At 44.7% G+C, this 91,313-nt stretch carries 76 protein-coding genes, 1 tRNA gene and 1 pseudogene (1 of these 78 running past the window's edge); 25 read left to right on the top strand and 53 right to left on the bottom strand.

Annotated elements, in window-relative coordinates; translation table 11 throughout:
• The 8 genes from hisB to OA34_RS03550 form a co-directional block, all read right to left on the bottom strand.
• The coding region (gene hisB / locus OA34_RS03585) for an imidazoleglycerol-phosphate dehydratase HisB (protein ID WP_039672422.1) at window positions 1-482 on the bottom strand (482 nt) is incomplete at its 3' end.
• 1 nt (window position 483) lies between these two features.
• Window positions 484-1,239 (bottom strand): septal ring lytic transglycosylase RlpA family protein, encoded by a 756-nt coding sequence (locus tag OA34_RS03580; RefSeq protein ID WP_039672527.1) that lies wholly within the window; start codon window positions 1,237-1,239, stop codon window positions 484-486.
• A 16-nt stretch (window positions 1,240-1,255) separates the two neighbouring features.
• Entirely contained in the window at window positions 1,256-2,491 is a 1,236-nt protein-coding gene (locus OA34_RS03575) for a lytic transglycosylase domain-containing protein (protein WP_039672421.1), read from the bottom strand.
• 38 nt (window positions 2,492-2,529) lie between these two features.
• Window positions 2,530-3,330 (bottom strand): TatD family hydrolase, encoded by an 801-nt coding sequence (locus tag OA34_RS03570; protein WP_039672420.1) that lies wholly within the window; start codon window positions 3,328-3,330, stop codon window positions 2,530-2,532.
• Complete coding sequence (locus OA34_RS03565) at window positions 3,330-4,583, bottom strand: response regulator (RefSeq protein ID WP_039672419.1); 1,254 nt, start codon at window positions 4,581-4,583, stop codon at window positions 3,330-3,332. Before OA34_RS03565 ends, OA34_RS03570 begins: the two co-directional genes overlap by 1 nt.
• Window positions 4,584-4,701: 118 nt before the next feature.
• Complete coding sequence (locus OA34_RS03560) at window positions 4,702-6,351, bottom strand: lactate permease LctP family transporter (RefSeq protein ID WP_039672418.1); 1,650 nt, start codon at window positions 6,349-6,351, stop codon at window positions 4,702-4,704.
• Between the two features lie 101 nt (window positions 6,352-6,452).
• Entirely contained in the window at window positions 6,453-7,991 is a 1,539-nt protein-coding gene (locus tag OA34_RS03555; protein ID WP_039672525.1) for a DNA repair protein RecN, read from the bottom strand.
• Complete coding sequence (locus tag OA34_RS03550; protein WP_039672417.1) at window positions 7,988-8,863, bottom strand: NAD(+)/NADH kinase; 876 nt, start codon at window positions 8,861-8,863, stop codon at window positions 7,988-7,990. The genes OA34_RS03555 and OA34_RS03550 overlap by 4 nt, the downstream gene beginning before the upstream one ends.
• Window positions 8,864-8,939: 76 nt before the next feature.
• Between OA34_RS03550 and OA34_RS03545 the strand changes: the two genes are divergently transcribed.
• Window positions 8,940-9,509: a YajG family lipoprotein gene (locus tag OA34_RS03545; RefSeq protein ID WP_039672416.1), complete on the top strand. Its 570-nt coding sequence runs from the start codon at window positions 8,940-8,942 to the stop codon at window positions 9,507-9,509.
• A 15-nt stretch (window positions 9,510-9,524) separates the two neighbouring features.
• On the opposite strand, the gene OA34_RS13490 is transcribed toward OA34_RS03545, so the two are convergent.
• Window positions 9,525-10,364 carry a GGDEF domain-containing protein gene (locus tag OA34_RS13490; protein ID WP_286682821.1) on the bottom strand — a complete coding sequence of 280 codons (840 nt, stop codon included), beginning with the start codon at window positions 10,362-10,364 and terminating at the stop codon, window positions 9,525-9,527.
• Between the two features lie 145 nt (window positions 10,365-10,509).
• Here OA34_RS13490 and aspS point away from each other — a divergent pair, with 145 nt between their 5' ends.
• Genes aspS through OA34_RS03525 form a run of 3 tightly spaced genes read left to right on the top strand, consistent with a single transcriptional unit; the run spans window position 10,510 to window position 13,607 of the window.
• Window positions 10,510-12,258 carry an aspartate--tRNA ligase gene (gene aspS, locus OA34_RS03535; RefSeq protein ID WP_039672415.1) on the top strand — a complete coding sequence of 583 codons (1,749 nt, stop codon included), beginning with the start codon at window positions 10,510-10,512 and terminating at the stop codon, window positions 12,256-12,258.
• Window positions 12,259-12,271: 13 nt separating this feature from the next.
• Entirely contained in the window at window positions 12,272-12,844 is a 573-nt protein-coding gene (locus OA34_RS03530) for an adenylate kinase (protein WP_039672414.1), read from the top strand.
• Window position 12,845: 1 nt separating this feature from the next.
• Complete coding sequence (locus tag OA34_RS03525) at window positions 12,846-13,607, top strand: competence/damage-inducible protein A (protein ID WP_039672413.1); 762 nt, start codon at window positions 12,846-12,848, stop codon at window positions 13,605-13,607.
• On the opposite strand, the gene OA34_RS03520 is transcribed toward OA34_RS03525, so the two are convergent.
• The 12 genes from OA34_RS03520 to OA34_RS03465 form a co-directional block, all read right to left on the bottom strand.
• The gene (locus OA34_RS03520) at window positions 13,567-15,237 is read right to left on the bottom strand and encodes an N-acetylmuramoyl-L-alanine amidase (protein ID WP_039672412.1); all 1,671 of its coding nucleotides are present in this window, start codon (window positions 15,235-15,237) and stop codon (window positions 13,567-13,569) included. The two genes, OA34_RS03525 and OA34_RS03520, sit on opposite strands and share 41 nt — an antisense overlap.
• Window positions 15,221-16,318: a nitronate monooxygenase gene (locus OA34_RS03515; protein ID WP_039672411.1), complete on the bottom strand. Its 1,098-nt coding sequence runs from the start codon at window positions 16,316-16,318 to the stop codon at window positions 15,221-15,223. The genes OA34_RS03520 and OA34_RS03515 overlap by 17 nt, the downstream gene beginning before the upstream one ends.
• Window positions 16,318-17,529 carry a tyrosine--tRNA ligase gene (gene tyrS / locus OA34_RS03510; RefSeq protein WP_039672410.1) on the bottom strand — a complete coding sequence of 404 codons (1,212 nt, stop codon included), beginning with the start codon at window positions 17,527-17,529 and terminating at the stop codon, window positions 16,318-16,320. The genes OA34_RS03515 and tyrS overlap by 1 nt, the downstream gene beginning before the upstream one ends.
• A 15-nt stretch (window positions 17,530-17,544) precedes the next feature.
• A complete protein-coding gene (locus OA34_RS03505; protein WP_039672409.1) occupies window positions 17,545-19,701 on the bottom strand; it encodes a RelA/SpoT family protein in 2,157 nt (718 codons plus the stop codon).
• Between the two features lie 22 nt (window positions 19,702-19,723).
• Window positions 19,724-19,936, bottom strand: coding sequence for a DNA-directed RNA polymerase subunit omega (locus OA34_RS03500; RefSeq protein ID WP_039672408.1), 213 nt, complete (start codon window positions 19,934-19,936; stop codon window positions 19,724-19,726).
• A 20-nt stretch (window positions 19,937-19,956) separates the two neighbouring features.
• Window positions 19,957-20,682 (bottom strand): UMP kinase, encoded by a 726-nt coding sequence (gene pyrH / locus OA34_RS03495; protein ID WP_039672407.1) that lies wholly within the window; start codon window positions 20,680-20,682, stop codon window positions 19,957-19,959.
• A gap of 77 nt (window positions 20,683-20,759) precedes the next feature.
• Window positions 20,760-21,992 (bottom strand): murein hydrolase activator EnvC family protein, encoded by a 1,233-nt coding sequence (locus tag OA34_RS03490; protein ID WP_039672406.1) that lies wholly within the window; start codon window positions 21,990-21,992, stop codon window positions 20,760-20,762.
• Entirely contained in the window at window positions 21,989-22,798 is an 810-nt protein-coding gene (locus OA34_RS03485) for a permease-like cell division protein FtsX (RefSeq protein WP_039672405.1), read from the bottom strand. The genes OA34_RS03490 and OA34_RS03485 overlap by 4 nt, the downstream gene beginning before the upstream one ends.
• Window positions 22,785-23,456 (bottom strand): cell division ATP-binding protein FtsE, encoded by a 672-nt coding sequence (locus OA34_RS03480; protein WP_039672404.1) that lies wholly within the window; start codon window positions 23,454-23,456, stop codon window positions 22,785-22,787. The genes OA34_RS03485 and OA34_RS03480 overlap by 14 nt, the downstream gene beginning before the upstream one ends.
• Window positions 23,440-24,618 (bottom strand): tRNA (guanosine(46)-N7)-methyltransferase TrmB, encoded by a 1,179-nt coding sequence (gene trmB, locus OA34_RS03475; protein ID WP_039672403.1) that lies wholly within the window; start codon window positions 24,616-24,618, stop codon window positions 23,440-23,442. Before trmB ends, OA34_RS03480 begins: the two co-directional genes overlap by 17 nt.
• Window positions 24,619-24,626: 8 nt before the next feature.
• Window positions 24,627-25,886: a fibronectin type III domain-containing protein gene (locus tag OA34_RS03470; protein ID WP_039672402.1), complete on the bottom strand. Its 1,260-nt coding sequence runs from the start codon at window positions 25,884-25,886 to the stop codon at window positions 24,627-24,629.
• The gene (locus OA34_RS03465; RefSeq protein WP_039672401.1) at window positions 25,813-26,793 is read right to left on the bottom strand and encodes an RluA family pseudouridine synthase; all 981 of its coding nucleotides are present in this window, start codon (window positions 26,791-26,793) and stop codon (window positions 25,813-25,815) included. The genes OA34_RS03470 and OA34_RS03465 overlap by 74 nt, the downstream gene beginning before the upstream one ends.
• A gap of 57 nt (window positions 26,794-26,850) precedes the next feature.
• Here OA34_RS03465 and OA34_RS03460 point away from each other — a divergent pair, with 57 nt between their 5' ends.
• From OA34_RS03460 to OA34_RS03430, 7 genes are all read left to right on the top strand, one after another.
• Window positions 26,851-27,957 (top strand): FtsW/RodA/SpoVE family cell cycle protein, encoded by a 1,107-nt coding sequence (locus tag OA34_RS03460; RefSeq protein ID WP_039672400.1) that lies wholly within the window; start codon window positions 26,851-26,853, stop codon window positions 27,955-27,957.
• Window positions 27,958-28,036: 79 nt separating this feature from the next.
• A tRNA-Ile gene (locus OA34_RS03455) sits at window positions 28,037-28,113 on the top strand.
• Between the two features lie 47 nt (window positions 28,114-28,160).
• The gene (locus tag OA34_RS03450) at window positions 28,161-28,631 is read left to right on the top strand and encodes a hypothetical protein (RefSeq protein ID WP_039672399.1); all 471 of its coding nucleotides are present in this window, start codon (window positions 28,161-28,163) and stop codon (window positions 28,629-28,631) included.
• 138 nt (window positions 28,632-28,769) lie between these two features.
• Window positions 28,770-30,113 carry an NAD-binding protein gene (locus OA34_RS03445; RefSeq protein WP_039672398.1) on the top strand — a complete coding sequence of 448 codons (1,344 nt, stop codon included), beginning with the start codon at window positions 28,770-28,772 and terminating at the stop codon, window positions 30,111-30,113.
• A 7-nt stretch (window positions 30,114-30,120) separates the two neighbouring features.
• Window positions 30,121-31,560 carry a TrkH family potassium uptake protein gene (locus tag OA34_RS03440; protein WP_039672397.1) on the top strand — a complete coding sequence of 480 codons (1,440 nt, stop codon included), beginning with the start codon at window positions 30,121-30,123 and terminating at the stop codon, window positions 31,558-31,560.
• Between the two features lie 167 nt (window positions 31,561-31,727).
• On the top strand, window positions 31,728-32,156 hold the full coding sequence (locus tag OA34_RS03435) for a CidA/LrgA family protein (RefSeq protein ID WP_039672396.1): 429 nt from the start codon (window positions 31,728-31,730) through the stop codon (window positions 32,154-32,156).
• Window positions 32,153-32,878 (top strand): LrgB family protein, encoded by a 726-nt coding sequence (locus OA34_RS03430; protein WP_286682820.1) that lies wholly within the window; start codon window positions 32,153-32,155, stop codon window positions 32,876-32,878. Before OA34_RS03435 ends, OA34_RS03430 begins: the two co-directional genes overlap by 4 nt.
• A 1-nt stretch (window position 32,879) precedes the next feature.
• On the opposite strand, the gene OA34_RS03425 is transcribed toward OA34_RS03430, so the two are convergent.
• Entirely contained in the window at window positions 32,880-34,139 is a 1,260-nt protein-coding gene (locus OA34_RS03425; RefSeq protein WP_039672519.1) for an aminotransferase class V-fold PLP-dependent enzyme, read from the bottom strand.
• A 70-nt stretch (window positions 34,140-34,209) separates the two neighbouring features.
• Between OA34_RS03425 and OA34_RS03420 the strand changes: the two genes are divergently transcribed.
• On the top strand, window positions 34,210-35,229 hold the full coding sequence (locus OA34_RS03420) for a sensor histidine kinase (RefSeq protein WP_041962010.1): 1,020 nt from the start codon (window positions 34,210-34,212) through the stop codon (window positions 35,227-35,229).
• 3 nt (window positions 35,230-35,232) lie between these two features.
• Here OA34_RS03420 and dnaE read toward each other — a convergent pair whose 3' ends face one another.
• The 4 genes from dnaE to OA34_RS03400 form a co-directional block, all read right to left on the bottom strand.
• Window positions 35,233-38,781, bottom strand: a complete 3,549-nt coding sequence (dnaE, locus tag OA34_RS03415) for a DNA polymerase III subunit alpha (protein ID WP_039672395.1) — start codon at window positions 38,779-38,781, stop codon at window positions 35,233-35,235.
• 124 nt (window positions 38,782-38,905) lie between these two features.
• Entirely contained in the window at window positions 38,906-39,391 is a 486-nt protein-coding gene (locus OA34_RS03410; protein WP_039672394.1) for a hypothetical protein, read from the bottom strand.
• Window positions 39,392-39,449: 58 nt separating this feature from the next.
• A complete protein-coding gene (locus OA34_RS03405) occupies window positions 39,450-41,153 on the bottom strand; it encodes a cache domain-containing protein (protein ID WP_039672393.1) in 1,704 nt (567 codons plus the stop codon).
• Window positions 41,150-41,548 carry a PAS domain-containing protein gene (locus OA34_RS03400; protein ID WP_039672392.1) on the bottom strand — a complete coding sequence of 133 codons (399 nt, stop codon included), beginning with the start codon at window positions 41,546-41,548 and terminating at the stop codon, window positions 41,150-41,152. The genes OA34_RS03405 and OA34_RS03400 overlap by 4 nt, the downstream gene beginning before the upstream one ends.
• Before the next feature lie 186 nt (window positions 41,549-41,734).
• On the opposite strand from OA34_RS03400, the gene OA34_RS03395 reads away from it, so the two are divergent.
• Genes OA34_RS03395 through OA34_RS03375 form a run of 5 tightly spaced genes read left to right on the top strand, consistent with a single transcriptional unit; the run spans window position 41,735 to window position 47,463 of the window.
• Window positions 41,735-42,874, top strand: a complete 1,140-nt coding sequence (locus tag OA34_RS03395) for an efflux RND transporter periplasmic adaptor subunit (protein ID WP_039672391.1) — start codon at window positions 41,735-41,737, stop codon at window positions 42,872-42,874.
• Window positions 42,874-44,277, top strand: a complete 1,404-nt coding sequence (locus OA34_RS03390) for an efflux transporter outer membrane subunit (protein WP_039672390.1) — start codon at window positions 42,874-42,876, stop codon at window positions 44,275-44,277. The genes OA34_RS03395 and OA34_RS03390 overlap by 1 nt, the downstream gene beginning before the upstream one ends.
• Window positions 44,274-45,302: an oxidoreductase gene (locus OA34_RS03385; RefSeq protein WP_039672389.1), complete on the top strand. Its 1,029-nt coding sequence runs from the start codon at window positions 44,274-44,276 to the stop codon at window positions 45,300-45,302. Before OA34_RS03390 ends, OA34_RS03385 begins: the two co-directional genes overlap by 4 nt.
• Before the next feature lie 24 nt (window positions 45,303-45,326).
• Window positions 45,327-46,214 carry an alpha/beta hydrolase gene (locus OA34_RS03380; protein WP_039672388.1) on the top strand — a complete coding sequence of 296 codons (888 nt, stop codon included), beginning with the start codon at window positions 45,327-45,329 and terminating at the stop codon, window positions 46,212-46,214.
• 13 nt (window positions 46,215-46,227) lie between these two features.
• Window positions 46,228-47,463 (top strand): EAL domain-containing protein, encoded by a 1,236-nt coding sequence (locus OA34_RS03375; protein WP_254376556.1) that lies wholly within the window; start codon window positions 46,228-46,230, stop codon window positions 47,461-47,463.
• 36 nt (window positions 47,464-47,499) lie between these two features.
• Here OA34_RS03375 and OA34_RS13485 read toward each other — a convergent pair whose 3' ends face one another.
• Complete coding sequence (locus OA34_RS13485; RefSeq protein WP_082006826.1) at window positions 47,500-47,691, bottom strand: hypothetical protein; 192 nt, start codon at window positions 47,689-47,691, stop codon at window positions 47,500-47,502.
• Between the two features lie 194 nt (window positions 47,692-47,885).
• Between OA34_RS13485 and OA34_RS03370 the strand changes: the two genes are divergently transcribed.
• The 4 genes from OA34_RS03370 (at window position 47,886) to OA34_RS03355 (ending at window position 53,473) form a co-directional block, all read left to right on the top strand.
• Window positions 47,886-49,496, top strand: coding sequence for a methyl-accepting chemotaxis protein (locus OA34_RS03370; RefSeq protein WP_039672387.1), 1,611 nt, complete (start codon window positions 47,886-47,888; stop codon window positions 49,494-49,496).
• A 120-nt stretch (window positions 49,497-49,616) separates the two neighbouring features.
• On the top strand, window positions 49,617-49,922 hold the full coding sequence (gene cowN / locus OA34_RS03365; protein WP_039672386.1) for a N(2)-fixation sustaining protein CowN: 306 nt from the start codon (window positions 49,617-49,619) through the stop codon (window positions 49,920-49,922).
• A gap of 62 nt (window positions 49,923-49,984) precedes the next feature.
• On the top strand, window positions 49,985-50,500 hold the full coding sequence (locus OA34_RS03360; protein WP_039672385.1) for a CopD family protein: 516 nt from the start codon (window positions 49,985-49,987) through the stop codon (window positions 50,498-50,500).
• A gap of 96 nt (window positions 50,501-50,596) precedes the next feature.
• Complete coding sequence (locus tag OA34_RS03355) at window positions 50,597-53,473, top strand: autotransporter outer membrane beta-barrel domain-containing protein (protein ID WP_039672384.1); 2,877 nt, start codon at window positions 50,597-50,599, stop codon at window positions 53,471-53,473.
• Here the strand turns inward: OA34_RS03355 and OA34_RS13480 are convergent.
• From OA34_RS13480 to OA34_RS03330, 5 genes are all read right to left on the bottom strand, one after another.
• Complete coding sequence (locus OA34_RS13480; protein ID WP_286682819.1) at window positions 53,424-54,269, bottom strand: alpha/beta hydrolase; 846 nt, start codon at window positions 54,267-54,269, stop codon at window positions 53,424-53,426. The genes OA34_RS03355 and OA34_RS13480 overlap by 50 nt on opposite strands.
• A gap of 40 nt (window positions 54,270-54,309) precedes the next feature.
• A complete protein-coding gene (locus OA34_RS03345; RefSeq protein WP_286682818.1) occupies window positions 54,310-55,920 on the bottom strand; it encodes a sensor domain-containing diguanylate cyclase in 1,611 nt (536 codons plus the stop codon).
• Between the two features lie 156 nt (window positions 55,921-56,076).
• Entirely contained in the window at window positions 56,077-57,291 is a 1,215-nt protein-coding gene (locus OA34_RS03340; RefSeq protein ID WP_039672383.1) for a BaiN/RdsA family NAD(P)/FAD-dependent oxidoreductase, read from the bottom strand.
• Window positions 57,288-58,127: a CvfB family protein gene (locus tag OA34_RS03335; protein WP_039672382.1), complete on the bottom strand. Its 840-nt coding sequence runs from the start codon at window positions 58,125-58,127 to the stop codon at window positions 57,288-57,290. The genes OA34_RS03340 and OA34_RS03335 overlap by 4 nt, the downstream gene beginning before the upstream one ends.
• Window positions 58,124-58,537, bottom strand: coding sequence for a DUF2721 domain-containing protein (locus tag OA34_RS03330; RefSeq protein ID WP_039672381.1), 414 nt, complete (start codon window positions 58,535-58,537; stop codon window positions 58,124-58,126). The genes OA34_RS03335 and OA34_RS03330 overlap by 4 nt, the downstream gene beginning before the upstream one ends.
• Before the next feature lie 114 nt (window positions 58,538-58,651).
• Here OA34_RS03330 and OA34_RS03325 point away from each other — a divergent pair, with 114 nt between their 5' ends.
• Entirely contained in the window at window positions 58,652-61,585 is a 2,934-nt protein-coding gene (locus OA34_RS03325) for a MutS-related protein (RefSeq protein WP_039672380.1), read from the top strand.
• 29 nt (window positions 61,586-61,614) lie between these two features.
• Here the strand turns inward: OA34_RS03325 and OA34_RS03320 are convergent, their stop codons facing one another.
• The 5 genes and pseudogenes from OA34_RS03320 to efp form a co-directional block, all read right to left on the bottom strand.
• On the bottom strand, window positions 61,615-63,228 hold the full coding sequence (locus OA34_RS03320; RefSeq protein WP_039672379.1) for a methyl-accepting chemotaxis protein: 1,614 nt from the start codon (window positions 63,226-63,228) through the stop codon (window positions 61,615-61,617).
• A 158-nt stretch (window positions 63,229-63,386) separates the two neighbouring features.
• Window positions 63,387-63,917 (bottom strand): annotated as a pseudogene (locus OA34_RS13910) (methyl-accepting chemotaxis protein); the annotation flags it as partial.
• Between the two features lie 603 nt (window positions 63,918-64,520).
• On the bottom strand, window positions 64,521-64,982 hold the full coding sequence (locus tag OA34_RS03310; RefSeq protein WP_039672378.1) for a hypothetical protein: 462 nt from the start codon (window positions 64,980-64,982) through the stop codon (window positions 64,521-64,523).
• Between the two features lie 173 nt (window positions 64,983-65,155).
• Window positions 65,156-65,707, bottom strand: a complete 552-nt coding sequence (locus OA34_RS03305) for a DJ-1 family glyoxalase III (protein WP_039672377.1) — start codon at window positions 65,705-65,707, stop codon at window positions 65,156-65,158.
• 84 nt (window positions 65,708-65,791) lie between these two features.
• Window positions 65,792-66,355 carry an elongation factor P gene (efp, locus tag OA34_RS03300; RefSeq protein ID WP_039672376.1) on the bottom strand — a complete coding sequence of 188 codons (564 nt, stop codon included), beginning with the start codon at window positions 66,353-66,355 and terminating at the stop codon, window positions 65,792-65,794.
• Between the two features lie 220 nt (window positions 66,356-66,575).
• On the opposite strand from efp, the gene OA34_RS03295 reads away from it, so the two are divergent.
• Window positions 66,576-66,824 (top strand): hypothetical protein, encoded by a 249-nt coding sequence (locus tag OA34_RS03295; protein WP_039672375.1) that lies wholly within the window; start codon window positions 66,576-66,578, stop codon window positions 66,822-66,824.
• The gene (locus OA34_RS13475) at window positions 66,821-66,988 is read left to right on the top strand and encodes a hypothetical protein (RefSeq protein WP_156143364.1); all 168 of its coding nucleotides are present in this window, start codon (window positions 66,821-66,823) and stop codon (window positions 66,986-66,988) included. Before OA34_RS03295 ends, OA34_RS13475 begins: the two co-directional genes overlap by 4 nt.
• A 22-nt stretch (window positions 66,989-67,010) precedes the next feature.
• Here the strand turns inward: OA34_RS13475 and OA34_RS03290 are convergent, their stop codons facing one another.
• The 12 genes from OA34_RS03290 to pheS all read right to left on the bottom strand — a co-directional run bounded on the left by OA34_RS03290 (window position 67,011) and on the right by pheS (window position 83,010).
• Window positions 67,011-68,669 (bottom strand): efflux RND transporter permease subunit, encoded by a 1,659-nt coding sequence (locus tag OA34_RS03290; RefSeq protein WP_039672374.1) that lies wholly within the window; start codon window positions 68,667-68,669, stop codon window positions 67,011-67,013.
• A complete protein-coding gene (locus tag OA34_RS03285; protein WP_039672373.1) occupies window positions 68,653-70,251 on the bottom strand; it encodes an efflux RND transporter permease subunit in 1,599 nt (532 codons plus the stop codon). The genes OA34_RS03290 and OA34_RS03285 overlap by 17 nt, the downstream gene beginning before the upstream one ends.
• The gene (locus OA34_RS03280; protein ID WP_039672510.1) at window positions 70,251-71,054 is read right to left on the bottom strand and encodes an efflux RND transporter periplasmic adaptor subunit; all 804 of its coding nucleotides are present in this window, start codon (window positions 71,052-71,054) and stop codon (window positions 70,251-70,253) included. The genes OA34_RS03285 and OA34_RS03280 overlap by 1 nt, the downstream gene beginning before the upstream one ends.
• Window positions 71,055-71,059: 5 nt before the next feature.
• The gene (locus OA34_RS03275) at window positions 71,060-72,412 is read right to left on the bottom strand and encodes a TolC family protein (RefSeq protein WP_039672372.1); all 1,353 of its coding nucleotides are present in this window, start codon (window positions 72,410-72,412) and stop codon (window positions 71,060-71,062) included.
• 172 nt (window positions 72,413-72,584) lie between these two features.
• On the bottom strand, window positions 72,585-73,745 hold the full coding sequence (locus tag OA34_RS03270; protein ID WP_039672371.1) for a TsoY family (seleno)protein: 1,161 nt from the start codon (window positions 73,743-73,745) through the stop codon (window positions 72,585-72,587).
• An 18-nt stretch (window positions 73,746-73,763) separates the two neighbouring features.
• The gene (serA, locus tag OA34_RS03265) at window positions 73,764-75,350 is read right to left on the bottom strand and encodes a phosphoglycerate dehydrogenase (protein ID WP_039672370.1); all 1,587 of its coding nucleotides are present in this window, start codon (window positions 75,348-75,350) and stop codon (window positions 73,764-73,766) included.
• The gene (locus tag OA34_RS03260; protein ID WP_039672369.1) at window positions 75,347-75,835 is read right to left on the bottom strand and encodes a hypothetical protein; all 489 of its coding nucleotides are present in this window, start codon (window positions 75,833-75,835) and stop codon (window positions 75,347-75,349) included. The genes serA and OA34_RS03260 overlap by 4 nt, the downstream gene beginning before the upstream one ends.
• A 3-nt stretch (window positions 75,836-75,838) precedes the next feature.
• Window positions 75,839-77,515, bottom strand: coding sequence for a 30S ribosomal protein S1 (locus OA34_RS03255; protein ID WP_039672368.1), 1,677 nt, complete (start codon window positions 77,513-77,515; stop codon window positions 75,839-75,841).
• 65 nt (window positions 77,516-77,580) lie between these two features.
• A complete protein-coding gene (locus tag OA34_RS03250) occupies window positions 77,581-78,414 on the bottom strand; it encodes a 4-hydroxy-3-methylbut-2-enyl diphosphate reductase (protein WP_039672367.1) in 834 nt (277 codons plus the stop codon).
• Window positions 78,405-79,694, bottom strand: coding sequence for a 3-phosphoshikimate 1-carboxyvinyltransferase (aroA, locus tag OA34_RS03245; protein WP_039672366.1), 1,290 nt, complete (start codon window positions 79,692-79,694; stop codon window positions 78,405-78,407). The genes OA34_RS03250 and aroA overlap by 10 nt, the downstream gene beginning before the upstream one ends.
• Entirely contained in the window at window positions 79,691-82,030 is a 2,340-nt protein-coding gene (gene pheT / locus OA34_RS03240; RefSeq protein WP_039672365.1) for a phenylalanine--tRNA ligase subunit beta, read from the bottom strand. Before pheT ends, aroA begins: the two co-directional genes overlap by 4 nt.
• Window positions 82,027-83,010 (bottom strand): phenylalanine--tRNA ligase subunit alpha, encoded by a 984-nt coding sequence (pheS, locus tag OA34_RS03235; RefSeq protein WP_144441035.1) that lies wholly within the window; start codon window positions 83,008-83,010, stop codon window positions 82,027-82,029. Before pheS ends, pheT begins: the two co-directional genes overlap by 4 nt.
• 101 nt (window positions 83,011-83,111) lie before the next feature.
• Between pheS and OA34_RS03230 the strand changes: the two genes are divergently transcribed.
• Window positions 83,112-83,468, top strand: a complete 357-nt coding sequence (locus OA34_RS03230; protein WP_039672363.1) for a histidine triad nucleotide-binding protein — start codon at window positions 83,112-83,114, stop codon at window positions 83,466-83,468.
• A 46-nt stretch (window positions 83,469-83,514) separates the two neighbouring features.
• On the opposite strand, the gene argH is transcribed toward OA34_RS03230, so the two are convergent.
• The 4 genes from argH to OA34_RS03210 all read right to left on the bottom strand — a co-directional run.
• Window positions 83,515-84,903 carry an argininosuccinate lyase gene (argH, locus tag OA34_RS03225; RefSeq protein ID WP_039672509.1) on the bottom strand — a complete coding sequence of 463 codons (1,389 nt, stop codon included), beginning with the start codon at window positions 84,901-84,903 and terminating at the stop codon, window positions 83,515-83,517.
• Between the two features lie 84 nt (window positions 84,904-84,987).
• Window positions 84,988-86,565 (bottom strand): phosphoenolpyruvate carboxykinase (ATP), encoded by a 1,578-nt coding sequence (pckA, locus tag OA34_RS03220; protein WP_039672362.1) that lies wholly within the window; start codon window positions 86,563-86,565, stop codon window positions 84,988-84,990.
• Between the two features lie 61 nt (window positions 86,566-86,626).
• Window positions 86,627-88,426, bottom strand: a complete 1,800-nt coding sequence (locus tag OA34_RS03215) for a biotin/lipoyl-containing protein (protein WP_039672361.1) — start codon at window positions 88,424-88,426, stop codon at window positions 86,627-86,629.
• Between the two features lie 396 nt (window positions 88,427-88,822).
• Window positions 88,823-91,313, bottom strand: partial view of an FAD-binding and (Fe-S)-binding domain-containing protein gene (locus OA34_RS03210; RefSeq protein ID WP_039672360.1) — the 3' portion only. 350 nt of this gene lie beyond the right edge of the window; 2,491 of the gene's 2,841 nt are visible here — the last part of the coding sequence; its start codon lies beyond the right edge, outside the window; its stop codon occupies window positions 88,823-88,825.

The following is a 91,313-nucleotide window of genomic DNA, read 5'->3' as shown; positions in this document are numbered from 1 at the left end:
AAAAGATGGTGTTTGTTTCTGCCGCGTCGTGCGATAATGTGCGCACTCAAAGCGGCATTTTGCACAACGGCTCTAAAAAATTCTTCGGCTAATTCAACGTCGAATTCGCCGACTTTTCCTTCCGCGTCTACTTCGTAAACTAAATAAGCGCGGTTGCTCAAATCCAAATCGCATTCGACCGCCGCTTCGTCCATAACGACGACGGCATTACCGTATCGTTCTACCTTTTCGATCGGATAGATCGCGGCTTTAAGCGCCTGTCCCAAAACGATTCCGATATCCTCGACGCTATGATGAAAATCGATATACGTATCGCCTTGACATGTAAGGGTTAAATCGATCTGAGAATGCTTCGAAAATGCTTCCAACATATGATCGAAAAAGCCGATACCCGTTGAAATAGCGGATTGCCCGCTTCCTTCTAAATTGAGCTCGACGCGAATATTCGTCTCTTTCGTAATGCGTTCTACGGTTTTTATCATGTTATTCCCTTACGATAAATGAGCCTTTAAATTGCCCTTTTGCAATAAAATCGGAGGCTTCCGCTTCACTACCGAAACCTTTCAACCAGACGCGATAGATCGGCTGATTTTCAAACGTTCCTTCTTTCACGACCGCATTGTAGCGATTATTAACATTCATATTGCTTTGAGCAAACCGTGCGGCACCCTCTTTGCTTCTAAACGCACCGATTTGAATAAAATAATCGCTCTCTACGACACTCTCTTTAGGCGCACCCGCCGGTGCGACGACGCCTGCAAAACCGATGACTTCCAATCCTACAGGACCCGTACCGTTAGCGACGAGCTCCAACCTCGAAGCCGCCGTATAAGAAAGATCGATAATACGCGTACCCACAAAAGGCCCTCGATCGTTGACGCGTACGACGATACTTTTATTGTTTTTAAGGTTGGTCACTTTGAGCATCGTGTTCATCGGAAGGGTTTTATGCGCGGCGGTTAAATCGTACATGTTATACACTTCGCCGTTTGAGGTTTTTTTGCCGTGAAAATCTTTGCCGTACCAGCTTGCCACGCCGCTGAAATAATCCCCGACGCTGACCATCGTCGGATAGTAAGTTTTTCCGTCGATCGTATAGGGTCGCATCGTGGCCCGGTGCATTGCGGGGGAGTTGTTAATGGAAGCCGCTTCTTCGCTAGAACCGCTTGCCCCTCGAGGCGTATGTACATACGAACTACGCGAAGAACATCCCGTAAAACACGAAATGCACGCAAGCATAAGAAGGCTAAAGGCACTAACGTTTCGGAATAACAATACTCTCTCCCGCTTTCACCAAAGCTTCTTTTTTATGATTCGCTTTTAAAAGCATATCGAGGGAAATAGCGTATTTTTTAGAAATACTCTCCATCGAATCTCCCGCTTTCGCGATGTAAACCGCTTCTTGCATCAAAGACGTAGACGCTTTCGGAGCTCCTAAAGGAACGATGAGTTCGGTTTTCGGTTTGAGCGCGGCACTTTTTAAACCGTTGAGTTCGATCAGTTTTTGCGATGCCGTACCGTATTTTTGTGCGATTTTATCTAACGAATCGCCCTTTTGGGCAACGTAAAGGGTATACTTTTGAGGTTCTTTCGTCGTATCGAAGTTTTGCGTAAAGGCAATTTGGCGATCTTGCGGAATGTAAACGTAGCTTTCGGTATTCACGGGCGGTGTAAAAGCGTGCTTCAGGTGAGGATTGTAAGCTTTAAGCTCGCTCATCGATATGCTCATGCTTTCCGCAATATCTTTAAGCGACGTACCGCCTTTGACGCTCACTTTAACGAACGTAGCGTTGTTGGCACGGTTTAGAAGGTACTCCGAACCGTTATCGAGCATCACGTCGGTGCTGTTAGAGATATAGCTCATCATCAAAATTTTACGAATATACAGTCGGCTCTCTTTGGGTAAATATTTTTTATGCTCGTCCAATAAAACGTTAATATCGTCCGTTCCGGCTTTTTCGATGGCTTTGGAAACCGTTCCCTCTCCGCAATTATACGCTAACGCGGCAAGATACCATTTGCCGAACATGCCGTGTAAGTTTTTCAAATAGGCGATAGCGGCTTCGGTCGATTTAACCGGATCGCGCCTGTAATCGACAAAACTATCGTTGGTTAAACGGTAGAGTTTGGCCGTTGCCGGAATAAATTGCCAGATACCCGAAGCCCTTGCCGAAGAAGAAGAGTATGGATTGAAACTCGATTCCGTCATCGCAAGGTATAAAAATTCGGAAGGAACGCCGGCTTCTTGCATCATTTTTTGTAAAATCGGAATAAATTTATCGCCGTTTTCAAGCGTTTTGAGAAAGTGTTTGGTTTTATACGTCTCGGCATCTTCTTTCATGGAGATAAAAATAGAATCTTTTAAAAAAGTGTTGGGAAGATCGAAATTTTTAAGAGCGGTTAGTTGTTGTTGGTAGTCGGTGTTATCGGTGCTTAAGAAAGCATGCAGGCTCTGAAAGATTAAAAAAAGGGCTACGATAACCTTGTACATGCCTCTCCTTTTCGTGTCGTTTTTGCTTGATGTTATCTTTAGATTGTATCAAACTTTATCTTTTCTAAAGCTTTAAAGAGAAAAAGAGCATTTTTTGTGGTTAAATCGTGTATATCCGTAACACTCATCTCTAAAACCTCTGCCATCTTCTCAGCAACCAATCGCGTGTAAAAAGGCTCGTTTCTCTGCCCTCGAAAAGGCACCGGCGTTAGGTAAGGAGCGTCGGTTTCGATCAAAAGCTTATCTTTTGGAATTAACGGTAAAACTTCAACAAGGCTCTTGGCATTTTTAAACGTTAAGACGCCGCCGATACCGAAATAAAACCCGTGATCGGCTAAATCGAGCAAATGTTTGGAGGCATTGTAGCAATGCAAAATACCGCCGATAACACCCGCATCTTCTTCCAATAAAATACGTTTGCTATCGTCGTTTGCGTCGCGTATGTGTACGATGAGGGGTTTTTGGAGCTCTTTTGCCAAACGCACGTGACATCGAAAAATCTCTTTTTGCCTCTCTTTTTCCTTAACCATAGCCTCAGCTTCTTCGGGTAAGCGAAAATAGTCCAATCCGCACTCACCTATCGCAATGCATTTTTCATCTTCTAAAAAGCGGCGCAAAACGGTTTCGTCGTATTGATCATGATGGTATGGATGCACCCCCGCCGCAAAAAAAATATGTTCGTAGCGATGTGCCAGAGTTTGGGCGCGCTCAAGATCATGGATCTCCGCACCCGGAATCACGATGCCTTTCACGCCGCCTTTGCTGGCCCGTAAAACGACTTCATCCAAATCGTCCGCAAATTGCGTATCGTCCAAATGACAATGGGTATCGATGATCATTAAGCAACTTCCACGCGATTGCGCCCGTTTTGTTTGGCTTTATAAAGCGCTTGATCGGCTAGATGCACGATCTCTTCGAGGGAACCGACGTCGTTAAACGTCACGCCGATCGAGACGCTGACATGTAAAGATTTTGTTTCCGGTACGCTGATCGCTAAATGCGATACGACATCGGTAAATTTAACAAAATAAGCTAACGCTTTTTTGGGGTCGCACTGTTTGAGCACGACGCAAAACTCATCGCCGCCGAAACGCGAAATAAAAGCATTATCGCAAAAATGGTTTTTCAGCTGTTCGGACAAGGCAACGATCACAGCATCACCGATGCGATGCCCTAAAGTATCGTTGATTTGTTTGAACTGATCGATGTCAATCAATCCCAGAGCAAAAGGCTCGCTGTGCTCTTTCGCCTCTTTAAAATAGTGTTGCATCTGTTCAAAGAAAAAACGCCTGTTTGCCAAACCGCTCAGAAAATCGCTTTGCGCCATGGCTTTAATCGTAGCGATATATTCAAGCGCGTCTAGCGAATTGTCGATACGACACGTAATCTCTTCTTGACTAAAAGGTTTGTTGATAAAATCGTTCGCGCCGATTTTTAAAAAATGCGCCGAAATCAATTCCGCATTGCTGGCGGTCATCGCAATAATGGACAGTTCGTTTTTCGAATAACGTTTGCGTACCTCTTTCGTTAATTCAACGCCGTCGATGACGGGCATTAAATAATCCGTCAAAATCAGTTTAATATCCGGATTGTCTTCTAAAAACGCCAAAGCTTCTTCGCCGTGTGCCGCAACGAGCACTTTGAACATATGCCGCTGTAAAAAATCTTTAATTTGAGCACGAGCGACGATTGAATCGTCAACGACGAGTACTTTAACGTTACGATTTTTATGCAGGCGTTCGATCAGCGAAAAAATATAATTCACGTCGTCGATATTGCCTTTATGAACGTAATCGATAACCTCTTTTTTTAAGATTTTTTCGCGCGTCTCGTGATCCATCGAACCGGTCAGAACGATGGAAGGAATCTTATGGCTTAAAATCATATCGACCACTTCGCCCTCCGGCGCATCGGGCAGATTCAAATCCAAAAGAGCCACGAAATAGTCTTTTTCTTTTTCAACCAATGCCAACGCTTCTTCGTAGCTATACGCGGCATCGATGTCGAAATCAAGGCTGGATTGCATTTTTTTAACGATCAGTTTTGAGAGTGCTTTATTGTCTTCGACGATGAGTATTTTTTCACGCGACATTCAAAATCCTAATTGAGGGCATTAACGTTTATTAGATTTTTGATTGTAACATAAAAGCATTGGGAGTTTTCTAAAAGAAGGCGACGGCGGAGGAATCCGCCGTCGCAAAAAGGTTAATTTACGGAACCATCCATGTTAAAACATATGCTTGCGCCATCGTCATAATCCCCATGATCACGACTAGCACCAAGCTGTGCTTAACCGTAAATCGGAAGAGATCGGACTCTTTTCCGACAATACCGGCAGACGCACATGCGATGGAAATCGATTGCGGAGAAATCATCTTGCCGCAGACGCCGCCCGTGGTATTCGCCGCAACCATTAAGGTCTCGTTTAAGCCCAATTGGTGTGCGGTAGATTGTTGCAAGCCGCAGAAAAGCGCATTGGAAGAGGTGTCCGACCCGGTAAGGAAAACACCTAACCAACCCAAAATCGGAGAGAAGAACGGGAATAAGAAGCCCGTATTCGCCAATACCAACGCCATCGTCGTCGACATACCCGAATAGTTCATCACAAACGCAAACCCTAAAACCATACCGATCGATAAGATGGCCCATTTCAATTCAAAGAGGGTTTCGCCCATTGTTTTGACCGCCGTTTTCATATCGACGCGCAAAATAAACATCGAGATAATTGCGGCAAAGAAAATGGCCGTTCCGGTTGCCGAAATCGGGTTAAACGTATAAATCACTGGGAATGCCGTCGGTTTGGCAACAATCGGCGCCATTTTAAAGATCGCGTTGCTGATAGAACTAAATTCAAAGTTGAAAATCGTCCCCGCCATAATCGCACCTTTGGCAAAATAGGCTTTAAACGCATTGGTCGTCCAAATCGTAACCATAATCGAAAGGATGATAAACGGAGACCATGCTTTCAAAACTTCCCCACCCGTGTGCGCTTTTTGCGTCTCACGTTCCAATTCGGCGGATACGTGACCTTTTAAGATATTTTTAGGTTTCCAAAATTTGAGGAAAACGGTCGTAGCAACGATAGAAATGATCGCCGATGTAACGTCCGGTAACTCAGGTCCGATGAAATTTGACGTCGCGTATTGAGAAAACGCAAAACTTCCGCCGGCAACGAGTGCCGCAGGCCACACTTCTTTTACGCCCTTAAAACCGTCCATCATCGCTACGATCCATAACGGAATAATGATTGAAAGAAACGGCAATTGACGTCCCGCCATCGCGCCGACCAAAAACGGATCGATGCCGGTTACTTTGCCCGCAACCAAAATAGGAATACCCAAGGCGCCAAATGCGACAGGAGCGGTATTGGCAATCAAACAAAGGCCGGCGGCGTAAAGCGGAGCAAATCCGAGACCGACCAAAATTGCCGCCGTAATCGCGACCGGAGCGCCAAAACCGGCGGCACCTTCCAAAAAGGCTCCGAAAGAAAAACCGATCAAAATAACTTGAATACGCTGATCTTCCGTAATGGAAATGATAGAGTTACGTATAATGCCGAATTGTCCGCTTTTAACCGTCAATTTGTACAAGAAAACGGAAGCGACGATAATCCAAGCAATCGGCCACAATCCGAACAAAAACCCGTATGCGGCGGATGAAACCACCATACCCGTAGGCATTCCGAAAGCAACGACGGCAACGATCATCGACAATGCCAACGTAATCGTCGCAGCCAAATGCCCTTTCATTCGAAAAACGGCCAACGCCATAAAGAAAAACACAATCGGAATTAACGCCACGAGTGCCGATAACCCTAAACTCCCACCGATAGGTGCATAAACTTGTTGCCAAGTTTGCATACGTACCTCCTTTTGAATGTAAACTCTACACGCAGAGTAAAAGAACGGTATGATATTCGTATGATTTTAGAAGAATAAAAAAAGAAGCACTGAAAAAGTTGTTACGATTTTGCACTTTCAAGAAGGGTTTTAGCAAACTGTTTTGCCTCATCGGTAACATGTTCGCCACTGACCATGCGGGCAAGTTCTTCCATTCGCTCTTCGCCTTGCAGTTCTCTTACCGAGCTAGTCGATCCTTGCTTCGCAACCAAGAAGTGTTGATCGGCACGTGAAGAGAGTTGCGGTTGATGTGAAATTGCAAAAATTTGGTACCGCGTACACAGTTGTTTTAAGACGTTTGCAACGCTCATAGACTCCTTTCCGCTCAAATTGGCGTCGATCTCGTCTAAGATTAAAACACCTCCGCCGGAGAGTAAAAACGTGTTTTGTACCGCCAAAAACGCCAACCGTAAACGGTTGTATTCACCCGAACTGATTTTCTTCAAATCCACTTTTCCCAAAGCGATTTGAACGACGTCGCAACCGTATTCGCTTAAAGTCCCCTCTTGCATGTTTACGCTTAAAGGCGGCATGTAAAGTTGGGATAAATAGGCGTTCAAATGTTCTTGCAACGCGCTTACATGTAAGCGTCTTTTTTGAGATAAAACCTGCGCCAAAGCCGTGACATCGCTTTCGTATTTGGCAAGAGCTTTTTCCAAACGGCTTTTTTCAAACGCTATATTTTCGTAGCGCGCCAACTCTTCTTGGCGTTTTGTTCGGTGTTCTAACGCGCCTTCGATCGAACCGTAGCGTTTTTTCAATTGGGAAATTTTTTCGATGCGATCGAGTAAATTCTCGACGTCGATCTCTTCCAACGCTTCTAGGGTGTCGCTTTGTTTTTCAAAAATCAAACGCAATTCGTTAATACACGCATCGAAAAACGCGGCGTCCGCTTCCATAAGATGCAGTGCTTCGTAAACGCTTGATTCTAAAGCAAAGATTTCAGAGGCTTTTTGCATCGCCTGTTCGATTTTTTCTTTTTTAGAAAGCGACTTTTTAAACGAAAGCAATTCTTCGTCTTCACCGACTTTAGGTGACACTTCATCGATTTTAGCAATTTCGAAACGAGCAAATTCTTTTAGATCTTCAATTTTTTTCTCTTCGGCTTCCACGCTTTCAAGCTCGTTTTTTAAGGTAACGTACTCTTGAAAAAGCGTTTGAAAATGCGCCACGTTTTGAAGGTGCGTTGCTTCGTGCGAAGCGCAAACGCCGTCTAAAAGTTCGATTAAGCGTTTCGTGTCGAATTCGCTACTGTCTTTAACGCCCAAAGAACTTAAAAACGTACGCGAAATGTCTGAAAGAGCTTTTTTGGAAACGCTTTGTGCATTGATGAAATAGCGCGCACTTTTGGCTTTCAAAAATTTAAACACGTTGGGGCTTTCTTCTTCAAAACCGAACGCTTCCAAACCGAGCTTTTGAGTAATCGTCGCTTCGATAACGTCGGCTTGTGCTTCACCATAACCGAATACGCTCAGCATCCCTTGCATTAAAACCGATTTACCCGCGCCGCTAGGCCCCGTAAAAACGATCAAGCCGTTTTGAAACTCGAGCTCGCACGCCTCAAACGAAAGATGGTTTTTTAACAACAATCGCTCTATCACATATGCCCCCAACGTAACTTCTTTCTCAACACGTCAAAATAGTCATGCTCCAAACGGTGAATCAACCGTGCGCCTTTTTTGGCGATCTTAACGCTAATGCGATCAAAATCGTTCATACTATACGTCTCCTGCCCGTCGATCACGACGACCGTATCGTCTTCACTCTCCAACGAAATTTCAAAATCGACCGGCAAAACCAAGGGGCGTTGCGTAAGCGAATGCGGACAAATCGGCGTTAAAATCAAAGCTTCGGTCAACGGATAGAGCAACGGCCCTCCGGCGGAAAGGTTGTATGCGGTCGAGCCGGTCGGCGTCGAGACGATAACGCCGTCGCCGTAATAGGTGTTAAACAAATGCCCGTCGACGTAAGCACGTACGGTACTCATGTGAGAGATTTTGGAACGCGATACGACGACGTCGTTAAACGCAACCGCTTTTTGGATATGCCCTTTGGCGTGAAGGGAGACTTCCAACATCATACGCGTATCGATACGGTAATTCTCGGCAAAAAGCCCGTCGATAAAACGGCTAATCTCTTCGGTTTGGATATCCGTCAAAAAGCCCAGTTGTCCGGCGTAAATTCCTAACACGGGCTTGTGATACGCAAAGCTACGGCGACACAACGAAATCAGCGTACCGTCTCCGCCGAGCGAAATGAGAAAATCGCTTCGGGCGCACATCGTATCAAAAGGCGTTCCTTCCGCTCCGAGCGTTTGCGCGCTCACTTCGTCGATCAGTAACGAAACGCCCCGTCGGTGCAATGCCATGCGAATTTCGTCGACGAAAATACGAAGCGACGCGTCATTAGGTTTGCTTGTCAGTCCGACGCACGTGATAGCCGATAAAAGTTGATTGTGTTGTGTTATCTTCATGGAAACTCATTCTACCTTGTATTTTATTAATCATCGATTATGTTATAATTCGCGCCAAATATCACTAGGAGAAAACATGAAAACCTTACTGTTTTTTATGGGTGCGATGCTCTTGCTTTTGAGCGGTTGTACGTATAAAAATGAAGCTTTAAACCTTGAATCGTACAAAGCTGAGTACAAAGGGCCTCTTACTAAAGAGAAAAAAACCGTCTACGTAAGACTCGTTAAAGACCTTCGCGCCGATAAAAAAGTCATCGGTTACGTCGAACAAAAAGGCGATACTTTAACCCAGTTTTATAGCAACGTCAACTTTGAAGATCGCTATAAAGAAGGTCTTGGCTACGCGCTGAACCTTGCGGGTTTCAACACCGACGCTTCCGCACAAGCGGCATCTTTAGTCGCGGAAATTTATCTTAAAAATATCCAACTCGTTTATAACGATAAAAATTTCGATGCGAATTTATACGGCGAAATTGAAATCGAAGTTATCGTAAGACGCGGTGACGAAGTGATCACGCAAAACTTTAAACAAAAAGGGAGCAAATGGATCGCGCCTTCGTACAATTCTAAAGACTTGGAGCCCTTTTTATACGGTCTTTTTTCCGATAGTATCGATCAAATCGTAACGCGCTTAACACGTATGTAACGGTAGGAAATTTTCCTACCAACTGCTGATAGAGACGCGATTTCGTCCGTATTTTTTTGCTAAATAAAGGGCTTGATCGGTCTCTTCAAGCAACGCTTCTTTATCTAAAATCACATGACTCAAGGCACAAACGCCTAAACTAATCGTCGCTTGCACGACCTCTTGCGTCGTCTCGACGGTTGCCATCACGGTTTTTTCAACTTTCTCGCGTAATCTCTCCGCTAAAAGCGACGCCTCTTTTTTATCGGTATTGGGCGTAATAATGACGATTTCCTCACCGCCGTAGCGAGCTACGACGTCACTGTCGCGTACGGTCTCCATAATAATATTCGACAGGTTTTTCAATACTTCGTCTCCAACCGTATGCCCGAAAACGTCGTTGATTTTTTTAAAATAATCCACGTCGACGAGAATCAAGCTCAAAGGAAGTTTATAACGCTTGGAAAGAGCGACTTCTTCGGAGAGACGTTGATCGAAATAGCGTCTGTTTTTAAGTCTCGTTAAGCCGTCGGTAATACTTTCTTGCTGCAAAAGAGCTAAATGTTTCATATCGTTCGCGGTATAAAGTGCCAATTGTCCGACCAAAAAAGCAAACGTACCGCCTAAGAAAAGCACCAAAGCGATCATGACCGAGATAAACGAAGAGTTGTCTTTGTGAACCCAAAGATCGTACCCTAAAACCAGATAGCCGATCAAAAAAGAGAGAATCAAAACACTCAAAGTTTTCCACTGGCGAATCAGCTTTTGATCCGTCAAATCTAAAATTAACTGATTAATAGGTCGAAGAGATCGTATTAAAAAAAAAGCTCCTACGGCTAAAAGCGTTAGCTCTAGGCAAATCATTACATTGTTCATGCTACCCCGAATCCTCACAAATTAAAAACCATATGCTCGAGGATTGTACCACAAAAAAGAGTAATCGCCTCTAAAATAAACTAAAGACAAGTTACTTTTAGCTATACTAAGAGCTTTAAAAAACGACCTATGTTAGGAAGAAAAATTGAGAAGTCATTATTGTACGGATTTAGATGTCGCCAATATCGGCGAAATCGTAGAAGTTTGCGGATGGGCCAACAGTAATAGAGATCACGGAGGCGTTATATTTATCGACCTTCGCGATAAATCGGGATTGGTACAATTGGTGTGCGACCCTGCCGATAGCGTTCGCGCTCACGACATTGCCGCACGCGTCAGAGACGAGTTTGTGCTCAAAGCAAAAGGTAAAGTACGCGCCAGAGGCGAAGGGCTTGAAAACCCGCGCCTTAAAACGGGCAAAATCGAAATCGTCGTCGACGAATTAATCATCGAAAACGTGAGCGAAACCGTTCCGTTCGTTATCGGCGACAACAACGTCGGAGAAGACGTACGTCTAAAATACCGCTACCTCGACTTGCGCAATCCTAAAGCGTATGAAATATTTAAACTTCGAAGTAAGGCAACCGTTGCGGTGCGTAATTCGTTGGATGCGCAAGGCTTTTTGGAAGTCGAAACGCCGATTTTGACCAAATCGACGCCGGAGGGTGCGCGCGATTATCTCGTACCCAGTCGCGTTCACAACGGTGAATTTTACGCGCTCCCGCAATCTCCCCAACTTTTTAAACAATTGTTGATGTGTGCGGGATTTGATCGTTATTTTCAAGTCGCCAAATGTTTCCGCGACGAAGATTTACGCGCGGATCGCCAACCTGAATTTACCCAAATCGACATCGAAATGAGCTTTTGTACGCAAGAAGACGTCATGCGCGTGACGGAAAACCTTCTCAAAGACGTCTTTCATGCTTGCGGATACGAGATTTCTATTCCGTTTAACCGCATTCGTTACAAAGAAGCGATGGAGCGATACGGCTCCGACAAGCCCGATCTTCGTTACGACCTCTCCATGATCGACGTCATCGATATTTTTGCACGATGTAAAAACGAAATTTTCAGCTCTATCGCCAAAGACACGAAGAAAAACCGCATTAAAGCACTTAAAGTTCCAAACGGCGACACCATCTTTTCCAAACGACAAATGCAAGGATTTGAAGAGTACGTGAAAAAATTCGGCGCACAAGGCTTGGGTTACTTTCAAATGAAAGAAGACGGACTCAAAGGACCTTTAACGAAGTTTTTCGATGAAGCGGATCTTCAAGCGATTATCGACGCGGCAGACTTACATGTAGGAGATGCGATCTTCTTCGGTGCCGGCGATAAAAAAGTCGTACTCGATTATATGGGTCGATTCCGTATTTTCCTTGCCGAACAAATGGGCATTATTCCTAAAGATACGTTTGAATTCGTTTGGGTCGTCGATTTTGAGATGTTCGAAGTTGAAAACGGCCAAGCCAAAGCCTTGCACCACCCTTTTACGATGCCAAAAGACATCGACAATACGCCGATCGACGAGATGGAATCCATCGCATACGACGTCGTTCTAAACGGCGTGGAACTGGGAGGCGGAAGCATTAGGATTCATAAAAAAGAGATTCAACAAAAAGTCTTTAATCTTTTGGGTATCAGCGATGAAGAGGCACACGAGAAATTTGAATTTTTACTCGATGCGCTCAAATTCGGGGCACCGCCTCACGGCGGCTTGGCGATCGGACTTGATCGTATGATGATGCTGATTACGCGAAGCGAGAGTATTCGCGACGTTATCGCGTTCCCGAAAACACAAAAAGCCCAATGCCTTCTAACGCGTGCTCCAAGTGCGGTCGAAAACGATCAATTACGCGACTTGGGTATTCGCCTTCGTGAAAAAATCAAATAAAGGAGATGTGCCAGTGAAGAGACTGTTTTTAATTATCGGAGCTCCCGGAAGCGGTAAAACGACCGATGCAAGCCTTATCGCCAAAAAAAATAGCGAGAGTATTGCGCATTATTCCACAGGAGAACTTCTCCGCGACGAAGTGGCAAAAGGAAGCGAGCTTGGAAAAACCATCGACGCTTTTGTTAGTGCGGGCAATCTTGTTCCGCTCGATATCGTCATTAACACTATCGTCGGCGCGATTAAAAATAGCCCGAAAGACGTTATCTTAATCGACGGTTTCCCGCGTTCGGACGAACAAATGAAAGCACTTGACGCTATTTTGGAAAAAGAGACGACGGTAAAACTCGTCAATGTTATCGAAGTCGAAGTGAGCGAACAAGTCGCATGCGATCGCGTTTTAGGGCGTGCACGCGGTGCGGACGACAACGTGCAAGTCTTTCAAAACCGTATGAAAGTGTATACCGAACCTTTAGCCGGCATTCAAGCTTTTTACGGTGCCAAAAATCTGTTACATACGATTAACGGTGAACGTACGATCGAAGAGATTGTCAACGAAATGGAAAGCTTCGTTAAAAGCCGTATCTAAAATGCTTCATTTCTACTCTGTGATCATCGGTACCGAGTTGCTGAATGCTCGCAGAGTAGACAAACACTTCGCCTTTATCAATCAAGAATTACGCAACCGAGGACTTCTTCACCATGCCAACTTCGTCATTCGCGACGAAGAATCATTGATCCGCAATTGCTTCGAGACCGTTTTACGCGATACGAAGAGTGTTCTTTTTTGTTTTGGGGGTATCGGTGCGACGCCTGATGATTTAACGCGTTCCATCGCTGCCGAAGTCTTTACGCAAGAGCCTTTATGCTTACATGTCAAAGCAAAAGAATGCATCGTAAAACAGTTTAAAGAAGAGGCTTATCCGCATCGTATCGCTATGGCAATGCTCCCCAAAGGGGCTGAGCTTCTACACAACGTTGTCAATAACGTACCGGGTTTTTCACTCTCTCGCCGCTTCTTTTTCACTCCTGGATTTCCATCGATGGCATGGCCGATGGTGCAAGAAGCTCTCAATACCCATTTTCCGAATCAGCCGCAACCTTACAGCGAAACGTTTATCGTCGAAGCCGCCGAAAATGATTTAATCGACATAATGCAAGCCCTACCGCCGGAGTTAGATTTCTCTTCGCTACCGCGATTTGTCGGTGAAAAACGTATCGTGGAAATCTATCTTGCACACGCAAATCAAGCCCTTGTGCAACAGTGGTCGGACTATTTTCAACGCGAAGCCGTACAAAGAGGTAAAGTCGTCACGGATTGTTCGCATAATAGCGATCAATACCGTTGCTAATACCTTCCACTAAGTTCTTTTGGTACTGAGGATTGAACATGTTATCGCATTCGTCAGGATTGCTGATATAGCCTAATTCTATCAACACGGAAGGCATCGTCGCTCCGACCAAAACCCAAAACGGTGCTTCTCTGACGCCGCCGTCTTCGACACTGTATTTTTTTCGAACGCTTTTTAACATGCCCGATTGCACATCGATTGCAACTTTATTGGATAAAATGATCTTTTCGCGATTGAGAACGTTCAAAAACGTCTCTTTCGAATAAAAGTCCATCTCTTCCATATCCGATTGGTTCTCCAAAGCGGCAACGTTTTTAGATCGCTCGGAACGATCGGGGGAGAGGAAAAACGTTTCTAACCCTTTCATCGAGAGTTTTTTTGCCTCGTTCGGCGCGGCATTGGCATGCAGCGAAATAAACAAATCGGCATTTTTATCGTTCGCGACTTTCGTACGATCTCGAAGGTTGATAAACTCGTCGCTTTGACGTGTAAAATAGATTTTATATCCGCGGGATTTGAGCTCTTGGCCTAATTGCAGTGCCATATCTAAAACCAGATGTTTTTCCATACGTTGCTTATAGCCGATAGCACCCGCATCTTTACCGCCGTGCCCCGCATCGATGACGATTGTTTTATTGCGTTTGTTGGTTTTAGCCGTTGTTTTACTCGCTAAAGGCTCCGTCGTCGTTACCGTCGGTGCTTTTTGAGGCGTTTCTTTTTCCTTCACGCTCGCGCTAGGATTTTTTTGCGAAGGTAAAGGCGTTGTCTCGGCACTCTTGCTTGTCGGCGGAGGCGTTATCTTTTTTTGCGTCAAAATCGGTTGTTTTCCAAGCGAAAAAATCAACTGATTGGAAAGCACGCTCACATAGGTTTCAAGCGATTGATCGACGTCTAAAACGATACGAATCGTATCGTCGCTAAATTGACTAATTTTCAATCCTTGCAACGTTGAGGGCGTTTTGATCGCAATCGGAGCATTGAGGACGACTCCTGGAACATCGATGATCTTTTTATAGGTAGGCGGTGTTTTAAGCACAAAGACCTTGATGCTCTTTTCCGCTACTTCTTCCCCGAATTCGAGTACGACTTCATCGTTATCGCTGTTGACATGTTGTAAGACGTTTTTACCGCGATAGGTTTTGGGTAACGAAGAGGCATGTGTCGTTGACGCAAAAGAGGGCTTGCTCTCCGGCTCGCTTTTAAAAGAGCTTGCCGATTTTGGCGAGGCAGTTTCTGCTTTAGGCGACTCGCCGACTAAACTCTCTTCCGCTGCCGGAGGAGGAGGCGTCGGTTTCGAAGATTTTGACGTCGTCGTAGCGGAAGAAGCGTTTTTCGTCTCTTTTCCCATCGTCGCAAGTTCGGACTCATACTTTGAAGCATCCAATTTAAGAATCTTGGCCGTTTTGATCAAACGCTCCAACGTCTCTTTTTTCAATGCGTTATCTCCTGAGATAATCGCTTGAATGTAAACGGCCTTAAGTCCGTGAAAAACCCTTAAAAGTTCGTCGTTTCCGGTTTGCTGATTGATCTTTGCGTCATAACTTTCTAACTGTTGCATGTAATTGGGTGCTGCGTAAAGCGTCAAACACGTCAACAGAAAAAAGAAAAAAGTTTTAATGTGTTTCCCCATACACCAACTTTGCCATAAGTTCTTTGACGCTGATAATTTCATGCAGTTTGTAACCGTTTGCTCCGGTAAAGAAAAGCCCCGTCTCTTTTTTACCCGCGTATGCATCGAACAAACGATCGGCAATACAATACCCGACCGCCTTGGCTTCTTGACCGCGGTGGCACGGGCTCACGCAATTGCTGACGCAACGAATCGCAGGTCCTTCTCTTTTCTCTACCATTTGAATCAAATTACTTCGAATACCGCGCGCAGGATACCCGACGGGAGATTTAAAGAGTTGAATATCTTCTTTGCGTGCATCTACCAGCATCTCTTTAAAAACCAAGTCGGCATCACACTCATGCGTACCGATAAAGCGTGTTCCCATCTGAACGCCGCTTGCCCCCAAATCCATCATTTTTTGAATATCGTCATGATCCCAAATACCGCCTGCGGCAATCAACGGAAAATCGCCCCATGCTTTAATCTCTTCTAGAATCGGAGCAATTAAATTTTCCAATTGGTACTCTTCCATAGCGCATTGCTCGTAGGTAAAGCCTTGATGTCCTCCGCTAAGCGGTCCTTCGACGATGATAGCGTCGGGAAGGCGATTGTAACGTTGCGTCCAACGTTTGCAGATAATTTTAAGCGCTTTTGCCGAGGAGACGATAGGAATCAAAGCAACATCGGGATAATCTGCGGTAAATTCCGGTAAATTGGTCGGAAGTCCCGCCCCCGTAATAATCATATTCGCTCCGGCTTCACAGGCGTCTTTCACCACGCGATCGTAATCGTTAATCGCATACAGAATATTGACCGCCAACGCTTTATCGCCGCAAATTTTACGGGCATTGCGAATAATGGCACTCAAGCCCTCTTTGGAATAAAAATTTTCGGTATCAAACGGACGCGAATTGATCGTTTTCTTCGTGTATGCCGTATTTTCGTAATACCCCGTACCGATGGAGCTAATCACGCCCAAGCCCCCTTCGGCACTCACGCTTCCGGCTAGCTTATCCCAGCTGATTCCCAATCCCATACCGCCTTGAACGATAGGATATTGTAAGGTATATTTGCCGATTGTAAGAGGTTGAAACGCCATCACTGCACCTTTAATTTTACAAATTTACGCTTTCCTACCTGCACGACGTATTCACCGCTAGCGAGTTGAAGTTGCTCGTCTTCGACACGAACTTGATCGAGTTTGATCGCCCCTTGCTTAATGTCGCGTCTGGCTTGAGACGTCGAAGTTTCGAGTCCGCAGTCGACAAGGGCTTTCGCAATCCATATCGGCGATTCGTTACATGTAAACGTTTCGATATCTTCCGGAATCTCGTGTTGCGCGTGAACGCGGTTAAACGACTCCAAAGCCGCTTGAGCCGCATCGCGCCCGTGATAACGCGTAACGATCTCTTGCGCTAAAGCCTCTTTGGCATGTTTTGGATGAACCGAACCATCTAAAACTCCCGCTTTTAATTGTGCGATTTCTTCGAGCGTTTTTGTACTCAAAAGCTCGTAGTAACGCCACATTAACGTGTCGCTAATACTAAGCATCTTTCCGAACATATCCGAAGGCTCGTCGGTAACGCCGATGTAATTCCCTAAAGATTTACTCATTTTATTGACGCCGTCCAAGCCCTCTAAAAGAGGCATCATAATTACGGCTTGCTCTTTTCCGATATTATAGGCGCGTTGTAAATGGCGTCCCATCAAAAGATTGAACTTTTGGTCGGTTCCGCCCATTTCGATGTCGCATTTCATCGCGACGCTGTCGTAACCTTGCAATAAAGGGTATAAAAATTCGCTGATCGAAATCGGTGCTTGCGATTTGTAACGTTTTTCGAAATCTTCGCGCTCTAGCATACGCGCTACGTTAAACGTCGTCGTCAGTTCCACGAGTCCTGCCGAACCTAACGCTTCGATCCATTTTGAGTTAAACATAACGTTGGTTTTTTCGGGATCTAAAATCTTAAAAACTTGTTCTTTATACGTTTGGGCATTGGCAAGAACGACTTCGCGCGTCAATTTTTTACGTGTTTCGTTTTTACCGGTCGGGTCACCGATCATACCCGTAAAATCGCCGATTAGAAATTGAATCGTTGCGCCGAATTTTTGAAGTAGCGCCATTTTTTGTAACAGGACGGTATGCCCTAAATGCAAATCCGGAGCCGTCGGATCAAAGCCGACTTTAACCAAGAATCGCTCGCCTTTTTCAAAATAATTTTTAACCAAGCTAACCACGCGCTCTTCATCAATGATCTCGCTGATCCCTCGTTTAATCTCGTTGAGCGCATTTTCTACGTGATGATTCATACTTTTCCTTCTTCGTTATTTATAAGCGTCGTTGACCGAGACAAATTCGATAACGCGATACTTTCCTCTTAAATTATCGCGTACGGTACCGACGTTTTTATCGGGCAGTTCCAAGATCATTTCAAAATAATCCGCATGCCCTTCGTCTTCGCTTTTTCCAAGCTCGATAGTGACTAAGTTGATCTGCATTTTAGCCAAATAAGCTAAAAAGGCGGCTAAAGAGCCTTTTTTGTTTTCAAGACTGACGATCAGTTTATAGCGATCGGGAGCTTCACGCGTCCATTTCACAAAAACCATCGGCTCGTTGTCTTCCATCAAACCGGCGGCACGTTCGCACAATTTATGGTGAACGAAAACATCGTTTCCGCGTTTAAAGCCTAAAATATCGTCTCCGCGTTTGGGATGGCAGCAGTAATCAAAATAGACGTTTGAGATATGATGATTGGAATAAATTACGATATTTTCAAACTTCTGTTTACGGATATGGTAGCGATCTTTTTTCAAAAGCGGAAACAGCAACGTATCTTGTAACGCATACAGTTTCAACGTATTGGCAATGTCTTGGAGAAAAATCGAATCGGTCGCAATCTTAAAAATTTTCTTCGTCGCATGCTCTTGCTCGACCCATGCTTCGACCTTGTTTTCCGTAACGCCAAAGACGTTGGAGAGAATTTTAATCGCCGCTTTATGGTTAATCTCTTTGATTTTTTGGCGACAATTGGCTTGTATCGTACTTTTGGCTTTGCCCGTTTTAACGCTATTGATCCAACTGCAACGAAATTTCGGTTCACTCGAAGTCACGATACGAACGATATCCCCGTTTTTCAGCTCGGTTAAAAGAGGAACCTTTTGTTTGTTAACGTACGCTTCATCGGCGTACGTACCGACTTCCGTATGAACTTCGTACGCAAAATCCAAAACCGTAGCACCCCTCGGCAAAGTAAAAATATCGCCTTTGGGCGAAAAAACGGCAATATCTTCGCTGTAAAGGTTATCTTTTGCGATGGCATAAAAGTCCTCGATATTATCGATCTCTTCGTTTTGGTTGTTCAGTTCGTTCAACCAGTCGAGTTTTGGGTTCAGCCCGCCCGATTTGTATTTCCAATGTGCCGCAACGCCGTATTCGGCCGTTTTGTTCATATCGTACGTTCTAATTTGCGATTCGACGATCGATTTGTCGTCGAAAACGGTCGTATGAATCGTTTGGTAACCGTTCTCTTTGGGAATAGCGATATAATCTTTAAATCGTGAAATCAACGGTTTAAAATGTTGATGAACGATGCCTAAGGCACGGTAACAATCAATCGGCGTTCGCACGATAATACGAATTGCCAAAAGATCGAGCACTTCTTCGATCGTTACGCCTTTTCGTTGCATTTTCAAGTAAATAGAGTAATAATGCTTAACGCGTTTTTGAATCGTAAAGTCGCTTTCGATAAAGCCCTCTTGAAGCATATGATTTTTAATTTTAGAAATAAAATGGTTCAAGCGGAGTTGGAGTTGTTGTCCGTGCTCTTTAATGTAACCGTCGATTTTAGCGTATTCGTTAGGCATCACGTAATAAAAGCTCAAATCTTCCAAAAGGTTTTTAATCGACGAAATACCCAAACGATGCGCAATCGGCGCATAAACGACCAGAGTCTCTTCGGCGATACGTCGTTGTTTTAACGGATCAAGTGCGCCGAGCGTTAACATGTTATGCAAACGATCGCACAATTTGACGACCAAAACCCGCACGTCCCGAATCGAAGCAATCAACATTTTGCGAAACGTTAGAGCCGATGCGATCATTTTTTCGTTGGAAGACGAAGGAATCAACTCCACGTCACGAATTTCGACGATTTTCGTCAAGCCGTCGACGAGATGGCGAACTTCTTCACCGAACATCGCTTTAACATCCTCGGTCGAACATGAGGTGTCTTCTACGACATCGTGCAAAAGCCCTGCGACGATCATCGATTCGTCACCGCCGAGATAGGCTACGAATACGCACACTAAAATAGGATGAATCACATATTCTTCGCCGCTTTTTCGGTATTGACCTTTGTGCTTTTCTATCGTAAACGCGACGGCTTTTTCAATATCGGGCGTCGGCTTGATGTATTTGTACAACAGCTCTATCGCGGGATCGGCGGCCTTACACTCTTTAACGATTTCAATTAACTCTTCCAAAAGAGATTTACCTCACTTACGATTAGTCGATAATCGCATCTAATTTAACTTTTCCCTCGGCAATTTCCATAAGGGCGATGTCCGTAAATTTTTGCTTATTTTTATCCGCTTTGATTAAAGGTTCGGCACCGTTAGCCAATTGATCGGCTCTTTTTGCCGTTAATAAAACCAGTTTATAGCGATCTTGTCCTACGAACTGTAAGGCTTTTGCCGTAATCTCTTCCATTCTTTGCATTCGTTTTCCTTGGTATTAATTTATTTTTGATTGTTTCGCACGATAGAGCAATTGTCTAAATTGCCTTCGATAATTTTAAGCAAATTGCCTTTCTCAAACATATTGCACACCACGATCGGTAAGTGGTTATCTTTAGCAAGCGCGATCGACGTATCGTCCATGACTTTAATGCTATCGTCCATAGCGCGGTCATAGGTTAATTCGTGTAGTTTTTGGGCATCGAGAAATTTTTTAGGATCCTTATCGTATACGCCGTCGACTTTGGTCGCTTTAATAATCATATCCGCCCCGATTTCGATAGCACGCAACGTTGCCGCCGTATCGGTTGTAAAAAACGGATTGCCCGTACCCGCCGCAAAAATGACGATACGTTCTTTTTCGAAATGGCGCTGAGCACGTCTGACGATAAACGTTTCACAAATCGCTTCCATTTTAATCGCGCTTTGAACGCGTACTTCCATGCCGACATGTTCTAACGCCTCTTGCATCGCAACGCTGTTGATGACGGTTGCAAGCATCCCCATATAATCGCCGCTCGTGCGTTTAATGATGCCGTCTTTTGCGGCACTCACGCCGCGAATGATATTTCCCCCGCCGATTACGATACCGACTTCGATATTGTGCGTGACCAGTGATTTGATTTCGTCGGCAATAAATTTTAAAATAGACGTATCGATCCCAAACCCGTTATCTCCGGAAAGTGCTTCTCCGGAAAACTTAACTAAAACCCTTTTTCTCTTCTGCATCGTGTGTAAACCTTTCTTTTCTAAGCATAGAAAATTTGTTCATTTTAGCAAAAAAGAGCTAGAAGCCTTCTTAAACGTTATTTGGCACCGATGAGTTCCAGCGGATCGATGTGGAAATTTTTCTGCGTAACTTCGAACGTTAAGTCGTTATCGACCCGACCGATAATATAGCCTTTTTTGATTTTTTGTCCGACTTCGATCGTCGGAGCGATTTTCGATAAATGGGCATAAATGGTATGAATATCGTCGCCGTTTTCAATGATAACGACTTTTTCCATCGAAGCGGTATCTTTTGCGAAAATCACCTTACCGTTTAAAACACTTTTGACCGTCGCATCGGGCGTATTGGAGCTTAACACGACCGATTCGTTAAAAATTTTAATCTTATAAATCGGATCGACGTAATCGCCGAAGCGTCGTTTGACGCTAAAACTATCTAAAGGCGCAATGGTCTTTTCTCCGACGTATTTCTTAACGTTACTGTTTTGATACGACGATCCGATTTGCTTAATGCCCGTATCGCCGACGGCAGCGGTTTGCGGTGCCTTATCGCGTTTGGTGGCGGCATTTTTCTCGGCTAATCGTTGATTCTCTTCTTGAACTTGAATAATTTTGAGTTTTTCCAGGGTCGCACGCAATTCGTCACGCTCTTTTTGAATATCGTCTAGCTGTTTTTTATAGTCTTCTTTCTTTGCGTTCAAAGCGACGATAGAACTTTCACGTTTTTTTTCCAAAGCGACCAATTCGTCTTTTTTACTTTTTGCGCTTTGAATTTCACCGTGAATCGTTTTAATCTCTTGGCTTTGCGAATAAATTTGATCGTTGATGAGTTTGTAATCGCTCGCAAGTTTACTAAACTCTTTACGCATAATCGTATCCATTTTCTGCAAAACTTCATCCACCAATATACCGTCTTCGTTATCAAGATAATCGCTATCGGAAACTAAATAAAACGAAAAATCTTCGGCAATGATTTTAATAATTTTCTGTTCCAAATCTTTCTTTAAAGAGGAGAGCTGTTGCGTATCTTTGGTCAGCTTATCAAGGTATTCATACTTGCGCTGAACCGCTTCTTGCGACTCGCTGATATTTTGGCTTAAATCGGCGATTTTGTCCTTAATCTTCTCGATATTTTTTTCTTCGTTCATAATATCGTTGGCGATGTCTTGAAGCTTTCCGTGAAGCTGCTTTTCCGTTTGCATCTTTTCTTCAAGCGTTTTCGATTTCTCGGTAATCTTTTGCGTCGTGTTCGGTGCGCCGATGCATGCTAGAGGAAGAACGAGAGCAAGAACGATGGCACAAAGTCTCATACACGTCCTATCTTGCGCGCGACGATACTGACCGCAATCAGAGCAAATACGAACGACGCTCCCACCAAAACCGACCCTTCGTACAGCCAGTTAAACGACGGTAAAACAACGTCGAGTTCCGCGGCATAGGCTTGGGCAAGCGGAAGTCTAGGAACGATGTCGTAAAACGCACAAACGCAAAGTGCGCTTAAAAGCGTATCGACAAGCGTCATACGATACAACATGGCACTTTTCATAAAAAAAGACGCCCCAAAAAGTGCCATAATCGCCATACGCCTTTGATGTTCGTAAATCCAAATACGGATCTGTTTTAAGATCAATAAAACGGCGATACATGCAACAAAAAAGGTAAAAATATAGACCATTGCCTGAAGCAATAAAAACATTTTGAACATTTTTTCATGCGTTTTCGCAAAAGTCTCTACACGCGAAATAGTCGTAATAGACGAGAGCTTTTGCTTAATCGTTTCGATGCGTTTTTTATCGGGTAAACTCCCGAGTTTCAACGAGTAAAATTTGGGGAGAGCTACTTGAAGCAAAGCAAGATTTTTGGATGACATCTCGTTTTTCAATCGGTCTAAAATCTTTTTACTGCTAATTTCCGAAATCGACTCAATCTCCGGAATCTGTTTTTGTAACTCTTCTTCTTTCAATTCAGCGGACGAAACAACGACAATTGCGTAATCGTTTACGATTTTAGAAGCATAATCGTTGACGATACTTTTAATGACGTTCGTAAATTGAAACGAAAAAAGCAGAACAAAGCTTGAGATAAAAATGGAAAAATGGCTGCTAATTGACTTCATGCAAAACGCCGCCTTCTAAAAAGTAGTGTTTATAGTCAATTCCCAAAGTTGAAGGAATATTGTGCGTTACCACGACAACTGTCGTACCTAAATGCTCTTTGGCACCTTTTAATAAATTCCAAATGACTTCGCTGGAGTAGCTATCCAGATTTCCGGTCGGCTCGTCCGCCAAAATTAAAATCGGATTGTGCGCTAAGGCACGCGCCATCGCAACGCGTTGTTGCTCTCCGCCGCTCAGCTCGTAGGGATATTTATTGATTTTATGTAACAATTTGACATGTTTGAGCAATTTATGCGCTTGTTTAATGCAAACGCTTTTGGAAAATCCTCCGATAATCAGAGGAAGCATTACATTTTGTTCCACCGTCCATTCGTCGATGAGCTTATAATCTTGAAAAACGACGCCTAAATACCGCCGTAAAAGATTCAGTTTCGAGCTGCCGATATTTCTAAAATCGACGCCGCACACGTTCAACTCGCCGTGATTGGGCAAAAGTTCGCCGTAAAGCGACTTGATAATCGTCGATTTTCCGCTACCGCTTTTACCGGTAATAAAAACAAATTCTTGCGCTTTAATCGCCATATTGGCATCGGTAATAACGGGTTCGTCGCGTTCGTAACCGATGTTTAACCCGCTTGCTTTAATGACGTATTCCATGGAACCACTCTTCAATTAAGGTATGTGCGGCACGATTGCTTTTCGTATCCAACACCCGCTCGGGTAAATAACGCATTGTAGCGTGATCGATAAAAATATAGCACTTTTCGTTCCGCTCGTTCGCGCCGAACGAGAGACGTATCAACCCGCTGTGCTCGTCGATTGTAAATAGTTCTTCGAAATGGACGAAAAAGCCCTCGCCTCTTCGTAAAATCTCTTCGAATGCCTCACGCACTTCGGCAAAATCGACATGAAAATCAAACGCCAATCTACCGATGCGCTCTTTGTCGGGCGAAGCTTGTTCGTTACGCAAAATCACGTCGTAAATGTCTTTCTCCATTTTGCGCCAACGATCTTCGTACTTGCTCGTAATTTCCAAAGCCGCATTTTTTTTAACGTGAACATCCGCACGCGAGAGTTGCATCATCTGTTCGAACGCAAAAGAGAAATAAGCGTCGCTGTCCGTTCGAAGCTCCAACGTAGCATTGACATGTAAGACGCGAAGTGCCTCTTCGATAAAGGCTGCGGAAAAAACACGCCGATGCGGTTTTTTATCCCAAGGGACGGGAAAATGCACGAAAATACGCCCGACACTGTTCGAAGACAAAAACTCCATAAACTGTCTCGCATCATAATCAATGACAAAAATATTGTCTATCGATTGCAGTTCGCATTGCTTCAAAACCTGCTCGATAGAGGGCTTGTGAATCTCCAATCCGATAAACTGTACATGTGGATTTTTTTTGGCTTGATGCAGCAAATGCCTTCCGCTTCCAAATCCGATCTCGACCCAAATCTCTTTTTGCGTATCAAAAGCATCGGCAAAAAAATCGATCTCTTTGAGATACGCCGAACATCTCACGTCGAGAAACTTTTTCGGTTCGATGTTGGAATGACTGACATGTGCATCGCTCGCATCTCGAAAATCGATCAACGCTTTTTGTAAAAAAGAGGCTTGCGTCGGACGGGTAACTTTATCGCCTTTCACTAAAAAACCGCCTGCTTCTTTAGGCGAAACGCGGAGCATAAACGTTTCACCGCGGCATGTCGCCAGCACCAAAACATTGCCCTTTTGAGACGTCGCTTGCCAATGAAACGTCGTATCGTGATAGGTGCACGGGTAGTGCAAAGGCTTTAACGATCGGGTATGAAAATTCGGCATATCCTCGTTTAATCCTTCGGTATCGTAACGACGACGGCATCGGACGGATTAGAAGCGATACCGTATTTATCGATGGCGATAATATGGTAAACGTATTCAACGCCGGAAGAGACTTCCATATCTTGATAATTAGGTTCAAAGATACCCGTAAAATTCTGTTTTCGCGTCTCTCCGTTTAATTTGTACTCTTTAATAATCGTATATTTGACCGTATTGCGATCCCCTACCCATGAAAGGCGAACGCTTCGACCGTCATACTTGACCGCATTGGCAACCGGTGCGGCAAGCGAAGGCATCGTCATGCCCGCAATCGGACTCTCTTGTTGTTTGGACTCTAACCCGTCTTTATCGACGGCAACGACTTTATAGTAATAAATTTTGCCGTTTTCGTTAACGTAGTCTTCAAACTCCGTATTGGTTGTTTTACCGTAGTAGCTGTACAGCAACGACGTCGTAGGAGAACGGTAAATTTTATAATGGGTAAAGTCGCTCGTCGTCGAAGGGTTCCATGTTAAAATAACTTTTTTCGGAAGATCGCTCGTTGCGCGTAGCCCCGTAATCATATCGGGAAGAGCTTTGGTTTGCGCCTCTACGACTTCGCTGGGTCTAGAAACAACGTCGTCAAACGTCTTGACTCTCACACGGTAACGATAGACGTAATTATCGCGTAAGCCTTTATCCATGTATTCGGCGTTCAAACGGCCTTTCACTTTACCGACCTCTTCCCAATTCGTCGATTTGAACTCGTTACGTTCGATAATATAAGACTCGACGTTTTCGGAGGCATGCGGTCTCCAAATAAGCTTCACGCGGCTTGGAAGCGCACCGATGGCTTTGACGTAAGAAACCGGCTCGATTCCGCCTATAGTCGGCGTTTTCGCAACGGCTGCCGTCGTCGTTACCACGGCGATTGCACTGAGTTCCGATTCGTGTTTGTCGGGAGAATAAGTGCTGATGCGATATGCGTACGTCGTATTGGGTGCTAATTTCGTATCAACGTAATGGGAAACGTATTTGTCTTTAATCGTTGCGATTTTTTTCAACGAATTCCCTTCGACGCGATACAAATAGTATCCTTCTACTTGATCGTCGTAAAGGGGAGTCCATTCAAATCCGACTTCCGTAGAACCCGGAAGCGTTCGAAGAGCGTCAACGCGTGCCAAAGAGGCATCGACGACCGGCTCTTTAGGTGTTTCAAGCGTTTTTTCGCATCCAGTGATCATGAGAGCTAAAGCAACTAACGATGCCGTCCAAAGTGATTTTTTCATTAATCTCGTCCTTCATGAAATGATCTGTTAAATATGCGTTCATATCGTCCCATAACGGTGCTTGAATCGACACGGGTTGTCCGCTACGAGGGTGTATGAGATAGACACAATACGCATGGAGCATAATTCTAGGGATTGTACCATTTTGGCTCTTAAAGCCGTATAAACTATCCCCTAAAATATGGCGCGAAAGCGCGCTTAAATGCACGCGAATTTGGTGTGTTCGTCCCGTAAAAAGTTTGGCGGCTATCAATTCGCACTTAGCATTTTTGGAAAGAGCAAGCTTGGCAAACGCACTTTTAGCATAGCGTCCCTCTTTAAGTACGCCCATTTTTAAACGATGGTTTAAATGACGTCCGATCGGAAGTTCGACGATCGTATTTTCTTTGAGCGGAACATCGATTAAAGCGATATAGTAGCGTCCCATGCTTTTATCTTCCAACTGCGACGCCAAAGCGACGTGCGCTTCGTTATTTTTGGCGACGACCAAAGCACCGCTGGTCTCTTTATCGATGCGATGCACGATACCGTGACGCTCTTCGCCGCTAATGCTGGAGAGCGAAACGCCTTTATGCTTTAACCAATCGACCAACGTGGCTTCTTTAACGCTCGGTGCTCCGTGAACCGTTAAAAACGGCGGTTTATTGACGACCAAAATATCGTCGTCTTCATATAAAATCGGTACTTCGAAATCAACGGGATACTCAGGTGCACTAGGCGCAGCTTCGATAAAATCGTACTCGATCGTATCGCCTACATGTACTTTTAAACCGCTCTTAAAAACGCGCACCCCGTTCAGAGTAACGCCGACGGTTTTAATAAGCTTTTCCACTTGATTCCGAGGGAGATTCAATACTTCGCTCATGACGGCATCTAAACGTCCCGCATTTTGACATGTTTGTTTCATGATCGGCTACTTTCAACTATTTTTGCTATACTTTTAAAAACGTTCCAAAGGGATTGTGTGTTTCAAATCGATAGGCGCATCTTAACACATTTTGATTTTCTAATTCCTATTTTGGTTTTACCCATTATCGTTCTTTCGTACTATCTCGTCTCTGAAGCCAACGACATGTTAGCCACGAAACAGATTGTCTACTACGGTGTCGGGTTCGCAACTTTTTTGGTTTTTTTTATCATTCCGATTAAAAAAATCGAGTGGGTTATTCCTTTTTTTTACTGGATTACGATTTTTCTTCTCTTAAGCGTCGATTTCTTCGGCGTCGCCAAATTAGGGGCAAGACGATGGCTTGAAATTCCCTTTGTCCACTTTACGATTCAGCCGTCCGAAATTTTTAAACCCGCCTTTATCTTAATGCTTGCCTATCTTATCAAAAACAATCCGCCCGACGAAAAAGGCTACGGTTGGAAATCTTTTCTTAAACTCAGCTTTTATATCGTACTTCCGTTTCTTTTAATCGCGAAAGAACCCGACTTAGGTACGGCGATGATCCTACTTTTACTCGGTTACGGGACACTCTTCGTCATCGGCGTTCACAAAAAAATCTGGATCACGCTAGCCGTCGTCGTGGGACTTAGCAGTCCCGTTTTGTACAACCATCTCCACGATTATCAGAAACAACGTATTTCGGATTTCCTCTCCGAACAACCGAGCTATCATGTCAAACAATCCATTATCGCCATCGGTTCGGGAGGATTGACGGGAAAAGAGCGCAGCGAAGCAACACAAACGCATTACAAGTTTTTACCGATCGCAACAAGTGATTTTATTTTTGCGTATACGGTTGAGAGGCTTGGATTTTGGGGTGCTTTCGGACTCATTTCATGTTACGCGCTTTTGGTATTTCATTTGACGACGCTCAATTTTATGCTCAAAGAAGACCACTTCGCACAAGTAATTACGAGCGGCATCGCTTTGCTCATTTTCTTTTACATGAGCATTAATATCGCAATGACGATCGGCTTAGCACCGGTGGTCGGCGTTCCGCTTCCGTTTTACAGTTACGGAGGCAGTAGTTTCATTACGTTTTTTGCGCTTTTCGGTATTTTAGAAAACCTTTTGGCGTTTCGTTTCGATCCAACGTACCGATCCATTCGATACTCGCTCTAATCCCCTATTTTAGGGTTATACCGAAGAGTTTTTAGCTTTATTTAACAATAAAAAGAGTAGAATCTCACTCTTTAATTTCGGGTCCTTAGCTCAGTTGGTTAGAGCATCCCGCTCATAACGGGATGGTCGAGTGTTCGAGCCACTCAGGACCCACCATATCCGATCGAACATTCGGTTTTCAACCGAACCATAAAGGGCACATGATGAAAAAAATCGTATTAACGTTGGCATTTCTCTCCCAAGTAGCACTTTTTGCGGGCTTTTTGGACGATCTCATCGGCAAAGATAAAGCTTTTTTGGAAGCAAACGGCTTTAAATGTACCGAATTTTCATGCGTAACGAAAGATCAAAACTATTTTAACGTTAAGCTTCTCGATAACGCTGTAGAGTATGTCGAGGTTTACAGTAACGAAAAAGACGAAGTCTACAAAGTTGCATTTTACCTTTACCAAAACGATAAGCTTAAAAATAAAGAGCTTGACGATGCTTTTTTTAAAGCCTTGCAAAAAATCAACGAAAAATCAAAGTGGACGTATGAGTTAAGCAAAATCAGCGATAAATTCGGCAACGAGGCCTTAATCACGATGACGGATACCAAACGAGCCAATGCTTTTATCGCCGCAATGCGCGATACGTACATGGAAAGTATGAAACAATTTAGCGATAAAAAGTAGTCTTTGCACTTGCAAAAGACTCCTTTTTTCGAGCTTTTCTCTTCTTGTTTTTTCCGTCAATGCGATGAGTCGTGTTTTTTACCAGAATGTGATACAATACATTTCTAACGACAAATTATTGAGAGAATAGAAACGTATATGCAAGTAATCATCGCGGGAGCCGGAAGAGTCGGCTACAACATTGCTAAACATCTGATGCACAACAACAGCGTAACCGTTATCGATCAAAACGAATACGCCATTCACAATATCCAAGAAAATCTAGACGTCTTAGGAATTTGCGGAAATATCGAAAACCCGCATACCTATCTTGGAATCAATCCGCAAGTCGATCTTTTTATTGCCGTAACCGATTCGGACGAAGTCAACCTCCTCTCCTCGTTAATTATCGATAATATCGCGACGGTTAAACGTAAAATTATCCGTTTAAAAAATACGTTTTTCGCCAGCGACCAAGTCAAAGCTAAACTCAATATTAACGAAACGATCGTACCCTCTTTCGAAGCGGCACAACCGTTTAAATATTTAGTCGATTTTTCACATGCGCACAACGCCAAAGCGTTTAAAGAGACGAAAGCATTGTTAATTTCGATACGCTTGAAAGAAGATTTCACGCCGCGCATGATCTCAACGTTTATCGGTGAAATCAGCGGTGAAGTCGCCGTGGCAGGAATCGAGCGACAAAAAAATTTCTTTGTCCCCAAACCCGTCGAAACGCTTCTTCCGAACGACTTAGTCTATTTTTTCGCCTTCCCCAACGCCATTCTTTCAATTCGAACGACCGTATGCGACTATAACGAAAATGCGACGCCGATTAAAAATTGCGTGATTTTCGGCGCCGACGCCTTGGGTGTGGAAATCGCAAAGGTATTGCTCAAAAAAGGCATCGACGTTCAAATTATGGATAAAAATATCGAACTTTGCCGCAAAGCCAATATCGAACTCAAAAACAAAGCCACCGTTTTAAAGACGACTTACGATGCCGATCATATTAACACGACGCGTTTTGATACCGACATGTTTATCGCAGCGACCAAAAACGACGAATACAATATCACGAAATGCATCGAAGCAAAACAACGAGGTATTAAAAAAATCATCGGTATCAATAACGATATTGCATATTCCTCGCTGATGCGAAATTTGAATATCGAAGTCGTGCGCGGTGAAAAAATCAACGCGTATTACTCTATTTTGGAACGCATTCAAGCCAACGACGTATTCAATCAGAAAAAATTCTGCGGTGGGGAGGGTGCAGTGTTGCTACGTAAAATTGAAGCAACCTCTTCGTTAATTTCCGAGAAAGTGCCGCTTCCCGATCGCGTGGACGATAAAGGGCATTTTATTATTTTGAGAGATAACGATATTTTTGAGTATCGCCTTGCCGGAGCTTTCCAAAAAGAGGATATCGTCGTTGCATTTACCAAAGAGTGTGATTTTGAAGTCGTAGCCAAATGGTTCCAACAAAACCTCGCGTATTGAGTGTTCGATGAGCATAACAAGCGTTTTAAAATTTGTCTCCGCCGTCGGCTTGGTCGTCTTTTTCCTGTTTCTCATTCCGCCTTTGATCGGTTTTTTCTATCGTGAAGACGTCTTTATTTATGCTCTTTCGATGTTTTCGCTCTTTATCATCAATCTTTCCGTTTTTTTAATCCTCAAAAATAACCCGATGCATTTGGGCATTAAAGAGAGTATCGTTTCGGTTAATTTTATCTGGATTTTACTCGGTATCGGCGGTGCTATTCCTTTAGTTTTGTACAGCAAAATCGATCCGGCAGGTGCTTTTTTCGAAGCGATCAGCGGTTTTACGACAACGGGTGCTAGCGTTTATACCGACGTGGAAATTCTTCCAAAATCAATCCTATTTCATCGAAGTCTGATGCATTGGATCGGCGGTATCGGAATTATCGTGATGGGTGTGGGGCTTTTACCGCTCATTAATCCCAGCGGATCGCTCTCCTTATTTAAGGCCGAATCCACAGGAATTTCAATCGATAAAATCACGCCGAAGATTAAAGATACGGCTAAACGCATTTGGGGTGTTTATATTCTTTTTACCGCTCTCAATTTTGCCTTATTGATGCTCTTCGGTATGAACTGGTTTGATGCAATCAACCATGCGTTTGCGACGATTTCTACGGGCGGTTTTTCGACAAAAAACAGCTCTATAGGTGCTTTTAGCGACGGTGTTATTTGGACGACGACTTTTTTTATGATCATTTCGGGTATTAACTTTTTGGCGCATATCCGATTTTTTAGCGGTGAAAAATTTGCATTTAACACGGAAGAAATTAAGTGGTATATTGCACTCATACTTTTTTTGTCGATTGTGATGGCCGTTGAACATAATCACAACTCCCAAGACTCACTTTATTATTCGCTAATGCATGCAAGCTTTACCGTCTCAACGCTTGCTTCTACGACGGGATTTGCTTCTTTAGACTATGAGAAATGGGGGCAATTTGCGATGATGATCGCCATCGTTTCCATGTTGATGAGCGCCAATGCCGGATCGACTGCCGGCGGTATCAAAATCATACGCTATATCCTCTTTTTTAAAAATATCGGATTGGAGATCAAACGTTCGATTCAACCCGATGTCATTACCTCGATTTTTGTTGACGGTAAACAGATTAAAAGCTCTATCATTAACTCGATTTTCGGCTTCTTTGCCCTTTTTATTTTAACGGCATTTTTAACAACGATGTATTTGTTTGCGCGAGGATTTGACTTTTTAACGGCATTTAGCACCTCTATCGCTATGCTCGGCAATATTGGACCTGGGCTCAATCTTACGGGTCCATCTCAAAATTACGCCTTTTTTTTATGGTACGATAAAATCGTTTTATCGTTCGTGATGATTATCGGAAGGCTTGAGTGCTACACCGTTTTTATGATGCTAGGGCGTACTTTCTGGAAGAAATTTTAAACACTTTATCTTTGGGTTAATGCAAATCGGAGTATAATTCGTCAAATTTTATTTTGGTTATACGATGCATTCTTGTCTTTTCTCGTGTGAATTTTTCTTTGTGCGTTTCTTCCAACGAATTCGATTGAGTCACGCTATCAACGCTTTTAGGTAAAAAGTCTTTCATCATGCTTTCTTATACGTTTAAAAAAACTTCGATTCTTATCAAACGGACTTTCCACAAAAGTCGTATTTTACAAATAGCCCTCATCACGGTTTTATGGTTTATTGCACAAGAAATATCGCTTTTAACCCGTATGCCGATTCCCGGAGGCGTTATCGGATTGGTCTTGGTACTGGCATTGTTGTATTTCGACCTTTTAAGTATTCGCTCTTTAGCACTCGGAGCGGAATGGTTTTTAGCCGAAATGCTGCTTTTTTTTATTCCCGCGGTTCCTGCCGTTCTTAACCACCAAGAGTTCTTCGGATGGACGGGATTAAAAATACTCGCGATTATTATCGTCGGAACGATGATCGTCATTATCGGAACGGCGATCGTCGTCGATTTCAGTTTTTATAAACTGGAAAAACAATCCCAATCCGAGAACAAACAATGAATTTTGAACTTTTTTTACATTACCGCCCTTGGTTAATGGCGGCGGAAGTAACGCTCATATGGTCTTTTGTTACCATTGGATTGTACCTACTCTCCAAACGTTTTCATCGTCGTTATAAAAAGTGGTGGACGACGCCGATTATTATTACACCGATTTTACTCATCGTTATTACGCTCTTATCGCATACCAATTATAACGTCTATATTCGAGGCACTCACTGGCTGATGGCTCTTTTAGGTCCGGCGACGGTTGCGTTTGCAATACCGATCTATCGAAGAAGGAATATCATCGTTTTGTATTGGAAAACGCTCAGTATCGGCGTCGTTTTCGGATCAATTCTTTCAATCGCTTCGGCATGGTTTTTAGCATCGGCGGTAGGGATTGACGACGCGCTACGCCTAAGCTTGCTTCCACGCTCCATCAGTACGCCTTTTGCGATGGTGATTTCAGGAGAGATCGGCGGCGTTCCGGAACTGACGGCTCTTTTTGTTATTTTAACGGGAATTTTCGGTGCGTCGTTCGGTCAATTAGCACTTTATTGGCTACCCCTTAAATCCAAACTCTCCATGGGAGCTTCGTTTGGCTTAGCCGCACATGTTGCGGGTTCGAGCAAAGCTTACGAACTGGATAACGAAGTCGGAACGATCGCCGCATTGGTCATGGTTTTAACCGGTCTTTTTAATGTTTTGATCGCGCCCCTACTCGAAGCCGTTTTAAGCTAACTTACGGACGCAATGCTTTAAGTGTTTTTTGAATCGCCGTTAACAGAAAATCGATCTCTTTTTTCGTATGCGTAAAATGAATAGAGATGCGTAACCAACCCGGTTTTTCTTCAAAGCTTTGACCGTCTCTCAAGTGGAGTAGATCGTGTCCGTAAGGTCCGGCACAAGAGCATCCGGCTCGGGTTTGAATCCCGAAATGCTCGGAGAGATATTGGGAAATTGCATAGGGATTGATGCCCTCAAAATTCAGTGAAAAAATCGGTAATTTCTCTTGCGAATACTTACAATAAAGTTTGACTCCCTCAATTGCTCTTAAACGTGAACCGAAATAAAACTTTAACTCCTCTTCGATCGCGTGAATCTTGGCAAGTCCGATTTCATTGCGCAGATTGTATGCTAGCGAAGCTTTAATCAATTGTAAAATTGCCGGCGTTCCCGCATCTTCGATCACTTCGATATCGCTTAGAAAATCATGTGAAACGCGTGAAACGTACGCGACCGTTCCGCCTCCGGCAAAGGTCGGCACGGTTTCGGTACAGAGCTCTTTTTTCATAACCAAAAGACCGCAAGAGCCCACGCCGCCTAAGAGTTTATGCGGAGAGAGAAACAAAGCGTCGTAGTAATCGCAATCGATATTAACGTACGGTGAAGCCGCCGCCGCATCCAAACAGACGATGCCTTTATAGCGTTTGACGAGCGTGTAAATCGTACGATAATCGCTCATAATACCCGTCACGTTGGAAGCCACCGAAAACGAAGCAATAATCTCACGTTTTTTATGACGTTCCAACTGTGCTTCGAGGTATTCGATATCGATCTTTTCGTCTGCATCGAGGGGAATGCGTATGACTTCGCACACGCCTTCGCGGAAGCTAAGCTCATTGGAGTGATGTTCGTACGGGCCGACAAACACGACGGGAAGATTTTTCGGCTTTGCTCCGTATCGTTTTAAGGTGCGCGGCGGGATATAAAGCCCCATCAGCTCTTGAAATTTTTTGATTGCTCCGGTCGCACCCGTTCCGCACGGAAAGAGGTAAAATCGTTCATCGATTGCCAACGCTTTTTTCAAATCGCTTCTGGCTTTGGCATAATACTCGGCGGTTTTAAGAGCACTTGAAGAGACTTCCGAGTGGGTATTGGCATAGGTTTTAAGGATTTCTTGCATCTTTTGTTCAATCGGTTTATACGCTTGCCCCGATGCGGTGTAATCAAAATAGAGAATATGTTTATCGCAAATAATATTTTTACGTATCGCTTGCACGGCTTTTCCCAAAACTTTTTTGGGTATTATAGCGTTTAAAATCTCTATGCATCTTAATGGATCGGACGAAATGATAGACGAAACCCTACTCAACAGCCTAAGCGCGAAAGAAAAAGAGCTTTTTAAACAAGGCTTGGAAGACCTCATCAACCAAACGTACGTTATCGAAGAGGAGTATAAAAAGCTCGGCGATTCCTACAATGCGTTACAAGAGATGATCTTACAAATTATCGAAGTACAACCCAACGCTTTATGGGTTTTCGATCAAAACGGTACGCTCTTTTTGCAAAACAGCGAAGCTAAAAACGTGGAACATCTGTTGGAGAAATTTAGCGATCTACATGTCAGCGAGGAGATCGAATCTGAGGGGAAAAACTACCTGATCAAAAGCGTGCGTCAAGGCGATAAAAAAATTATCACGGCAACGGATATTACGGAAGGAAAACGTCAAGAGCGTTTGGTTTCCATGGGGCAAGTCGCCGCCCACCTCTCCCATGAAATCCGAAATCCGATAGGTTCTGTCTCTTTGCTTGCCTCTACCTTGCTTAAAAAAGTCGATCCGAGCGTGAAACCGCTGGTCAGTGAAATCAAAAAAGCGATTTGGCGCGTCGAGCGCATTATCAAAGCGACACTTTTGTTTACCAAAGGGGTGCAAATCAACCCCAGCGCTTTTTACCTCGATCGTCTCGTTAAAGAGTGCGAACAAGCCATTTCCCACTATTCGTATACGAAAGAAGTTGCGTTTCACTACGCCTTGGAACATATCGAGGTAAAAGCCGATTTCGAGCTTTTGAACTTGGTCGTACAGAACTTTATTTTCAATGCGATCGATGCAATCGAAGAGAACGATCAAGAAAACGGTAACGTCGTTCTTTCGTTTATGCAAGAAGAAGCGTTTAACGTTCTTGTTGTTCAAGACGACGGCAAAGCCGTTGAAAATAAAAATATTCTTTTCGAGCCTTTTAAAACAACGAAAACGAAAGGTAACGGCTTGGGGCTTGCTCTTTCATTGCAAATCGTGCAAGCCCACGGCGGTAAGATCGAGCTCCTTGAAGAACCCAAACGATTTTTAATTAAACTCCCGAAATAAGTCTTAGCCGATGATGCGAACGTGCGGCATCGAGGCAATTTTTTCATCCAAACTATCGTCTACGCCGAACGTCGTTTCGATGTAGACGTCTTGCAGTTTTGAGGTAATCACCAGATGCAACGCTCTTCTTCCTCCGCTTTCACGCACCGCTCGGTAGAGATGTTCAAGAACGTCTTCGTCATCGCACAAATCGACGGCGACGACTTTGGGCTCTAAAGGAATTTCGATGACTTTTGTTTCGACTTTCTCTTTTTTAGCCTCATTCAAATCCATAATCTTTAAAACGCGGGTCTTGACGCCTTGCTCGTCGTTGGAGATTTCGACCTTAAAACACAACGGCGCGTCTAAATCCATTTTATTCAAAATCTCGAGTTGTTTTTCAAAAACGGTCAATTCCATACTTCCGTGAAAATCCATCAACGAAACGATGCCGAATTTGTTGCCTTTTTTGCTGATTTTTTCGGTAATGCCCTCTACTTTACCGATCAAAAGGGCTTTGCTCGCATTTTCGATCTGATCGATATGGCTCGAAAGCGTATAGTTCATTTCGTCGATCTGCGCACGAAACGCATCGAGCGGGTGTCCCGAAATGTAAAAACCGATGGTCTCTTTTTCCAAATCCAACAACACTTTTGAATCAAATTCCGCGGAATTTTCAATGTTTACCTGTACCGAAACCATCTCTTCGGCATCTCCGAACAAGGAGTATTCCGCCATTTTTTTCGCACGATTGCACTCCGCGCTCGCATCGATAATAGCGTCGATATTTTCCAAAAGAGCACGCCTTGAATAACCGAATCCATCAAAACTTCCCGATTTGATGAACGACTCTAAAACTTTTTTATTAACTTTAGAGCTGTCGATGCGCGAAATAAAATCGCTCATATCCGCAAACAACGATTGTTCTCTGGCTTCTAAAATTTTGCCGATGGCGGCATTTCCCACACCCTTAATCGCTCCCAAGCCGAATAAAATCGCCTCTTTCCCGTCGGTGTCCGTAATCGCGCTAAATTCAACCAAAGAGTGTTGAATGGAGGGTGGCAGAAGTTTGAGTCCCAAGCGTTTAACCTCATCGATGTACTTGACGATCTTATCGGTGTTGTCCTGCTCCGAAGTTAAAAGTGCCGCCATAAACTCTTGCGGATAGTAGTATTTTAAATACGCCGTTTGGAATGTAACGAGAGCATACGCTGCCGAGTGGGATTTGTTAAAACCGTATCCCGCAAACTTTTCGATCAATCCGAAAAGCTCGATCGCATGGTCGCGTCCTAAGCCTTGCTTGACCGCACCGTCGGCAAACTCTTCGGCTTTTTGTTTCATATAGTCGATCTTTTTCTTACCCATCGCACGACGAATCAAATCCGCTTCGCCGAGGCTAAAACCCCCTATCGCTTGAACGATCTGCATAACCTGTTCTTGATAGACGATAACGCCGTATGTGGGTTCCAAAATCGGTTGTAAGGGTTTGGTAAACTCGTCAAAAAAGTACGTGACCTCTTTACGCCCGTGTTTACGGTCGATAAAATCGTCCAACATACCCGATTCCATCGGACCTGGGCGGTAAAGGGCAAGAACTGCGATCAAATCTTCAAACGTGCTCGGTTTAAGACGGGCATTAAGCGATTGCATACCGTCCGATTCGATCTGAAAAAGTCCTACCGTTTCACCGCTTTGAATCAAATCGTACACGTTAGGATCGTTCAGATCGATCGCGTTAAAGTTGATCTCTTGGTTATAACGCGCTTTGATCAGTTTAAGCGCATTGTCGATGACGGTTAGGGTCTTCAGACCCAAAAAGTCGAACTTAATAAGATCGACGTCTTCAAGGTAGTTGAGCGAATATTGTGTGACCAGATGATCTTCGCCGGAGGGTTGATACAAAGGGGTTTTATGCCACAACTCTTCGTCGCTGATGACCACACCCGCCGCGTGCATTCCCGAGTTTCTATTTAAGCCCTCCAGTGCCAGCGCAAATTTCCATACCCGTTTCATTCGCGGATCTCTCTCGATCAGTTCGCGAAGTTTAGGCTCTTTTTGGTATGCACCCGCTTTATACCCCTCTTCGCCTTCAACGCCTTTGCCGTTTAAGGTAATGCCCAATTCATCGGGGATCAGTTTTGCCATTGCATCCGCTTCGGCGTAAGGAATGGCCAAAACGCGCGCGACGTCGCGAATAACACCTTTGGCTAAAAGTTTACCGAACGTAATGACTTGCGCGACGTTATAGCGTCCGTATTTTTCGACGACGTAATCGATAATTTCGCCGCGCCTGCTTTGGCAAAAGTCGACGTCGATATCCGGCATGCTGATACGTTCCGGATTTAAAAATCGTTCGAAAAGCAAGTTATAAGGCATCGGATCAAGATCGGTAATAAAAAGACTAAACGCAACTAAACTTCCTGCCGCCGATCCCCGCCCAGGTCCCACTGGAACGCCTCTGCTTTTGGCTTCGCGAATAAAATCCCAAACGATAAGCATATAGCCCGGAAATTTCATACTGCAAATAACGCCGATTTCGCGCTCCAAACGCGCACGATATGCTTCATGTTTGCTCTCATCGACGTAGACGAGCCTTTTTTCAAGTCCTTCGCGGCATTTATAGGCAAAAAACTCATCGTCGGTTTCAAAATTCAATCCTTCGCGCGCTGCATACTCTTTGGTAAATTTAAATTTCGGCGGCGTCGGATTGCCCAGCTTGATCTCTAGATTGCACTTTTCGACGATCTCTTGCGTATTGGAGATCGCTTCGGGAATATCGGCAAACAGATCGCTCATCTGTGCGGGAGATTTGACGTAAAACTCATGCACGGAATGGCGAAGACGGTTGGGATCGTCAAACTCTTTGTTCATCGCGATACACATAAACGCTTCGTGCGCTTCGGCGTCGTCTTGCTCCAAATAGTGCGTATCGTTGGTAGCGATCAGCTTAATACCCGTCTCTTTAGCGATACGTAAAATCGCATCGTCGATAAAGAGCTGATCGGTAATACCGTGGCGCATGATCTCAAGGTAAAAATCGTCCCCGAAAATATCTTTGTATTCCAAAGCGATCTCTTTGGCTTTTTCATAGCCTTTCGCACCGAATTGCACGTTTCGTTTGTTGTTTAGGTTAAGATGCCAATTGACTTCGCCCTGTAAACACGCACCCGAGCAAATCAACCCTTCGGAGTGCTCGCGTAAGAGTTGCTTGTTGATACGCGGATAGTAGTAAAAGCCTTTGATGTAACTCATCGAAGAGAGGTACATCAAGTTTTTATAGCCGACTTCGTTTTTGGCGTACAAGCAGAGGTGAAAACGCTGTTTGGTGGATTTGTCGCCGATGTCGTCTTGGTTGTGAATGTACGCTTCCATACCAATGATAGGCTTGATGCCCTCTTTGCGCATGGTTTGGTAAAAATCAATGGCACCGAACATATTGCCGTGATCGGTAATCGCCGCCGAAGTTACGCCTTGAGATTTGAGTTTTTTGGCAAGTTTGCCTATTTTATTTGCACCGTCTAGCAAAGAATATTCGGTGTGTAAATGGAGATGGGTATACGCTATTTCGCTCATGTCGTCTTCTGTTCATAGGTTTTCTTTGATTGTAACAAAAACGGACTTAAGAGGGTGTAAGAAGTACCTTTAACGCTTTACATGTAAGCTTACATGTAAAGCGTTACCCCAAGCCAAAAAGGAGTTAGGCAGATGTTTTCGCAGCTTGTGCTTCCAATGCAACCAGTTGCGCTTGATACGAGACGAGCATTGCTTGCTTAGTCTGTACTTCTTGAGCATTTTGAGCATCGTTGCTCGATTTTTTCTCGGCTGCGGCGATCTCTTTTTCCAAGGCGGCAATCTTTTCTTTTAACGCTTCAATTTGATTTTGAATGCTATCGCCGCTACTCGTTCCGGAAGCGGCACTTGAGCCCCCGCTTTGGGTGCTACCACTAGAACTCGTATCTTCAGACGAACTAGACTCCGAATCGGAGTTGGACGTACTATCGCTTTGGCTTGTTGCCGCCAAAGCTTTCGCTTCATCTGAAATTTCGACGGTATCGACCGGCGTACTAGACGTCGTATCGGTCGTATCGTTACTTACCGTACTACTGTTTTTCGTAGCGGACGCACTCGTTTGGCTTTGTGTCGCCGCGAGTGGGGATGCATACGATGTGTCGATGGTACTCATGTTCCATCTCCTTGCAAAAATTTACCCCTTCAACCATATCGGAACAATCTTCGAAAAATTAACTTAATTGCCCCATAATTTTTAAAATATCGCCCGTTTTTTCTTCGATCTCTTCGACGTCGTGCGTTAAGGAACTCATCTCCTTGGCATTCGTGCCCATTTTGGCAGAACTATCGACGATACCGCCGACGATGACGTTGATAGTAGCTTGAATTTGAGAAAGCGAATGGTTGGTTTTATCGGCAAGTTCACGAATATTGTCGGCAACGACCGCGAAACCGCGCCCGTGCTCACCTGCACGTGCTGCTTCGATAGCGGCATTGAGTGCCAATAAATTAGTTTGGTCGGCAATATCTCCGATCAAATTTAAAATATCGCTCGCCTCTTTAGCATTGTGCGTCAAGGTCGTGAGCGTTTCCGCCAAATGTTGTTGGATACTTCCCATCTGTTGCATCGATGCCGTCGTTTTTTTAACGATACGGTTCAAATCGCTGAGCGGTTCGTTTTTAATCGTCGCAACCGAGTCGGAAAGTTTTTGAGCATTGGCTTGAATTTTGCCGCTTTGTTCTTCGTTTTCGCGAATCATCTGCGATAATGCATTACCAAGTGCATTGACGCCCTCAACCAACTCTTTAAGATCTCCGTCCGTCGCGATGGAAATCGGTCGGCTAAAATCGCCGTTTTGGAAATTTTTTAACGACGCCAAAGTCGCATTCATCACTTCATTAACTTTAGCTATCATCGCATCGATTTCGTAAGAGAGGCGATTGGTTAAAAAGTTCGAGGAAACGTACGACGTTTTATTCTCCATAAAACCGTTGGACATTTTGGAACAAATAATCAACACCTCGCCTACAACGCGTATATCGTCCAATCGTAATTTCTCAAACTCTTTAAACGTCGTATCGATGACTTTGACCGTAGAACCGATCTCATCATCCGTATCTTCTTCCAAACGATAGTCGATCATATTTTTCTTATTCGTCACATAGAGGGCAAAATCCTCAACGTAATGTTTAAGATTTCGCATACGTTTTCCGATCAATTTTTCGCTAAAGAATCGCGTTAAAAAAGAAAAAAGTACGACGATCGCAATAAGAATAAGGCTATTTTGTAGCACCATTGCCTTAAGCGCTTCGTCTAAAACCTTTTTTTCTTTCGTAACGAGTAGATCGATGTCGTCGGCATACACACCGGTTCCGATAATCCACTGCCACGGGGCAAACGACTCGACGAAAGAAATCTTGGCTTGAGGTTTATTAAAGCCCGGTTTTTCCCACATGTAGTGTACGACGCCTTTACCCTCTTTTTTTGCGACTTCAACCATTTCGTTAAATAAAAATTTGCCCGTAGGGTCTTTGGATTGGCTCAAATTGCTCCCGTCTAATGCCGGTTTTATCGGATGCATCACCATCTTAGGCGTAAAATCGTTAATCCAAAAATAACCGTCTTCTCCGAAACGCAACTGTTTAATCGCTTCTTTCGCTTTGGCTTGATACGCCGCAATGACGCTTGGATCGTCTTTGTTCGTTTCGTTTTGAAGTTCTTGATAGACGATGTTGATCACCTGATAGGCAATTTTGGTTTTGTCGCTAAGAGCTTCGACTTTGTCGCGCGTCATAATCGAACGGGTATTTTCAAGGCGCGCCCCCTCTTCTTTGTACATCAAAAAAGCGCTCACACAGGTTGAAACGACGGCGGTAACGAGTAAAGCAACAACGACCAGTAGCGTTACTTTAAACTGAATACTGAACTTTTTCATGCTCTTTGCTCCTGCTCTCGCATCTTTCGATACACCGCTTCGTATTTTTCGATTTCTTCGGGAAAGGCTTTTTTACGTACGGAAAGATAATGCTCTTTTCCAAACGGAAAGATTGTCGCATACACCCAATAATGTTGCCCGCTTTTGGAACTGTTTTTCACAAACCCTTGCCATACTTTTCCCTCTTTTATAGTCTCCCAAAGCTCTTTAAATGCGGCCTTTGGCATATCGGGATGGCGAATGATGTTGTGCGGTTGTCCGATCAGTTCTTCCAAAGAGTAACCCGAAACGTGCACAAACGCTTTGTCGGCAAATACGATATGCCCCCTCGCGTCCGTTTCGGAAACCAATAAGGTCGTATCGTCCAATACGATTTCATTTCCTTTCGTCTGCATCGTGAAAAATCCTTTCAATCCACATAATTCTCTGAGCATTGTAACATTTTCTTTTGCGAAGCAGGTAACGTTTTTTTAATCGTCGCCTTCGTCCACGCTTTTTGGCTGAATTTACGCTTCATTAACCGTCTCTACGCTACAATAATAGAACATGTCACATCTTTTAAAACGCACTAAGGATTCTTCATGACGTTTTTCGATTTCCGTCGACGACTTTTTTTCGTTCTGTTTTGCCTCGTCGCCCCGCTGATCGCCCAAGAAGCCAAAACACCCGATGCCAATGCCGCATCGCCTTTGGTAGACGTTTATCGCATTTTTAAACCCCAAGAAGAAGCAATTACGCTGATCTATCCCGCCAAAACGATCAGTGCCCAAAGCGTAACGCTCAAAGCCAGAGCCAACGGACTTTTACTCAAAAAATTTTTTAACGAAGGCGATTTTGTCAAAGAAGGCGACGTTCTTTACAAAATTGAATCGGATACCTACGAAGCCGCTTTAAACCAAGCCAAAGCCAACGTCGCAAACGCAAACGTGCAAGAGCACAAAACGCGCAAAGATTGGGAGCGCATTCAAACGCTTTTTGAAACGGGTGCTTCGAGCGAACAAGAAAAAGACGCCGCTTACTTTGCTTTTGAAAGTGCCAAAGCGGCTCTTAAAAGTGCCGAGGCTAGTCTCCAAAACGCGATGATTGCCCTTGATCGTACGACGATCAAAGCTCCTATCGGCGGCATGACGGGACTTAAATTGATCGACGTAGGCTCTTTGGTAACGGAAGGAACGCCTTTAGTCGACATCACGCAAATAGCTCCCTTACATGTCGAATTTTCCATTCCCGATAGCGACGTTATGCGTCAAAAATATGCTATCAAAAACGGCTCGTGGGCAAAACCCGCCGACGGAAAGATCAAAGCTTCGCTGATGGTAGGCGAACACCCGTTAAAAGAGATCGGCACGGTCGATTTTTTCGACAACTCGCTCAATGCCAAAACCGGTTCGCTCAAAGCCAGAGCCACCTTTAAAAACGAGCATAAAGAGTTGCTTCCCAATCAGTTTGTAAAAATTTCGCTGATCGGTTTGGTGCGCACAAACGTCATTAAAGTACCGCAAAAAGCCGTTCTTCAAACGCCTCTGGGCGCAAGCGTTTTTGTCGTTCAAAACGGCAAAGCGTCCACACGCGCTATTACCGTTGCGGAAAACAGCGGCAACGACGCTATCGTCGAAAGCGGTCTTCAAGAAGGCGACCTTGTCGTCATCAACAATTTTTTCCGCATCAAAAACGATATGCCCGTTAAAATCGAGCGCGTTATCAACGAGGCAGCACGCTAATGCGTTTCGTTCCCTTAAGTTTCACGCTCCTCGTGATACTATTCGACGGTTGTTCGTTAGCACCCGAACTCAACGTTCCTGCGATTGAAGAACCTCAAAACATACGCGAAGAAAACGTACATGTCGATAAAACCTGGTGGAAAGCGTTCAACGATGATGCGTTAAACGCCTTGATCGAGCAAGCTTTAACACAAAGCGACGACCTCAAACTTTCCGCCCTTAAAGTCCTCAAAGCGCGTCAAACCTTGGGCTTAAGCGAAGCAAACGAAATGCCGAACGTCAATGCTAACGCAAGCGTTTCGCGCCAAAAAACGAGCGACGAGACCTATCAGCACAACCGCGCACGTTACGACGAAAAAGCTTTCAATGCTACTCTCTCCTACGAAATTGACCTATGGGGCAAACTTTCTTCTCAAAACGAGGCAAATTGGTCGAGTTATTTGGCAAACAAGGCCGCACGCGAAACCGTACGCAATACGCTGATTCACGACGTTTTTAGCGCATACATCACGCTTGTTTCGCTTCGCATGCGTTTAGACATTTTAGAGCAAACCGTGCAATCCTACCAAGCGGCATACGATCTTCGCGCCAAACAATCCCGCGCAGGTACGATCAGCGACGTACTCGCCCATCAAACTTTAGCGCAATGGCATAATACCCAAGCCGCATACGAAGCACTCAAACAAAGTTACGCTTTACAGCAAAACGCGCTTGGTATCTTAATCGGTGCTTCGCCAAAAGCGATGCAAGAGCCCTATGCCTTATCATCCGCACTTCCCAAAGCCCTCACGATTCCACAAGGGGTTCCCTCTTCGCTTTTAGAACACCGTCCCGATATTACCGAAGCGCTGCAAACGCTTCACGGTAAAAATGCGCTGATCGGTGTTGAAAAAAGTGCTTATTTCCCGAGTTTTAGCTTAACCGGAAGCCTCGGGCAACAAAGCGAAAGCCTCGATGCGATCGTGCACTCTTCCGCCAATAAATGGAGCCTTGCCCCAGGACTTAGCGTTCCTATTTTTGATTTCGGGCGTATCGAACAACGCGTTGCGATCTCGAAAACCGATCTTCAAACCGCACTCGTCGGATACGAACAAACCGTCAAAAAAGCCTATAAAGAGGTCCACGACGCTTTGGCAAAAACGCAAACGCTTCGCCGCCAATATACCCTTCAAGAAGAAGAATTAAACGCCTATCGCAACGTTTTATCCCTCACGCAAAAACGCTTTGATCACGGCGTGGCAAACCCGCTCGAAGTCATTGATGCGCGCAAAAACGTTTTAAGCGGATCGCTTGCATTGGTCGTTACCGAGCAAGCCCTTCTCATCGCCCAATCCGAACTCTTTAAGGCGTTGGGCGGCGGTTGGAACGCCAAAGAGCTTATCTTATCCAAGGAGTCGTTATGAGCCGATTATTGAGTGCGTATCGTTTAGGTGCGCTTACGCTTAAAAACCGCGTCGTTATGCCGCCGATGTGCATGTACAAAGCCGACATCGACGCTTGCGTGAACGATTTTCATCTCGCCCATTACGCCGCACGCGCCATCGGAGGCGTCGGTTTGATCATCGTTGAAGCAACCGCGGTGGAACCCAGAGGTCGTATTAGCATGCGCGATTTGGGATTGTGGGACGACGCACACATTTCAGGACATGCGGCATTGGTCAAACAATGCCATGCATACGGTGCAAAAGCGGCGGTGCAACTTGCCCATGCCGGACGCAAAAGTACATGTGCCGTCTCGATTCCCGTCGCACCCTCCTCGCTAGCGTTTAGCCCCAACGCCCCCTTTCAACGTCCGCATGCTCTCAGCCTTGATGAAATCGCAGAGATCAAAGCCCGTTTCGTGCAAGCCGCCCTTCGCGCCGAAAAAGCCGGATACGATATGGTAGAACTCCACGCCGCTCACGGGTATTTGCTCTTCGAGTTTCTCTCACCGCTTACCAATGTTCGCATCGACGCTTACGGCGGAAGTTTCGAGAAACGATGCGCACTGGTATGCGAAATTGCGCAAGCGATTCTTCAAGCGACGCACTTAGGGCTGATCGTACGCCTCTCCGCCGAAGAGTGGGTTCAGGGAGGTTGGACGATTCGCGATAGCGAAGCATTGGCACGAAAACTCGCCTCCATCGGCGTCTCGATGATCCACGTCTCTGCCGGAGGCAATCACGAGATCCAACCTTTAATGCCCAATCTCGTGCCTTTGTATCAAGCCGCTTATGCGAAAGAGATTCGCACGAAAGCCTCGATTCCGACGATTGCGGTCGGATTGATTACGCGTGCCGAAGAAGGCGAAATGCTTTTGGAAGAAGGGTTTTGCGATTTGGTCGCTTACGGAAGAGAACTCTTGCGCAATCCCAACTTTCTCTTTTACGCCGCAAAAGCGCAAGGCGAAACGTCGCTGATCGAACCGTCGTATTTACGAGCCTTTTAACCCCATTTTACTAAGGAGACGAAGATGATACGTATCTACTGCATTGCGTGCATGCTGTTTGCAAGCCTTTGGGCAGGTATTTTACACGATCGTACGGATTTGGAGGGAGAAGATGAAAGAGGCGCGCGCATCTCTTCACATGTCACGTTGGTTTCCGACGTCGCTTACGGCAAACACCCCAAAGAGCGTTTCGACGTCTATGCCCCGCAACATACGACGCCCTTAGCTTCTTTACCCGTGATTTTTATGGTACACGGCGGCGCGTGGATGATCGGAGATAAAACCTACCAAAACGTGATCGAAAATAAAGTCGCTTATTGGGTCGAGCAAAAAGGCTATCTCTTTGTTTCGATTAACTATCCGATGCTTCCGACGACGCCCGTAAGCGATCAGCTCAAATCCGTCGCCAAAGCCTTAGGCTATTTTCAAGCCAATGCCGAAAAATACGGCGGCGATAAAAACAAAGTCGTCCTCATGGGGCACTCCGCCGGAGCCCATCTCATCGCAATGCTCGCCTCTAGCGACGCCCTGTATAAAACTTATGCGATTACGCCGCCTAAAGCTGCCGTTTCGCTCGATAGCGCCGTGCTCGATACGCCTAGTTTAATGAGCGCGAAACACTTGCGCCTCTACGATCGTGCGTTCGGTGATAATCCCGCGTATTGGCAAGCGCTCTCTCCTTACCATCAACTCTCAACGAAACGGATGCCCTTTGCGGCGGTTTGCTCAACCAAACGCGACGACTCTTGCCCGCAAGCTAAATCCTTTTTGGAAAAAGCCGCTTCTTTAGGAACCGTCGTCACACTCGTGGAAGAACCGATGAGTCACAAAGACATTAACGCGCTTTTGGGAAAAGAGTTGATTTACACTAAACGTGTCGACGATTTTATCGCGACTTCGCTCGAACGCTAAAAAGTAACGACCGATGCAAAACAAAGAGATTCGATACGAATTGCGCTACGGTCGCGTCCATCCGTTGACGCAACTCCCCGATCGCAGGCGTTTCATCAATACGCTTGCCAACTCGACCGCCAATAAACTCGCCCTTTTAAACGTCAACGGATTTTGGAACTTCAACCACTCGTTCGGCTATACCGTGGGCGACCAAATCCTCAAAACGATCTCGCAAAGAATCCAAAAACGCTTCGCACATGCCGGCGTTTTTCATCTCGGCGGCGACGAATTTGCGATTTTAGCGGGAAAAGAGATCGAAAAAGAGCAGTTTATCCAAACGATCGAATCGTGTTTGTGGTATTTTGGCTATTCGCCCATCAACGTCGAGAACGAAAAAATTTACGCACCGCTTCGCATCGGCGTTGCTATCGGCTATGACGATCTCTTTTTGCATGCCGAATTTGCCATCAAGCAAGCTAAACGCATCGGAAAAGATTTGATGGTGTACGACGCCGCCTCTCCCACGCTTTGCAACCCGCAATCCACGGCTCGAAGCGAAATAGCATGGGAGAAAACGATCCGCGACGCCTTAAAGAAAGATCGCTTCGAAGTCTTTACCCAAAGTATCGTCGGCGGTAAAATACCCAAAGTCGAGTGCTTGGTACGCCTTAAGCTTCCCAATGCAGAAATTGTTTCGCCGTTTTTGTTTTTGCACCATGCCAAACGCGCCAACCTTTACGAAGCCATCACGAAGATCGTCATCCAAAAGGCGTTTGCTTTTTTTGCCGATAAACCGACGGAATTTTCGATCAACCTCACGCTTGACGATATTTTAGATCAAAGCAGGGTCGATTTTTTACTGGAAAAGATGTACGAATTCGGTGTCGCCGAACGTTTGATCGTCGAAATTACCGAAGGCGAAGGCATCGAAAACCACTCCGAGGTCCTTTCGTTTTTAAGCCTTCTCAAAAGCCAAGGTGTGAAAATCGCTATCGATGACTTCGGAACGGGCTATTCTAATTTTGAATACCTCGTCAAGCTCAAAGCCGACTTCGTCAAAATCGACGGTTCGCTGATTAAAAATATTCACAAAGACGCCACGCACAAAGCCGTCGTCGAAGCAATGATCGCTTTTGCGCAAAAAGTCGGCATGAAAACCGTCGCCGAATTCGTTGCGAACGAACCCATTTACCTTACATGTAAAGAGTTGGGCATCGACTACTTTCAAGGCTACTTTTTCGACGAACCCTCACCGATAGACAAATAACTCGCACCAAGTAGGTATAAACATTGAGAAAAACAACTACTTTTTGAGCACTTTTTCTCTCAAAGACTCCAACTTTTCATAATTTTCTTTCGTAGCTTCTATCGCTTCTTCAAACGCAAATCCTTGCATAATAATTTTATACAAGTTTGGTTTTTCTTTGCGCCAATTGCGCAGGGTAACCGTAGTAATTCCAAGTATTCGAGCCATATCTTGTTGTGTTTGTTTCATAGTAAAAATTTACACCAAACAAGCTACAAATCAAATTCGTAAATATTTTACTAATATTTATATTTTTCAGTAAATATTTAACTTATTTAATTTAAAATAAAAATATTTTTAAAAGAATATGGATTCTTGATACAAATCAAGATATCTCTTTTCTCGGCTTGCTAAAATAATAAAATCTCAAAATAGGATAAAGTATGTTTTTAACAATCAAAAGCAAATTAATGCTATTACTATCAGTGTTAATAGCTGTTTTTTGCATTTTAGGGTATCAAATTATCAAATCAAATAATGACGGAAAAATGGCGTCAATTAGGCTCTCGCTTATCGGAAAAGCCGAAACCCATTTGTCTAGCTGTATGATGGAGCTACGAGGGTTTCAACTTTTAGGCATGCCTGAGAGACTCATAGGACTCGATGAACATTATAAAGCGACGCTAGATTCACTCAGTGCATTAAAACCCATTCTTCTTTCTTCGCGCAATCAAGAAACCCTCTCAAAGCTTTCAACAGATACTCAAAAGTGGTACGAGTTAAACGCCCCTCGCATCGCCATACTTAAAAAGTATGGCATTAAAGTCAATGATCCTCTTTTTGCGCAAGAAAACAAAGAAGAGTACACAACCTTAATGCGTTTAACTAAAGAGGCGGCGGTACTGTTTGATGCCATTTTAAAAGAGGCTGATACACTGGAAGAAGGGGTAACTAAGGTCAATTTTGAGCGTTTAGACACCAATAAATTTTGGGGCGAAGTTATCTTAATACTTGCATCATTATTTGCGCTTGGGCTTTGCGGCATCATTATCCGATCCATTAACCGCTCCATTGTCAAAACCAAAGAGGGTATCCAGAGTATTCGCCGTGAAAAAGCTTTACATGTAACGATTGAAACAGAAATGAAAGACGAGATGAATGACATTGCACAGATGCAAAACCTGCTTTTAAGCGACATCAACGCCGCCATCATCACCGCCAAACACAATGCCCACGAAAATGCTTCAGTCGCAGAAGAACTCTCCAGTACGAGTTTGCAAATCGGAAAACGTGCGGAAGAAGAGGCAAGTCTCGTTCAAGAGACCTCGGATGAAGCGAAAGGTATCGCTTATGAGATTGGGCAAACGAACAACGATATTCAAACCGTCAAAGAGGTTACGTCATCGGCACAAAATAGCCTTTTAAAAGCACAAAGCATTCTTCAAGAAACCTTGACACACCTCAATATAACCGTACAAGTAGAAGCACAACTCAACGACAAACTCAACCATCTCTCGCAAGATGCAGAACAAGTCAAAAGCGTACTGGATGTCATAGGCGATATCGCCGATCAAACCAACCTTCTTGCACTCAACGCCGCTATTGAAGCCGCACGTGCTGGCGAGCACGGTCGCGGATTTGCGGTCGTTGCCGATGAAGTGCGAAAGTTAGCAGAGCGGACGCAAAAAAGCCTTATTGAGACCAATGCCACCATTAATGTCATCGTTCAATCTATCGGCGACATCAGTGGCGAAATGAACCAAAACGCCCAACGCATCGAAACACTCAGCACCTTTTCAGACAACGTTAATACACAAACGATAGATGCAGTCTCCTTACTCAAAGAGAGTGTTAACGCGACAGAGAGGGTTTCCACAAAGTCCAAACAAAATGTTGAACGTATTCAAAACGTTATGATAAAAAAAATTGAAACGATAAATACCCTCTCGAGTTCAAATGCTAGAAGTGTCGAAGAAATCGCTTCCGCAGCAGAACATCTTGCTCGTTTATCAAGCACTCTTAATACCACACTTGCACAATTTAAAACTGCTTAATCTTTATATCACTCAAGAAGACTATGATGATGCCGTAGCACTTCTTGAGTAATACAAAAGCTTCTCACGTTTTACATGTAAGGAACGCAATATGCAAAAGTGCGCTAAAAAGGCGAAAAAATGACCGAAGAAGTTCGCGATCGGTATGTGAGTTTTCATAATATCGACTGTTACGAAAACGCGGTGTTTGTCTTAGATGCGATGTATGAGCTTTTTGCTTTGCATCCCGAAGCTAAAAACGAGTTATGGGTGCGTTTTGAAACATTGATTCCCAAAGACTATAAAGCCGTGTTTGCCAAAAAAGACTCTAAAGATATTTTGTACCATATTTGCTCCCACGTCTTTTATCTTTCGGCATTGTTTGAAGAGTATGATTTTGAAAAAGGCATTGTTTTGATGGAGCAAGCCGAGCTGGAGTGCTGTTAAAAATCCCTGAAAAGCCTTGGTTTCTTGTTATAATGTCCTTATGTTTTTTAAGGAGCATTCGCATGGAATATTACAGTTGGATTTTAACGTTTCACGTTATGTCGTTTATGTCATGGATGGCGATGTTGTTTTACCTACCGCGCCTTTTTGTCTACCACGTCGAGCATTTTCATAAAAAAGAGTTCGTCGAAGTCGTCAAAATTCAAGAGTATAAAGTCTACAAGTACATCGGTCTTCCGGCATTTTGGGCAACGATTTTCAGCGGAGCGGCGATGCTGATCGTAAATCCCGTTTTATTTGAGTCGGGAGCATGGATTTACGCCAAAATCGTCGTCGTGCTTATCTTAAGTGCCTATTCGTTTTCGCTTGAATACTACCGCGTCGCGCTCGAAAAAGAGACATGTCAACGAAGCGGTAAGTTTTTTCGTGCCTACAACGAAGTGCCTACGCTACTCTCGATCCTCATCGTCGCTTACGTCGTCGTTAAAACGTTTTCATGGCTCTTTACGCTCATCACGATTGCGTTGTTTGCATTTATTATCTACATGATTATGAAGCAACCCGAACATAAGGATTGATTGTTTGTAACATGCCCCTTTGTCGTAATGAAACGGTAATACTCTTTTTTTAGGATTATCGGTAAAAATCATTCGATCACGCAAAGGGGCACTTTTATGATTCGTTACAGTCACTACGCTTTACTCTCACTTACGCTTTCCGTCAATCTGATCGCAGCGGTTGTTGCTAGCAGTTTTTCTATCGACGACTCTAACGTCACTTCGGCTAAAACACTCACCGACGCTCAAACGGGAACGTTGACGTCCACGGGTATTTTAAGGGTTTCAGGTTCTAGCGTTGCCGTGACGATTATAGGCGATGCAACGATTAGCAATAACGGCTTAATCGCGCAAACGGGAACGGGAAGAGCCATTTACGATAATACCTCCGGTGCGATTTTAACGCTTAACAACTACGGAACGATCACTTCGGTTGGCGATGACGTGATTAAAGTCGGCAAAGGAACGGCCGGCATTATTCTCAACAATCAAGGTACGATTTGGCAGACAGGCACGAGTGCGGGCAACGGGCAAGCCTTGGATTTAACCTCTATTACCGCAAGCGGTAGTAGCATTATCAACGGCTCTGCGACCAACATATCAGCTCTTATTCGAGCTGACGGAGACGATGCGCTTCGCCCCGGAGATAACATGAGCATTACCAACTACGGGACGATTATCTCAACGGGAAGCGTCAACACCAAATGTACCGGTACGTGTACCAATGAAGCCAAAGCCCAAGACGGCATCGACGTACAAGACAGTACGGGTGTTTCAATTTACAATTACGGGCTGATTAGCGGCCCAAGACACGGTATTACCGCCGATACGGAAGTCAGCGTTACGAACTATGAAGGCGGCACGATTATCGGCAATAACGGCTCAGGCGTGGGAAGCGACGGTACGGGCAGCGTCATCAACTACGGTACGATTACGGGAGCTTATGCGGGAGCGGGTAACGCCTATGATCACTCGGCAAGCAACGGCGGAACGTCAACGGCCGATAACGGAGACGGCGACGGCGTCGACATTGACGGGATTGCTACGATTGAGAACTACGGAATCATTCAAGGATTGGGTGCGGGCGGTGTGGACTCGAGCGGAAATCCTAACGGCGCAGAGGGAATCGCGGCAGGCGGCGGAACAATCGTTAATCACGAAGGGGCTCTGATCTACGGAGAATCGGTCGGTATTCTCATCGACGACGGTGCCAACGGTACGGTCATGAGTTCAGGAAGAGGAACCTCAACCGCAACGGGCGGAGTAGCTACCATTACCAATAGCGGTACGATTCAAGGAGCAACCAAAGCGGCGATCGGCTTGGTCGGGAATTACGATGACGTCATTGTGAACAACGCTACGGGCGTGATTATCGGCGGAAGCAGTGCCGTTTTAGTCGACGAGCTCTCAAGTACCACAGCAGGTGCGGCAATTCAGATGGGCGCAGGTAACGATACGCTTTCCAACTACGGCACGATTATCGGACAAAACGGACTGGCGATCGATATGGGAAGCGGCGACGATACGCTTTCGCTTTTAGGCGGTACGATTAGCGGCACTATCGTAGGCGGATTAGGCAATGATACCGTGATTTTGGGTAGTGCCCAAACCCTAAGCGCACGTACGACTATCAGCGGATTTGAAAATCTCACCACCCAAAGCGGCGCGATTCTTGAAACCCGATTAAGCGGAACGAGTGCCGAAACACTCAGCTTTTCGGGTACGGTTACGTTAGCAGACGGTACTATCATCAAGCCTGTCATCGTAGGCAGTGTCGCCAACGGGTTGCAATCGACGATTCTAACGGCAGGCACCCTGAGCACGGATGTTTCAAAGCTTGGCATACTCGATACTTCGGCTCTTGTTAATTTTTCGCTGTGTCAAACAGAAAACGATCTCATCTTAACGTCACGTTACGACTCCACGCTCGTCGGTACGATGAGTACAAACGACAAAGCGTTGCTTAACGCTTTAGACACGCAAGATTCTTCAGCTCTTCTCACGAGCCTTTATGCGCTCTCTTCGTCCGAAGCGATCGAAGGTGCTATCAAACAACTGAGCCCCGCAACCAATAATAGCCTTTTACAAACGGTTAACGTTGCTCAAAATACCCTTTTCGGAGCATTTACGCACCGTATGAACGGAACCTCCTCACCGATGCAAAGCGGACTCTCCGCGGGAGATGAAACGGAAGGAACTTATTGGATGGAGCTTTTAGGCAATACCGCCAAACAAAAAAGCTATAAAGGTTCCGACGGATACCGCATCGATGCGGCGGGTGTTGCCATCGGGTATGAACGTGAGCTCTCTATCAACGAACTGTTGGGCTTCTCGGGAGGGTATACGGGAGCAAAAAGTTACGGAAGAGACGATAGCCAAGGCGACAATACGACGATCAATGCGTTTCATGTAGGCGTCTATTACAATCAAAACCAAACGAACTATACCTTAAACAGTGCATTGATCGGAACGTTTAATCATTATAACGCAAAACGTGTCGTCGCATACTCCGGATTTGACGAAAGCGAAAAAAGTTCTTACAACGGCTATGCTTTAGGCACTTTGGTGGAAGTCGGTTTTCCCTTGCAAGGAGGGTTTAAGCCTCTGATCGGAGCGCAATATACCTACAATCAAACGCAAAGCTATGATGAAAAAGGAGGTTCGGGAGCCTTACATGTAGCCTCCGGAGATGCCTCATCGCTTAAAAGTATCGTCGGTACCGAATACGCATACCGCGACGCTCAAAATGCCAACTACCTTGTCGGAGTTCGTTACTTGCATGAATTTGCCGACGAAGCAACCACGACGGCAGGATTTCTCAATAGCGCGTCAACGTTTAGCCTTACGAATGCGCAAGCCCCCAAAGACGCTCTCCAACTCGATCTTGCATACGAGTTTTTACGCGATGCGCAAAATACGATGCGCATCGGTTACACGCTTGAGGTTAAAGAGGATTACCTCGCGCATCAATTGAGTTTAAAAATGACGTTCTAATTGCCGCAAGATCCAAAGGCAGACGCATCGTATGGTCTGCCTCCACTTCGATGATACGCACGAAAGAAGGATTGTCGTACGACGCCGCAAAATCGCGGATTAAAAAAGGCGGTACGACCGTATCGTTTTTTCCCGTAACGTAGATTTGGGGTATCAAAGAGAGTTTAGCTTGTTCGTTTTTAGGATTCAGCGATTGCGTCAGCGGCGAAACGCGATGGTAGGAACTCCACGCATGAATATCCAAAGGCGATGCGATGCCGATCAGCATGCTAACGTCGTTTCGTCTTGCGGCGATCAATGCCGCCATCGTCCCGCCGCCTGAATACCCTGCAAGAATGATTTCACGATCGCCGCCGCGCATTTTAAACGCATCGATCGCCTCGTTCATCGCCTCAACCCATTTTGGAGCAAATCGTCCCTCCGTCCAATCGCCGAGCCGACAGGACGTGCGCTCTTCATCGTCTAAGTACTGACACGGACGTGCCAAGTAAAGAATATTTTGTGCATGGATTTGCGTTGCGATTTTCCAGCCGATAGGATCGTGCGGCGTAGGATTGAGCGAAGGGGTCGACGCATTTTTCCATGCATGCCCGTCACCTTCTATGACCACCCAAAGAGGCTCGTTAGCACTCAAGTCGTCATGACGATAGAGTGCTTTCAGCGGTACGTGCTTTGAAACAAAAGTCTCGGGTCTAAAGGAAGGAGTTTGAAGCGAGCTTATCAACGTCGGGTTTGTCGTGCAACCGCATCCAAAAGCGATGATTCCAAAAGCGATAAAAAACCCTCTTAGGCGCATGGTACGCTCCTTTTGATGCCGATATTTTCTTATTGCGACGTTAATCGAGACTCGATTTTTTCTTCATTTGGTACATTTTCGTATCCGCCTCGACCATCATCGCATCCAGCGTACTTGCTTTATCGCCGAGTGCCATACCGATCGAAACGCCTAATAGTTTCGTATTGCCTTTGAAAACAAAAGGCGTTTTTAACGCTTCGATGCATTGAGTCGCAACAAAATTGGCGGCATTTTCCGCCGATGCGACGTCGCTATCGAGATCGCAGAGTAAAATCACGAATTCATCGCCGCCGATTCGCGCTAACGTGTCACTTTTGCGTATCAATGCGGAAAAACGCTTTGCGACTTCCACCAAGGCTTGATCGCCCGCATCGTGTCCCAACGTATCGTTAATCTCTTTAAAGCCGTCCAAATCCATAAAAAGTAACGCTAATCGCGTATCGTTTCGCGCACATCGCAAAAGGGCTCTTTCCAGTCGATCGAGCATTAAAAGACGATTGGGAAGTTTGGTAAGATAGTCGTAATGGGCAATCTCTTTGAGCTCTTTTTGGCTGGCTAAAAGCATCGACATCAGACGATTGAACGCCGCCGTCAAATACCCGACTTCGTCCATTCGTGCGATCGGCAAAGGGGTGAGAGGCACTTCGCCCAAAGACATTTTATCGGCGAGCGAAGCAGACGTTCGTAAAGGTTTGAAAAAGAAAAACAAAAAGGCAAACAGTATCGCGGGAACAATGATAAGGCTAATCGACTGAGCCCAAATCAGAGTCTTTTGAATGTTCGATTCCATCGCAAAGGCCTCTTGGGTTTGAATACGAGAGACGACAAACCAGTCCGTATTCGGAATCGAAACGACGGCGGACAACTCTTCCACACCGTTCGTATTGACCGTGATGCCGCTTCCTCTAAACCCTTCTATTGCCCGATCGTGCAAACTATTTTTACCTTTTGAAGGTGTGGGCTTGAGAATTAACGCTTTTTGCGTCGCCGCAATAAACACATGGCGTTTTGCATCTATCAGCAAAAAATCACCTGTTTGCCCGATATGCCCGTTCAAAACGCGATCGAAAAAATCAGAACCTTCATAGTACGTGAGCCCCGTCATAAAAGCACGTATTTTCCCCGTCTCGTCTTTGATCGGTAACGACATAGGAAAGATCACCTTTTTGGAAAGCGGACTCACAAAAGGTATTTCTATTAGCTTTCCTTCTTCAAGAATGCTCCTAAAAAAAGCCTCTTGGGCATAAGCGCGTTCGCCCGTTTGATATTCCGTACCGCTTTTTGCTATCAGTGTTCCCGAGGGATCGATAATGACCAAAGCGGCCGAAAAAAGGGGATTAAACGTATGCATTTCGTGAAGCCGCTTTTCCAAATGTTCCGGATCGTCAAGCAACGTTAAAGGAATAGCTGCAACCGTTTTTTCGAGAAACTGCTTTCGAACGTCCAAATCATGCACGATCTCTTTTGCGGCTTCCTTGGCAAGTGCTTCTTGATGAATCGAAATAATATTAAACAGATGCGAATGGATGAGATGATAGGAAAAATAGTAGCGTATGCCTCCCCCGATGACGATCATAACGCAAATAAAAAGAACCACTCGGGTTAAAATACTGTTTTTGATTTTACGGAAACGATTGTCGTCGTGTATCACTAAGAGGCCTCTTTTTATACCGTCGATGAACGCTCACATAGAGTGCTTTTACGGCTGTTATTGTACTTGCCGGAGCTTAAGGTAAGAAGAAAAAAAGAAGCTACTTTCAGTAAAAGGCTTTCACTTTTTTTCTCAAAACGTCTGAGGGCGATACGCTTAGAGACTTTGCCCTACAAGATACCCCGAAGCCCATGCAAAGTGAAGGTTAAAACCTCCGCAATCGCCGTCAATGTCCAACACTTCGCCGCAAAAATAGAGATTGGCTATCTTTTTTGACATCAGGTTTTTAGCATCGAGTTCGCTTACGTCCACGCCGCCTGCGCACACTTCGGCACTTTCAAATCCTTTGGTCGCCTTTACATGTAAACGCAACGCCTTCAAAGCAAAGACGATCTTTTTGATCTCTTTTACTCCGAGTGCTGAGGCTTCTTTGAGGTGCGCTATCTTTGTATTTTCAATGATAAAATGGGCTAATTTTTTAGGAATCATCCCCTCCAACCACAACGAGAGCGACTTGTCTTTGGCAACACTGAGTCTTTTTTGAAGCAAAGAGGTCAGTGCTTCGCGCGAAAGATTGGGCAGAAGATCGAGCACGACATCGACGGATTTACCTTGCACTAAGGCATGAGAGGCTTTACGGCTCAGGTCTAAAATCGCCGAACCAGAAAGTCCGTATGCCGTGAAAAGTAGATCGCCTTGCACACTTTGGCATTTTTGATTGTCGATGTAAAGCTCCACATTCGCGTCCATCTTCACACCACTCACCTCTTTGAGATGCGGCTCATCGCACACAAATTGCACCAAAGAAGGGTACGGTTCAATGACGCTATGACCCAAGCTTTTTGCAAAACCATACCCACTGTCGGAACTTCCAAGCGTGGGCATCGCAACACTGCCAGTGGCGATCACACACGCATCAAAAATATCTGTTTTTTCGTTTATATGTAAAACAAATGCGGCATCTTTTGTCTCGATTTTGGTGACTTCGCACTCAAGCACAATGTTTACATGTAAAGCTCTCACTTCATGCAAAAGCATATCCACCACACTGGAAGCTTGATGGCTCATGGGATACAATCTACCCTCTTCGCCCTCACGCATTTCCAAACCTAACGAGCGAAAAAAAGCTTTACATGTAAAGGTGTCAAAACGTCTCAATGCCTCTTTGGCAAAGCTAGGAGATTCTCCATGATAACGCTCTAAATGAATCTTTTCGTTAGAGATATTGCATTTGCCGTTCCCTGTGGCTAAAATCTTACGCCCGACTTTGCTGTTCTTCTCAAAAAGCGTCACATTATGCCCTTTACGAGAAGCTTCAATGGCACAGACAAGCCCAGACGCACCTGCTCCGATGATGGCAATTCGACTCATAAAAGACGCATTCCTTCATCGTTTACTTCGAGTTTTTTAGCCTCAATCAGTTTGGTAAGGGCACGTTTATACGCTTTACGACTGAGCCCAAAACGTTCCGAAATGAGTTCTGGTGTGCTCTTGTAGTTCATCTCACAAGCACCGCCCGTGAGGCTTAAAATCTCAACAATCTTAGCCGTGGCAACTTCATCGCCTTGATCGCCGATGGGACGAAGTACTATGTCCAGTTTGCCATCTTTGCGAAGGGTTTTGATGTAACCCACTTTTTCATCGCCAATCTCAACGTTTTCAAAAATTTCATTATGAAAAATGAGCCCATCGTAGAGGTTGTTGACGATCACTTTAAAACCAAGCGGGGTGCGTTCACGCACCAAAAGGTTCACCTCTTGTTTAAGCTTGAGCGCACTCAAATCTTTTTTGAGAAAGTCGTTGTACTTTTGCGTTCCGATAATTCGTCCCGTCTCATCGTCCAAACTGACCTGAACGATCACCTTCATACCGACATAAAAAGGAAATTTCTGCAACGCTTTAGGAACCAAAAGATCTTTGGGCAAACCCCAGTCCAAAAACGCTCCAAAAGGCGTCACATCGACCACTTCAAAACAGCCGAATTGATCGAGCATTGCTTTAGGAAAGGTGGTACTCGCCACGATGCGATCTTCGGAGTCAAAATAGACAAACACATCGATCTCGTCGCCCTCTTTCATCGCGTAGGTCACGTATTGGTTGGGCATTAACACTTCATCTTGATCTTCGCAAATCAGATACACGCCATTGTCAGTATAACGGTTGATTTTGAGGCGATTTTTTTCGCCTACAAGCAAGTATCGGTTCATTTATCCTCGATTATTTTACAGCGATCATGCATATCGCTGAGCTCCATATTAAGCGCTCTGGTGGAAATCATTACTTCCCAAAGGGAGATAAACAGTGACACACACATTGCAACCAGACTCAATCCAAAAATCTGTTTTCCAATGCCAAAAAGCCCTAAAAAAAGCTCAAACATCGAAAGCGTACAGAGTAAAATGGAGAGAACGCCGAAAAACTGCATCCATTTCGTGAGTTCCAAACGGTGTTTAAGATTGCCAATTTGTTTGTACTCTTCACAATTTTGACGCTCACTGGATTGACGATGCAACATTCGAATCAGTTGCGCAACAGCTAAAAAACGGTTGGTGTATGCTAATAAAAGCAATGAAACAGCAGGGAACAAAAGGGCGGGGGTTGAAATTTCAATCTCCATAGTTATCCTTTACATTTTCTGTTCTATTGTACCTTAAAACGGCTTTTACCAAACCAAACTTTATGCTTGTGTGCGCTATAATCTAAACACTTTAACGAGGTGGAAACGACACGAATGCTTGAAAATATTGCACAAATGCTCTGCTCTAAAGAGAGATTACTCACTGAAATTTACTTCGATCTTCAGCTCTTTTTTGAAGCAAAATACGGCAAAAATACGATTGTCTTTATGGAAATCGGCTCTTTTTTCGAAACCTACGAAGTCAACAACGAAACCCACCAAATCGGCAAAGCCAAAGAGGTGAGCGAACTTCTCAACATTCAACTCACGCGTAAAAACAAATCCATTTTAGAAAACTCCGTGCAAAATCCTCTGCTTGCGGGCATTCCCGCCGTTTCGCTCGATCGCTATTTGAGCCGTTTGGTTCAGGCTAAAAAATACACGATCGTCTTAGTACGTCAAAAAGGCGAACCGCCTCACGTCAAACGCTACATCTCCAATATCATCAGCCCCGGAACCAATTTCGATTACGTCATCGAATCGAGCGAAAACTACCTCGTTTCCTTGCTGATCGACTGCAACCATCACATTTATTCCGTCGGCTACAGTGCCATCGACGTCAGTACGGGCAAAACCGTTATCAACGAAGTTCACGGCACCAGAGAAGATAAAACCTACGCGCTCGATGAAATTTTCAACCTTTTACAAACCTATAAAACCAGTGAAATTGTGCTTACGTTTAATACGGATAGCATCGATAAAGAGTGGGTACAAAATTACCTTGAAATTATGCCGAGTGTCGCCCATAGCCTGAACAAAGAGCGCCTCAAAGTGACCTATCAAAATGAACTTTTTGGACGCATTTACGCCATTCGCTCCTTGCTTTCGCCTATTGAGTACCTCGACATTGAACGCTACCCTTACGCGAGTGAATCGTTGGCGATTTTATGCGATTTTATCATTGAACATGATGCCAATATTATCGAGAAGATGAGCCGCCCAATTTTGCTTGGAAATAGTCGTTACCTCTACATCGGCAACAACGCACTCGAACAGCTCGATATCATCTCGAAAAACCCTTCGGAGATGACACTTTTAAACCTCATCGACCAGACCTCAACCGCCATTGGGAAACGGCTCTTAAAAGAGCGTTTGCTTAATCCCATTTGCGATCTTAAAACCCTTAACGAGCGGTTTGATCTAAGCACTCAACTCCTAAGTGACTCTAAAAAATTTGAGATCGCGCTCAAGCAAGTCTACGATTTGGAGCGCATTTTAAGACGTATTGCGCTTAAAAAATTGCACCCGTTGGAGCTCGATTACCTCGCCACCTCACTGGAAGCTATTTTAGGTATTTTAAAAGAGGCGGAGCTTAAAAAAGTACCGACACCTAAAGAGCTTTTTGATGAGAGTGAAGCACTGCTTTTAATGCTCAAAAACACCTTTATCCTCGATGCTTGCGCGAAATTTCGAAAAGATCAAATCAATGAAAACCTTTTTCAAAAAGGGATCTTTCCGCAAATCGATAAAATAGAACAAAACAAACAAGAGCGTTTTAGCGCACTTGAGCACATTGCAAGCCACATTGAGGCGCTCTTTGAAGAAGGTAATCGCTCTACATTGAGCATCGAATGGTTGGAGAGTGAGGGTCACTACATTGCGATCAGTAGAAACCGTTTTGTGCTCATTGAAGACAAACTCATGCAAAGCTTTATCACCATTGGCGAGCAACACTATTTCTTCAAAGATTTTACCTACAAGCACCTCAAAAACAGCGTGAAGATTTCTGCCTCACTCATTGATGAAATTTCCCAAGAGATAACGCTGAGCAACCTTCAAATGATCGCATTGGTGAAACAACGTTACGATGAGATGTTGGAAAAAATTGAGACGCATTATGCGTTGACACTGGAGCACCTCATCTCATTTGTGGGCACACTGGATGTTGCGCTAAGCAATGCGAAATGTGCCGTTTTATATAACTACGTCCGACCTGAGCTTTTACCGATGCAGGAGAAAAATCGCTTTATTGAAGCCATCGGACTCCGCCATCCGCTCATTGAATCGCGCGAGGAAAATGGCATTTACATTCCTAACGATCTCTTCTTAGGGCATTGCACGCCAGAGATCACGCACGATCATGTGACCCTTGAAGCGTGTCATGAGAATGATGTGCAAGGTATCTTGCTCTATGGCATCAACTCCAGCGGTAAATCCTCTTTAATGAAAAGCCTTGGCATTGCGGTCATTATGGCGCAAGCGGGCTTTTTTGTGCCGTGCGCAAGTCTGCGGTTTCATCTGTTCGATAAAATCTTCACACGCATCATCAGCCATGACAATCTCTACAAAGGGCTCTCCACTTTCACGGTTGAGATGTTAGAGCTCAAAAATATCTTCAACCGTGCTACGGAGTTTTCACTTGTGTTAGGCGATGAGATCAGCCATGGAACGGAGACCGAATCGGCGTTGGCGATTGTGGCGAGTAGCGTCATTAAAATGCACACGCTTGGCTCTTTCTTTGTCTTTGCCACGCACTTACATCAACTCAACCGTCTTTCACTCATTTCAGAGCTTAAAAAGGTGATCTATCTGCATTTGGGTGTGAGTTACGATGAAGAGAGCGACAAGCTCTTGTACAACCGCAAACTGGAAATTGGAAGCGGAAGTTCACTGTACGGTTTAGAGTTTGCCAAGTCGTTGCATATGGATCCAACGTTTATTAAAACCGCGTATGACATTCGAAGAAGCCTTGCGGGAGAACTGGGTGATGTAGAGCTTTTAAAGCAGAAAAAACGCAGTAAATACAACAAAAATCTCTACCTCGCTAAGTGTGCGCTGTGCGATGAATACGTGGATGAAGTGCATCACATCAAAGCTCAAGAGAGTGCGGATGAGCATGGCAACATCGAGCATTTTCACCAAAACCACCGCTACAACCTCATTCCGCTCTGTGCAAAACACCATAAAATGGTGCATGAGGGGAAAATTATTATCAGTGGATTTGTGATGAGCAGTGACGGTTTAAAACTCCACTACGAAGAGAAGTAAAGAGTATTTCTACTCTTTACATGTAAAGCTTACGCGGTTTTAAACTGGGAGAGCGTACTGCTGAGTGAACCTGCTAATTTGGAGAGATGTTCAGCAGCAGAGGCGATCTCTTCGACACTTCTCGCATTTGAACTTGAAAGTTCATTAATCGTGCTAATTTTTTCAATAACTGCACTTTGAATCAATTTAACATTTGAATCGGCTTTGTTAGCCACTTCGTCCGTCGCTTCAACGCTTTGTGCCAGCATGGCAACCGCATCACTTGTTTGCGTCGTGACTTTGGTGGAAAATTCCGTTAACTCATTGATACGTTTCGCATTGCCATTCATCTCGCTACTGATATCGCCGATGGATTGAACGATGACATTCACCGTTGCGTTGGTATCCACCAAACTTTTCTGAGTTCGCTCCGCCAATTTTCGCACTTCATCGGCAACGACGGCAAATCCACGCCCATGTTCTCCCGCACGCGCTGCTTCAATCGCGGCATTGAGCGCTAGTAAGTTCGTTTGATCCGCAATATCACCAATCACATCTAAAACAGATCGTACCTGTTGAGCCTCTTCAGAAAGGTGGTTAAGGCGCTCATTGATGGTAGCTTCCGCGTGTGCGGTTTGGTTGAGTTGCGCGATGGTCTCTTCGAGCAAATCTTGGGCAATAGTAAGGCTCTTTTGAGCATTGCCAGTGACCTCTTTGACTTTTTTGGCTTGGCTACTGGCTTCATCCATCTGTGATGAAACGATCCCCGCATCGCTTGTTGTTTGAAAGACGATAGCAGACTCCTCTTCCGCACGCTTACCAATTTGTAAACTGGTACTTGAAAGCTCCTCAGCCACAGAAGCATTTTCGATAGCATTGCTTTTTGCATTTGAAATCGCATTTTTGAGTTCCGCCAAAAGCGTATTGACAGCATGGGTAATGCCACTAATCTCATCGTGACTACCGGTTTCTATTTTCAGACTTAAATCTTTCGTATGAATTATCGCATCACAGCTTTTTTTCGCACGCTCTACAGAAGATTGTATCGATGAATTGATGATAAAAAAGATGATCAGCACTACGATAATAACCACGATCAGCAGTGTAATCGACGTTAGTTTAGCCGTATCAAGTTTTTCAAAATTGACTGTTTTAATCTGATCATGAATATCTTCAAGCTGTACCAATAATGGATTAAATATTTCGCCACTCTCTTTGGCTATGCGTTCCAGCATCTCATAATCAGCCTTATGGTCTACCTCAAAAGAGGGCTCATGCACTTTTTTCCCATATTTTTTCCAAAGTGCCATGCGCTGTTCGTCAAGAGCATACCACGCCTCAAGACCTTTTTTAATGGTGATCACTTTTTCTTGATTGGTTTTCAAAAACAACTGCCCAGAGAGTGTCTCCATTTTTTTAACAGCGTCTTCATAATGCTCTTTATACCTATCAAGATTTTTTTGTTGAAAATAAATTTGATAATTCCATTGCTCTAACCGCATTTGTAAAATATGTTCTTCTATCTCGCTCGTCCCCGCCAAGCGCATCGCTGTCGCTTTTCCAACACTAGCCAAATGGTTTAGTTCGTAACCTAAAATACCAAAACTGGTAAGCAATACGACCAAAAGAAGTATCAGTTTACTTTTAATTGTTGAAATTGACATTATTATCCTTTAATAAAATAGTGCGTAATAATATATTTTATTCACTTAACTCATTATTAATATTATTAGTTTTGTTTTATAGGAAGACAGTGTAGTCACTTATACCTCTTAGATTTTGCAAAGAGGTATAAGCTTTACATGTAAAAGGTTACGCGGTTTTAAAGTGTGCTAAGGCTCAAACTCTCCGATAAACGTGCCAAATGTTCAGCGGCAGCAGCGATCTCTTCGACACTTCTTGCATTGGAACTTGAAAGGCTATTGATCGCTTCGATTTTATGAATGACGGCGGTATTGATACGCTTAACATTGTTTTCTGCTTTTGCCACAACACCATCGGCAGCATGAGCGCTTTCATCGAGCAAACTGACCGCATCACCCGTTTGTGTACTGACTTTAACGGAGAACGCGCCCAAATCATGAATACGCTTTGCATTATGATTCATTTGCCCACAAATATCTTGAATAGACTGAACAATCACATTGATCGTTGCATTGGTCTCCACCAAGCTCTTTTGGGTTCGCTCCGCCAATTTGCGTACTTCATCAGCCACGACGGCAAAACCGCGTCCGTGCTCACCCGCACGTGCGGCTTCGATCGCGGCATTGAGGGCTAGAAGGTTGGTTTGATCGGCAATATCGCCGATGACGTCCAAGACGCTTTTGACTTGTCCGGCGTCTTGAGAGAGTTGATTGAGTCGATCGTTGATCTGCATTTCGGCCTGAACCGTTTGCTCTAAATGACCTAACGTTTCTTGCAATACGGACTGTGCTTTCAAAAGACTGTTTTGTGCCGTCGTCGTTACGTTTTTCACGGTCTGAACGTCGTCGTTGGTTTCGACGATTTCCCTTGCCACTTTTTGCGCTTCAAAAACCGCCTCTTTAAGAGCACTCGCCTCTTCTTCCGCACGTTTACCGATCTGCAAGCTCGTGCTGGAAAGTTCCTCGGCAACCGAAGCGTTTTCAAGAGCGTTCGTTTTCGCGTTGTTAATCGCGGCGTTAATGTCTGAAAGGAGTTCGTTTTGCATCTGCGCAATATCGTTCATCTCGTCTTGATTGCCGCTATCGATGCGCGAAACGAGCGATTTGTTCGTACGAATAAACCCGATCCCCTCTTTGGTTTTTTCGATCGATTGATTGATCGAGCGGATAATAAAAAAACAAAGTCCCAACGCAAAGAGCGAAACGGCAACCAAGGTAGCTTCCGAAAAAATTTTCGTACTGTCCAAACGTTCAAAATTGGCTTTACGAACCCCCTCTTCCAAGCTATCGGCGTCTTTCGCGATTTTTTCGAATTAGACGGCAGACTCTTTGGTTAAGCGCGTTAGCAGTGTATACTCTTCAGCGTGTTCTTGGCTAAAGCGAGGATCGTTGACTTGCGTACCGTATTTTTTAAGAATTTCCAAACGCGGGGTATTTAAAGCCTTCCATTTTTGAATATCCGCTTCGAGTTTGATCAATGCTTCTTTATTATGAACCGAGAGCAAAATCGTTTTTAAATACGCAAGGCTCTCTAAAAGCTCTTTATAATTGCTCTCCAAACTCTTCAATTGTTCTTCTTTTCCCAACAGTTGAAAGCCGCTTAACTCCATCATACAGGTTGCAAGCGACGTTTCGGCGTTAGCGAGTGTCGAAAGGCGAATTGCCGTCATTTTTCCGTCGTTATTAGACTTAATAATTTGATAACCTAAAATAATAAATCCTACGGTCAAAACAACCAGCAAGACCACCAATTTGCTTCGAATCGTCGCAAACATCTTTTCTCCTTAGCCCGATAAAATGAGCAATCTTATAATCCTAATACTTAAAATCTGCTTGTTAAAGGCTCTATACCATGGGGATTTTGCTGATTTAATGCGTTCTATTTTGAAAGAAATAACCAACAACGAGATACGCAAAAAAATGCGATCTCGTTGCCCTGAAGGTAACGCTATGCGAGCAATAACGCTTCGCGAAGTTCGTCTACAACTCTTTTTGAACACAACTTCTCCACCAGCGTAAGCGCAAATACCATAGCGGTAGAGGGACCTTGAGAGGTCGTAACGTTCATACTCTGAACAACTTTTTCCGTCGCATCGTACCCTTTTTGAGGAATGCGGGAGTGAAAATCGGGATAACATGTAAAGCGTTCTTTTAAAACGCCCGCGGTATAAAGTGCATACGGAGCGGCGCATATGGCGGCAATCTCTTTACCTTGTGCGTCAAACGTTTGAAGCCAATGCTGAACGGTTGCGTCGGCGGCTAAGTTGGTAGCTCCCGGAAGGCCACCTGGCAAAACGATCATATCGAAACATTCGGGATTTTGTTCGCTTAAAAAAGCATCCGCAACCACGCTAATCGCGTGCGCACCTTTGACATGTAAGCTTGCGTGCAATGAGACCGTTACGACGTTAACGTCGGCTCGGCGTAAAATATCGATGAGGGTAACGGCTTCTATTTCTTCGAAACCTTCGGCTAAGGGAATTAAAACATTTTTGCGCATCTTTTTCTCCTAATGAGTCTTAGGAAAAATTATAGCACGAAAAAGAGGAGGCATAACGCCGATGACGCTATGCCGATGGAGAAGTTATTTGACTTTTTCTAAGTATTCGCCGCGTACGGTGTCGACTTTGATGACGTCACCCTCGACGACGTGGAAAGGTACTTGAACGACCGCGCCGCTCTCAAGCGTTGCCGGTTTTTTACCGCCTTGCGTATCGCCTTTAAAGTTTGGTGGTGTTTCTACAATTTTAAGTTGAACAAATTGTGGTGCTTCAACGCTGATAGGTTGTCCGTTGTGGTAAAGCATATCAACATTCATACCATCAATAATCCAATCTGCAGCTTCACCCACTTGATCGTGTGTTAAAGCAATTTGCTCATATGTTGCGCTGTCCATAAATTGTAAAAATTCACCATCATCATACAAAAACTGCATGATTTTATCTTCAAGATTTGGAGTCTCACATTTATCACCCGCGTGGAATGTTTTTTCAATAACTTTTCCATCCATAAATGATTTGATTTTGCAGCGTACAAATGCAGCACCTTTACCAGGTTTAACATGTTGATACTCTACGATTTTATAAGGGGTACCGTTAATTTCGATTTTTAACCCTTTTTTTAAGTCGCCCATAGAGATAGAGGCCATACATTCTCCTAATTTTTAGTTTTTGCCATTATAGCGAAAAAAAGCATGACTACAAAATCGTTATTTTTTATACATTATATTGTATATAAATTTCTTTTTTATGTATTTTTTATTTGTTTTAAAGAATTAAACATCTATTATTTTGATTAAATAATAAATTAAATAGTATGTTTTATATATTTTAATGAATATTTAATACGTTAATTTGTATTATAATAAGATGAAAACAAGCGATATCATCAATCTTTTGCACAATGCCGTCGAAGCCGAAAATATGGGGAAAAAAATTTCTCAGAAAAAAATGGCGGAAACATGCGGCATTTCCATGCGCACCTATCAGGAGTGGAGACTCGGAAGTAGCGCGCCCCTTGGGATTCCCGTCGTATTTAATATGCTCGGGATGCTAAAGGATGAAGATATTATTAGACTGGTTCGGAAAATTAACGACGGGCAAAAAGGAACGGTATGACAAACTTGACGGTCAGTGAGAAAGTGGCTCTTGAAGAAGTATTTGAATGTTTACGCGATACGCGTTGCCGTAAAATCGGACTCATGAATAAACGACTGTTCGTCTATCGCCTTTTGCGCCTGATTGCCTCGACACGAAAAAGAGTCTTACATGTAAAACGCTAAAAAACCGTTTTACATGTAAGCATTAAAGAGAATTCGTATTATCCAACAAAACCGGAACGACGATCAACGAAGCGACGACCGCCGCAATCGTTCCGAAAATCAACGCAACGCCCAATCCTCCGAAAATCGGATCCGCTGCCAGCAACGTACTCGCCAAAATAATCGCCGCCGCCGTGAGTATGATCGGTTTGGCACGCGTAGCGCTTGCATGGGCGATCGCCTCTTTTTTTGCCATTCCGTGCGCGATCATCGCTTGCGAAAAATCGATCAACAGCAACGCGTTACGCGAACTAATCCCCATCAACGAAATAAAACCTATTAACGACGTCGCCGTTAAGAAGAACGTCCCGTGCGAAAAAAGATCCATAATCCAATGCCCGACGATCACGCCGATAATGGAAAGAAAACTCCCTAAAAGTACGATTCCCGAAAGCGCAAAGCTTTTATAATACACGACCATCAGCAAAAAGATTAAAACCAATGCCGCGATAAACGCACCGCCTAAATCGCGAAACGTATCCATCGTCACTTTCATTTCCCCGTCCCACACTAGATCGTAAACCTCGCCGCTTTGCTTGTCCTTAAGCCGCAAATCGAACAGGTGCGTACCGCTAATGTCGTAACGCGCTTGAAAATGCTCTTTGATCGCGCTTCGCGCTTGTAAAAGCGGATAGACTTGCGATACCAAATCCGCTTCCGCGACGATACTGACCATTTTTTGAAGATTTTTCGACAAAATCGTCGGCGTAGAGAGCACTTCTTCAACGCGAACGACTTCACTCAAAGGCACGCTCAAGCCCTCATCGTTCATCAGCACTAAAGATGCGAGTTTCGCACTTAACGCCTCTTTGCTCATCTTCTCTAAGCTTTTGGACGCATCGCTAAAAACAAGAAAAAGCGGAATTTGCGTCGGAGAATCGGCACGATTTTTATACGTCACGTTCATACCTTCAAAGCCCAAATAAAGCAAACGGTGAATCCGCTCGATGCTCAGTTTCGCACGTGCGGCTTTGTCGTGGTCGATTCGAAGTGAGAGTTTAGGGTAAATATCGTCATGCATAATATCCACGTCTTTGAGATCGCTCGTCTTCGCCAAAATCGTCTTAATCTCTTCGGCAAGCGCGCTTAAACGCTCGGTATTTTCGCCGTAAAGCTCAACGACGATCGCCGCTTGCGTCGGAGGACCTGCGGGTTGTTCGACCATCTTAATCGAAGTTTGCGCCACCAAAGGCTCACATGTACGTTGAATCGCTCCGCGTAAACGATGCACCATCATGTAAGACTTTTCCTCTCTTTGATGCGTATCGGTCAAATTGACCACGATCTCGCTGACATGTTCGCCGTTTTTAAAGCTCGATCCTTTGACAAGACCGGCATAATCCAACGGCGAGCCCATGCCGTTAAAAACTTCGATATCCGTAATCTCTTTTTCCTTTTGCAAAATCGAAACGATGCATTGATTGACGTTTTGCGTCTGCACGTACGAACTCCCGTTGGGCAAATCGACGTAGATCGAAAAGGTATTGGTACTTTTTCCCGGCAGCATTTTTGCCAAAACGATTTTACTCGGAAACATCAACACCGAGAGGATAAATGCCAATAACGTCAACACCAGCACCAAACGTTTTTTTCGAGGCACTAGCAAGATACCGTAAACAAACTGCTCAAAGCGTCGCATCATGATTTGCCCCTTCTATCACCTCTTTTTTCTTCAAAAATCTACGCGCTAAAAAAGGTGTAAAGATATAAGCGATCAAGAGCGAAGCACTCATGGCAACGGGCACGTTCAGCGGTATGGGCTTCATAAACTCTCCCATCATCTGCCCGACAAACGCCATCGGAACCATCGTCAAAATAATCGCAATCGTCGCTAAATTGGTCGGTGCTCCGATCTCGTCGGTCGCTTCCACCAACAGATCGTCCATCGGTTTGTCTTTCGCGAATTTATCGTGCAAATGGCGATGGATGTTTTCGATGACGACGATCACGTCGTCAACCAAAAGTCCAAGACTCAGTAAAAAGGCAAAAAGCGTAATCCGATTGATGGTTTGACCGCTGACGTATGCGATAAAAATCGTAATCGACAAAATTGCCGGAACCGTCAAAATGACGATAAGCCCTTCCCTCCAGCCCAAAATAAAAATGAGCAAAAAAGCGATGATCACGATAGAGATAAACAAGTGAAACACCAACTCGTTAACCGCGTCGTTGGCACGTTCTCCGTAATTTCGAGTTAACGTATAACCGATACCCTCTTTGTCCAACATGGGTTTTTGCGCTTCAAGACGCGCTAAAACGTCTTTGGCAATCAACACGGCGTTGGAACCTTTGAGTTTGGAAACGCTTAGCGTCACTTGTTCTTGCAGCGGGCTTAAGGTCCCGTCGCTTTGCCTAACGCTAATCAAGGCACTTTTTTTATTTTGCACGTCATACCCTAAGCCAACCGTTGCCACGTCTTTGAGGTAAATCGCCGAAGCCCCGTAGTGTGCAACGATCAGGTTTTGAATATCTTCGACATTTTCTAAGACGTTTTTAACGCCGAAAACGACGAGCTTGCCCTCTGCCGTATGGTTCGTCACTTCCGGTAAACGCATGCTAAGCCCGTTAAGTGCGCCGACGATTTGCTCCATGCTCAAGCGATAACCCGCCAATTTACGCAAATCGACTTCAATGTTAAATTGCTCTTTATGTTCGCCTTTGATCTCGGTTTTAGCGACGTTGGGAACGTCTCCCAAACCGTTGCGGATCGCTTCGACTTTTTGATACAAACGTACAGGATCGATTTTGTGTCCCGCTTTGGCATAAAACGCAACCGATAAAATCGGAATATCGATGTCGATGTCTAAGGGTCTCACCAACGGAGAAGAAGCACCGCTTGGAAGCTGATCAAGGTTTTGCATCACTTTATCGTAGAGTTTGAGATTGGAAGCTTCACGGTTTTCTCCGATATAGTACATTACGTTGACGATACCCACGTTGTCGCTGGCGATACCGTATATATGCTCTACGCCTTTGATCTCTTTAATGCGTCGCTCCAAAGGGCGAACGACGACTTGCTCGACTTCCGCGGCACTCGCACCCGGAAGCGTTACGATCACGACGCCGCCGCTAATGGATATTTGAGGGTCTTCTTCTCTGGGCATCATCAAAAGAGCGATAATGCCTAAAACGATCAGCGTAATGCCCAAAATCATCGTCAGCGGATTGTGTAAAAAAAGGCGCGCCAAAAAACCGGCAAGGTATTTTTCTTTGTACGTACGCATTAGCGCTCACCGACGACAATCGTCGCATACATCCCCGGATACGCGCGCGCTTCGTGACATGTAAACGACGTTTTGAGTTTAAACGCGTGCGTCATAGGATTGGAACTCGGTACGATGGCTTCGATTTTTCCTTCGCTTTTGCATCCGATAGAAGGAATATCCACGCGAACGTTTTGTCCGATTTGAATCGTACCTAAATAACTCTCGGCGATCTCCGCGACGATTTTTAAATGCGTAATATCCGAAAGCACTAAGGCGGGAACGCCCGCTAACGCCATTTCTCCCGCTTCGATATGTTTTGCGATCACGACGCCGTCGTTGGGAGCTTTAATATCAAGATAGCGGTACTGATTGTGTACTTCTTGGCGTTTTTGTTTGGCTTGCGCGATCTGCTTTTGAGCGATCTCGCTCATTGCTTTGAGATTGGAAGCGGAAAGCTCCAAGTTTTCCACTTCTGCTTTGGAAACCATATCTTTGGCGAAAAGGCGTTGATGACGCTCAACGTTGAGCTTGGCGTTGGCATATTGACTTTGATACATCTGATACGACAATTCCGCTTGTGCGATCGCCAAATCGCTTTGCGCCAATGCCGTATCGATCTCTTTGGAATCGATACTGTAAAGTAAATCGCCTTTTTTGACCACGTCGCCCTCTTTCACGCGCACCTCTTTAACGTAGCCCATGTAGCGGCTGGTGATACTTTTTTCGTTATCCGATACCACGCTGGCACTCAACGTCAAATCCGCACTCGACGCACTTATCGAAAACGCTAAAAAAGGCAATACCCAATATCCTAAACGTATTGTTTTCACTGAAGTTCCTTTGCGGCAATTTTTTCCAATTCGAAGATAACGTCGTTACGTGCGTTTTGTGCTTCTTGAAGCTTCATAACCGCGCGCAACGCATCGGATTGCTTCACAATCACTTCGCTCATCGAAGCAAGTTTTTGCTCATACCGACCGGTGTAATTTTCATAAACCGTTTGAGAGAGTTCAACCTCTTTTTTGAGGCTTGCGATTTCGTATTCGTACATGTGCATTTGCGTCTGCAAGCGTCGAATATGCCACACTATCGTCTCTTTTGCCAAGCGCGCTTCGCTAGCCGCCTTCAAATTGCCCACGCGCGCTTTTTCGAGTCCCGCTTTATCTGCACCGCCGTTAAAGAGATTCCATTTCATCTGTACGCCTACGGTATACGCGTCGTGACTCGAAAAATCGTTCATCAAACGATCGTCGCTACTGCCGTATTGCACGAAAGCTCCGATTTGAGGCAAGAAATTGCTCTCTTGTAACGAGACGTTCATTTTGGAAACCGCTTCGCTTTGTTCCGCTTTCTTAATCGCGCGATTTTCATTGAGCATGGTCTCTAGCGGCATTTCCAAAGCCAACTCGGCTTCGTAATTTCCGATAATCGATTCGACGTTTTCGTTTAAAAGAAAGGAAAGGTAATGGTATAAAAGGGTTTCGTTGGCTTTGGCTTGTTCGACGAGGCGCTCCACGTCGGCACGTTTGGTTTGCACCTCCAAAATATCCACTTTTTTCGCATAGCCCTCCTCATGCATTGCGACTGCTCTTTGTTCAAGTTTTTCAATGTTGTGAGCGATCAAGCCGAGGCGATAGAGGTGATTTTTCAACAAGCTCAGCGCATAAAAACTTTTTTTGACCTCTGCAATCTTTTGAACCGTGAGCTCCTCGCGCGAAAGCGTACTTAACGCCTTCAAAGCTTGCGCCATTTTGCGATACTGCTCGATTTTACCGCCCGTATACAGCGGAATCGTATACGTTACGTTGGTCGAAAAGAGATTGCGGTCTTTGGGATTGTTCAAATCGTCAGAGCGTATATCCACGACATTGGGATCGCTTTGGTTTTTAATAAAATCTTTAAATCCGAAATCCGCAAACGAAGCTTCTCTGGATTGCAGTTTATAGCCGAAAACATTCAAAGCGTCGTTACTGCGAAGAGCGTATTGATTGAGATCCAAAGAGCCGTAAGCTGCCGAAGAAGCGATTTGGTATTCAAGCTCCTTGATCTGCTCGTCCATTTTCGCCGCATCGATTTCAAGGTTATTGTATTTTACTTTTTCGATAGCCGCATCAAGGCTTAAAGCAGAAGCGCCGAAAGCATACGCTAGTAAGGCACACATGATCACGATAATTTTCATATAAGGTTTCTCCCTAAATCGATCTGTAAGACGATAGCGTGGATAGTATCACATTTTATTTGCCTCTTTATTGATCGAAAAAAATTAAGCAAACTATTTTAGAAACAAATAATAATCGAGCAGAAAGTTTCGTATAGCATGCCTTACATGCTATACGTTTAACGGGTGTTTTTTAAGAAAAAAACTTCTTTTTGAGTTTGAAAAAGTAGACGATCGTTTTCATTTGGACGAAAATAAAAGGCAGCATCACGATAAAATAGGCGACGGAGTTTTGTTCGACGACATTATTGGCGACCAATCCCGTATGCAAAAAAAACATTCCGAATACCATAAATGCGACGCCTGGGCAAATCAGCGCAAAACTGCTCGGAGAGAGCGTATGGGATGCGATATAGGTTTCAAAATAACCGATGCTTTTCATCACTTTATAGCCGATCAGCCCGAAAATGATTTGTAACGATACGACAAAGCTCGTAAACGTAAACATGGAAGCATTGGCGATTTTTTGGTCAAAATGATGATCGAGTCCAAAGCTGATACGCACAAACGTAATCCCCAAAAGCGTCAAAATCGGAATCATAATCCACAAAGAAGGACTTGCTTCGGCTGAGATGCCTTTTTCAAACATCGTTTGAAAGCCGAAAATAATTTTAATCAAAAGTAGCAAAAGCGCAATCGCACTGAAAAAAATCGAACAAAAAATACCGATCGCGTTAATCGTCAAATGATGGCTCATTGCTCCGGGTGCCGCAAAACCGACGGCAACCATCGCAAACGCAAAAATAGAGATCATTTGAGACAGACTATTGTTTTGAGTAAAATCAAAGTCACCTTTAATGATAAGACGCGTGAAGTAGTCGATAAAAAATTTTAAGGCAAAATAACCCGATATTGCAAAGCCTAAAAGGGCAAACGGAAAAAGATACTCTACGACGCTCCACAATCCAGGGACAAAAAGCGCACCCAAAACAAAACAGACGTTAATGGTCATCGTAAACGTTAAAGGAAGCGTCATCAACGTCACTTCCGCATTGGAACCGAGCAACGTTTGATACCGTTCGCTTTGTTTAAAGAGTCGGTACTGTTTGATATTCCATACTAAAAGTTTAAAATGAAGACCCGCAAAAAATACGATACCTAAAGCGGCGACTCCCGCTACGAACGAGAGCCAGTCGCCTTTGATTAACGCCGGATAAAAAAACTCAAAGGTCGTCATCGCAACGCCTTTGTGCGGGATCATGAACATTAAGTAAATAAAAAACGAAACGGAAAGTCCGCCGGCACCTAAAGCGGATAAAAAGCAAATCGGCGTAAATTTCTCTCGTAATACCATTGTTCTATCCCTTTCGTGTTATAAAACCGCGTATTCAACCCACACGCATGTCGGCAGATTGTTCAGCTCGGCAATAATTTTTTTATCGATATCGGTATCGACCAAGATCGCCGCCATTGCAAACTGATTGGCACCGCGTCCGAGTCTAAAGTCGGCGATATTGATTTTTTCTTGCGCCAAAATAGCCGCAATTTCGGCAATAACACCCGGTACGTCGTGATTTTTAAATATAATCATTTTCCCTTTCGGTTTAAAATCGAATTTAAAGCCGTTAATGCCGGTAATGCGTTGTTCATCGTCTCCGAAAACCGTTCCGTCGATACGAATCGAATTTTTTTCGGTCGTTAAAATCAATGAGACCCTATTTTTGTAACCGCTCGTATTGCCGACCGCTTCAAAGGTACTCTCGATGCCTTTTTCTTTCGCAACGAATTCGGCATTGACGTAATTGACCGTCGTTTCGTTCGTCTCTTTGAGTGCTCCGACGACGCCGAACGTTAAAAGCGACTTTCCGTACGTCGCAATATCGCCCTCGACTTCCAAACGAATCGTTTTAATCGCCGAACGATTGAGTTGTGCCGCAAAAAATCCCATTTTTTGAACCAACTCTAAATACGGCTCTAACGCGGAAGGAATATCTTCGGCTTTAATCGGAAGATTTAAGGCATTAGGGTAACTGATACCGCGTGCCGCGCTAATAGCATTTTCAGCCGCTTGGATCGCGATTTTTTCTTGGGATTCAAGCGTATTGGCACCCAAGTGCGGCGTAACGCAAATGTGTTCCAAATCCAATAACGCATGATTGGTCGCCGGTTCTTTGGAAAAAACATCGATGCCGGCAAAAGCGATCTTACCGCTTTTTAGATTATCGTAAAGGGCTTGTTCGTTATAAAGTCCGCCGCGCGCGCAATTGACCAAACGTACGCCGTCTTTCATTTTCGCGATCTCCTCATAGGAAATCATATTCACGGTTTCTTTATTTTTCGGCGTATGAATCGTGATAAAATCGCATGCTAAAATATCGTCGAAATTGGTCGTATACGTCATGCCCAAATCGGTCACTTTGGCAGAAGAAATGTACGGATCGTAAGCAACGATGTTCATCCCGAAGGCTTTGGCGCGAATCGCTACGCGGCTACCGATGTTACCGAAACCGATCACACCCAGTTTTTTCTCGCATAACTCTATGCCGTACCATTTTTCGCGATTCCATACGCGCTCGACTTTAAGGTGATTATTGGCGTTGGTAAAACTGCGTGCACAACTTAAAAGATGTGCCATCGTCAATTCAACGGCGGCAATCGTGTTGGCGGTCGGAACGTTCATCGCGATAATACCGCGTCTGCTACACCCTTCTTGATCCACATTATCAACACCTACTCCCGCACGTACGACGGCTTTGAGTTGTGTTGCGGCATTTAAAAATTTTTCGTCGACGTCGGTAGAACTTCGCGTAATAGCAACGTCGCAATCGCCTAAAATTTTCAACAATTCATCTTTAGGTAACGCAACGGCATCGACGACATCGATATCTTTTTCGGCATAGAGGATGTCGAAACCCTTTTGATGGATAGCATCGCATACAATAATTTTTTTCTTTTTCATAACCAAACCTCAACAATTTTTGATTTAATATCGTATTTTTCAAGCGCGTAAACAACATTTTCCAACTGTTTTTCGCTCTTGTCTTCCAAATAAATAGTAGGGATTTTGCCCTCTTTGATCACCATATAAGGAAGGTGTAAAGAGTTCAATGTCTGAATAATACAAAAAAGCGAGTATCGATCCGCGCGATCGATGACCAATCGAAACGATTTTGCTTTTTTACCTTTAGCGTCTTTTAATCCGAATTGATCAATTTGCATAAAAAGTTCGTTTACGGGATAAACAAACTCCCTAGCATCTTTTTGCGCCAACTCTTTAACCCAAACGCGTTCCGTAGATTCGGGCGTTACTACGGGTTTTTTGACGGACTCGTACGAAGCGGCATCCTCTTTCACGTCGATTTTAGGAGTGACGAGCGTATAGAAGAACGCTCCCAATCCTAAAAAAAGAAGTAAAAAGATACCGCCGAGTACTCGTTTTTGCATCGCTTATTTCAATTGATCTTTTAAGATATCTCCAAGCGTCATTTTTTCTTCTTTATTGATCTCTTTCAACGCTTCTCTCTCTTTGAGTTTTGAAAGGCGTCGAACGGAGAGACGAATACGGTTTTTCTTATCGTCAATAAAGGTAATTGCCGCTTCAATTTCGTCGCCGACTTTTAAGTCCGCTTCGCTCACTTGTCCTAAATCTTCTTTACGAATCAACGCATCAACGTTTTCTTCAAGCTCGACGAAAATACCGAAATCTTTAATATCTCGGATTTTGCCGTGAACGATATCGCCGTTTTCGTGCGATTTAGCGTAACGTTGGATCGGAGAATCTTCCAACTCTTTTTTGCTTAACGAGACTTTTTCGTTTTCTTCGTCGATTTTAACGATTTTGACTTCTACGACGTCGCCGACGCTTAGAAGTTCTTTGCATTTGTTGTTACGATCCCAAGAAGCGTCTTCATTATGTAAAAGACCTTCGATTCCGCCGATTTTAACGAACGCACCGAAATTGGTAATCGTCGTAATCTCGCCTTTAACGATATCGCCGACTTTAAATTTTTTCATAAATTCGTTAAAAGGTTTCGGAAGGACGTTTTTCAAAGAAACGCGTAAACGTCTCTCTTTTGCATCGATCTCGATCACTTCGACGTCGACCACTTGTCCCTCTTCGATATAATCGCGCGGATGTTTGATGTTTTTATCCCATGAAATTTCGGAGATATGCAAAAAGCCTTCAATATCGTTTCCAAGATCGACGAATGCGCCGTATGGTTCGATATTGCTGATCGTGACTTGAATCGAATCGCCGATTTCAAGCTCGTCTTTGATCTCATCCCAAGGATCGGGCATTGCCGCTTTCACGGAGAGGGAAAGATGACGTTTATCTTTATCGTATTTGATCGCTTTAACGGGAATGACTTCCCCTTCTTTGTAAAGCGTTCCGGGATTAACGGGACCTTTATAACTGATTTCGCTATAATGAACCAAACCGTCGATTCCGCCGACATCGACGAACATACCGTAAGTCGTGATTTTTTTAATCGTTCCGTCGACGACTTCGTCGCGATCGATTAATTCTTGAACGATCTCTTTACGTTTTTTACGTTCATCGTCTAAGAATTTTTTACGTGAAATAATAATCGATTCGGTTTCGTTGTCGATTTTGATGACTTTGACTTTAAGGCTTTTTCCGACAAGCGTGTTGAGGTCTTTGACCGCCGCTTGGGAACGAGGGAGGAAAAACTCGATGCCTTCTTTATTTTCGGCGATAAATCCGCCTTTGTTTTTTCCCGTGATTTTAACGTCCACGACGACATCGTCTTCTTCTTTGAAATCTGCGATAAACGACTTGATCTTATCTTTACGAAGGGCCTTTTTGTGCGAAACAACCGGTCTTTCGTTTCTGAATCCCGTAACGACGACGGGAATTACGTCACCTACTTTGCATGTTATGTTACCGTTTTCATCGGTTACTTCGGCTGCGTTAAGACGACCTTCGGACTTCTTACCCACATCCACTAAGATGACGTCTTCTTTAATCGCCACCACAACACCATTGATCAGTGCGTCTTTCTCAGAATCCTTAAAAGACTCTTCCAACATCGCCGCAAAATCCATCTCCTCATGCTCGTCTACGGCGTTAGTATGAACGGATTTGTTCGCCTCATTTACCATTTGCTACCCTTTTTTGGTTGATTTTTGACTCATATAGTTACATATCGACATGTAAAAGTTGCCTATTATACTTTAATTTCGCTGATTTTTCCAACTATTTTTTCGATAATCCAATCCGGCGTCGAAGCGCCTGCGGTGACGCCGCAAAGTTGTTTTTGGTTAAACCACGAAGGATCGAGGTCTTTTTCGCTTTCGACGAGAAAACTATCGGCACAATACTCTTTACAGATACTATGAAGTTGTTTCGTGTTGGAGGAATTTTTCCCGCCGATCACGATAACGACGTCCGCTTCTTTTGCCAATTCTCGCGCGGCGTCTTGGTTTTCAAAAGTTGCGTTACAAATCGTATTGAAGACGCGAACCTCTTTATAACGCATTTGAAGGTATCCGGTGATGTCTAAAAATTCGCTGATTTTACGTGTCGTTTGGGAAACGACGGCGACTTTGTAGCCTTTAAATTTGATTTTTTCCAATTCCGAGACGCTTTGAACTACGTAAGCCCCATTGATCGCATAACTCTCTACGCCTCTGACTTCAGGATGATCCGCATCGCCGAAAATAACGATTTCGTACCCTTCTTGACTCATTTTTTCGCAAATTTCCTGCGGCTTGGTCACGTAAGGGCATGTCGCGTTAATGACTTCAACCTTGCTTTGTTTTAAGGTTTCCAAATCTTTTTTAGGAATGCCGTGCGTTCGAATAATCGCGCGTTCAATACCTTGTGCTTCGGAGATATCGTGTAAGGTTTTTACGTTAAAATTTTCGCGTAAACGATTAATCTCTTCGTTATTGTGGATCAAAGGGCCGATCGTTGAGGCATTTTGCGTATTTTCCGCAATCTTGATCGCCCGCTTGACACCGAAACAAAACCCGTAACTTGCGGCAAGTTTTATTCGCATATTTTGACATGTCCTATGTTGGAAAGTAGTTCGACGAAGTTTGGAAAAGAGGTATTAATGCATTCGGTATCTTCGATTTCCATACCGACTTTAGTCCCCGCAATCGCAAAGCTCATAGCGATTCTATGATCGCCGAAACTGTTGATGGTCGCTTTGTGCATCTTACCGCCGATCACTTCGTAACCGTCTTCAAACTCTTCGACTTCAATACCGCATAAACGTAGATTTTTGACGACGCTTGCGATGCGATCGCTCTCTTTAACACGAAGCTCTTGCGCATTTTTGACGGTACTTTTTCCTTTGGCATGGGCAAAAGCAATTGAAAGGGCGGGCAATTCGTCGATCAGCCACGAGATATTTTCGCTCACTTCTACTCCGTGCAAGGCTTTTCCGGTCACGATAATGTCGCCCACGCTTTCGTAAAGGCTCTCTTTCTCGATCAATTCGACGCCAGCACCCATACGTTCTAAAATTTTGTAAGCTTCAATGCGCGTCGGATTGAGAAGCATGTTGCGTAACACAACGCGCGATCCCTCGCTAATCGCCGCCGCAACCGCAAAAAAGAAACCGCTGGAAGGATCGCTAGGCACCCGTAAATTAAGCGGTTTAAGGGGCTTTGTTTGAGGGTAAATCGTGACATGTAAGCCTTCGCTTTCAATGCGTGCACCCATGCCGCGAAGCATACGTTCGCTGTGGTCGCGGCTGAGTTCCGGCTCACTAAAAATACACACGTCTTCACTTTGAAGCGCCGCTAAAATCAGCGCACTTTTCACCTGAGCCGAAGCGATTTTGCTTTCGTAACGAAAGGCTTTCAGCTTTTCGCCGCGAATCCCCAGCGGTGCATAATTTCCATGGCTTCGACCGTCGATTTTTGCGCCGATAGAACGAAGCGGATCCGCTACGCGACGCATCGGGCGCGAACACAAGTATTGATCGCCGTAAAGAACGAAAAAGCCTTCTTGAGACGCCAAATAGCCCATCAGAAGGCGAATGGCCGTTCCGGAATTGCCGCAATCTAAAATTTGGGCAGGCTCATTGATACGTGCGGGCGGCGTAATCGTCAACGTTCCGTCTTCCGCCGTTTCGACATGCGCACCCAAAGCCTGCACGATGGCAAGCGTACACAAGGTATCTTCCGCCCGCAAATAGTTTCGCACGACGGAAGCTTGATCGCTTAATAAAGAAAAAATCGCGCAACGATGTGAAATAGACTTGTCGCTGGCGATCTGCTCGGTTGTAAACTCAAAAAGGTTTTTAGGGTTTACATGTAAGGTTTTCATCGAATCGTAATTCCGAATTCTTCGTTCAAACGTCGAAGCAAATCTTCGATCATTCCGGCAATTTCACTCTCTTCAAACGTCTTTTCCATCGACTGAAAGTAAAGGCTCAACGTTAAGCTGACTTTATCGCCTAAACTCTCGTGAACGTAACGATCAATCACGCTGAATTTGACTAAAGCCTGAGGCGCAACGGAGCGAATAAACGCTTCTAAGACGTGATAAGGCATCGATTGATCCACCAAAAGGCTTAAATCGCGCGTCGAACTTGGTAGCTTCGAATAGGCTTTGGCACATTTTCGCGTATACGGCAATGCCGCAAAATCAAGCTCGCACACGTACGTACGTGCTAAGTCAAGCTCTTTTTCCACTTGAACGTTCGCACGCGCCATATAACCGACGACAACTCCGTCGATCACAACGTTTGCGGCTTCGTACGGACTGCACAAACCGTTGGGTGACGGAAGCGGTAAGAGGCTAAAATGTCCTAAAACGTTCTGTATTTTTGCGGCGAACGCAAAAAAATCGATCTCGCTCGGTTTTCCGTGGTTAGAAATATCGGGAAGTCCGTTTTCTCCGCTGAAGACGAATGCGATTTTTTTACTCTCGTTGCGCTTGGCATCGAAAACGCTACCGATTTCAAAAAGAGCAACGCGTTTTTTACCGATTTTGACGTTGTTGGAAAGAGCATCGAGCATCGTCACTAGAAGCGACGAACGTAAGGTATTTAATTCTCCGGTAATCGGATTGGCGACATCTAAGGCATCTTCTACAACCGGCAAACCTAATTTTTGAAGTTTACTTTTATCGTCAAAGACAAAATGCAAGGTTTCGAAAAATCCCGCCGCTACGGCGCGATAACGAATTTCTTGACGCTTTTTAAAATTAAGGTACGGCTGGTTAATACGCGATTTTTCCGCCGTAACGTACGGCTTCGCCGTAATATTGTCGATACCCACGATTCGTACGATCTCTTCGCAAATATCTTGTACGTTTAAAACGTCCGGTCGAAATTGAGGAACTTTAACGTTAATAACCTCTTGCTCAAACGCAAAATGTACTCCAAATCCCAATTTTTTGAGGATTTTGATAACGATATTTTTGGCAATCTCTTCGCCGATCATCGACGTTAAATCGTTTTGGTTAATATTGATGATTTTCTCTTCAAAATCGTGAACGATCTGCTGCGTATCCGCATAAGGCATAATTTTGGACTGCTTGGAAATCATTTTCATAAAATAATCCAAACCGAACAGCAATTGCGGCTCGCTTCCTCTGGAAGAACGGTAGAGATGTTTGTCCGCACCGAGTTTTTTATTGGCACTAAGCGAAGCGATAATTTCGGGATGCGTGTAATTGGCTTCGACGATAATACGCTCGTCAAGGGCGTTGGCTTTGCACTTGTCCGCTTGCGCAATGCCCGTTAAGGCGACACGCTCGGAATTGTTTCCGAAAATCGCGTCCAAGCCGTTCTCGTCTTTTGCGATCGTGATCTTGGCTTTGTTCTCATGGGTCACGAAACACTGAGGGTTGTAAGCTCTCAAAAGTACGCCCGTAACATACGTCGCGTACTCTAAAAATTTCATCAAAGAGCAGGTCTCCTCAATTTGGGCAAACCCCAAACGAAGCTCGATCAGAAGCGGAACGCGAATCTCTTGATTGTCGAACACTTTGTACATGTAAGAACCGTTTAACGCTTCGGTCGCGTGGATTTGAAGAACGCGTCCGACGCCCGGTTGGTTCTCTTCGTCTTCTTTGTGCGGCATTTTTGCCACTTCAAGATCAAAATAGACGCTTAAATCGCGTGCAACGCCGTAAACGCTTTGGCAATCTCCGCGATTAGGCGTCAATCCGATTTCGATAATATCGTCGTTGAGTAACGCATATTCGCGCAGTTCTTTACCGAGATGAAGCTCGCCGATACTGGCATCAAGGACCATAATCCCGTCGTTGATTTTAGGAAGTCCTAATTCCGTAGACGAACAGATCATTCCGCACGATTCGACGTCTCGGAGTTTGGCTTTTTTGATTTTAATACCGTTTGGCAACTCCGCACCGATCAACGATACCGCAACAAACTGTCCCGCTTCGACGTTTTTTGCGCCGCAAACGATTTGTTGGACGCTCTCGCCGACGTCGACTTGGCAAACGTTCAGCTTATCGGCATTGGGATGCTTTTCGCGTGACACAACTTTTCCGACGACCACTTTTTCCGGAATGCGTATTTTGTGAATTCCTTCGACTTCCAAACCGATGGCGTTCAAAGCGAGTGAAATTTTATCGGCATCGACGTTGTGTAGGTCGATCCACTCGTTTAATCCTTCTCGTGTAACTATCATTTAAATTGCTCCAATAATCTCAAATCGCCCTCAAACAATGACCGAAGATCGGGAATGTCATGTAAAAGCATCGCAAAACGTTCAACGCCCAAACCGAAAGCATAACCGCTGACGTCTTTGTATCCTACGGCTTTAAAAACATTCGAATCGACGACGCCGCATCCCAAAACTTCAAGCCAACCGGTATGCGAACAAACGCGGCATCCTTTGCCGTGACAGAACGTACAGCTAATGTCGACTTCGGCACTGGGTTCCGTGAACGGGAAGAAACTTGGACGGAAACGTACTTTCACGTCGCCGAACATATGCTTTAAAAAGTCTTCCAAAATGAATTTCAAATTGGCAAACGAAACTTTGCCCGCCTTATCGACGACGAGCCCTTCGACTTGATGAAACATCGGCGTATGCGTGATGTCAAAATCTCTACGGAAAACGCCGCCAGGGCAAATCATGCGAATTGGCGGTTGCTGAGAAAGCATCGTACGAATCTGAACCGGCGAGGTATGCGTTCGAAGCAACATCGAATCTTTAAAATAAAACGTGTCTTGCATATCGCGTGCGGGATGGTATTTGGGTAAATTAAGGGCTTCAAAATTGTGAAAATCGTCTTCGACCAGTGGACCTTCTTCAATGGAAAAGTTCATACTTACAAAATATTCGATAATTTTATCCATCGTATCCATTACCGGATGCAAAGCACCCGCAAGGCTCTCTTGATTGAAGAGCGTTACGTCAACGCTGCTTTTTTTCATCTCGGATTCGATCATTAAGGCTTCAAGCTCTGTTTTTTTACGGCTCAAACACTCCAAAAAATGCTCTTTATTACGGTTTAATGTTTGGGCAAACTCTTTTTTGGCATCGCCCTCAAGTGTTTTCAGCTCTTCAAATTGCGCGGCAAAATACCCTTTTTTACCAAAAAGCGACACTCTTACTTTTTCCAGTTCGTTCAGCGACCCACAAGAATCAATCGCATTTTCCATCTCTTTCAAAGGACACCTTTCATCAAAGTCTATAAGAAAGCTTATTTTAGTGAAACTTTAATTATAAAAGGTTAAAATCCCCTAAAAAAGGAGCAAACACGATGAGTATCTTCAGCAAAATCGTTAGCGGAGAAATCCCTTGCAATAAAGTCTTGGAAAACAACGACTTCCTCGCGTTTCACGACATCAATCCTAAGGCACCGATTCATATTTTGATTATTCCGAAAAAAGAGTATACGTGTTTTCAAGAAGTCGACCCCGAAATCATGGGCGAAATGACGAAATTTATTCAAAGCGTCGCCAAACTTTTAGGGCTAGACGAAAGAGGATACCGTTTGATCACCAACAACGGACAAGACGGAGGACAGGAAATTTTTCATCTGCATTTCCACCTTTTAGGCGGCGCAAAATTGCCGTGGAACCACTTAAGCGATAGCGAACCTCACAAATCGCTTTAAAAACCCTTCAAACCATACTGCTTAAAAGAGGAGAGTTTCCCCTCTTTTAAGCTTTGCGCGCATTGATCCACGCTTCGAAAATTTCAATTTGGCGTTGCGTCGACGCAACGGAAGTACCGCCTTGAGACGTTCGCGCATTCATCGAATGTTCGAGCGAAAGATACGCACAAACGTCCTCGCCGATGCGCGCATCCACGCTTTGAAGCTCGCGTACGCTCAAAACGCTTAAGTCTTTGCCCAAACTCTCGGCATGTGCCACCGCGCGTCCCGTGATAAAATGCGCTTCGCGGAACGGAATATTGCATTTTTGTACCAAGTAGTCCGCCAAATCGGTCGCGCTCAAATGCCCGACCTCACACGCTTTTCGCATACGATCCGTATTAATCGTCATCGTACGCAGGGCTTCTCTTAAGATATTGAGCGAAATCAATGCCGTCTCCACGCTATCGAAAACGCCTTCTTTATCCTCTTGCATGTCTTTGTTGTAGGCTAAAGGTAAACCTTTAAGTACCGTTAAAAGCGCAATCAAATTACCGTTGACGCGACCCGTTTTACCGCGTAAGAGTTCCGGAACGTCGGGATTTTTCTTTTGCGGCATAATCGAACTGCCCGTAGAATAGGCATCGCTTAACGTGATAAATTTAAACTCGTAACTCGACCACAAAATGAGCTCTTCGGCAAAACGCGAAACGTGCATCATCAGCGTCGCAACGTTAAATAAAATTTCCAACGCAAAATCGCGGTCGCTGACCGTATCGAGGCAATTCACGCTGACGCTGTCGAACCCCAAAAGTTTGGCGACGTATTCGCGATCGATGGGGTGCGGTGTTCCCGCAAGTGCGGCACAACCGAGCGGTAAGACGTTGTTGCGCGTATACGAGCTTTCCAAACGTTCGATATCGCGTTTGAACATCGATACATAAGCAAGTAAATGAAACGCAAGATTAATCGGCTGTGCGTGTTGCAAGTGCGTCATGCCCGGAAGCAACGTCGTCGTATGTTCTTTAGCGATTTGCATCAGCACGTCGATCACGCTCTCTAAAACGTGAACGATCATCAGTGTTTGTTTTTGAACGTATTGACGAAAATCGACCGCCACTTGGTCGTTTCGGCTACGTGCGGTATGCAACCGCTTTCCGGCTTCGCCGATCAGATCGATAAGGCGCGTTTCGACTGACATGTGAATGTCTTCGTGCGCGATGTTAAATTCGAATTTACCCTCGTCGATTTCTTGTTTAATTTGCATTAAACCCTTTGCGATTTGATCGGCTTCTTCCCCGCTTAAAATACCCTGTTTGGCTAACATCGTCGCATGCGCGATCGAACCTCTAATATCTTCTTCGTACAATTTTTTATCGAACGGTAACGAAGCGTTAAATTCATCTAAAAGTTGCGTACCGCTTTGGGCAAATCTGCCCGACCAGAGTTTTGACATAAAAACGTCTCCTTGAAAAAAACGCAAGGAGCTTGTGAAAGCTCCTTGACATGTAGTTGTGTGATGCGACGTGACGAAGGTCTGTTAGAGTTTTGGACCCGCACTTGAAAAATCGGAATCGGCGGTAATATACTTTTTAAAATTTTCGATAAACATTTGCGCCAATTCGTCGCGCGTAGCGTCGTACAAGCTTTTATTTTCCCACGTGCTGCGAGGATTTAAAACTTCGGTCGGAACGCCTTCAAGCACTTTTGGCACTTGAACGTTAAAGACGGGAATCGTTTCAAATTCGCACTCGTTGATGCTCCCGTCTAAGATCGCGTTGATGCATGCGCGCGTCGCTTTGATGCTCATACGCTTACCTACGCCGTAGCTTCCGCCGCTCCAACCGGTATTGACCAAGTAAACGTCGACGTTGTATTTTGCGATTTTTTCACCTAAAAGTTTCGCATAAACCGTCGGATGTAGCGGTAAAAACGCCTCGCCGAAACATGCGCTAAACGTTGCTACCGGCTCGGTTATACCGCGTTCGGTTCCGGCGACTTTTGCCGTATATCCGCTCAGAAAATAGTACATCGCTTGTTCTTTGGTAAGTTTTGATACCGGAGGTAAAACGCCGAAGGCATCGGCACTTAAGAAAATAATTTTTTTAGGATGACCCGCTTTTAAAGAGGCTTCATGGTTTTCGATATGATAGATGGGGTAGGAAACACGCGTATTTTCGGTTTTGGAGGCATCGGCGTAATCGACGACGCCCGCATCGTTGATAACGACGTTTTCCAAAAGAGCGTCTTGCTTGATCGCGCCGTAAATTTCAGGCTCGCTGTTCGGATCGAGATTGATGCATTTGGCATAGCATCCGCCTTCAAAATTGAAAACACCCTCATCGTCCCAGCCGTGTTCGTCGTCGCCGATAAGTTTGCGTTTCGGATCGGTCGAAAGCGTGGTCTTACCCGTACCCGAAAGTCCGAAGAAAAGTGCCGTATCGCCTTTTTCGCCGACGTTTGCCGAGCAGTGCATAGAGAGTTTTCCCTCAAGCGGCAACCAGTAATTCATCATCGAAAAAATACCTTTTTTAATCTCGCCGCCGTACCACGTTCCGCCGATAATCGCGATGTTTTTTTCAACGTTGAAAACAACGAATACGTCCGAATGGAGTCCGTGTTTTTTATAATCCTCGTTGACGACTTTACATGCGTTGTAAAGCGTAAAATCGGGTTTAAACGTTGAGAGCTCTTCTTCGCTCGGGCGAATAAACATATTTTTAACAAAATGTGCCTGCCATGCGATCTCGGTAACCACGCGAATGCTTTTACGACTCGCCAAACTACCGCCGCAATACGCGTCTTGAATATAGATGTCTTTACCGGAAAGTTGTTGTTTTACTTTGTCGAAGAGTTCGTTAAAAATCGCTTCGCTCACTTTATGGTTCATTTTGCCCCAAGAGATATACCGGTTGGAAGGCTCTTGGTCGACAAAGTATTTATCTTTAGGGCTACGTCCCGTAAAAATGCCCGTATCGACGCTAAACGTCCCGTTACATGTTAAGCGTCCTTCGTGGTTTCGCTTTTCATGCGCTAAGAGCTCTTCATACCCGAGGTTATAATAAATCTTACCGATATTATGTAACCCTAACTTCTCAACTTCGTTAATCTTTGACATCGTCTCTTTATCCTCAAACAATTGAATTAAACTAAAATGAATACGTTCGAACCGTACCGTTTTAAAGTACGACCAGCAGTTGACCGTTGACCACCGTATCGCCTTGTTTTACCTTAACCGCACTGACAACGCCCTCTTGCGGCGATGTAACCTCAATTTCCATTTTCATCGCTTCGATGACGATAACGGCTTGACCTTTTACAACCGTGTCGCCCTCTTTAACCAACACTTTAAAGATTGAACCGGGAAGTCCCGCTTTAATAGACGTACCGTTTACGCTAGTATCGTTACATGTTGACGAACCTTCACCGCCTTCTTGAATGTCGATATCGTAAATTTCGCCGTTTACCAAAAGCGTACCGCTACTAAGATCGGATTTAACTTGGTATTTTTGTCCGTTGACGGTTACGGTAAATTCGTTCGTAGCCGCAGGAACGACCTCTTCTTTTTTCGGAGATACTTTGCGGACGTTGACTTTGGCTTCACCTTTAAGATACGCGATGCCTTTTTCTTTACATGCTGCCGCGATTAACACGTTTTCATCGGTAATTTCAAGATTTTCTTTCGTCAATATTTCTCTGACGTGCGCTAAGGATTTTGTCTCGTCGCAGTCGGCTATTTCCAACGCTTTGCGTGTCGTCGGAGGCAATTTGAGCTGTTCGCTTGCCAAGGAAACGACTTCTTGATCGGGAGTTGCAGGCGTTTTTCCAAAATAGCCTAAAACCATTTTGCCGTAACCGTCGGCAATCTTTTTCCACGGACCAAACATCACGTTGTTGAAAGCTTGTTGAAAATAAAATTGGGAAACCGGCGTAACACTCGTACCGTAACCGCCTTTTTCAACCACTTCGCGCATTGCTTTAATCACTTCGGGAAATTTATGGAGAATGTTGTTGTCACGGAGCATCTGCGTATTCGCAGTCAAAGCACCGCCCGGCATCGGAGAAAACGGAATCAGCGGAGAGACTTGCGTCGCTTCGGGAGGCATAAAATAGTCTTTAAGGCACGCTTGTAAGACCTCTTCGTATTTCAAGATTTTTTCGAGTTCCAAGCCGCCAAGATCGTACTCTTTTCCTTTTAGTGCATGCAACATCGTTAAAATATCGGGTTGGCTCGTACCGCCGCTTACCGGAGATGCCGCAAGGTCGATACCGTCGACACCCGCTTCCAAGGCGGCCAAATAACACGCAACGCTTACGCCTGCGGTTTCGTGTGTATGAAGCCTTAAATGCATTCCCTCGGGAACGAGTTTGCGCGCCATTTTGATCGTTTCGTACACTTTTTGCGGGCTTGAAGTACCGCTCGCGTCTTTAAAACAAATACTATGGTAGGGGATTCCCGATTCTAAAATTTCGCGTAGGGTTTTCTCGTAAAATGCTACGTCGTGTGCACCGACGCATCCGGGAGGCAAGTCCATCATCGTGACGACGATTTCGTGTTTTAAACCGTGGTGAACGATACGTTCGCCGCTGTATTTGAGGTTTTCGACGTCGTTAAGCGCATCAAAGTTACGAATCGTCGTCGTCCCGTGTTTTTTAAACATTTTCGCATGTAAATCCAAAAGTTCGCTGCTACCGGTATCAAGCATAACGGTATTGACGCCGCGTGCCAAGGTTTGAAGATTGGCATCGGGTCCTACGATTTCACGGAATTTATCCATCATTTGGAAGGCATCTTCGTTCAAATAAAAATAGAGGCTTTGAAAACGTGCTCCTCCGCCAAACTCAAAATGGCTGATACCTGCTTCACGCGCCGCCGCAACTGCCGGAAAAAAATCTTCCATCAGTACGCGCCCGCCGAAAACCGATTGAAAACCATCTCTAAACGTCGTATCCATCACATCGATGTACTTTTTAGCCATTGACCTTACCCTTTTTTAGTGTGTTTCTTGTGTCTAAAACGAAGCGGCACCGCCGCAATCAACGATACGTTATCGTTTTGTGATCATCCTTGGCTAAGATTTCTGCCGGACTCTTTTCGAGGAAAAACCCTCTTCATACATTTGGCATGCGTATTCACTGACGAATATACAAACACCAAAACTGTGAAAATCATGATGCTCCTTAGCATCAGACTTTACCTCGTAACCTCGACCTTTTTGTTTAATTTTAACTAAAAAATATAGCGCAAATTTTTGTATTTTATCATTTCTTTTATTAAATCAAACTCAGAGGCGAAGAAGAAAAAAGGGGGAAAAGAAGGGGAAACGTCGCTTTTTTCAAGAGACGTTTCCGTAGTGAAAGCGTGTGGCGTTGAATTAGGCGATACAACGCTCAATCAGGTAGAAAACCGATCGATAATCCAAGCCGCTGTGTTCGCTTAGACCGATTTCGCAAGGTTTGCCGGTCGAAAAAGCAAGCGTGGTATCGCTCGGTATCGCGGCTTTTAAATGGCGTAATGCCGAGCGGTTCAGTTCGGGATAGGTAAATCCGCGATCGCCCGCAAAACCGCAACATGTCACTTCACTCGGGATCGTTACTTTTTTACTGCACAAGCGCGCAATCTTTTCAAACTTCTCCGCCAATCCCATTTTGCGCGTGCTACAAATCGTGTGAATGACGATAGGATCGTCAATTTGACGAATCGTAAGGCGGCTTAACAGAAAATCGTGGATAAATTCGATCGGATCGTACACTTTGAGTCCGGTCGTAAAATACTCCATCATCGTTTTCGTACACGAACTCATATCGCATAAAATAGGATACGTTCCGTTCAAACTCGCTTGCGTTAAAGCCGCTTCCAACTCGCTTGATTTTTGTTTGCCTTCGCTTTTATAGCCTTTACTTGAAAAAGGCATACCGCAACATAATCCGTCGATAGCTTCGGGAAAGAGCACTTCGTAACCCGCTTTTTCAAGGATACCGATAATAACCGCATCCAGCGATCGTTCGCCGCTTTTTTCTTTCGGATTTGCCATCGTACGGTTGATGCACGAAGAGAAGTACACCACTTTATCTTTAGCGCCGCTTCGTTTTACGCTCGGTTTAAAAGAAGCACCCGAAGGTAAGCTAGCACTCCAAAGCGGAAGCGTATTGCCGCTTAGCGTACGCAACCCTTGGCTCATGCCGCGCATCACGCTATCGGGGATAATCGCGTTCACGCCTTTGACGACGCTCAAAGCGATACGTCCCGTTTGTAATACGCCCGAGTAATGATCGGCGATAAAACCGGCGACGCCGTGCCCGAGCGTACCGATTTGATGTGCGCGAAGCTTTTTAGTCAAGGCTCCCGTATCGATGCCTACGGGACAGGAGAGCGAACAAAGCGAACAGGTGGCACAGGTTTCGATACCGTCGTATTGGTACTGTTTTTGAAACGCTTCCAAAGCTTCGGTCTCATGGTTAAGTGCCAACGTCTGCATGCGTCGATTGGCAACGATGCGCTGCCTTGGCGTCAACGTCAAGAAATTCGACGGACAAACCGGCTCGCAAAAACCGCACTCGATGCATTTATCGATCAAAGGATCGGTAATCGGCATTGCTTTAAAATTTTTAAGATGCGCTTTCGGATCGGCGTTGATAATAACGCCCGGATTGATCAAGCCTTTCGGATCGAAAATCGTTTTAATCTCTTTCATCAAAACATACGCGTCTTCACCCCATTCCAGCTCGACAAACGGGGCCATATTGCGTCCCGTTCCGTGTTCGGCTTTTAAACTACCTTGGTATTTGGTCGCGACTTGCTCGGCGACTTCTTGCATAAACGACTCGTAACGCGTGATCTCTTTTGGATCGTCAAAGGCTTGATTGAAAACAAAGTGCAAGTTGCCGTCTAGGGCGTGACCGAAGATAATCGCTTCCGTGTAACCGTATTTCTCGAAAAGTGCTTGCAACTCCAACGTACCGTCCGCCAACGAAGTGATCGGATATGCCACGTCTTCGATGATACAGGTCGTTCCGCTTTCGCGCGCCGCGCCTACCGCGGTAAAAAGTCCTTTGCGAATCTTCCAGTATTTGGTATATTCCGCGACGTCTTTGGTAAAATGAAGCGGCATTTCGGGCGTAATCGACGCCAATTTTTCAAGAATCGCGGCAATGTTTTCATTTAAAACGGCATCGTCCGGAGCGCGCGTCTCGACCAAAACCGCCGTTGCGGTGGGGCTGAGCGTCTTTAAAAAAGAAGGCATCCCCTCTTTGTCTTCCACGCTTCGAAGGGCGGCTCTATCCATGATTTCCGCGGCATCGACTTGTGCGTTTGCCGTACGCGTACGGCATTGGGTTCGCAGTATCGTAATTGCATCGCAAGCGTCTTTGACGTTTTTAAAAATCATCAATGCGCTGGCTTTATCTTTGTATTCGGGAACTGTTTTATAGGTAATTTCTTTAATAAAACCGAGCGTTCCCTCGCTTCCGATCATCAAGTGTGCCAAAATGTCGATCGGGTCTTCAAAGTCGATTAAAGCGTTGAGGCCGTAACCGCATGTGTTTTTGATTTTAAATTTACGCTCTATTTTGTCGTGAAGAGCTTGATTTTCACGTACGCGCTTTGCCAGAGCCTCGATACGCGCGATCATCTCGCCGTGCGTTTGACGAAAAGCGTTTTGGCTTGCCGCGTCGGCGGTATCGAGTTCGCTTCCGTCGTGGAAAATAATTTTCATCGATTGAAGCGTTTTATAAGAGTTGTCGGTCGTCCCGCAACACATACCGCTAGCATTATTGGCGGCGATTCCGCCGATCATCGCCGAATTGATACTCGCCGGATCAGGGCCTATTTTTTTGCCGTGAGGTAACAAATAGGCATTCGCATCC

The organism is Sulfurospirillum sp. MES (assembly GCF_000789415.1).
Taxonomy (GTDB): Bacteria; Campylobacterota; Campylobacteria; order Campylobacterales; family Sulfurospirillaceae; genus Sulfurospirillum; species Sulfurospirillum cavolei.
Note: the sequence above shows the minus strand (reverse complement) of the source record. Positions and strands in the feature narration are given on the sequence as shown.

Coding starts and splice junctions, on each gene's coding strand:
- OA34_RS03580 (WP_039672527.1), bottom strand. CDS start 1,239: ATGCTTGCGTGCATTTCGTGTTTTACGGGATGTTCTTCGCGTAGTTCG.
- OA34_RS03575 (WP_039672421.1), bottom strand. CDS start 2,491: ATGTACAAGGTTATCGTAGCCCTTTTTTTAATCTTTCAGAGCCTGCAT.
- OA34_RS03570 (WP_039672420.1), bottom strand. CDS start 3,330: ATGATCATCGATACCCATTGTCATTTGGACGATACGCAATTTGCGGAC.
- OA34_RS03565 (WP_039672419.1), bottom strand. CDS start 4,583: ATGTCGCGTGAAAAAATACTCATCGTCGAAGACAATAAAGCACTCTCA.
- OA34_RS03560 (WP_039672418.1), bottom strand. CDS start 6,351: ATGCAAACTTGGCAACAAGTTTATGCACCTATCGGTGGGAGTTTAGGG.
- OA34_RS03550 (WP_039672417.1), bottom strand. CDS start 8,863: ATGAAGATAACACAACACAATCAACTTTTATCGGCTATCACGTGCGTC.
- OA34_RS03545 (WP_039672416.1), top strand. CDS start 8,940: ATGAAAACCTTACTGTTTTTTATGGGTGCGATGCTCTTGCTTTTGAGC.
- OA34_RS13490 (WP_286682821.1), bottom strand. CDS start 10,364: ATGAACAATGTAATGATTTGCCTAGAGCTAACGCTTTTAGCCGTAGGA.
- OA34_RS03525 (WP_039672413.1), top strand. CDS start 12,846: ATGCTTCATTTCTACTCTGTGATCATCGGTACCGAGTTGCTGAATGCT.
- OA34_RS03520 (WP_039672412.1), bottom strand. CDS start 15,237: ATGGGGAAACACATTAAAACTTTTTTCTTTTTTCTGTTGACGTGTTTG.
- OA34_RS03515 (WP_039672411.1), bottom strand. CDS start 16,318: ATGGCGTTTCAACCTCTTACAATCGGCAAATATACCTTACAATATCCT.
- tyrS (WP_039672410.1), bottom strand. CDS start 17,529: ATGAATCATCACGTAGAAAATGCGCTCAACGAGATTAAACGAGGGATC.
- OA34_RS03500 (WP_039672408.1), bottom strand. CDS start 19,936: ATGCAAAGAATGGAAGAGATTACGGCAAAAGCCTTACAGTTCGTAGGA.
- pyrH (WP_039672407.1), bottom strand. CDS start 20,682: ATGCAGAAGAGAAAAAGGGTTTTAGTTAAGTTTTCCGGAGAAGCACTT.
- OA34_RS03490 (WP_039672406.1), bottom strand. CDS start 21,992: ATGAGACTTTGTGCCATCGTTCTTGCTCTCGTTCTTCCTCTAGCATGC.
- OA34_RS03485 (WP_039672405.1), bottom strand. CDS start 22,798: ATGAAGTCAATTAGCAGCCATTTTTCCATTTTTATCTCAAGCTTTGTT.
- OA34_RS03480 (WP_039672404.1), bottom strand. CDS start 23,456: ATGGAATACGTCATTAAAGCAAGCGGGTTAAACATCGGTTACGAACGC.
- trmB (WP_039672403.1), bottom strand. CDS start 24,618: ATGCCGAATTTTCATACCCGATCGTTAAAGCCTTTGCACTACCCGTGC.
- OA34_RS03470 (WP_039672402.1), bottom strand. CDS start 25,886: ATGAAAAAATCACTTTGGACGGCATCGTTAGTTGCTTTAGCTCTCATG.
- OA34_RS03465 (WP_039672401.1), bottom strand. CDS start 26,793: ATGAAACAAACATGTCAAAATGCGGGACGTTTAGATGCCGTCATGAGC.
- OA34_RS03450 (WP_039672399.1), top strand. CDS start 28,161: ATGAAAAAAATCGTATTAACGTTGGCATTTCTCTCCCAAGTAGCACTT.
- OA34_RS03445 (WP_039672398.1), top strand. CDS start 28,770: ATGCAAGTAATCATCGCGGGAGCCGGAAGAGTCGGCTACAACATTGCT.
- OA34_RS03440 (WP_039672397.1), top strand. CDS start 30,121: ATGAGCATAACAAGCGTTTTAAAATTTGTCTCCGCCGTCGGCTTGGTC.
- OA34_RS03435 (WP_039672396.1), top strand. CDS start 31,728: ATGCTTTCTTATACGTTTAAAAAAACTTCGATTCTTATCAAACGGACT.
- OA34_RS03430 (WP_286682820.1), top strand. CDS start 32,153: ATGAATTTTGAACTTTTTTTACATTACCGCCCTTGGTTAATGGCGGCG.
- OA34_RS03420 (WP_041962010.1), top strand. CDS start 34,210: ATGATAGACGAAACCCTACTCAACAGCCTAAGCGCGAAAGAAAAAGAG.
- dnaE (WP_039672395.1), bottom strand. CDS start 38,781: ATGAGCGAAATAGCGTATACCCATCTCCATTTACACACCGAATATTCT.
- OA34_RS03410 (WP_039672394.1), bottom strand. CDS start 39,391: ATGAGTACCATCGACACATCGTATGCATCCCCACTCGCGGCGACACAA.
- OA34_RS03405 (WP_039672393.1), bottom strand. CDS start 41,153: ATGAAAAAGTTCAGTATTCAGTTTAAAGTAACGCTACTGGTCGTTGTT.
- OA34_RS03400 (WP_039672392.1), bottom strand. CDS start 41,548: ATGCAGACGAAAGGAAATGAAATCGTATTGGACGATACGACCTTATTG.
- OA34_RS03395 (WP_039672391.1), top strand. CDS start 41,735: ATGACGTTTTTCGATTTCCGTCGACGACTTTTTTTCGTTCTGTTTTGC.
- OA34_RS03390 (WP_039672390.1), top strand. CDS start 42,874: ATGCGTTTCGTTCCCTTAAGTTTCACGCTCCTCGTGATACTATTCGAC.
- OA34_RS03385 (WP_039672389.1), top strand. CDS start 44,274: ATGAGCCGATTATTGAGTGCGTATCGTTTAGGTGCGCTTACGCTTAAA.
- OA34_RS03380 (WP_039672388.1), top strand. CDS start 45,327: ATGATACGTATCTACTGCATTGCGTGCATGCTGTTTGCAAGCCTTTGG.
- OA34_RS03375 (WP_254376556.1), top strand. CDS start 46,228: ATGCAAAACAAAGAGATTCGATACGAATTGCGCTACGGTCGCGTCCAT.
- OA34_RS13485 (WP_082006826.1), bottom strand. CDS start 47,691: ATGAAACAAACACAACAAGATATGGCTCGAATACTTGGAATTACTACG.
- OA34_RS03370 (WP_039672387.1), top strand. CDS start 47,886: ATGTTTTTAACAATCAAAAGCAAATTAATGCTATTACTATCAGTGTTA.
- cowN (WP_039672386.1), top strand. CDS start 49,617: ATGACCGAAGAAGTTCGCGATCGGTATGTGAGTTTTCATAATATCGAC.
- OA34_RS03360 (WP_039672385.1), top strand. CDS start 49,985: ATGGAATATTACAGTTGGATTTTAACGTTTCACGTTATGTCGTTTATG.
- OA34_RS03355 (WP_039672384.1), top strand. CDS start 50,597: ATGATTCGTTACAGTCACTACGCTTTACTCTCACTTACGCTTTCCGTC.
- OA34_RS13480 (WP_286682819.1), bottom strand. CDS start 54,269: ATGCGCCTAAGAGGGTTTTTTATCGCTTTTGGAATCATCGCTTTTGGA.
- OA34_RS03340 (WP_039672383.1), bottom strand. CDS start 57,291: ATGAGTCGAATTGCCATCATCGGAGCAGGTGCGTCTGGGCTTGTCTGT.
- OA34_RS03335 (WP_039672382.1), bottom strand. CDS start 58,127: ATGAACCGATACTTGCTTGTAGGCGAAAAAAATCGCCTCAAAATCAAC.
- OA34_RS03330 (WP_039672381.1), bottom strand. CDS start 58,537: ATGGAGATTGAAATTTCAACCCCCGCCCTTTTGTTCCCTGCTGTTTCA.
- OA34_RS03325 (WP_039672380.1), top strand. CDS start 58,652: ATGCTTGAAAATATTGCACAAATGCTCTGCTCTAAAGAGAGATTACTC.
- OA34_RS03320 (WP_039672379.1), bottom strand. CDS start 63,228: ATGTCAATTTCAACAATTAAAAGTAAACTGATACTTCTTTTGGTCGTA.
- OA34_RS03310 (WP_039672378.1), bottom strand. CDS start 64,982: ATGTTTGCGACGATTCGAAGCAAATTGGTGGTCTTGCTGGTTGTTTTG.
- OA34_RS03305 (WP_039672377.1), bottom strand. CDS start 65,707: ATGCGCAAAAATGTTTTAATTCCCTTAGCCGAAGGTTTCGAAGAAATA.
- efp (WP_039672376.1), bottom strand. CDS start 66,355: ATGGCCTCTATCTCTATGGGCGACTTAAAAAAAGGGTTAAAAATCGAA.
- OA34_RS03295 (WP_039672375.1), top strand. CDS start 66,576: ATGAAAACAAGCGATATCATCAATCTTTTGCACAATGCCGTCGAAGCC.
- OA34_RS13475 (WP_156143364.1), top strand. CDS start 66,821: ATGACAAACTTGACGGTCAGTGAGAAAGTGGCTCTTGAAGAAGTATTT.
- OA34_RS03290 (WP_039672374.1), bottom strand. CDS start 68,669: ATGATGCGACGCTTTGAGCAGTTTGTTTACGGTATCTTGCTAGTGCCT.
- OA34_RS03285 (WP_039672373.1), bottom strand. CDS start 70,251: ATGCGTACGTACAAAGAAAAATACCTTGCCGGTTTTTTGGCGCGCCTT.
- OA34_RS03275 (WP_039672372.1), bottom strand. CDS start 72,412: ATGAAAATTATCGTGATCATGTGTGCCTTACTAGCGTATGCTTTCGGC.
- OA34_RS03270 (WP_039672371.1), bottom strand. CDS start 73,745: ATGGTATTACGAGAGAAATTTACGCCGATTTGCTTTTTATCCGCTTTA.
- serA (WP_039672370.1), bottom strand. CDS start 75,350: ATGAAAAAGAAAAAAATTATTGTATGCGATGCTATCCATCAAAAGGGT.
- OA34_RS03260 (WP_039672369.1), bottom strand. CDS start 75,835: ATGCAAAAACGAGTACTCGGCGGTATCTTTTTACTTCTTTTTTTAGGA.
- OA34_RS03255 (WP_039672368.1), bottom strand. CDS start 77,515: ATGGTAAATGAGGCGAACAAATCCGTTCATACTAACGCCGTAGACGAG.
- OA34_RS03250 (WP_039672367.1), bottom strand. CDS start 78,414: ATGCGAATAAAACTTGCCGCAAGTTACGGGTTTTGTTTCGGTGTCAAG.
- aroA (WP_039672366.1), bottom strand. CDS start 79,694: ATGAAAACCTTACATGTAAACCCTAAAAACCTTTTTGAGTTTACAACC.
- pheT (WP_039672365.1), bottom strand. CDS start 82,030: ATGATAGTTACACGAGAAGGATTAAACGAGTGGATCGACCTACACAAC.
- pheS (WP_144441035.1), bottom strand. CDS start 83,010: ATGGAAAATGCGATTGATTCTTGTGGGTCGCTGAACGAACTGGAAAAA.
- OA34_RS03230 (WP_039672363.1), top strand. CDS start 83,112: ATGAGTATCTTCAGCAAAATCGTTAGCGGAGAAATCCCTTGCAATAAA.
- argH (WP_039672509.1), bottom strand. CDS start 84,903: ATGTCAAAACTCTGGTCGGGCAGATTTGCCCAAAGCGGTACGCAACTT.
- pckA (WP_039672362.1), bottom strand. CDS start 86,565: ATGTCAAAGATTAACGAAGTTGAGAAGTTAGGGTTACATAATATCGGT.
- OA34_RS03215 (WP_039672361.1), bottom strand. CDS start 88,426: ATGGCTAAAAAGTACATCGATGTGATGGATACGACGTTTAGAGATGGT.